Annotated in this window: 107 protein-coding genes, 1 tRNA gene and 3 pseudogenes (1 of these 111 running past the window's edge); 49 read left to right on the forward strand and 62 right to left on the reverse strand. The window is 69.9% G+C overall.

What is annotated here, in order from left to right; translation table 11 throughout:
- Positions 1-222: 222 nt before the first annotated feature.
- Positions 223-1,851, reverse strand: coding sequence for an L-glutamate gamma-semialdehyde dehydrogenase (gene pruA, locus AB0F72_RS10585; RefSeq protein WP_360428535.1), 1,629 nt, complete (start codon positions 1,849-1,851; stop codon positions 223-225).
- Between the two features lie 68 nt (positions 1,852-1,919).
- Between pruA and AB0F72_RS10590 the strand changes: the two genes are divergently transcribed.
- On the forward strand, positions 1,920-2,912 hold the full coding sequence (locus AB0F72_RS10590) for a hypothetical protein (RefSeq protein ID WP_360428538.1): 993 nt from the start codon (positions 1,920-1,922) through the stop codon (positions 2,910-2,912).
- Here AB0F72_RS10590 and AB0F72_RS10595 read toward each other — a convergent pair.
- A complete protein-coding gene (locus AB0F72_RS10595; RefSeq protein WP_360428541.1) occupies positions 2,864-3,436 on the reverse strand; it encodes a hypothetical protein in 573 nt (190 codons plus the stop codon). The two genes, AB0F72_RS10590 and AB0F72_RS10595, sit on opposite strands and share 49 nt — an antisense overlap.
- Before the next feature lie 104 nt (positions 3,437-3,540).
- On the opposite strand from AB0F72_RS10595, the gene AB0F72_RS10600 reads away from it, so the two are divergent.
- Both AB0F72_RS10600 and AB0F72_RS10605 read left to right on the forward strand, forming a co-directional pair.
- The gene (locus AB0F72_RS10600) at positions 3,541-3,768 is read left to right on the forward strand and encodes a helix-turn-helix domain-containing protein (RefSeq protein WP_360428544.1); all 228 of its coding nucleotides are present in this window, start codon (positions 3,541-3,543) and stop codon (positions 3,766-3,768) included.
- A gap of 115 nt (positions 3,769-3,883) precedes the next feature.
- Complete coding sequence (locus tag AB0F72_RS10605; protein WP_360428547.1) at positions 3,884-4,411, forward strand: Rv3235 family protein; 528 nt, start codon at positions 3,884-3,886, stop codon at positions 4,409-4,411.
- 250 nt (positions 4,412-4,661) lie between these two features.
- On the opposite strand, the gene secA is transcribed toward AB0F72_RS10605, so the two are convergent.
- The gene (gene secA, locus AB0F72_RS10610) at positions 4,662-7,571 is read right to left on the reverse strand and encodes a preprotein translocase subunit SecA (protein WP_360428550.1); all 2,910 of its coding nucleotides are present in this window, start codon (positions 7,569-7,571) and stop codon (positions 4,662-4,664) included.
- Between the two features lie 176 nt (positions 7,572-7,747).
- On the opposite strand from secA, the gene AB0F72_RS10615 reads away from it, so the two are divergent.
- Positions 7,748-8,578 (forward strand): GNAT family N-acetyltransferase, encoded by an 831-nt coding sequence (locus AB0F72_RS10615; protein WP_360428553.1) that lies wholly within the window; start codon positions 7,748-7,750, stop codon positions 8,576-8,578.
- Positions 8,579-8,653: 75 nt separating this feature from the next.
- On the opposite strand, the gene raiA is transcribed toward AB0F72_RS10615, so the two are convergent.
- The 14 genes from raiA to nfi all read right to left on the reverse strand — a co-directional run bounded on the left by raiA (position 8,654) and on the right by nfi (position 23,799).
- Positions 8,654-9,274, reverse strand: a complete 621-nt coding sequence (gene raiA / locus AB0F72_RS10620) for a ribosome-associated translation inhibitor RaiA (protein WP_360428556.1) — start codon at positions 9,272-9,274, stop codon at positions 8,654-8,656.
- A gap of 279 nt (positions 9,275-9,553) precedes the next feature.
- Entirely contained in the window at positions 9,554-10,273 is a 720-nt protein-coding gene (locus AB0F72_RS10625; RefSeq protein ID WP_360428559.1) for a ComF family protein, read from the reverse strand.
- Complete coding sequence (locus tag AB0F72_RS10630; protein ID WP_360428562.1) at positions 10,273-12,111, reverse strand: LpqB family beta-propeller domain-containing protein; 1,839 nt, start codon at positions 12,109-12,111, stop codon at positions 10,273-10,275. Before AB0F72_RS10630 ends, AB0F72_RS10625 begins: the two co-directional genes overlap by 1 nt.
- Positions 12,111-13,691, reverse strand: coding sequence for an MtrAB system histidine kinase MtrB (gene mtrB, locus AB0F72_RS10635; RefSeq protein WP_360429276.1), 1,581 nt, complete (start codon positions 13,689-13,691; stop codon positions 12,111-12,113). Before mtrB ends, AB0F72_RS10630 begins: the two co-directional genes overlap by 1 nt.
- A gap of 99 nt (positions 13,692-13,790) precedes the next feature.
- Positions 13,791-14,480, reverse strand: coding sequence for an MtrAB system response regulator MtrA (gene mtrA / locus AB0F72_RS10640; RefSeq protein WP_014688036.1), 690 nt, complete (start codon positions 14,478-14,480; stop codon positions 13,791-13,793).
- 129 nt (positions 14,481-14,609) lie between these two features.
- On the reverse strand, positions 14,610-14,819 hold the full coding sequence (locus tag AB0F72_RS10645) for a DUF397 domain-containing protein (RefSeq protein WP_360428565.1): 210 nt from the start codon (positions 14,817-14,819) through the stop codon (positions 14,610-14,612).
- 44 nt (positions 14,820-14,863) lie between these two features.
- A complete protein-coding gene (locus tag AB0F72_RS10650; protein WP_360428568.1) occupies positions 14,864-15,712 on the reverse strand; it encodes a helix-turn-helix transcriptional regulator in 849 nt (282 codons plus the stop codon).
- 185 nt (positions 15,713-15,897) lie between these two features.
- Complete coding sequence (gene ahcY / locus AB0F72_RS10655; RefSeq protein ID WP_360428572.1) at positions 15,898-17,331, reverse strand: adenosylhomocysteinase; 1,434 nt, start codon at positions 17,329-17,331, stop codon at positions 15,898-15,900.
- Between the two features lie 669 nt (positions 17,332-18,000).
- On the reverse strand, positions 18,001-19,176 hold the full coding sequence (manA, locus tag AB0F72_RS10660; protein WP_360429279.1) for a mannose-6-phosphate isomerase, class I: 1,176 nt from the start codon (positions 19,174-19,176) through the stop codon (positions 18,001-18,003).
- 23 nt (positions 19,177-19,199) lie between these two features.
- Positions 19,200-20,141, reverse strand: coding sequence for a cation diffusion facilitator family transporter (locus AB0F72_RS10665; protein ID WP_360428575.1), 942 nt, complete (start codon positions 20,139-20,141; stop codon positions 19,200-19,202).
- Positions 20,138-21,361, reverse strand: coding sequence for an SIS domain-containing protein (locus AB0F72_RS10670; protein ID WP_360428578.1), 1,224 nt, complete (start codon positions 21,359-21,361; stop codon positions 20,138-20,140). The genes AB0F72_RS10665 and AB0F72_RS10670 overlap by 4 nt, the downstream gene beginning before the upstream one ends.
- Positions 21,361-21,552 (reverse strand): Trm112 family protein, encoded by a 192-nt coding sequence (locus AB0F72_RS10675; RefSeq protein ID WP_360428581.1) that lies wholly within the window; start codon positions 21,550-21,552, stop codon positions 21,361-21,363. Before AB0F72_RS10675 ends, AB0F72_RS10670 begins: the two co-directional genes overlap by 1 nt.
- 136 nt (positions 21,553-21,688) lie before the next feature.
- Positions 21,689-23,068 (reverse strand): phosphomannomutase/phosphoglucomutase, encoded by a 1,380-nt coding sequence (locus AB0F72_RS10680; protein WP_360428584.1) that lies wholly within the window; start codon positions 23,066-23,068, stop codon positions 21,689-21,691.
- A gap of 83 nt (positions 23,069-23,151) precedes the next feature.
- Complete coding sequence (gene nfi / locus AB0F72_RS10685) at positions 23,152-23,799, reverse strand: deoxyribonuclease V (RefSeq protein ID WP_360428587.1); 648 nt, start codon at positions 23,797-23,799, stop codon at positions 23,152-23,154.
- Positions 23,800-23,868: 69 nt separating this feature from the next.
- On the opposite strand from nfi, the gene AB0F72_RS10690 reads away from it, so the two are divergent.
- From AB0F72_RS10690 to AB0F72_RS10705, 4 genes are all read left to right on the forward strand, one after another.
- A complete protein-coding gene (locus AB0F72_RS10690; RefSeq protein ID WP_360429281.1) occupies positions 23,869-25,122 on the forward strand; it encodes a GAF domain-containing protein in 1,254 nt (417 codons plus the stop codon).
- Positions 25,123-25,159: 37 nt separating this feature from the next.
- The gene (locus AB0F72_RS10695) at positions 25,160-26,683 is read left to right on the forward strand and encodes an aldehyde dehydrogenase family protein (protein WP_360428590.1); all 1,524 of its coding nucleotides are present in this window, start codon (positions 25,160-25,162) and stop codon (positions 26,681-26,683) included.
- A gap of 2 nt (positions 26,684-26,685) precedes the next feature.
- A complete protein-coding gene (locus AB0F72_RS10700) occupies positions 26,686-27,060 on the forward strand; it encodes a DUF779 domain-containing protein (RefSeq protein WP_360428593.1) in 375 nt (124 codons plus the stop codon).
- 192 nt (positions 27,061-27,252) lie between these two features.
- The gene (locus tag AB0F72_RS10705) at positions 27,253-28,167 is read left to right on the forward strand and encodes a polysaccharide deacetylase family protein (protein WP_360428596.1); all 915 of its coding nucleotides are present in this window, start codon (positions 27,253-27,255) and stop codon (positions 28,165-28,167) included.
- Between the two features lie 206 nt (positions 28,168-28,373).
- On the opposite strand, the gene AB0F72_RS10710 is transcribed toward AB0F72_RS10705, so the two are convergent.
- Positions 28,374-28,736: a DUF3499 domain-containing protein gene (locus AB0F72_RS10710; protein WP_360428599.1), complete on the reverse strand. Its 363-nt coding sequence runs from the start codon at positions 28,734-28,736 to the stop codon at positions 28,374-28,376.
- Positions 28,737-29,033: 297 nt separating this feature from the next.
- Here AB0F72_RS10710 and AB0F72_RS10715 point away from each other — a divergent pair, with 297 nt between their 5' ends.
- A complete protein-coding gene (locus tag AB0F72_RS10715; RefSeq protein ID WP_183223054.1) occupies positions 29,034-29,399 on the forward strand; it encodes a metallopeptidase family protein in 366 nt (121 codons plus the stop codon).
- Here the strand turns inward: AB0F72_RS10715 and AB0F72_RS10720 are convergent.
- From AB0F72_RS10720 to AB0F72_RS10730, 3 genes and pseudogenes are all read right to left on the reverse strand, one after another.
- Complete coding sequence (locus tag AB0F72_RS10720) at positions 29,396-29,653, reverse strand: WhiB family transcriptional regulator (RefSeq protein ID WP_014440974.1); 258 nt, start codon at positions 29,651-29,653, stop codon at positions 29,396-29,398. The two genes, AB0F72_RS10715 and AB0F72_RS10720, sit on opposite strands and share 4 nt — an antisense overlap.
- Positions 29,654-30,064: 411 nt before the next feature.
- Positions 30,065-31,276 (reverse strand): annotated as a pseudogene (cofG, locus tag AB0F72_RS10725) (7,8-didemethyl-8-hydroxy-5-deazariboflavin synthase CofG); the annotation flags it as partial.
- 130 nt (positions 31,277-31,406) lie between these two features.
- Positions 31,407-32,330: a hypothetical protein gene (locus AB0F72_RS10730; RefSeq protein WP_360428602.1), complete on the reverse strand. Its 924-nt coding sequence runs from the start codon at positions 32,328-32,330 to the stop codon at positions 31,407-31,409.
- A 90-nt stretch (positions 32,331-32,420) separates the two neighbouring features.
- Here AB0F72_RS10730 and cofD point away from each other — a divergent pair, with 90 nt between their 5' ends.
- Genes cofD through AB0F72_RS10745 form a run of 3 tightly spaced genes read left to right on the forward strand, consistent with a single transcriptional unit; the run spans position 32,421 to position 34,896 of the window.
- Entirely contained in the window at positions 32,421-33,371 is a 951-nt protein-coding gene (gene cofD, locus AB0F72_RS10735) for a 2-phospho-L-lactate transferase (protein WP_360428605.1), read from the forward strand.
- Positions 33,368-34,333, forward strand: a complete 966-nt coding sequence (locus AB0F72_RS10740) for a coenzyme F420-0:L-glutamate ligase (RefSeq protein ID WP_360428608.1) — start codon at positions 33,368-33,370, stop codon at positions 34,331-34,333. The genes cofD and AB0F72_RS10740 overlap by 4 nt, the downstream gene beginning before the upstream one ends.
- Positions 34,330-34,896, forward strand: coding sequence for an NUDIX hydrolase (locus AB0F72_RS10745; RefSeq protein ID WP_360428611.1), 567 nt, complete (start codon positions 34,330-34,332; stop codon positions 34,894-34,896). The genes AB0F72_RS10740 and AB0F72_RS10745 overlap by 4 nt, the downstream gene beginning before the upstream one ends.
- On the opposite strand, the gene AB0F72_RS10750 is transcribed toward AB0F72_RS10745, so the two are convergent.
- Together AB0F72_RS10750 and AB0F72_RS10755 are read right to left on the reverse strand one after the other, a co-directional pair.
- Positions 34,887-35,987, reverse strand: a complete 1,101-nt coding sequence (locus tag AB0F72_RS10750) for a sugar phosphate nucleotidyltransferase (protein WP_360429283.1) — start codon at positions 35,985-35,987, stop codon at positions 34,887-34,889. The genes AB0F72_RS10745 and AB0F72_RS10750 overlap by 10 nt on opposite strands.
- Positions 35,988-36,026: 39 nt before the next feature.
- Entirely contained in the window at positions 36,027-37,172 is a 1,146-nt protein-coding gene (locus tag AB0F72_RS10755) for a glycosyltransferase family 1 protein (protein WP_360428614.1), read from the reverse strand.
- A gap of 161 nt (positions 37,173-37,333) precedes the next feature.
- Here AB0F72_RS10755 and AB0F72_RS10760 point away from each other — a divergent pair, with 161 nt between their 5' ends.
- The gene (locus AB0F72_RS10760; protein WP_360428617.1) at positions 37,334-38,059 is read left to right on the forward strand and encodes a TIGR03089 family protein; all 726 of its coding nucleotides are present in this window, start codon (positions 37,334-37,336) and stop codon (positions 38,057-38,059) included.
- Here AB0F72_RS10760 and AB0F72_RS10765 read toward each other — a convergent pair.
- Both AB0F72_RS10765 and AB0F72_RS10770 read right to left on the reverse strand, forming a co-directional pair.
- Positions 38,046-39,980 (reverse strand): acetoacetate--CoA ligase, encoded by a 1,935-nt coding sequence (locus AB0F72_RS10765; protein ID WP_360428620.1) that lies wholly within the window; start codon positions 39,978-39,980, stop codon positions 38,046-38,048. The genes AB0F72_RS10760 and AB0F72_RS10765 overlap by 14 nt on opposite strands.
- A 106-nt stretch (positions 39,981-40,086) precedes the next feature.
- Entirely contained in the window at positions 40,087-40,596 is a 510-nt protein-coding gene (locus AB0F72_RS10770) for an acyl-CoA thioesterase (RefSeq protein ID WP_360428623.1), read from the reverse strand.
- Positions 40,597-40,655: 59 nt separating this feature from the next.
- Between AB0F72_RS10770 and AB0F72_RS10775 the strand changes: the two genes are divergently transcribed.
- Positions 40,656-41,666, forward strand: coding sequence for a hypothetical protein (locus tag AB0F72_RS10775; protein ID WP_360428626.1), 1,011 nt, complete (start codon positions 40,656-40,658; stop codon positions 41,664-41,666).
- Between the two features lie 10 nt (positions 41,667-41,676).
- Here AB0F72_RS10775 and AB0F72_RS10780 read toward each other — a convergent pair whose 3' ends face one another.
- Together AB0F72_RS10780 and AB0F72_RS10785 are read right to left on the reverse strand one after the other, a co-directional pair.
- A complete protein-coding gene (locus AB0F72_RS10780; RefSeq protein ID WP_360428629.1) occupies positions 41,677-43,065 on the reverse strand; it encodes an MFS transporter in 1,389 nt (462 codons plus the stop codon).
- On the reverse strand, positions 43,062-44,261 hold the full coding sequence (locus AB0F72_RS10785; RefSeq protein WP_360428632.1) for a M20 family metallopeptidase: 1,200 nt from the start codon (positions 44,259-44,261) through the stop codon (positions 43,062-43,064). Before AB0F72_RS10785 ends, AB0F72_RS10780 begins: the two co-directional genes overlap by 4 nt.
- Positions 44,262-44,319: 58 nt before the next feature.
- Between AB0F72_RS10785 and AB0F72_RS10790 the strand changes: the two genes are divergently transcribed.
- The 4 genes from AB0F72_RS10790 to AB0F72_RS10805 all read left to right on the forward strand — a co-directional run bounded on the left by AB0F72_RS10790 (position 44,320) and on the right by AB0F72_RS10805 (position 49,370).
- On the forward strand, positions 44,320-45,405 hold the full coding sequence (locus AB0F72_RS10790; protein WP_360428635.1) for an Lrp/AsnC family transcriptional regulator: 1,086 nt from the start codon (positions 44,320-44,322) through the stop codon (positions 45,403-45,405).
- Positions 45,406-45,636: 231 nt separating this feature from the next.
- The gene (locus AB0F72_RS10795) at positions 45,637-46,506 is read left to right on the forward strand and encodes an alpha/beta fold hydrolase (protein WP_360428638.1); all 870 of its coding nucleotides are present in this window, start codon (positions 45,637-45,639) and stop codon (positions 46,504-46,506) included.
- 270 nt (positions 46,507-46,776) lie between these two features.
- Entirely contained in the window at positions 46,777-47,616 is an 840-nt protein-coding gene (locus AB0F72_RS10800; RefSeq protein WP_360428640.1) for an ATP-binding protein, read from the forward strand.
- Between the two features lie 95 nt (positions 47,617-47,711).
- Positions 47,712-49,370, forward strand: coding sequence for a Na+/H+ antiporter (locus AB0F72_RS10805; protein WP_360428643.1), 1,659 nt, complete (start codon positions 47,712-47,714; stop codon positions 49,368-49,370).
- An 8-nt stretch (positions 49,371-49,378) separates the two neighbouring features.
- Here AB0F72_RS10805 and AB0F72_RS10810 read toward each other — a convergent pair whose 3' ends face one another.
- A complete protein-coding gene (locus AB0F72_RS10810; RefSeq protein ID WP_360428645.1) occupies positions 49,379-49,804 on the reverse strand; it encodes a DUF5994 family protein in 426 nt (141 codons plus the stop codon).
- Between the two features lie 239 nt (positions 49,805-50,043).
- Between AB0F72_RS10810 and AB0F72_RS10815 the strand changes: the two genes are divergently transcribed.
- Positions 50,044-51,123 carry an acyl-CoA desaturase gene (locus AB0F72_RS10815; protein ID WP_360428648.1) on the forward strand — a complete coding sequence of 360 codons (1,080 nt, stop codon included), beginning with the start codon at positions 50,044-50,046 and terminating at the stop codon, positions 51,121-51,123.
- A gap of 3 nt (positions 51,124-51,126) precedes the next feature.
- Here the strand turns inward: AB0F72_RS10815 and AB0F72_RS10820 are convergent, their stop codons facing one another.
- Together AB0F72_RS10820 and AB0F72_RS10825 are read right to left on the reverse strand one after the other, a co-directional pair.
- Positions 51,127-51,858, reverse strand: coding sequence for a GAF and ANTAR domain-containing protein (locus tag AB0F72_RS10820; RefSeq protein ID WP_360428651.1), 732 nt, complete (start codon positions 51,856-51,858; stop codon positions 51,127-51,129).
- A gap of 36 nt (positions 51,859-51,894) precedes the next feature.
- Positions 51,895-52,614, reverse strand: coding sequence for a GAF and ANTAR domain-containing protein (locus tag AB0F72_RS10825; RefSeq protein WP_360428654.1), 720 nt, complete (start codon positions 52,612-52,614; stop codon positions 51,895-51,897).
- Between the two features lie 308 nt (positions 52,615-52,922).
- On the opposite strand from AB0F72_RS10825, the gene AB0F72_RS10830 reads away from it, so the two are divergent.
- Complete coding sequence (locus tag AB0F72_RS10830; protein ID WP_360428657.1) at positions 52,923-53,282, forward strand: response regulator; 360 nt, start codon at positions 52,923-52,925, stop codon at positions 53,280-53,282.
- On the forward strand, positions 53,279-54,739 hold the full coding sequence (locus tag AB0F72_RS10835) for an ATPase domain-containing protein (protein WP_360428660.1): 1,461 nt from the start codon (positions 53,279-53,281) through the stop codon (positions 54,737-54,739). The genes AB0F72_RS10830 and AB0F72_RS10835 overlap by 4 nt, the downstream gene beginning before the upstream one ends.
- A 17-nt stretch (positions 54,740-54,756) precedes the next feature.
- On the opposite strand, the gene AB0F72_RS10840 is transcribed toward AB0F72_RS10835, so the two are convergent.
- From AB0F72_RS10840 to AB0F72_RS10855, 4 genes are all read right to left on the reverse strand, one after another.
- Entirely contained in the window at positions 54,757-55,269 is a 513-nt protein-coding gene (locus AB0F72_RS10840; RefSeq protein WP_360428662.1) for a hemerythrin domain-containing protein, read from the reverse strand.
- The gene (locus tag AB0F72_RS10845; protein ID WP_360429286.1) at positions 55,266-56,387 is read right to left on the reverse strand and encodes a glycosyltransferase; all 1,122 of its coding nucleotides are present in this window, start codon (positions 56,385-56,387) and stop codon (positions 55,266-55,268) included. Before AB0F72_RS10845 ends, AB0F72_RS10840 begins: the two co-directional genes overlap by 4 nt.
- Positions 56,388-56,455: 68 nt before the next feature.
- Entirely contained in the window at positions 56,456-57,592 is a 1,137-nt protein-coding gene (locus AB0F72_RS10850) for a glycosyltransferase (protein WP_360428665.1), read from the reverse strand.
- Positions 57,593-57,720: 128 nt separating this feature from the next.
- Positions 57,721-57,894, reverse strand: coding sequence for a hypothetical protein (locus AB0F72_RS10855; protein WP_360428668.1), 174 nt, complete (start codon positions 57,892-57,894; stop codon positions 57,721-57,723).
- Positions 57,895-58,155: 261 nt separating this feature from the next.
- Here AB0F72_RS10855 and AB0F72_RS10860 point away from each other — a divergent pair, with 261 nt between their 5' ends.
- The gene (locus AB0F72_RS10860) at positions 58,156-59,154 is read left to right on the forward strand and encodes a nitroreductase (RefSeq protein WP_360429289.1); all 999 of its coding nucleotides are present in this window, start codon (positions 58,156-58,158) and stop codon (positions 59,152-59,154) included.
- A 14-nt stretch (positions 59,155-59,168) separates the two neighbouring features.
- On the opposite strand, the gene AB0F72_RS10865 is transcribed toward AB0F72_RS10860, so the two are convergent.
- The 3 genes from AB0F72_RS10865 to AB0F72_RS10875 all read right to left on the reverse strand — a co-directional run bounded on the left by AB0F72_RS10865 (position 59,169) and on the right by AB0F72_RS10875 (position 61,122).
- Entirely contained in the window at positions 59,169-59,624 is a 456-nt protein-coding gene (locus AB0F72_RS10865; RefSeq protein WP_360428671.1) for a universal stress protein, read from the reverse strand.
- A gap of 81 nt (positions 59,625-59,705) precedes the next feature.
- On the reverse strand, positions 59,706-60,212 hold the full coding sequence (locus AB0F72_RS10870; protein WP_360428674.1) for a hypothetical protein: 507 nt from the start codon (positions 60,210-60,212) through the stop codon (positions 59,706-59,708).
- Positions 60,213-60,783: 571 nt separating this feature from the next.
- On the reverse strand, positions 60,784-61,122 hold the full coding sequence (locus tag AB0F72_RS10875) for a rhodanese-like domain-containing protein (protein ID WP_360428676.1): 339 nt from the start codon (positions 61,120-61,122) through the stop codon (positions 60,784-60,786).
- A gap of 34 nt (positions 61,123-61,156) precedes the next feature.
- Here AB0F72_RS10875 and AB0F72_RS10880 point away from each other — a divergent pair, with 34 nt between their 5' ends.
- On the forward strand, positions 61,157-61,798 hold the full coding sequence (locus AB0F72_RS10880; RefSeq protein WP_360428679.1) for a helix-turn-helix domain-containing protein: 642 nt from the start codon (positions 61,157-61,159) through the stop codon (positions 61,796-61,798).
- Between the two features lie 181 nt (positions 61,799-61,979).
- Here the strand turns inward: AB0F72_RS10880 and AB0F72_RS10885 are convergent, their stop codons facing one another.
- Positions 61,980-62,924: a serine hydrolase domain-containing protein gene (locus AB0F72_RS10885; protein ID WP_360428681.1), complete on the reverse strand. Its 945-nt coding sequence runs from the start codon at positions 62,922-62,924 to the stop codon at positions 61,980-61,982.
- Positions 62,925-62,952: 28 nt separating this feature from the next.
- On the opposite strand from AB0F72_RS10885, the gene AB0F72_RS10890 reads away from it, so the two are divergent.
- The 3 genes from AB0F72_RS10890 to AB0F72_RS10900 all read left to right on the forward strand — a co-directional run bounded on the left by AB0F72_RS10890 (position 62,953) and on the right by AB0F72_RS10900 (position 64,854).
- Complete coding sequence (locus AB0F72_RS10890) at positions 62,953-63,102, forward strand: hypothetical protein (protein WP_360428684.1); 150 nt, start codon at positions 62,953-62,955, stop codon at positions 63,100-63,102.
- Between the two features lie 502 nt (positions 63,103-63,604).
- Positions 63,605-64,705 (forward strand): hypothetical protein, encoded by a 1,101-nt coding sequence (locus AB0F72_RS10895; RefSeq protein WP_360428686.1) that lies wholly within the window; start codon positions 63,605-63,607, stop codon positions 64,703-64,705.
- Entirely contained in the window at positions 64,636-64,854 is a 219-nt protein-coding gene (locus AB0F72_RS10900) for a hypothetical protein (protein ID WP_360429292.1), read from the forward strand. The genes AB0F72_RS10895 and AB0F72_RS10900 overlap by 70 nt, the downstream gene beginning before the upstream one ends.
- A 37-nt stretch (positions 64,855-64,891) precedes the next feature.
- Here the strand turns inward: AB0F72_RS10900 and AB0F72_RS10905 are convergent, their stop codons facing one another.
- Both AB0F72_RS10905 and AB0F72_RS10910 read right to left on the reverse strand, forming a co-directional pair.
- Entirely contained in the window at positions 64,892-65,398 is a 507-nt protein-coding gene (locus tag AB0F72_RS10905) for a hypothetical protein (RefSeq protein WP_360428689.1), read from the reverse strand.
- Between the two features lie 100 nt (positions 65,399-65,498).
- Positions 65,499-66,149, reverse strand: coding sequence for a hypothetical protein (locus tag AB0F72_RS10910; RefSeq protein WP_360429294.1), 651 nt, complete (start codon positions 66,147-66,149; stop codon positions 65,499-65,501).
- Here AB0F72_RS10910 and AB0F72_RS10915 point away from each other — a divergent pair.
- The 3 genes from AB0F72_RS10915 to AB0F72_RS10925 all read left to right on the forward strand — a co-directional run bounded on the left by AB0F72_RS10915 (position 66,030) and on the right by AB0F72_RS10925 (position 70,913).
- Positions 66,030-68,021 carry an ATP-binding protein gene (locus tag AB0F72_RS10915; RefSeq protein WP_360429297.1) on the forward strand — a complete coding sequence of 664 codons (1,992 nt, stop codon included), beginning with the start codon at positions 66,030-66,032 and terminating at the stop codon, positions 68,019-68,021. The genes AB0F72_RS10910 and AB0F72_RS10915 overlap by 120 nt on opposite strands.
- 155 nt (positions 68,022-68,176) lie before the next feature.
- On the forward strand, positions 68,177-69,682 hold the full coding sequence (locus AB0F72_RS10920) for a restriction endonuclease (RefSeq protein WP_360428692.1): 1,506 nt from the start codon (positions 68,177-68,179) through the stop codon (positions 69,680-69,682).
- Positions 69,683-69,833: 151 nt separating this feature from the next.
- A complete protein-coding gene (locus AB0F72_RS10925; RefSeq protein ID WP_360428695.1) occupies positions 69,834-70,913 on the forward strand; it encodes a hypothetical protein in 1,080 nt (359 codons plus the stop codon).
- Between the two features lie 261 nt (positions 70,914-71,174).
- Here AB0F72_RS10925 and AB0F72_RS10930 read toward each other — a convergent pair whose 3' ends face one another.
- Genes AB0F72_RS10930 through AB0F72_RS10940 form a run of 3 tightly spaced genes read right to left on the reverse strand, consistent with a single transcriptional unit; the run spans position 71,175 to position 73,377 of the window.
- Entirely contained in the window at positions 71,175-72,566 is a 1,392-nt protein-coding gene (locus AB0F72_RS10930) for a ThiF family adenylyltransferase (RefSeq protein WP_360428698.1), read from the reverse strand.
- Positions 72,563-72,928, reverse strand: a complete 366-nt coding sequence (locus tag AB0F72_RS10935) for a hypothetical protein (protein ID WP_360428701.1) — start codon at positions 72,926-72,928, stop codon at positions 72,563-72,565. The genes AB0F72_RS10930 and AB0F72_RS10935 overlap by 4 nt, the downstream gene beginning before the upstream one ends.
- Positions 72,928-73,377 carry a hypothetical protein gene (locus AB0F72_RS10940; protein ID WP_360428704.1) on the reverse strand — a complete coding sequence of 150 codons (450 nt, stop codon included), beginning with the start codon at positions 73,375-73,377 and terminating at the stop codon, positions 72,928-72,930. The genes AB0F72_RS10935 and AB0F72_RS10940 overlap by 1 nt, the downstream gene beginning before the upstream one ends.
- A gap of 159 nt (positions 73,378-73,536) precedes the next feature.
- Here AB0F72_RS10940 and AB0F72_RS10945 point away from each other — a divergent pair, with 159 nt between their 5' ends.
- The 3 genes and pseudogenes from AB0F72_RS10945 to AB0F72_RS10955 all read left to right on the forward strand — a co-directional run.
- Positions 73,537-74,052, forward strand: coding sequence for a helix-turn-helix transcriptional regulator (locus AB0F72_RS10945; protein WP_360428707.1), 516 nt, complete (start codon positions 73,537-73,539; stop codon positions 74,050-74,052).
- A gap of 116 nt (positions 74,053-74,168) precedes the next feature.
- Positions 74,169-74,609, forward strand: a complete 441-nt coding sequence (locus AB0F72_RS10950) for an ImmA/IrrE family metallo-endopeptidase (protein WP_360428710.1) — start codon at positions 74,169-74,171, stop codon at positions 74,607-74,609.
- A 320-nt stretch (positions 74,610-74,929) separates the two neighbouring features.
- A pseudogene (locus AB0F72_RS10955) lies at positions 74,930-75,364 on the forward strand (hypothetical protein); the annotation flags it as partial.
- A 483-nt stretch (positions 75,365-75,847) separates the two neighbouring features.
- On the opposite strand, the gene AB0F72_RS10960 reads toward AB0F72_RS10955, so the two are convergent.
- Positions 75,848-77,002 (reverse strand): acyl-CoA dehydrogenase family protein, encoded by a 1,155-nt coding sequence (locus tag AB0F72_RS10960; protein ID WP_360428713.1) that lies wholly within the window; start codon positions 77,000-77,002, stop codon positions 75,848-75,850.
- 218 nt (positions 77,003-77,220) lie between these two features.
- On the opposite strand from AB0F72_RS10960, the gene AB0F72_RS10965 reads away from it, so the two are divergent.
- A complete protein-coding gene (locus tag AB0F72_RS10965; protein ID WP_360428715.1) occupies positions 77,221-82,386 on the forward strand; it encodes a hypothetical protein in 5,166 nt (1,721 codons plus the stop codon).
- Here AB0F72_RS10965 and purE read toward each other — a convergent pair.
- Both purE and AB0F72_RS10975 read right to left on the reverse strand, forming a co-directional pair.
- Complete coding sequence (purE, locus tag AB0F72_RS10970) at positions 82,383-82,880, reverse strand: 5-(carboxyamino)imidazole ribonucleotide mutase (RefSeq protein WP_360428718.1); 498 nt, start codon at positions 82,878-82,880, stop codon at positions 82,383-82,385. The two genes, AB0F72_RS10965 and purE, sit on opposite strands and share 4 nt — an antisense overlap.
- Complete coding sequence (locus AB0F72_RS10975) at positions 82,880-84,022, reverse strand: 5-(carboxyamino)imidazole ribonucleotide synthase (RefSeq protein ID WP_360428721.1); 1,143 nt, start codon at positions 84,020-84,022, stop codon at positions 82,880-82,882. Before AB0F72_RS10975 ends, purE begins: the two co-directional genes overlap by 1 nt.
- 210 nt (positions 84,023-84,232) lie before the next feature.
- Between AB0F72_RS10975 and AB0F72_RS10980 the strand changes: the two genes are divergently transcribed.
- Positions 84,233-84,769 (forward strand): Uma2 family endonuclease, encoded by a 537-nt coding sequence (locus AB0F72_RS10980; protein WP_360428723.1) that lies wholly within the window; start codon positions 84,233-84,235, stop codon positions 84,767-84,769.
- Here the strand turns inward: AB0F72_RS10980 and AB0F72_RS10985 are convergent.
- The 4 genes from AB0F72_RS10985 to mca all read right to left on the reverse strand — a co-directional run bounded on the left by AB0F72_RS10985 (position 84,748) and on the right by mca (position 90,906).
- On the reverse strand, positions 84,748-86,760 hold the full coding sequence (locus AB0F72_RS10985; RefSeq protein WP_360428726.1) for a thioredoxin domain-containing protein: 2,013 nt from the start codon (positions 86,758-86,760) through the stop codon (positions 84,748-84,750). The two genes, AB0F72_RS10980 and AB0F72_RS10985, sit on opposite strands and share 22 nt — an antisense overlap.
- Before the next feature lie 143 nt (positions 86,761-86,903).
- Positions 86,904-89,360, reverse strand: a complete 2,457-nt coding sequence (locus AB0F72_RS10990; protein WP_360428729.1) for an EAL domain-containing protein — start codon at positions 89,358-89,360, stop codon at positions 86,904-86,906.
- Between the two features lie 296 nt (positions 89,361-89,656).
- The gene (locus AB0F72_RS10995; protein WP_360429300.1) at positions 89,657-89,947 is read right to left on the reverse strand and encodes a hypothetical protein; all 291 of its coding nucleotides are present in this window, start codon (positions 89,945-89,947) and stop codon (positions 89,657-89,659) included.
- A gap of 77 nt (positions 89,948-90,024) precedes the next feature.
- Complete coding sequence (mca, locus tag AB0F72_RS11000; RefSeq protein ID WP_360428731.1) at positions 90,025-90,906, reverse strand: mycothiol conjugate amidase Mca; 882 nt, start codon at positions 90,904-90,906, stop codon at positions 90,025-90,027.
- A gap of 111 nt (positions 90,907-91,017) precedes the next feature.
- Here mca and AB0F72_RS11005 point away from each other — a divergent pair, with 111 nt between their 5' ends.
- Both AB0F72_RS11005 and greA read left to right on the forward strand, forming a co-directional pair.
- Complete coding sequence (locus tag AB0F72_RS11005) at positions 91,018-91,437, forward strand: DUF4307 domain-containing protein (protein ID WP_360428734.1); 420 nt, start codon at positions 91,018-91,020, stop codon at positions 91,435-91,437.
- A gap of 159 nt (positions 91,438-91,596) precedes the next feature.
- The gene (gene greA / locus AB0F72_RS11010) at positions 91,597-92,091 is read left to right on the forward strand and encodes a transcription elongation factor GreA (protein WP_014440919.1); all 495 of its coding nucleotides are present in this window, start codon (positions 91,597-91,599) and stop codon (positions 92,089-92,091) included.
- A gap of 58 nt (positions 92,092-92,149) precedes the next feature.
- Here the strand turns inward: greA and ilvA are convergent, their stop codons facing one another.
- From ilvA to AB0F72_RS11025, 3 genes are read right to left on the reverse strand one after another with little or no spacing between them, the layout of a single operon-like run.
- The gene (gene ilvA, locus AB0F72_RS11015) at positions 92,150-93,391 is read right to left on the reverse strand and encodes a threonine ammonia-lyase (protein ID WP_360428738.1); all 1,242 of its coding nucleotides are present in this window, start codon (positions 93,389-93,391) and stop codon (positions 92,150-92,152) included.
- A gap of 25 nt (positions 93,392-93,416) precedes the next feature.
- Positions 93,417-94,772: an amidase family protein gene (locus tag AB0F72_RS11020; protein WP_360428740.1), complete on the reverse strand. Its 1,356-nt coding sequence runs from the start codon at positions 94,770-94,772 to the stop codon at positions 93,417-93,419.
- Between the two features lie 27 nt (positions 94,773-94,799).
- The gene (locus tag AB0F72_RS11025) at positions 94,800-95,951 is read right to left on the reverse strand and encodes a cystathionine gamma-synthase (RefSeq protein ID WP_360428743.1); all 1,152 of its coding nucleotides are present in this window, start codon (positions 95,949-95,951) and stop codon (positions 94,800-94,802) included.
- 24 nt (positions 95,952-95,975) lie between these two features.
- Between AB0F72_RS11025 and AB0F72_RS11030 the strand changes: the two genes are divergently transcribed.
- The 5 genes and pseudogenes from AB0F72_RS11030 to AB0F72_RS11050 form a co-directional block, all read left to right on the forward strand.
- Positions 95,976-96,422, forward strand: coding sequence for an HIT family protein (locus AB0F72_RS11030; protein WP_360428746.1), 447 nt, complete (start codon positions 95,976-95,978; stop codon positions 96,420-96,422).
- Positions 96,423-96,424: 2 nt separating this feature from the next.
- A complete protein-coding gene (gene msrA, locus AB0F72_RS11035; protein WP_360428749.1) occupies positions 96,425-97,084 on the forward strand; it encodes a peptide-methionine (S)-S-oxide reductase MsrA in 660 nt (219 codons plus the stop codon).
- Positions 97,085-97,132: 48 nt separating this feature from the next.
- Complete coding sequence (locus tag AB0F72_RS11040) at positions 97,133-97,483, forward strand: hypothetical protein (RefSeq protein ID WP_360428752.1); 351 nt, start codon at positions 97,133-97,135, stop codon at positions 97,481-97,483.
- Positions 97,484-97,493: 10 nt separating this feature from the next.
- On the forward strand, positions 97,494-98,147 hold the full coding sequence (locus tag AB0F72_RS11045) for a nucleotidyl transferase AbiEii/AbiGii toxin family protein (RefSeq protein WP_360428754.1): 654 nt from the start codon (positions 97,494-97,496) through the stop codon (positions 98,145-98,147).
- 22 nt (positions 98,148-98,169) lie between these two features.
- A pseudogene (locus tag AB0F72_RS11050) lies at positions 98,170-98,271 on the forward strand (peptide-methionine (S)-S-oxide reductase); the annotation flags it as partial.
- A gap of 500 nt (positions 98,272-98,771) precedes the next feature.
- Here the strand turns inward: AB0F72_RS11050 and AB0F72_RS11055 are convergent.
- Positions 98,772-99,128 carry a VOC family protein gene (locus tag AB0F72_RS11055; protein WP_360428757.1) on the reverse strand — a complete coding sequence of 119 codons (357 nt, stop codon included), beginning with the start codon at positions 99,126-99,128 and terminating at the stop codon, positions 98,772-98,774.
- A gap of 186 nt (positions 99,129-99,314) precedes the next feature.
- Between AB0F72_RS11055 and AB0F72_RS11060 the strand changes: the two genes are divergently transcribed.
- A complete protein-coding gene (locus tag AB0F72_RS11060; protein WP_360428760.1) occupies positions 99,315-99,629 on the forward strand; it encodes a hypothetical protein in 315 nt (104 codons plus the stop codon).
- A 4-nt stretch (positions 99,630-99,633) separates the two neighbouring features.
- On the opposite strand, the gene AB0F72_RS11065 is transcribed toward AB0F72_RS11060, so the two are convergent.
- Positions 99,634-99,810, reverse strand: coding sequence for a hypothetical protein (locus AB0F72_RS11065; protein ID WP_360428762.1), 177 nt, complete (start codon positions 99,808-99,810; stop codon positions 99,634-99,636).
- A gap of 101 nt (positions 99,811-99,911) precedes the next feature.
- On the opposite strand from AB0F72_RS11065, the gene AB0F72_RS11070 reads away from it, so the two are divergent.
- The 4 genes from AB0F72_RS11070 to AB0F72_RS11085 all read left to right on the forward strand — a co-directional run bounded on the left by AB0F72_RS11070 (position 99,912) and on the right by AB0F72_RS11085 (position 104,069).
- On the forward strand, positions 99,912-101,357 hold the full coding sequence (locus tag AB0F72_RS11070) for a CYTH and CHAD domain-containing protein (protein ID WP_360428765.1): 1,446 nt from the start codon (positions 99,912-99,914) through the stop codon (positions 101,355-101,357).
- 80 nt (positions 101,358-101,437) lie between these two features.
- Positions 101,438-102,355: a polyphosphate kinase 2 gene (gene ppk2 / locus AB0F72_RS11075; RefSeq protein ID WP_360428768.1), complete on the forward strand. Its 918-nt coding sequence runs from the start codon at positions 101,438-101,440 to the stop codon at positions 102,353-102,355.
- Between the two features lie 279 nt (positions 102,356-102,634).
- On the forward strand, positions 102,635-103,540 hold the full coding sequence (locus tag AB0F72_RS11080) for a ribonuclease Z (RefSeq protein WP_360428771.1): 906 nt from the start codon (positions 102,635-102,637) through the stop codon (positions 103,538-103,540).
- 10 nt (positions 103,541-103,550) lie between these two features.
- The gene (locus AB0F72_RS11085; protein WP_360428774.1) at positions 103,551-104,069 is read left to right on the forward strand and encodes a GNAT family N-acetyltransferase; all 519 of its coding nucleotides are present in this window, start codon (positions 103,551-103,553) and stop codon (positions 104,067-104,069) included.
- On the opposite strand, the gene AB0F72_RS11090 is transcribed toward AB0F72_RS11085, so the two are convergent.
- The 4 genes from AB0F72_RS11090 to AB0F72_RS11105 form a co-directional block, all read right to left on the reverse strand.
- Positions 104,038-104,628, reverse strand: a complete 591-nt coding sequence (locus AB0F72_RS11090) for a hypothetical protein (RefSeq protein WP_360428776.1) — start codon at positions 104,626-104,628, stop codon at positions 104,038-104,040. The genes AB0F72_RS11085 and AB0F72_RS11090 overlap by 32 nt on opposite strands.
- A gap of 1,037 nt (positions 104,629-105,665) precedes the next feature.
- Positions 105,666-105,956 (reverse strand): hypothetical protein, encoded by a 291-nt coding sequence (locus AB0F72_RS11095; RefSeq protein WP_360428779.1) that lies wholly within the window; start codon positions 105,954-105,956, stop codon positions 105,666-105,668.
- A 225-nt stretch (positions 105,957-106,181) separates the two neighbouring features.
- A complete protein-coding gene (locus AB0F72_RS11100) occupies positions 106,182-107,540 on the reverse strand; it encodes a cystathionine beta-synthase (RefSeq protein ID WP_360428782.1) in 1,359 nt (452 codons plus the stop codon).
- Between the two features lie 3 nt (positions 107,541-107,543).
- A complete protein-coding gene (locus AB0F72_RS11105) occupies positions 107,544-107,888 on the reverse strand; it encodes a YkvA family protein (RefSeq protein WP_360428785.1) in 345 nt (114 codons plus the stop codon).
- 134 nt (positions 107,889-108,022) lie between these two features.
- On the opposite strand from AB0F72_RS11105, the gene AB0F72_RS11110 reads away from it, so the two are divergent.
- From AB0F72_RS11110 to AB0F72_RS11120, 3 genes are read left to right on the forward strand one after another with little or no spacing between them, the layout of a single operon-like run.
- Positions 108,023-109,045, forward strand: a complete 1,023-nt coding sequence (locus AB0F72_RS11110) for an SGNH/GDSL hydrolase family protein (protein WP_360428788.1) — start codon at positions 108,023-108,025, stop codon at positions 109,043-109,045.
- A gap of 16 nt (positions 109,046-109,061) precedes the next feature.
- Complete coding sequence (locus AB0F72_RS11115) at positions 109,062-109,850, forward strand: SGNH/GDSL hydrolase family protein (RefSeq protein WP_360428791.1); 789 nt, start codon at positions 109,062-109,064, stop codon at positions 109,848-109,850.
- A 45-nt stretch (positions 109,851-109,895) separates the two neighbouring features.
- Positions 109,896-111,140 carry an acetyl-CoA C-acetyltransferase gene (locus AB0F72_RS11120; protein ID WP_360428794.1) on the forward strand — a complete coding sequence of 415 codons (1,245 nt, stop codon included), beginning with the start codon at positions 109,896-109,898 and terminating at the stop codon, positions 111,138-111,140.
- Between the two features lie 1,026 nt (positions 111,141-112,166).
- On the opposite strand, the gene AB0F72_RS11125 is transcribed toward AB0F72_RS11120, so the two are convergent.
- The 3 genes from AB0F72_RS11125 to AB0F72_RS11135 form a co-directional block, all read right to left on the reverse strand.
- Positions 112,167-112,478, reverse strand: coding sequence for a hypothetical protein (locus AB0F72_RS11125; RefSeq protein WP_360428797.1), 312 nt, complete (start codon positions 112,476-112,478; stop codon positions 112,167-112,169).
- A gap of 84 nt (positions 112,479-112,562) precedes the next feature.
- On the reverse strand, positions 112,563-113,405 hold the full coding sequence (locus AB0F72_RS11130) for a Bax inhibitor-1/YccA family protein (protein WP_360428799.1): 843 nt from the start codon (positions 113,403-113,405) through the stop codon (positions 112,563-112,565).
- 220 nt (positions 113,406-113,625) lie between these two features.
- Positions 113,626-113,659, reverse strand: a tRNA-Leu gene (locus AB0F72_RS11135) (it continues 49 nt past the right edge of the window).

Raw genomic sequence — 113,659 nt, forward strand, 5'->3', positions numbered from 1 at the left:
TTTGCGCCTCCACAAACGACTGTCCCGCACAGACAGTCCGACGACGAGCGTGGAGACTCGGCGTTTCGCTCATCCGAGCACCTTTGACCAGGTAAAATGGGTCACCCAAACGGTCAGACGACACGTCCGAGGCAGGAAGCCACCCAAACCGGTCAATACGCCCATGCGAAAAACGACATCCGTCCGATGACGGTGTCGATTGCCCCAAAGTGGGCCATCGCCTCAAAGCATGTGCGGATATCTCCATTCCACCGGCGGGTCGAATGTCTCCTTGATGGTTCGCGGCGAGACCCAGCGCTGCAGGTTCAGGATCGAGCCGGCCTTGTCGTTGGTCCCGCTCCCGCGCGCCCCACCGAACGGCTGCTGGCCGACGACCGCGCCGGTCGGCTTGTCGTTGATGTAGAAGTTGCCCGCCGTGAACCGCAACGCCGCCTGGGCGCGGTCGATCACCGTACGATCGGTGGCGAAGATCGAGCCGGTGAGCGCGTACGGCGTGGTCGCGTCCGCCTGCGCCACCACCGCCTCGAACTCGGCGTCCCGGTAGACGTGCACGCCGAGGATCGGCCCGAAGAACTCGGTCGTGAAGATCTCGTGGGTCGGGTCGGTGCCCTCGACCAGCGTGGGCGAGACGAACCACCCCTCGGCGTCGTCGGCCACCCCGCCCGCCAGCACCGTGCACGAGTCGCTGCTCTTGATCCGGTCCAGGACGCCGGCCAGGCGGGCGAACGAGCGGCCGTCGATCACCGCGCCGCCGAAGACGGAGAGGTCGGTGACGTCGCCGTACCGGATCGAGGCCACCGACGCGGCCAGGCGATCGCGCAGGCCACCCTCCCAGAGGCTCCGGGGTATGTAGGCACGGGAGGCCGCCGAGCACTTCTGCCCCTGATACTCGTACCCACCACGCAGCAGTGCCGTGTGCAGAGCGTCGGCGTCAGCGCTCGGGTGTGCGAAGACGAAGTCTTTGCCACCCGTCTCACCCACCAGGCGCGGATAGGCGCGATATCGGTCGATGTTCTCGCCGACCGTGCGCCACAGGTGTTTGAACGTCGCCGTGGAGCCGGTGAAATGGATGCCGGCCAGATCAGGATCGGTCAGCACGACGTCGGAGACCGCCAGCCCGTCACCGGTCACCATGTTGATCACGCCGGGTGGCAGGCCGGCCGCCTCGAACAGGCGCATGGTGAAGTGCGCCGCCAGCTGCTGGGTCGGCGACGGCTTCCAGACCACGGTGTTGCCGAGCAGCGCGGGCGCCGAGGGCAGGTTGCCGGCGATCGCCGTGAAGTTGAACGGGGTGATCGCGTAGACGAATCCCTCCAGCGGGCGATGGTCGAACCGGTTCCACACCCCCGGCGACGATTCCGGCTGCTGAGACAGGAGCCGCTCGCCGAAGTGCACGTTGAAGCGCAGGAAGTCGATCAACTCGCAGGCCGCGTCGATCTCGGCCTGGTAGCAGGACTTCGACTGACCGAGAACGGTGGCCGCGTTCAGGGTGTCGCGCCACGGGCCGGCCAGCATCTCGGCCGCGCGCAGAAAGATCGCCGCCCGCTCGCTGTAGGGCAGCTCGCGCCAGCCGGGCGCCGCCCGTTTCGCCGCGGCGACCGCGGCCGCGGCGTCGGCTCGGGAGGCGTTTCCGGTCACACCGAGGACCTCGCGTCGCCGATGCGGCTGGACCACCTCGATCGGCGGGCCGTCCGCCATCCGTTGCCGGCCGTCGATCGTCATGGTCAGGTCCGGACGCTCGCCACGCAGGGCCGACACCCGTTCCTGCAGGGAGGCACGCTCGGGACTGCCGGGCGCATACGCACGAACCGTTTCGTTCCGGGGCGCCGGAACCGAGAACTGAGCGTCCATCGTGCCATCGTCGCACCGAACCCGCCGCCGGTCAGGAGGCCGCAGGTTCGCCGGTTACCCTGACCTCCATGACCGACCGTCCCACCGCCGCGGAGAGCGTCGAGGAGTCCCGGCTGACCGTGGCGCTGCTCGCCGCCGCCGCCCTCGCCTGGACGGCCGCGATGCTGTGGTCCGCCCGCACCACCATCACCAGCCGTGTGAGCGCCGAGATGGAGGTGACCTCCACGGCGTACGCGCTGCCCGGCGCCGTCTCCGCCGACCTGGTCGCGGGCGCCGCCGTGGCCCTGCTCGCGCTGACCCTGGTCGGATCCCGGCGGCCGCTCGGAGCCAGCCTGCGGTTCGCCGTCGCGACCGGCGCCGGCCTCCTCGTCGGTGTGCTCAGCGCGATCCCGATCATCACGATCAACACGGCCGGCTCGCTCTACGCGATCGTCGGTGGCACCGTGGCGGCCGCCGCGACCATCGGTGGCGCGCTCGCCGGTTTCCGGATCCCGCCGGTCATCGCCGCCGGCGCGACCGCCTCGGTCGGCGTGTTCCTGCTCGGCTTCGTGCTCAACCTCTTCCAGGCGCCGGTGCTGGAGCTGCTCGGCGCGGGTGACACCGAGTCCTCGGCGAAAGCGGCGCAGTGGTTCTCCTACGGGCAGGCCGCGCTCAGCGGCCTGGCGGCCGGCCTGATCGCGTACTTCATGCTGCGCCGGCACCGCCGCCGCGCCGATGGCGCCGACGTGAAGTGGCCGCTCTACGCGCTCGCCGGCGCGGGCGCCGGTCTGGTCACCGTGATCGGCGAGATCCTGTCCCGGACTGCCGGGTCGCAGGTGCTCGAGCTGGCCGGCAAGGTCAGCGAGATGGACAAGCTGGCTCAGGAGATCCTCAGCACCGCCCGGCTCAACAGCGGCCTGATCGTCCTCTTCGTCGGCGCGATGACAGCGATGCTCGCGGTCGGACGGACGCTCTCCCCGCCCGCTGAGGACGAGCCTGAGGTCAGCGACAAGCCTCAGGTCGACGACGAACCTCAGGTCAACTCGTCGAGCTCCGAGACGGCGTACCACTCCAACTCGTGATCCTCGGCGCTGTCGACGGTGAACTGGGCGTCCGGGTCACCGGCGAGCGCCTCCTCCACCACGTCGGCGGCTGCCGCGACCGCCTCAGCCGCGTCCGCGCCGTCGAGGTGGATGCTGGCGACGTCCGCGAGCCGGAGCGGCGACGGCAGCCGCACCGCGCTGGAGCCCAGCTCGGTGTCCTCCCGCACCAGCGCCGAACCGGGCACGTCAGCGGAGACCACCACCCGGCGGCGCGGTGCCGACGGGTCGTGCCGGAGCAGCCGTAGGGCGCCCTGGGCGGCCCGGGTGAAGGCGACGTACTCCAGCTCCTCCTCGTCGCCCTCCGCGTACCACTCGCGCAGGGCGGGCGTCACCGCGTGCGCCTCGATCGCCGGATGCCCCGCAGCCGCCGGTTGCCCCTCAGCCGCTTGGTGAGCCTCGGGCACGTGGTGCGCCTCGGGCACGAAGTGTCCGAACTGTCGCAGGGCAGCGAGCATCGGCACGGTGGCCGGCACGTAAACCCGGACCAGGTCGGTGATCGCCATGTTGTCCTCCTGCGCTTCGCGTCGCCGTCTCCATTTCATCAGGCCGGTGTCCATCCTGATGATCCGGGCCCGCTTTCGCACGCAAACGATGGCAAACTCAGGCTATGGAACCTCGATTCCTGTTGCTGACCGACGTGGCGGCCGAGCTGAACGTCTCGGACTCGCAGGTCTACCACATGGTCCGCAGCGGCGAGTTGCCCGCGATCAAGATCGGTGGGCGCGGTCAGTGGCGCGTGGAGCGCGCCCGGCTCGAGGAGTACATCCAGCACAAATATGAAGAAACCGCCGCTTGGGTACGGGACAACCCCCTCACCGACCGTGAAGCGGAATGAGTGGTTTGCCCCTTCCCCCGCATCGCTTGTGACGTGTTGCCGCGACACGCTGGGCCGAGGGACAGTCGACTCAGCCGGAGGCAAACGAAGGCAAACGCAAGGAACGGGGGTCTTCATGCGCACGACGATCCACCTGCGCCCGCTGCCCCGCTACGAGCCACCGTTCGACGACGAGCTGGCGCCCCAGGTGTGGAGCCCGCCGCGGCAGCAGCTGGCGCTCGACTGGAGCACGCCCACTCCGGCGCCCTCGCCGCCCCCGCGGAGTGGTCCGCCGGCCGCGGAGGTGCCCGGCGCCTCCGGTGACGCCAAGCTCGCGGTGCGGCGGTTCGTGCACCTCAGCGTCGAGGTGCTCAACGGGTTCCGGCCCGCCGGCCATCTGCGCCGGCTCAGCCTGCCGTCGCACGCCGCCGACGTGGTCGCCGCCGGTCTGGCCGGCGCGCAGTGGGTCGGCCAGCTGCGCCGTGCGAAAAGGACACGCCGCCCGGCGCCGGTGGCCGTGCTCAAGGTGCACCTGTGCGAGCCGCGCGCCGGCGCTGTCGAGGCGGCGGTGGTGCTGGTGACCGGGGAGCGGACGTGGGCGCTGGCGCTGCGGATGGAGCTGCACCAGCAGGCGTGGGTGGCGACCGCGCTGAGGCTGATCTGAGCGCGCCGCCCCGACCCCGACCCCGTGAAGCCCCCGGGGCGCCCGGCGAGCACCACAGGCGGCGGACGTCCCGGGCTTCCAGCCACCCCGCCGCCGACGGTGCCGGGCGGGCGGGAAAGGGACGGCCCCGCGGCTGGTGCGGGGCCGAAAAGGGGACGGCCTGCGGCTGGTGCGGGGCGGGAAAGGGGACGGCCCGCAGCCGGCGTCATGCCGGACTACGGGCCGCTGAAACCTGGCCTGGCCGCCTGGGTCAGACCGCGCCAGGCGCTCCGTGGCAGCGCTTGTACTTCTTGCCCGAGCCGCAGTAGCACGGCGCGTTCCGCGACGGGCCGCCGGACTCCTGGCCCGACCCGCGGTTCCCGCCGCTGCGGGCGCTGGTGTGCGCCGGGCTCGCCGGGACCGGCGTGTTGCCCGGGCCGATGTTGAGCGGGGAGCTCTGCTGCTGGATCACCGGGCGGCCGTCGGCGGCCTCGCCGTCGATCGCCGGCGCGGTGTACTGCAGGTTCTGCGGACGCCCGGGGCCGCCGAGACCCTTCGCGTGCACCTCGACCCGCTCCGGCTCGCTGGCCGGCTCGGTCTCGGTGCCCGGGCCGCCGACCTTCGGCAGCTCGAACGCCTGGGAGGGGTCGACCGTGACGGTGGGCTGCTCCTCGACCTGAACCTCCAGGTTGAAGACGAAGCCGACGGCCTCCTCCTTGATGCCCTCCATCATCTGGTTGAACATGTCGAAGCCCTCGCGCTGGTACTCGACCACCGGGTCGCGCTGCGCGTAGGCCCGCAGGCTGATGCCCTCCTGCAGGTAGTCCATCTCGTAGAGGTGCTCGCGCCACTTCCGGTCGATGACCGAGAGCAGCACCTGCCGCTCCAGCTCGCGGATCCCTTCCTCGCCCAGCTCCTCCTCGCGAGCCCGGTACGCCGCCTGCGCGTCCTGCTTGAGCTGCTCGGTGAGGAATTCCTGGTCGATCGTGTTCTTCTCGCCGCCGGACTCCTCGATCAGGTCCTCGATGGTGAGGGTGACCGGGTAGAGCCGCCTCAGGTTGGTCCAGAGCTGCTCGAGGTCCCAGTCCTCCGCGAACCCATCCGAGGTGGCGGCCAGCACGTAGTCCGCGACCACATCGTCGATCATGTGGGTGACCTGGTCGTGCATGTCCTCGCCGTTGAGCACGCGGCGGCGCTCGGCGTAGACGACCTGGCGCTGCTTGTTGAGCACCTCGTCGTACTTGAGGACGTTCTTCCGGATCTCGGCGTTCTGCGCCTCGATCTGGGTCTGCGCACTGCGGATCTGCCGCGTCACCATCTTGGACTCGATCGGCACGTCCTCGGGGATGTTGAAGCGCTCCATCACCGCTTCGACGGCACCGGCCCGGAACCGCTTCATCAGGTCGTCCTGCAGCGACAGGTAGAACCGGGACTCACCCGGGTCGCCCTGCCGGCCGGAACGACCGCGCAGCTGGTTGTCGATGCGGCGGGAGTCGTGCCGCTCGGTGCCGAGAACGTAGAGGCCGCCGGCCGCCTGCACCTCGGCCTGCTCGACCTCGCAGGCCGCCTTGACCACCGGAAGCACCTCTTCGAGGGCCTTCGCGTATTCCTCGGCGTGCTCCACCGGGTCGAGCCCGCGCTGCGAGAGCTCCTGGGCGGCGAGGAAGTCGGGGTTGCCGCCGAGCAGGATGTCGGTGCCGCGGCCCGCCATGTTGGTGGCGACCGTGACCCCGCCCTTCCGGCCGGCCTGCGCGATGATCGTGGCTTCCTGGGCGTGGAACTTCGCGTTCAGCACGCTGTGCGGGATGCCGCGCTTGCGCAGCAGCGTGGAGAGGATCTCGGAGTTCTCCACGGAGACCGTGCCGACGAGGACCGGCTGACCGGTGGCGTGCCGCTCGGCGATGTCCTCGATGACCGCGTTGAACTTGGCCCGCTCGGTCTTGTAGATGACGTCCGGGTGGTCGATGCGGACCATCGGCCGGTGCGTCGGGATGCTCACGACGCCGACCTTGTAGACGCTGTTGAACTCGCCGGCCTCGGTCTGCGCCGTACCGGTCATGCCGCCGAGCTTCTCGTACAGGCGGAAGTAGTTCTGCAGCGTGATGGTCGCCAGGGTCTGGTTCTCCTGCTTGACCTCCACGCCCTCCTTCGCCTCGATGGCCTGGTGCATGCCCTCGTTGTAGCGGCGGCCGTGCAGGATACGACCGGTGAACTCGTCGACGATCAGGACCTCGCCCTCGGGGCTGACGATGTAGTCCTTGTCGCGCTTGTAGAGCTCCTTGGCCTTGATCGCGTTGTTCAGGTAACCGACGAGCGGGGTGTTCACCGACTCGTACAGGTTGTCGATGCCGAGGCGGTCCTCGACCTTGGCGACGCCCCGCTCGGTGATCGCGACGGTACGCTTGGCCACGTCGACCTCGTAGTCGCCCTCGCCGTCCTTGCCCGGCTGGAGACGGTTCACGATCTGGGAGAACTCGCCGTACCACCGGGCGGAGTGCTCGGCCGGGCCGGAGATGATCAGCGGGGTCCGGGCCTCGTCGATGAGGATGGAGTCCACCTCGTCGACGATCGCGAAGTTGTGCCCGCGCTGCACGAGTTCCGCCTTCGACCACGCCATGTTGTCGCGCAGGTAGTCGAAGCCGAACTCGTTGTTCGTCCCGTACGTGATGTCGCACTGGTAGGCCGCGCGGTGCTCGGCGGCCGGCCGGTTCGGCAGGATCACGCCGACGGTCAGGCCGAGGAAGACGTGCACCCGGCCGACCCACTCGGCGTCACGCTGGGCGAGGTAGTCGTTCACCGTGATGATGTGCACGCCCTTGCCGCTCAACGCGTTGAGGTAGGCCGGGAACACACCGGTCAGGGTCTTGCCCTCACCGGTCTTCATCTCCGGGATGTTGCCGAAGTGCAGCGCGGCGCCACCCATCAGCTGGACGTCGTACGCCCGCTGGCCGAGCACCCGCTTCGCGCCCTCACGCGCGACCGCGAAGGCCTCGGGGAGCAGCGAGTCCAGTGACTCACCCTCCTCGTAGCGCTCCTTGAACTGCTGGGTGCACTCGCGCAACTCATCGTCGGTCAGGTCGACATAGTCGTCCTCGATCGAGTTGACCGCGTCCGCGATCGCCTTGAGCCGTCGCACCATGCGGCCTTCGCCGGCACGGAGGATCTTTTCCAATATCGACACGGGTCAACGCTCCCCTAGACAGTCTGCGGAACCATCGTAGGCACCTTCGCCCGAGACCTGTGACCCGAGCCTCCGGTGAAACTCGCAAAGGGCGCGAAAGGTGTCACCAAGTTCGCTGACAGCGTCATTTCGAACCGGTTTGGCGTCCCGGGCGCGTCTCGGGCGAGGATGGCGGTGTGGATCAGGACATCAGTCTGCTGCTGCGCGGAGACCGGCCGGACGACCGTGCCGAGCTGACGAGGCTACTCGAAAGCGAACCCGGACGACTGGAACTCCTCGTCGCCTGGGAGGACCCGGCGGCCCAGCGCATCGCCATGGCGGCCGGCTTCACCCGCGAGGGCACCCGCCGCCTGCCGGGGAGAGAGTTGCAGGTCTGGTCCCGGCTGGCCGGCGACCCGACGGAGCCGGCGCCCCGCCTGCTGCCCGACATCCCCGGCGGCGAGCTCAGCGACGGCGTGGTGACGCTGCGCCCGCTCGGCGAGCAGGACCTCGCGTTCTACACCGAGCTGCACAATCTGCCGGAGGTGGTGAACACCAGCGTGCCGCCGCTTCCGCCGACGCCCGAGGAGCTACGACGGCGGTGCTCCCGCGCGGAGGCGCAGTGGCTGGCCGGCACCCGCGCCGAATTGGTGATCCTGGACACTGTCACCGGGGCCCCGGCCGGCGAGATCGCGGTCTACTACCAGGAGCCGCCGACCAATCAGGCGATGATCGGGTACAGCCTGCTGCCGTCCTACCGTGGGCGGGGTCTGACCACCCGCGCCGCTCAGCTCGTCGCGCTCTGGGCTTTCGCCGAGACGGACATCGTGCGGCTGATCGCCGGCACCGCGCCGGACAACGTCGGCTCGCAGCGGGTCCTGGAGCGGGCCGGTTTCCGGCGGGAGGCATACCTCAGCTCCCGGCTGCCCGGTCCGGACGGCACCCGGATCGACGACATCCAGTACGTCCTTCTCGCTGGAGACCTGCTCGCACAGGCCTCCAGCGGGTCTGCCCTTTTTTCAACCTGACAACGGGCCGAGCCGCCGGGCCGCTGAACGGCGCTGGCTGGGGCGGCCCTCGTCACGCTGAAGAAAGTTCATCTGTCACTCGCCCAGACTGAGGATCCCGTAGTCGTACCCGCGGCGGCGATAGACGACGCTGGGCCGGCCGCTCTCCTTGTCCTGGAACAGGTAGAAGTCGTGGCCGACGAGCTCCATCTGGAACAGCGCGTCGTCGACGGTCATCGGCTCGGCCGAGTGCTCCTTCTCCCGGACGATGCGCCACGGCTGGTCCGCGCCGTGCTCGGCCAGCTCGGTGTCGAGGGCGGGCTCGGCGACCATGGTGGCGGCCCGGCCCGGGCTCACGTCGGTGGGGAGGTTGGCGGTCGCTGCGGCGACGGACACTGGCGCATGCCGGCCGCGGTGCACCCGGCGCCGGTCGGCGGAACGCCGCAGCCGGCCGTCGAGCTTGTTGATGGCGCAGTCCAGGGCTGCGTAGAAGTCTTGTGCCTGGGCCTCGGCGCGAACGACCGGGCCTCTCGTCATGACGGTGATCTCCACCCGCTGGCAGGTGTCGGACTGTCGCGGATTGCGTTCGTGGAAGAGCTCCACGTCCACTCTCATCAGCTTCGGGTCGTAACGCTCGACCTTGCTCAGCTTCTCGGCGACATGCTCTCGATAGTGATCGGGAACCTCTACGTTGCGGCCCTTGACGACAATGTCCACTCGTGACCTCCCCCAACGTTGTGCTTGCGGGCGCCTGACGCGGCGCGTGGTGCTCAGAGAAGACGCCGCGTTGACTACCACCGACGCGGCCGACGTGGGTGAGACGACTCCTTTCCGGTGCGGGGACTGGACCCGATCAGCGCTCCGGTGGTGGGTGAACTTTGCGATTCACCCCTCGTCACCTAGACGCTAACGTGCCTCTGCCTCTCCGTCACCACTCGTTTGGGATAACCGATGGCTGACGTTCGCCTCTATCGGCAGCCCGGGACGGCATGGGAGTCAAACACCGGGAGTAATTTTTCGCAGTTGCGTCGCTGCCAGCACTGCGGCACCCGTGACCTGCATCTCCGCCTCCTCAAACCGGCGAACCACCGCGGCCAGAGTGGCACCGGTGGTGACGATGTCGTCCGTCACCACCAGGGTGCCTCTGTTCTGGCCGCCGCGTCGCAGAACGCCGATTCGAGGATTGATTCGCAGGGAATTGACAGCCGCCGTATGCCGTGCGGCAGCATCCAGTGACGTGGAGTCAGGGCGGGGCAGCGCCCGCAGCGGCTGCGCCATTGTCGCGTCCCAGCCGGCCGCGCGCAGCCGGCGCAGCGCGTGCCCGGTCATCCGCGCCATGTGGTCGCCGTACCGCTCGCGGCGTGCCGCAGCCGTGGAGGGCACCGGCACCAGCACCACCGGGCGGTCGCGCGGCGCGAGCATCGCGACAGCGCCGGCCAGGAGCGCGCCAAGAGGCCGGGCGAGCCGGTGCCGGCCCTTTTCCTTGTACGCGAGAAGAGCGCCCCGTAACGCGCCGGAGTAAGCCCCGACTGTCACACAGTCCGGAAACCCGGCAGGCGGCGGTGTCGGCGCCGCCGGACGCGGCCGCAGCCCCTCCAGCTCGGCCACGCAGACCGCGCAGGTCCCGCACGTCAGCCGGACCCGTTCCGCGCCGCACCCGGCGCACGCGCCCGGCAGCACCAGGTCGGCCAGCTCGCCGAGGAGCGCGGCGACCATCAGTTCAGGAAGAACGGCGCCGTCGGCACGGTGTTGACCGGCCGGTTGCTGGGCGGCTCGGCCAGGCTGCCGGCGACGATCTGGACCGGACCGGAGAGCACGTCCCAGGCCGCGTCCGCGGTCGTGAAGGACACGAAGTCGGCGTTGCCCTGCTCGTTGCTGCTCTGGTTGACCGGGTTCTCCGGGTACGCCGTCACGTAGGTCACCGTGTCATCCCCGAGGTCCGGCAGCCGCGGGTCCTGCAACGCGCCGTCGATCGTCACGTCCAGGATCGCCACCCGGCCCTCGCGGACGCCCGCCACGGTGAGCCAGCCCTCGCCGCTGAAGTCGGCCGCGGTGACAGTGTCCAGCGGCGGCCGGAGCAGTTCCGGCTCGCTGAGCGACACCCCGTCGCCGCTGACCGTCAGGACCGCGCGGTAGAGCCGCCCGCCCGCGACGATCGCCACCCGATGCCCGTCCGGCGCCACCGTGATCGCGCTGATCTTGCCGGTCACGCCGGAGACCTGCACCGGCTGCGCGGCGCCGCCCTCCGCCCGGAAGCTATACAGCCCGTCGCTGGCGATGATCAGGCCGAGCGCGGACTCCGGGGCGCTGTCGGTGGTCAGCGCCCAGACCGGGTAGCCGAGGCCGCCCGGCAGACCGCTCACCGTGTGCAGCGCCGCGTCCTGCCCGCCGCTGGTCAGCGTGGCGCCGACGCGCAGCGCCGCGCCGCCACCGGAACCGGTGACCAGGGCGGCGTAGGTGTGCTCCGCCGACGTGCTCAGCGCGGCGGTCCGGACGTCCTTGTTCGCCTGCGGCGGGATGGCCGGGATCGCCGCGACCGCCTTCCGGGACTCGGAGAGCCGGACGATCTTCCCCCCGTAGATGGCGAACCGCTCCGGGAACTGCTCCAGCCGGTACGCGGCGTTGCTGGTCAGGAAGTTGGTCCCGTAGTAGTTCTCGGTCTCCTGGTGTCCGATCTTCAGAGCCAGGTTCTCCGGCAGCAGCGGGCGCAACGACCACTGCAGCTGCCGTCGCAGCCGGTCCAGCGCCTCCGCCGCGCCCTCGGTCGGCACCGCCTGCGCGCTCAGGTTGATGGTGAGCGTCTGGTCGGCGATCGCCGGGATCTTGCCCTGGAGCGCGGTGCCCTCCGGCAGCACCTCGACGACGCTCCGGAGCCAGGGCGCGGGGCCCTCGATCAGCCAGCCGAGGACGGTCGTCGGGACCTGCTCGATCGGCACGTCGTGCAGCATGTACCGGACGTCCGGGACCAGGCCGGTGTGCTCGGTGTTCCAGAAGTAGATGGTCCGCTGCGTGTAACGGCTGGCCAGCGCCGTGTCGCTGATCAGCAGAACCGGCGGCGCGTCGAGGACGTAGAGCGAGATGCCGTCCTCGGCGGTGCCGAGGGTGATCTCGTACTTCCCGCGGACCGGCTCTTTCGGCGGCTCCAGCAGACCGTTCTTGCCGAGGGTGCCGATCAGCTCGTAGGTGAACTCGACAGCGGAGCGTCCCTGCGAGACCAGCGGCGTCCCGATCACCCGGATCACCCGCGGTATCGCCACCGGCTTGAATTTCTCGGCCACCGCCGGAGACATGAACTCCCGGACCCGGTCGGTCGCGCCGTCGTAGTCACCGGCCGCCGCGGCCAGGTAGTTGACCACGAACTCGGTCCGGTCACTGGTCGAGGTCCGGGTCTCCTGCGCCGACGTGTTCTCGCTGCCGGAGGTGATGCCGGTGGACGGGCCGGGACCGACAGCGGTGACCCCGGTGTCGTCCGGGATGCCGCAGCCGGCGAGCGTCAGCGCGGTGAGGGCGACGACGGCCGGCAGAGCCGGCACAAGACGATGGGAACGAAGCATCAGCCTGTGACCTCCGCAGGACGGTCCCGGGGAATGAGCGGGAGCGGCGCCGCGACCAGCCGGTCACCGGCACGGACCGGCAGCGTGAGGCGGAACTGCGAGCCCTCGCCCGGCGCGCCCCACGCCTCCAGCCAGCCGCCGTGCAGGCGGGCGTCCTCGACGCTGATGGACAGGCCCAGGCCGGTGCCGCCGGTCTGCCGGGCCCGGGACGGGTCGGCGCGCCAGAACCGGTTGAAGACCAGGCGTTCCTCGCCCGGTTTCAGCCCGATCCCGTAGTCGCGGACGGTGACCGCCACGGCCGCCTCGTCGGTGGAGAGCGTCACCACGACCGGTTTCGCCTCGGCGTGCTCGATCGCGTTGCCGACCAGGTTGCGCAGCACCCGCTCGACCCGGCGCGGGTCCACCTCGGCGATCACCGGGGTGTCCGGCAGGCGCAGCTCCACCTCGACACCGGCGCGCTCGGCCAGGCCGGCGAGCCGCTCGGCGACCCGCTCCACGATCGGGACCAGGTCGGTGTGCTCGGCGTCCAGCGCGGCGAAGCCGGCGTCGAACCGGCTGATCTCCAGCAGGTCGGTGAGCAGGCCCTCGAACCGGTCCAGCTCGGCCTGGAGCAGCTCGGCGCTGCGGGCCACCGCCGGGTCGAAATCCTCCCGTTCCGAGAAGATCAGGTCGGCTGCCATCCGTACCGTGGTCAGGGGTGTTCGCAGTTCGTGAGAGACGTCCGAGGTGAACCGGCGCTGCAGGCGGGACATCTCCTCCAGCCGGACGATCTGCCGCTGCAGGTTCGCCGCCATCTGGTTGAACGCCGCGGCGAGCAGAGCGAGGTCGTCCTCACCGTCGACTTTCATCCGCTGGTCGAGCAGGCCGGCCGAGAGCCGCTGCGCGGTCCGCGCGGCCACCCGGACCGGGGTCACCACCATCCGGGTGACCAGGGCGGCCACCACGCCGAGCAGGATGACCAGGGCGATCCCGGTGACCAGCACGGTGGTCCGGATCTGGTTGGCGGCCCGGTCCTCGGTGGTGAGCGGCACCATGTAGTAGAGCTCCAGGTGACCGAACTTGGTCGGCACCGGCGAGCCGTAGACCAGGTATTTCGTGGTGACGCCACCGAGCTCGGCGGTCCGGATCTGCTGTGCCACCTGACCCTTCTCGGCGACCGTCCCGATCATGTCCGGCGTGATCAGGTCACGCGTGTCCACGGGCGGCAGCGTGACGGCCGGCAGATCCTGGTAGTGCTCGGCGCGGATCGAGATGATCGAGCCGCCGTCCTCCGCCTGGTCGCCGTCGACGAGGTCGTTCACCGTGTCGTTGATGGTGTTCGGCAGCTCCGGGTCACGCGCCTGCGGGTGCAGCGTGAGCTGGCTGTACGCGTACGCCACCTTGCCGCTCATCGACGAGGAGATCTCGTCCTGGGTGCGGCTGAGCAGGATGTTGGCGCTCTGCGCCGCGATGAACCAGCCGAACGTGCTGACCAGCAGGCTGGAGCCGATCAGGGTGAGGGTCACCACCCGCAGCTGCAGCGAGCGGCGCCAGGCCCGCCGGGCCGGCGCCGTGTACTGCCGGGTCTGCCGGGCGACCATGCGCCAGTAGCGCCGCACCACTCGCAGGGCACGGCGCACAGGCATCGGAAGCCACGACGGAGCACGCATCTCGCGGCAAAGAGTAACCGCTCGTTCGGCCTAGCCCGTCCCAGCCTTGTAGCCGACCCCACGCACCGTAAGAATGATCTCGGGCCGCTCAGGGTCCGGCTCTATCTTCGCGCGGAGCCTCTGGACGTGCACATTCACCAGCCGGGTGTCGGCCGCGTGCCGGTAACCCCAGACCTGTTCGAGCAGCACCTCGCGGGTGAAGACCTGGCGCGGCTTGCGGGCCAGCGCGACGAGCAGATCGAACTCCAGCGGGGTCAGCTTCACCTCCTCGCCGTCGCGGGACACGGTGTGCGCCGGGACGTCGATGGTGATCTGGTTGCCGGGCGGTCCGATGGTGAGCATCTCCGGCGCGGCGTCCTCGCCCCGCCGCAGCCGGGCCCGCATCCGGGCCACCAGTTCCTTGGGCTTGAACGGCTTGACCACGTAGTCGTCGGCGCCGGACTCCAGGCCCAGCACCACGTCCACGGTGTCGCTCTTGGCGGTGAGCATGACGATCGGGATGCCCGACTCGGCTCGGATGGCGCGTGCCACGTCGATGCCGCTCATGCCGGGAAGCATCAGGTCCAGCAGGACGATGTCGGGACGGTTCTCCCGGAAGGCGGCCAGGGCACGTTCACCGTCCGCGACGAAGGAAGGCAGGAAACCTTCGCTGCGCAGGACGATGCCGAGCATCTCGGCCAACGCGGGGTCGTCGTCGACGACCAGTACCCGGGCTCTCATGCGGTCCAATATTGCACTGTCCTCCCAGTCTTCGCGCTACCTGGGGGTCGATCTTGTCCGGGAGGCGTACTCGTGGACAGGAAAACGGGCGGTCCCGTGGCGGGACCGCCCGTGGCGCGCGACCTGTGATCAGGCGCCTGGCCGGTCGAACTCTCCGGCTCGGACACCGGCGATGAAGCCGGTCCAGTCACCCGCGCCGAAGGTCAGCACCGGGCCCGTGACGTCCTTCGAGTCACGAACCAGCACCGCCGCCGGAACGCTGGCGACTTCGACGCAATGCCCAGCAGCGCCACTGCGGCTGCTCTTGCGCCAGGTAAGCGTGGCGTTCTGCATGATCATCTCCTTCCATGGAATGCTTCTCCATTGGACCTCACCCGGAGCTCTCAACGAGCGAGACGATCCCTCGTCTCAGCGATGGCCGTTCGGCTCTCTTCTAGCGACAATGCGCGTTCCTGCAGGTCATCGAATGCGTCGCCGTAAACGTCGATCTCCTCCGGCTTCACCCGGAAGAGGCCGCCGGTCAGCCCCTCGATGTGCACCACCGGGTTACGCGTACCCGGGGCGAACTCCAGGACCAGGAACGACTCGACGAGACCGGCGTGCGCGCCGGCCTGAAACGGGAGGATCTGCAATTCGACGCCGGGCCGGGTGCTCGCCTCGTAGAGCCGGCTCAGCTGCCGGTGCTGCACGTCCCGGCCGCCCACCTCGCGCAGCAGGACCCCCTCGTCGATGACGAGGCGCAGATTGGGCGGCGGATCCCGGGTCAGCACGTCCTGCCGGCGCATCCGCAGCGCCAGCCGGCGCGAGATGGTGTCGGTGTCGTCGATGTCCGCGCCGGTCTCGATCACGGCTCGCGCGTATTCATGGGTCTGCAGCAGGCCCGGCACCACCTGGGCCTCCCACTCGGAGATCCGCACCGCCTCGCTCTCCAGAGCGAGGTACTCGTCGTACGGATCCGGCACGGAGGACCGGTACGGCGTCCACCACGCGCGCGCCCGCCCTCGGCGGGCCAGGTCGCGCAGCCGGCTGCGGTCCTCGACGGCGACGCCGTAGAGGGTGAGCAACCGGTCCAGGTCGGCCTCGCTGATGCCGGTGTGCGCGGTCTCGATCCGGCTCAGTTTCGACTCGGACCACCCCAGTGCGGTCGCCACGTCGACAGCGCGGCGTTCACCGCGGAGCCGGCGCAGTTCACCCCCGAGCTCACGGCGTGCAGTCGATGTCGGCCTCGCCACGGAGCCACCATATCGGCGTATCGATGCACCGTTGCAAGTTGCACTGACACATTGCACTTGCAGCGCCGATGAGCGGCGTGACGTAATGGTGGAAGAGAGCCGGCCCCCGAGGGCGGCAAACCCCGGGGAGAAAAGAGCCCCCGTTCGGCGGGCGAGCGGGGGCTCCGGCATGTCTTGACGCCGGTCTAGTAGCGGTAATGGTCCGGTTTGTAGGGTCCCTCGACCGCGATTCCGAGGTACGCGGCCTGCTGCTTGGTCAGTTCGGTGAGCTTCACGCCGAGCGCGTCCAGATGCAGCCGGGCCACTTTCTCGTCCAGCTTCTTCGGCAGCACATACACCCCGACGGGGTACTCCTCGGTCTTGGTGAAAAGCTCGATCTGGGCGATCGTCTGGTTCGAGAAGCTGTTGCTCATCACGAACGACGGGTGCCCGGTGGCGTTGCCGAGGTTCAGCAGCCGCCCCTCGGAGAGCACGATGATCGAGTGCCCGTCGGCGAACCGCCACTCGTCGACCTGGGGTTTGATCGTGATCCTGGTGACGTCGTCACGGCGTGCCAGCCCCGCCATATCAATCTCATTATCAAAATGGCCGATATTTCCGACGATAGCCTGATGCTTCATCTGCGCCATGTGCTCATGCGTGATCACGTCGAAGCATCCGGTCGCCGTCACGAAGATATCCGCATATCCCACGACGTCGTCCATCGTCGCGACCTGATACCCGTCCATCGCGGCCTGCAGCGCGCAGATCGGGTCGACCTCGGTGACGATCACCCGGGCGCCCTGCCCGCGCAGCGACTCGGCACATCCCTTGCCCACGTCGCCGTATCCGAAGACGACCGCCACCTTGCCGCCGATCAGCACGTCGGTGGCCCGGTTGATCCCGTCGATCAGGGAGTGCCGGCAGCCGTACTTGTTGTCGAACTTCGATTTCGTCACCGAGTCGTTCACGTTGATCGCCGGAAAGAGCAGCGTCCCCTGCTGCTGCATCTCGTAGAGCCGGTGCACGCCGGTGGTGGTCTCCTCGGTGACGCCCTTGATCCCCGCGGCCACCCGGGTCCAGCGCCGGTCGTCCTCGGTAAGGCTCCGGGAGAGCAGACGGAGGATCACCGCGTACTCGTCCGACGAGGCGCTCTCGGCCGGCGGCACCACACCGGCCTTCTCGAACTCGGCGCCCTTGTGCACCAGCAGCGTCGCGTCCCCGCCGTCGTCGAGGATCATGTTGGGCGCCTCGCCGTCCGGCCAGAGCAGCACCTGCTCGGTGCACCACCAGTACTCCTCGAGCGTCTCGCCCTTCCACGCGTACACCGGAACGCCCTGCGGTTTCTCCGCCGTGCCGTCCTTACCCACCACGATCGCCGCGGCCGCGTGGTCCTGCGTCGAGAAGATGTTGCACGACGCCCAGCGCACCTGCGCCCCGAGAGCGGTAAGCGTCTCGATCAGCACAGCGGTCTGGATCGTCATGTGCAGCGAGCCGGTGATCCGCGCGCCCCGCAGCGGCTGGCTCGGCCCGTACTCGGCACGCAGCGCCATCAAGCCCGGCATCTCGTGCTCAGCCAGCTCGATCTCCTTACGCCCGAACGCGGCGAGCGACAGGTCCGCGACCTTGAAATCACCCATCGAGACCCCCTTCCATTGGGTACGGGCTCAGCGGTCACCAGACGCAGCCAAAACTCCCGTGGCACCCGGCGCGAGCCCCTTGCCACTCATCCTGGCTGCCGCGCCGCCGGCAGGTGACCGGAACACAGACACCGCAACCTGTCTCCAGACATAGCGAACTGCCTCCGGACATAGCGAACTGTCTCCGGACATAGCGAACGGGGCGACAGGCCAAAGCCCGCCGCCCCGTTCATCCCCCCGGTTTGGTACCGCGCGCGTCCGTGGGACCCCCCGATCACCAATGACGCTGCGTGCTTCTAGATTCACACTCCGCAACCACCATGTCAAGTTATTCCAGCAAATTTCGGACTAAAGCCGCCCCATAGCCGCCCCATAGCCCCAGCTCACCGCCCACCGCCCCCAAGCCACAGCCCCCGCAGCCCCGGTCCCAGAGCCCTCAGCCGCCAGTCCTCAGCTCACCCCGTAGCCGGAGCCGGAGCCGGAGCCGGAGCCGGAGCCGACGGATGTTCCCAGCCCCCAGAACCTGCCGGAACTACGGCTGACCGTCCCGAGCCGTAGCCCACGCACGTTCCCGGCCCCAAAACCTGCCGGAACTACGGCTCACCGAGCCGAGCCGTAGCTCAGGCATGTGATCAAGCTGGTTCGGCGTGCCTGCGCTACGGCTCGCGATCAGGCCGGAACCGCCGCGACGAAGACCACGCCGATGCCGGCCGCGGTCAGCGGCCCGGCACTGGCCGGCGCGTAGGCGGCTCCGCCGGGACGCACCTCCACCGGCACGCCGTGCTCCTCGCCCACATGCACGTCACCCGACGCCCCGAGGATCACCCGCGGCCCCTTGCCGGGCAGCTTCACCGGCGCCCGGTCCTCGCTCAGCGTGACCCGGTACAGCTCGAAGTCGGGCACCGGAACCTTCCACGACGTCACGCCCGGCGCGATCTCGGTGGGGTGCAGCAGCGGATCTTCCAGGACCTCGAAGCGCAGCACCCGCAGCAGTTCCTCGACGTCGACCCGCTTCGGGGTGAGGCCGCCGCGCAACACGTTGTCGCTGGCCGCCATCAGTTCGACGCCGAGGCCGCCGAGGTACGCGTGCAGGTTACCGGCCGGCATCCAGATCGCCTGGCCGGGCTGCAGCCAGACCAGATTGAGCAGCAGCGCGACGAGCACACCGGGATCGCCCGGGTAGTAGCCGGCCAGATCGACGGCGAGCACGAACGACGGCGTGTGCGGGTGGTCGTCGGGAATCTGGCGGGCGGCCGCCGCGACCTGCTTGATCAGGTCGTCGCGGTCGGCCTCGGGCCAGGTGAGCAGCAACTGGACCGCGTCGGCGAGGTCGCCGTTGCGCAGGGTGGCGACGATCGGGGCGAGCTGGGGCAGTTTCAGCTCGCCGAGCACCTCGGCGGAGACCTCCGGCGACCGGAACCCGCAGAGCGCCTCGAACGGGGTGAGCGCCACCAGCATCTCCGGCTTGTGATGCGCGTCGGTGTAGTTCTTCGGCGCGCCCGGGTCGAGCTCCTGCCGGGCGTAGGCGGCCTTGGCGTAGGTGGCGTCCGGGTGCGCCTGCAGGGAGAGCGGCGCGCCCGCGGCCAGGACCTTCATCAGGTACGGCAGACGGTCCCCGAAACGCTCCACGACCGCGCCGCCGAGCTGCCCGGCCGGATCGTCGGCGATGAGCTTGTTGAGCGCGACCGGCCCGTCCGGCCCGGACACCGTCGCCGGGTCGCCCGGGTGCGCGCCGAGCCACAGTTCCGCCTCGGGCCCGTCGGGGGCGGGGCGGCCCTGCAGCTCGGCGATGGCGGTCCGGGAGCCCCAGGCGTAGGCCCTGATCGCTCCGTGAAGCGGGTACACGGTCATACCCGGCAAAGTAGCAGCTATCCGGCGGCTGCGGAGGATGCTGCCGAAGCCCGGTAGATGTCCGGCTCGATGTAGATCACCCGGGCGATCGGGACCGCTTCCCGGATCCGGGCCTCGGTCTCGTCGATGTGCTTCGCGACCTCTTCGGCGCTCTCCGTCCGCGGCACCGCGATCTTCACGGCGACCAGCAGTTCCTCCGGGCCGAGGTGCAGCGTCTTCATGTGGATGATCCGCTCGATGCCGCCGCCGGCGAGCACCGCCTGCTCGATCTGCCGGACCGCCTCCGGGCTCGCGCCCTCGCCGAGCAGCAGGCTTTTCGTCTCGATCGCCAGGATCGCGGCGATCGCCACCAGCAGCAGGCCGATCGCCGCGGTGCCGGCCGCGTCCCACCGGCCGTCCCCGGTCGCCAGCGTCATCCCGACGCCGAACAGCGCGAACACCAGGCCGATCAGGGCGCCGGTGTCCTCCAGCAGCACCACCGGGAGCTCCGGCGCCTTGGCCCGGCGCACGTAGTTCACCCAGGACGTTGCGCCGCGGGTCCGGTTCGACTCGGTGATCGCGGTGTAGAACGAGTACGACTCCAGGCCGATCGCGACCACCAGGACGACGACCGGCACCCACTGCCACTCGTCGATCCCGTGCGGGTCGTGCCACTTGTGGTACGCCTCGTAGAGCGCGAACAGCCCACCCACCGTGAACAGCACGATCGAGACGATGAACGCATAGATGTAGCGCTCCCGCCCGTACCCGAAGGGGTGTTCCGTGGTTGCCTCTCGTCTCGACCGCTTGCCGCCGATCAGCAGCAGCAACTGGTTGCCCGAGTCGGCGACCGAGTGGATCGACTCGGCCAGCATCGACGACGAGCCGGTCAGAACGTACGCACCGAACTTGGTGACCGCGATGCCGAGGTTCGCGCTGAGTGCCGCGATGATCGCCTTGGTGCCGCCCTCAGCGCTCACGCGATCCCGTCCGCGATCGGGTTGACGAGCTCTTTCATCTCGCTGATCGCCGGCACGGCCATCGGGTCGAGCCCGTGCGCCAGCGCGAGGTAGAGCGACGCGAAGTCCGGGACGGCGACCAGCGACGCGAGCCGCTCCAGCGCCGAGCCGCCCTCGGCGGTGAGCACGTCGCAGCGCACGCCGCGCCGCTCGGCCAGGGTCTGGATGGCGTCGGCGCGACGCTCCTCGACGGCGACCGGCTCGTCGGCGTCGTCCTCCGGGTTCAGACCGCCGTCGCGGAAGACGACCAGGCGCAGCCGGGTCACGTTCTCCTCGGTCTCCTCCGGGTCGGCGAAGATGTCCCGGTTCGTCTCGGCGAGGCCGCCGAAGACGCCGTCGAGCAGGCCCACCCGGCCACGGCCGGCCTCGCCCAGCGCGCCGGCCATCACCGGGTACCTCGCGTTGGCGGCCAGGGTGTCGCCGAAGCGCCGCGCCGCGACAGTGGCCAGCGGCGACGAGCCCCAGACGATCGGGACCGAGCCGGCCAGGCCGAGGGCGAGCGCCTTGGCCGGGTTGACGAAGGAGTCCGCGGCGGGACGGCAGCGCTCGGCGTCCGCGTCGAGCCGGGTCGCGGTCTCGGCGATGTCCGCCTCGGTGACCTTGACGAGGCCGAGGGCCCGGCCGGCGAACAGCACCGGAATGGTCAGGCCCCAGATCGTGGCCCGGGCCGGCGCGCGGCGCGGCACGCCGATGAACGGCGCGCGGGCCCGCTCGGCCATCGCCTCCAGCTCCGAGCCGGGGTTGCCGATCGCGACCAGCCGGGCGCCGCGCCGGGCGGCCGCCTCGGCGGCGGCCAGCGCCTCCGGGCTGCGGCCGGACGCGGAGACCGCGATCACCACGTCGGCCGCGCCGACCCAGCCGGGCACGCCGGCGCTGCGGTGCCCGATGATCGGCACTGGGCAGCGCGGGCCGGCGACGGTGGCCAGGATGTTGCCGGTGAGGCCGGCGGTGCCGATGCCGGCCACCACGACCGCGCGCGGGCGGCCCTCGTCGGCGAGCATGCTCAGGTCGACCTCGGCGGCGAGCGCCGCCGACTCACGGACCTGGGCGCCGGCCGACGCGGTGGCCCGGAGCATGCCGCCCGGGTCGTTGCCGAGCATCGATTTCTCGTCGTCGAGCAGCGCCTCGTCGGCGATCCGGTGTCCGTTGACCCCGGCGGTGCCGTCCAGCGGGTTCACCATCAGGAGGCCTCCGTCGCGGTCCCGGGCTTGCGCGCCTCGTCGAGCAGGAGGATCGGGATGTCATCCCGCACCTCGAAGATCAGACCGCACTCGGTGCACGTCAGCGTCTGCGCGCCGGCGTCGTAGTCGAGCGGGGCGTGATGCGTGTCCGGGCACGCCAGAATGTCCAGCAACTGCTGATCGAGCGCCACCGGTTGACTCCTTATCGCACCGACGTGAGTGAGCAATCTTCAACCTGACATCGGGCCCGGAGGCGCCGGGCCGTTGTCCGGCGGCAGCATGCGAGGCCCTCGTCACGTTGAAAAAGGCTCAGTGGTCGAGGCGATCCTATCCACGAACGATCGCGAGGACCTCGTCACGCAGCTCCGCCATCCGCCGCGCGTCGGGCGCCTCGACGTTGAGTCGCAGCAGCGGCTCGGTGTTCGAGGCGCGCAGGTTGAACCAGGCACCCCCGCCGACCTCGAAGGTCAGACCGTCGAGATCGTCCACCAGGGCGTCCGGGAACGCGGTCCGCACCTCTTCGATCTTGGCGGTGGCGTCCGCGACCGTGGAATTGATCTCACCCGAGGCGGCGTATCGCTCGTACTCCGCGGCGAACTCGCTGAGCGGCAGGTCCTGCCCGCCGAACGCGGCCAGCACGTGCATCGCGGCGAGCATGCCGGTGTCGGCGAACCAGAAGTCGCGGAAGTAGTAGTGCGCCGAGTGCTCGCCGCCGAAGACCGCGTTGCTCGCCGCCATCTCCGCCTTGATGAACGAGTGGCCGACCCGGCTGCGCACCGGCTTGCCGCCGTGCTCCCTGATGATCTCCGGAACCGCGGCCGAGGTGATCAGGTTGTGGATCACGGTGCTGCCCGGGAACTTGGCGAGCTCGCGCGCGGCGACCAGCGCGGTGATCGCCGACGGGGAGACCGGGTCGCCCTTCTCGTCCACCACGAAGCACCGGTCCGCGTCGCCGTCGAACGCCAGGCCGATGTCCGCGCCCTGCTCCCGGACCGCCTTCTGCAGGTCCACCAGGTTCGCCGGGTCCAGCGGGTTCGCCTCGTGGTTGGGGAACGAGCCGTCCAGCTCGAAGTAGAGCGGAACGATCTCCAGCGGCAGCGCCGGCAGCACCTGGTCGCCGAGCACCGCCGGAACCGTGTAGCCGCCCATGCCGTTGCCGGCGTCCACGATCACCTTGAGCGGCCGGATGCCGGAGAGGTCGACGAGCGAGCGCAGGTGTGCCGCGTAGTCCTTGAGCGAGTCCCGCTGCTCGACCCGAGCCGGGCCGTCGGCCTCCGCGTTCAGGTCGCTGAGCAGGCCCTGGGCACGCTGCCGGACCACCACGAGGCCGCTGTCCTGGCCGACCGGGCGGGCGCCGGAGCGGCACAGCTTGATCCCGTTGTACTGCGCCGGGTTGTGGCTGGCGGTGAACATGGCGCCGGGCAGGTTCAGCGAACCGGAGGCGTAGTACAGCTGGTCGGTCGAGGCGAGCCCGATGTTGATCACGCCGGCGCCGGCCGCGTTGACGCCACGGGCGAACGCGGCGGCCAGCCCGGGACCGGAGTCGCGCATGTCGTGACCGATCACGATCTGGTCCGGCTCGTCGCCGGACTCCCGCAGCATCTCGACGAACGCCGTGCCCAGCGCCCGGGCCACCGGCTCGTTGAGCTGGTCCGGGACGATGCCCCGGACGTCGTACGCCTTGATGATCTGCGACAGATCAGTCACCGCTCGCTCCTCAATGAGTCCCCTTTGGGCTGAGGGTACCGGGCTGATCAGCACCAAAAGGCTTCAACTTCGCGGCTGCCCCGTTAACGGAGAAGATCACGACAGACACGGTCAGCTAGCCGGGTGGTTTCCGGCAGACGGTACGCGGGAGTCAGCCGCAGGGTCAGCTCGCACGCCCCGCCGAGATCGATCCGATGCCCGGTCGAGACGAAGACCGGTTTCACCCGGTCACGGGTCCGCAGCACCGCGCCCACGGTCTCCCCCGCGTCGATCAGCGGCGACCGGTCCCCGCGCTCCTCGCCGACCGGCGCGAACTCCCCGATCAGCCGGGTCTTGCCGACCCCGAACGACGGCAGGCCGGTCAGCACTCCGAGGTGCGAGGCCAGCCCGAACCGGCGCGGGTGGGCCAGGCCGTGCCCGTCACAGATCAGCACGTCCGGCCGGACCGTCAGTTTCTCCAGCGCCTCCAGCAGGGCCGGCACCTCGCGGAAGGCGAACAGTCCCGGGACGTAGGGAAAGGCGGGCCGGCCGAGGACCACGGCGGTGTCGCGCACCGAGAGATCCGCGTAGTCGAGGACCACGACGGCCGCGCCGAGCCGGTCGCCGTCGTAGGCCACGTCCAGCCCGGCCACGGTCGCCATCTTCGCCGGTCCGGGGGCGGAGACCACGCGGGAGCGCAAGATCTCCTGCGTCGCGAGGGCTTCCTCTTCGGTACGGGGCCAGGGCTGCACCGCCGAAGCATAGGAAGACACTGTTGTCTCCGGACGTGACGGGGGTCACGATGGGGGTCTGGAGGTGCCCTGGTGAACCCGTGGCTTGCCCTGACACCGGGAGACGACCCGGCCGAACGGATCCGCCAGGTCGGCCGCGCCCATGAGCAGTTCTTGGCCGGAGGGCTCCGGCCGGACCGGATGCGGACCGTGGTCGCGGACTCCTGGGCGCGGTCGGCCGCGTCGATCGGCGCGGACAGCACCGCACCCATCGACCTGGCCGACGACGACCTGGAGGCGTACCGGTCGGCCCATCCGCTCGCCCGCGTCATGCCGATCTTCCGGGATCTGCTGGGTGGCCTGGCCGACGACGGCGACCACATCCTCGCGGTCTGCGACGCGCACGGCCGGCTGCTCTGGGTCGAGGGCCGCCCGTCCACGCTGCGCGGCGCGGCCTCGATGAACTTCGTGCCCGGCGCCCGCTGGGACGAGGCGCACGCCGGCACCAACGCCCCGGGCACCGCGCTCGCCGTCGACCACGCGATCCAGATCTTCGCGACCGAGCACTTCAGCCGCCCGGTGCAACGCTGGACGTGCGCGGCGGCCCCGATCCACGATCCCGGCACCGGGCGGCTGCTCGGCGCGATCGACGTCACCGGTGGCGACCATCTCGCGAACCCGCACAGCCTGGCCCTGGTCCGGGCGACGGCGCTGGCCGCGGAGGCGTACCTGAGCCGGGCGTTGCCGCTCGGTGACCGCCCGGCGGTCGCCGCACTCGGCCGGGACGAGGCCCTGCTCGCGCTGGGCGGCAAACGGCTGCGGCTGGGCCGGCGGCACTCCGAGCTGCTGGTCCTGCTCACCGTGCACCCGGAGGGCCGCACCGGTGACCAGCTCGGCTTCGATCTGTACGGCGACGACGTGAGCCCGGTGACGGTCCGCGCCGAGCTGTCCCGCCTGCGCCGGATCCTCGGCCCGGAGCTGCTCGACTCCCGGCCCTACCGGCTGCGCGCCGCGATGGACGTGGACTTCGGCACTGTCGGACGGCTGCTGGACGGCGGCCGGGTGGCGGAGGCGCTCACCGCGTACCCGGGAATGTTGTTGCCCGGCTCGGACGCGCCGGGTGTGGTCCGGCTGCGCCGGCGCCTGGACGACCGGCTGCGCGCCGCCGTGCTCGCCACCGGCGACCGCCGCCTGCTGCAGACCTGGCTGAACGGGCCGCTCGGCACCGACGACCTGGAGTTGTGGGAGGCCTACGCCGCCCTCGCGCCGACCGATCCGGTGGCCGCCCGCCGCGTCGCCGAACTGTCCCGTGAGTACGCGCTCTGCAACGTTCTCGCAACGTAGCGGAAACTAACGTCCGCCTCGAAGAGGAGGCGTGACTATGACCATCTACACCCCGCCCGGTTCCGACGGATCGATCGTCAGCTACCAGTCCCGCTACGACCACTACATCGGCGGCGAGTACGTCCCGCCGGCCAAGGGCCAATACTTCGAGAACCCCTCGCCGGTGACCGGCCGCGTGTTCTGCGAGGTGGCCCGGGGCACCGCCGACGACGTGGAACGGGCGCTGGACGCCGCGCACGCCGCCGCTCCCGCCTGGGGCCGCACCTCCCCCGCCGAGCGCGCGAACATCCTCAACAAGATCGCCGACCGGATCGAGCAGAACCTCGAGAAGCTCGCCGTCGCCGAGGCCTGGGAGAACGGCAAGCCGGTCCGCGAGACGCTCGCCGCCGACCTGCCGCTCGCCGTCGACCACTTCCGCTACTTCGCGGGTGCGATCCGGGCCCAGGAGGGCACCGCCGGCGAAATCGACGAGGACACCGTGGCGTACCACTTCCACGAGCCGCTCGGCGTGGTCGCCCAGATCATCCCGTGGAACTTCCCGATCCTGATGGCGGTCTGGAAGCTCGCGCCGGCCCTGGCCGGCGGCAACGCCGTGGTGATCAAGCCGGCCGAGCAGACGCCGGCCTCGATCCACTACCTGTTCTCGCTGATCGGCGACCTGATCCCGGCCGGTGTGGTGAACATCGTCAACGGCTTCGGCGTCGAGGCCGGCAAGCCGCTCGCGTCGTCGAACCGGGTCGCCAAGGTGGCGTTCACCGGCGAGACCACGACCGGCCGCCTGATCATGCAGTACGCCTCGGAGAACCTGATCCCGGTGACGCTGGAGCTCGGCGGCAAGAGCCCGAACATCTTCTTCGACGACGTCAGCCGGGCCGACGACGAGTTCTACGACAAGGCGCTCGAGGGCTTCGCGATGTTCGCGCTCAACCAGGGCGAGGTCTGCACCTGCCCGTCGCGGGCGCTGATCCAGCAGAGCCACTACGCCGACTTCCTCGCGGCCGGCGTGAAGCGGGTGGAGAACCTGAAGCAGGGCAACCCGCTGGACACCGACACCCAGGTCGGCGCGCAGGCCTCCAACGACCAGCTGGAGAAGATCCTCTCGTACCTGGACATCGGCCGTCAGGAGGGCGCCCGCGCGCTGGTCGGCGGCGCTCGCGCCGAGATGCCCGGCGACCTCTCCGGCGGCTACTACGTCCAGCCGACGATCTTCGAGGGCCGCAACGAGATGCGGATCTTCCAGGAGGAGATCTTCGGGCCGGTGGTGTCGGTCACGCCGTTCGGCGACTTCGACGACGCGATCAGAATCGCCAACCACACCCTGTACGGTCTCGGCGCCGGCGTGTGGACGCGGGACGGGAACCAGGCGTACCGGGCCGGGCGCGCGATCAAGGCCGGGCGGGTCTGGACGAACTGCTTCCACCTGTACCCGGCGCACGCCGCGTTCGGTGGCTACAAGCAGTCCGGCATCGGCCGGGAGAACCACAAGATGATGCTCGACCACTACCAGCAGACGAAGAACCTGCTGGTCAGCTACTCGCCCAAGGCGCTCGGGTTCTTCTAGAGATGGCCTCCCGGGTTGACGTCACTCCGGCGGCTGCCGCGCTCATGCGGCAGCTGCGGGAGCAGCACGGTCCACTGATGTTCCACCAGTCCGGCGGCTGCTGCGACGGCAGCTCGCCGATGTGCTACCTGGAGGGCGAGTTCCGTACCGGTGGCTCCGACGTCCTGTTGCAGTCTCTGGTGATCGAGGGGGTTCCGGAGCCCATCACGTTCTGGATGTCGGCCAGTCAGTTCGAACTCTGGAAGCACACCCATCTGACAGTGGACGTGGTGCCCGGGCGGGGTGCGGGTTTCTCGCTGGAGGCGCCGGAGGGCGTCCGTTTCCTGATCCGTTCGCGCCTGCTCACCGCGGACGAATTGGCCGAACTCGCCGCTTGAGCGGTTTTCGCAGGGCCGGGTCGCCTCCGGGCGGCTCGGCCCTCGGCGTACCGCTTGCGGGGGTGCGCAATGATACGCCAGCAAACCCGATCGTGTTCCCGTTTTTCAACGAATGACACGTCCCGGGACTGGCGGCCGCTCGCTTTCCGAGGCATCGTCGTCAGTCGCCGACGAAACCTGGGAGGAAGCTTGATGCGGCTGTCACATACCAGAAAGGCGTTCACGATCAGCGTGTTGCTGATCATGACGGCTCTTCTCGGCCAGGCCGCCGCGGCCCAGACCACGTCCACCTCGACTCCGGCCGCCGCGCCCGCCACGTCAGTCGCGGCGTCACCGGCCGCCCCGGCCTCGCCGTCTGCGGCGGGCTCGCCGCCGGCCGCGGCGGGCTCCACACCGCCGGCCGCGGCGGGCTCCACACCCGCGTCGCGGCCGAACCCGGCGAAGAGCAGCGACCGGACCGAGAGCGCCGTCGCCGGCAAGCGGCACGGCAAGCCGCGCACCAACGGGCCGGCTCGCAGCATCACCACGACCGGCCGGGACGGAGTCGCGCTGACCTTCGACGACGGGCCCGACCCGACGTACACGCCGCAGCTGCTGGACATGCTGGCGAAGGCGAAGGTCAAGGCGACGTTCTGCGTGGTCGGCACGCAGGTCAAGCGGCACCCCGAGCTGGTCAAGGCGATCGTGAAGGCCGGCCACTCGCTCTGCAACCACTCCTGGAACCACGACCTCAAACTCGGCAAGAAGCCGCCCGCGAAGATCAAGGCGGACCTGGAGCGCACCAACGCCGCGATCCGCGCCGTAGTGCCGGACGCGAAGATCCGCTACATGCGGGCGCCGGGCGGAAACTTCACGCCGAAGCTGGTCAAGGTCTCCCGCAAGCTCGGCATGGAGTCGCTCTACTGGCATGTCGACCCGCGTGACTGGGAGCACCCCAAGGGCGAGTCGCACGGCGACCACCGCAAGAAGGTCATCCGGATCGTGCAGAAGCACACCCGGAAGGATTCGGTGATCCTCTCCCACGACTACGCCCAGCCGGACACGATCGCGGCCTACCGCACGCTGCTCCCGTGGCTGCGCCAGCGCTTCAAGCTGATCGCCCTGTAACGCCGGGGCGCAGTCCCGGCCCGTGTGGAATTCGGGCGCGCAGCGCACCCCAACTCAACACGCTCCCGCCCGCCCGGGCCGGCGTGTGGAAATCGGGCGCGCAGCGCACCCCAACTCAACACGCTCCCGCCCGCCCGGGCCGGCGTGTGGAAATCGGGCGCGCAGCGCACCCCAACTCCACACGCGGCCGGTGGGGCGGGGCGGGGTCAGTGGGAGGGCGGAATGACCCTCAGATGGCCGCGACGGCCCGTCTGGTGCCCAGGGGTGTGGTCGGCCTCATCGGGGCGCGCAGGGGCGGGACGGGCGGCCTCGCGGACGGCCTCGGCGAGCGCCACGAGGTCGTCGGTGGTCGGGGGCGGAGGCGCGAAGTCGCCGTCGTGGCGAACCAGCTCCCAGCCTCGCGGGGCGGTGAGGCTGCGGGCGTGCGGCTCGCACAGGTCGTAGGTGTGCGGCTCGGCGAACGCCGCCAGCGGCCCGACCACGGCCGTCGAATCGTTGTAGACGTAGGTCAGGGTGGCGACCGCCTGTCGGGGACAGCCGTTCCGGGAGCAGCGCCGTGGTGACCTCACGGCGGCACGTTATCTCCCCATCGGCCGATCTGGGGAGCGTTGCCTCGCGACACGCCGACCCGTGATGCATCACGATTCGGCCATGGCTGGCCGACACGCCGCCCCGTTGGGGCGAATTACCGGGTGAGACACACGATGCGAACAGCCTGACCACGTATGCGGCCCCGGTGGGGATACGCTGGCCGCGTGACCACCAGCCCTGAACGCCGCCGGACGGAGCCGAAGGCGACGCGCGGCACCGGCCCGGGGCATCCCACCCGGCGCGATCGGCACGGACGCGGCCTGCGCGGCCGTCTGGTGCCGGCCACCGTGCCGCTGGCCCGCACCAAGGCGGAGATCTTCGACGACTTGGTGCTGGACACGGTCGAGAGCCTGGAGCGGCGCTACGCCAAGGAGCTGGCCGGCGTCGAGTTCGCCGTGGAGGACGTGCCGCCGGAGCTCAACGTCTACGACTCGGACGTGCTCGAGGACGGCGAGGTGCCTCTGGCCCGGCTGCTGCCCGGCCGACCGGGACGGCACGAGTTGCCGCCGCGGATCGTGCTGTACCGCCGCCCGCTGGAGTTCCGGGCGATGGATCGGGAGGACCTCGCCGACCTCGTCCACGATGTGATCATCGAGCAGGTTGCCAACCTGCTCGGGGTGGATCCCGACGAGTTGGCCTAGGCCACCCGCCGTTTCAACTTGCGACGTTCACGTTCGGACAGTCCACCCCAGATTCCGAAGCGTTCGTCGTGGCCGAGTGCGTACTCCAGACAGTCGGCCTTCACGTCACAGCGGCCGCAGATGCGCTTGGCCTCGCGCGTCGAGCCGCCCTTCTCCGGAAAGAAGGCTTCCGGGTCGGTCTGCGAACACAGCGCCCGCTCCTGCCACTCAGGGGCGTCCCCGAGCAGGTCGAACCCTTCAACCTGCGCTTCCATCGGCGTGCCTCCATTTTCCGCGCCGGCCGCCAAGCCGACGCTGACCCCCCACGCACGCGGCGTGTTTCTGTGGGTTCGACGCGAAAAGTGACACATCGTCCCCACAACCCCACCAAAATTACACGCGTGTAAGACGTGCGTCGTCAAGCCGAACCTGCTAAATGGGCCCGTTTCCTACAAGCGTCGAGGGACCTTTCGTGGTCCCGTTCCAGCCCTATCTCCCGTAGCCACCGGAAGGTAACGCGGGCACGGGCGTGCACGTCCAATTTAACCCGTTTTGTAATCAAGGGGCAGGGGGTCCCCCTGAGTGGGTCCGCCGAATGGATCACGCGGTCACCGGTGCGCGTGGACAGACGGCCTCTCCACAGCGGATGAACCGGCAGGCAGATCGATGCCTCCGCGGGGATGCACCGGCGCCGCCAGGCCGTCCGGTCCGGACAGAGCGGCCACGTGCGCGGCCAGGCCCGGATCGAGCCAGCCCTCGGCGGCACGGTGGACGTACTCGGGGTAGATCGTGAGCCGTTCCCGCAGCTCAAAACCCGATTTCTCGGATTTTTCACGCAAAATGTCGATCTGCGGCCAGGGGCGCTCGGGGTTCACGTGGTCCGGAGTCACCGGCGACACGCCGCCCCAGTCGTCGATCCCGGCCCGCAGCAGCAGCGAGAACTCGTCGTCGATCAGGTTCGGCGGCGCCTGGATCCGGGCTCGCGGTCCCATCAGGATCCGGGCCACCGCCACCATGGCCGCCAGCTCACGCAGCTCGGCGTCGGGCATGCCGCGCATCGCCGTGTCCGGCTTGGCGCGGAAGTTCTGGATGATGACCTCTTGGATCTGCCCGTGCTCCCGGGCCGTCCGGCGGATCGCGAGCAGCGAGTCGACCCGCTCGGCGACGTTCTCCCCGATGCCGATCAGGATCCCGGTGGTGAACGGGACACCGGCCCGGCCCGCGTCGTCGAGCACCCGCAGCCGGACCGCCGGCTCCTTGTCGGGCGAGCCGTAGTGCGGGCCGCCCTTCTCCGACCAGAGCCGGGTGGCCGTGGTCTCCAGCATCATCCCCATGCTCGGCGCGACCGGCTTGAGGCGCCGTAGCTCGGCCTCGCTCATCACGCCGGGGTTCAGATGCGGCAGCAGGCCGGTCTGCTCCAGGACCGCTGCCGCGCAGGCGCGCACGTAGTCCAGCGTCGACTCGTAACCGCGCTCGTCCAGCCACTGCCGGGCAGCCGGCCAGCGGGCCTCGGGCCGGTCGCCGAGGGTGAAGAGCGCTTCCTTGCAGCCCTGCGCCGCGCCCTGCCGGGCGATCTCCAGGACCTCGTCGAGCTCCAGGTAGGCGGCCGGGAGGCGATGCGGCACGGTGGCGAAGGTGCAGTAGTGGCACCGGTCCTGGCAGAGCCGGGTGAGCGGGATGAAGACCTTCCGCGAGTACGTGACGACGCCCGGCCGGCCGGCTTCCCGGAGGCCGGCGTCCCGCATCTCGCCCGCGATCGCCAGCAGCTCGTCGAACTGGTCCCCGGTGGCCGAGAGAAGCGCGATCGCCTCGTCCGCGCCGATCGTCTCGCCGGCGGCGGCCCGGCTCAGGGCGCGCTCGGTGCTCGCCGCGCTCGGTACCTCGGCAACTCCTGCGATTTCCACGTTGACCTTCACCACGCTCAGCAGCCTAGGCCGGATTCGATCCCGCTGCCGCCGTGGTCATCGGGCATAGCAGTGTCGTGGAACACGGTGGCCCCGGGGTGCGGCACACCCCGGGGCGGGACCGTCACTGCCGCGGCGGGTCCTGGTCGGCCGGGCCGAAGCCGGGCCGGTCGGAGGGGACACCCGGACCGGACACCGGGTGGTTCTCCGCGCTCGGGACCACCCGGGTGGGCTCGTCGATCGGCGCCTGCGGGGCGGGATGAACAGCGCCCGGAGGCGGCGGCTGGTTCCACGCGGGCGGCGGCGGGAACCCGGGCGACGGCGCGAAACCGGCCGGCGGCGGGAACCCGGGCGGGGGCGGGAACCCCGGCGACGCCGCGAAACCAGACGCCGGGGCGAAACCGGGCGGCGGCGCCGGATATCCCGGCGGCGGGCCCGAGGGCGAACCCGGCGGCGGACCCTGCTGCGGACCGGGGTAGCCCTGCCAGCCGGGCGGCGGACCGGGCGGGTACTGCTGGAACGGCTGCCCGTAGACGCCGGGCTGCGGCCGGGGCACCGCGAACATCCCACGCCAGATCTGCCAGACCGCGTACGCCACCAGCGCGAGCAACACCAGCCAGGCGGCACGGGCGAGCAGCGCCAGGAACGCCGACCACGGCGAGGTGGAGGCGATGTCGCTCACCCCGAAGAACACCCCGAAGACCAGCCCGAAGAAGGCCGCCACCCCGTACTCGACGAGCGCGGCCAGGGCGATCGTCCGAGCTTTCGGGTGCACCGGCTGCACGGCGAGCGACAGCACCACCGCGGCGAACGGCATGAAGATCGTCGCCAGGTTCACGAAGCCGCCGAAGCTGTACTGCGTGCGGTTCAGGAAGCCGTCACCGAAGAGGTCCAGCACCGATGTGGCCAGCAGGACGGCCGGGACGCCGGCCAGCGCGTACACCGCCAGGTCGCGCAGCGGACGCAGGTACTGCCCGACGGACTTCCCGGAGGCCGGCGACGTGACGGGCGGCGAACCGGGTGGCGAAGGCGGCTGTGGTGTGGTCACGGTTACTCCCGGTGGGCTTGCAAACGGAGGCTCAGCGTAAACCGCCACCCGCAACCCGAGGCGGTCGCGCGGGTGCGGGAGGATGGACGAATGCGGATCGTGGTCCTTACCGGGGGGATCGGCGGCGCCCGGTTCCTCCTCGGCGTGCGCGCGCACGCCCGCGCCATCGGCGCCGAAGTAACCGCCGTGGTCAATGTCGGCGACGACGTACGCATGCACGGCCTGCAGATCTGCCCCGATCTGGACAGCGTCATGTACACGCTGGGCGGCGCGGCCGACCCGGAACGCGGCTGGGGCCGGGTCGGCGAGACCTGGGTCGTCAAGGAGGAGCTGGCGAAGTACGGCGTGGAGCCGTCCTGGTTCGGGCTGGGTGACAAGGACACCGCCACGCACCTGGTGCGCACCACGATGCTGAACGCCGGTTACCCGCTCTCCGCGGTGACCGCCGCCCTCTGCGAGCGCTGGCAGCCCGGCATCACCATGCTCCCGGCCACCGACGACCGCCTGGAGACGCACGTGGTCGTCGATCTCGACGGGGAGCGCAAGGCGATCCACTTCCAGGAGTGGTGGGTGCGGTACCGGGGTGAGGTGCCGACGCACAACTTCGTCTTCCGGGGCGCGGACGCCGCCAAGCCCGGCGCCGGCGTGCTGGACGCGGTGGGAGCGGCGGACGTCGTCCTGGTCGCCCCGAGCAATCCGGTGGTCAGCATCGCGCCCATTCTGGCCGTACCCGCGCTGAAGGAGGCCGTGGCGAACGGCCCGGCGCCGGTGATCGGGGTGTCGCCGATCATCGGTGGGTCGCCGGTGCGCGGGATGGCCGACAAGTGCCTGAACACGCTCGGTGTCGAGGTGAGCGCGGCGGGTGTCGGCCGGATGTACGGCCCCCGCGCCGACGGCGGCCTGCTGGACGGCTGGCTGGTCGACACGACCGACGACGGCGTGCAGATCCCGGGCCTGCGCACCAGGGCCGTGCCGCTCTGGATGTCCGACGAGCAGGCCACCGCGAAGATGGTCGCGGATGCCCTGGAGCTGGCCCGATGACTCTGGAGATCCGTCCGGTGCACGGCATCGGAGACGTGACCGCCGGTGACGATCTCGCCGAGCTGATCACCAAGGCCGCGCCGTGGCTCGCCGACGGCGATGTCCTCGTGGTGACCAGCAAGATCGTGTCGAAGGCGGAGGGCCGCCTGGTCGAAGTGCCGGCCGACGGGCCGGACCGTGAGGAGGCCCGGCAGCGGGTGCTCGCCGGCGAGACCGCCCGGGTGGTGGCCCGGCGTGGACCCACCACGATCGTGCAGACCCACCACGGCTTCGTGATGGCCGCGGCCGGCATCGACGCCTCCAACGTCGACAAGACCCACCTGGTGCTGCTGCCGGCCGACCCGGACGCGTCGGCCCGGGCGCTGCGTGACGGGCTGCGGGCCAGGAATCTCGACGTCGCGGTGATCATCTCCGACACCATGGGCCGGGCCTGGCGCAACGGGCTCACCGATGTGGCGCTCGGCGCGGCCGGCATCGAGGCGCTCCGTGATCATCGGGGCGAGATCGACCCGTACGGCAACGAGCTGACCCTCACCCAGATGGCCGTGATCGACGAGCTCGCCGCCGCCGCAGAGCTGGTCAAGGGGAAGTCCGACCGGGTGCCGGTCGCTGTCGTCCGTGGTTATCCGCGGACCGTGCACAGCGACCGGGGCGCCCGGGAGCTGGTCCGGGACACCGCGAGCGACATGTTCAGCCTGGGCACCGCGGAGGCGCGCGAGCAGGGTCTGCGCGACGCCGCACGGCTCTCCCCCGAGTCCGCCGACGCCGACGTCGCCCGGTTCGTCGCCGCACGAACCGGCGCGTTGCGCCTCACCCCCGCCGGTCCGGCTCCGGCGGATCTCCTCCGCCTGGGTGCCAAGGCCCAGGGGGTACGGGTGAGCCTCGCGGCCGCCGGACTCCGGAGCACCGTGGACTTCGACGACGAGGGAGTCACCGTGACCATCATCGAGGGAGACCTGTGAGCACGCCGCTCTACGAGGACGCCGTCCGGGTGCTGACCGGCTGGACCGCCACGTCGGAGGACGCCGAACTGGCACGCAAGCGCACCCTGGCGCTGCTCGCCGACGGCCCGGACGCGATGACCCGCGCGCACCGCGCCGGTCACGTCACGGCCAGCGCGCTCGTCGTCGACGACGCCGGCCGGGTGCTGCTCTGCCTGCACGGGCGGCTCGGCATGTGGATGCAGCTCGGCGGGCACTGCGAGGCCGGCGACACCACCCTGGCCGCCGCCGCGCTGCGCGAGGCCACCGAGGAGTCCGGCATCGCCGGGCTGGTCCTCGACCCGGAGCCGATCGACATCGACGTCCACGAGGTGCGGTGCGGCGCCGCCGACGGCGCGCCCGCCGAGCCGTCGGTCCACTTCGACGTGCGGTTCCTGCTGCGCAGCCCGGCCGGCGCCACCGAGCGGATCAGCGAGGAGTCCGCCGATCTCGCCTGGTTCACGCCGGACGCGCTGCCGAGTCCGCTCGCCTCCGGGACCGTGCGCCAGATCGCGCCGGCTCTGGCCCGGCTCTCTCAGATGTAACCGTGGTGGCCGAGCTCCTTGAGCTCGTCCACCAGGTGCTTGACCTCCTGGGCCCGCTCGCGGGGGCAGACCAGCACCGCGTCCGGGGTGTCCACGATGATCAGGTCGCGGACGCCCAGGGCGGCCACCAGCCGGCCCGAGGACGGCAGCACGACCAGGTTCTCGGCCTCGCGCAGCAGCACGGTGGGACGCTCCGGCTCGCCGCCCTGGCCGACCACGACGTTGCCGGCCGGATCGGCGGTCAGCACCTCGCCGAGGGTGTGGAAGTCGCCGACGTCGTTCCAGCCGAAGTCGCCGGGAATGGTGCCGACCCGGCCGGCCGTGGCCGCGCCCTCCATCACCGCGTAGTCCACCGAGATCCGCGGCAGGGTCGGCCAGACCTCGCCGAGCACCTCCTCGCGGGCGGGCGTGTCCCACGCCTGCGCGATCCGGCTCACCCCGGACGCGAGCTGCGGCTGCTGCCGGGACAGCTCGGCGAGGAACGCGTCCACCCGCCAGACGAACATGCCGGCGTTCCACAGGTAGTTGCCGGATTTCACGTAGCTCTCGGCCACCTCGTAGGACGGTTTCTCCTTGAACTCCTCGACGCGCAGGAGCGGGCCCTCGTCCGCCTCGCCGCCGCACTGGAGGTAGCCGTACCCGGTCTCCGGGCGTGTCGGGGTGATCCCGAGGGTCATCAACAGGCCCTGGCGGGCGCCGACCATCGCCTTGCGGATCACCGAGGCGAACTCGGCCGTGTCGGCGATCAGGTGGTCGGAGGCGAACGAACCCATGATGGCTTCCGGGTCGCGCCGGGCGATGACGGCGGCGGCCAGGGCGATCGCCGCGCACGAGTCGCGCGGCGAGGGCTCGACCAGAACGTTCTCCTCCGGCACGGAGGAGAGCTGGCGGGAGACCGCCGCGGCGTGTGCCACGCCGGTCACCACAAACGTCCGATCGGGTGACGTCAGCGTGTCCAGCCGGTCCACCGTGGCCTGCAACAACGAGGCCGTGGTGCCGGTCAGAGGATGCAAGAACTTGGGATGACCGGCGCGCGACAGTGGCCAGAGACGGGTTCCGGTGCCCCCTGCCAGCACCACGCCGTACAGCACAGCCTGTTCGTCAATCATGAGCGGAGAGTCTAGTGGCCATCAGGCGGCGACCCGGTTCCACGTTGTCACGTGCACCTCCGCGCTGGACGCCCAGGTGAACTCTTTCGCCCGGTCGAAACCGGCCTTCGCGAGAGCCTGCCGGCGCTGCTCGTCGTGCAGCAGATCGGCCAGATCCTCGGCGATCCGCTCCGGGAGCTCGGTCGTGTACGCCACCGCGTCCCCGCCCACCTCGGGCAGCGAGAGCCGGGGCGTGGTCAGCACCGGGGCGCCACAGGCCATCGCCTCGAGGATCGGCAGCCCGAAACCTTCACCGAAAGATGGGTAACAGGCCACCAGCGCGCCACCCAGGAAGCCGGGCAGATCCGCGTAACGCAGGTAGCCCGGGCGGAGCAGGCGTAGGTGCGGCGGCACCTCGGCGACCGCCCGATCGATGTCGTCGTCGTGTCCCTGACCGCCGGCGATCACCAGGGCCGGCGGGTGCGGCCAGTCGGCGACCGCGCGGGCCCAGCCCCGGATCAGGTTCGGCACGTTCTTCCGGGGCTCCTTGGCGCCGAGGAACGCGACGTAACCGGAGTCGCCGAGGCCGAGGCGGGCCCGGACCCGGGCCTTCTCCTCCTCGGTCGGCCGGTGGAACGCGGCCTGGTCGACACCGTGGTAGGCCACGTCGATCCGGGTCGGGTCCGCGTCGAGCAGGCGGATCAGCTCGTCCCGGGTGGCCTTGCTCGGCACGATCACCCGCGCGGCCCGCCGCAGCGACGTCTTGATCGCGCTGCGGAAGAAGGTCCGCTTCGTGTTGTCGTAGTGCTCCGGCTCGGTGAAGAACGTCGCGTCGTGCACGGTGACCGTCACCGGGGAGCCGGCCCGGAGCGGGCACGTGTAGAACGGCGAGTGCAGCACCTCGGCGCCGACCTGCTGGGCGAGCAGCGGAAGACCGGTCTGCTCCCAGGCCAGACGGGCCGGGCGGTGCACGATCGCGGCCGGTCCGGGGAGCACCTCGGCCTCGGGCAGCATGCGGCGGTAACGCTCCGCATCCGAGCGCTGAGCCACGACCGCGAGGTTCACACGGTCGGCGCTGAGCTGCCCGAGCGCGCCGAGCAATCCGTCGACGTATCTGCCGACACCGCCTCTGTCGGCGGGCACACTTGTGGCGTCGACCAGCACTCGCGGGGGGCGACCGGGGGTCACGAGGCATCTCCTTGGCGTCTCCGGGGTACCGATGACAGACGTACCGATGGCATCTGAAGTCGAGGGTACGCCCGGAAGGCTTCGAGAAAGTGTCCGCGACACCGCGAGATCGTGGTCGTTCCAATGCCGTCACGGACAGTGATCCATCTATCGTGAAGCCGGTGACGAACACAATCCCGCAGGCGTTCGCGGCCGCAGTCCGGAAAGACTCTGCCGCTCCCCTGCTGACCTGGTACGACGACGCCACCGGAGACCGCACCGAACTCTCCGGGGCGACCCTGGACAACTGGGTCTCGAAAACGGCGAACCTGCTGGTCGACGGTGTCGGCCTGGGCCACGGCGACACGGTGGCGCTGGTTCTCCCGCCACACTGGCAGACCGCGGCGCTGCTGCTCGGCGTCTCCGTCGCCGGTCTCGCCGCCGACCTGGGCGAGGAGCCGCAGCCGGTGGAGGCCGTCTTCACCACACCCGAGCTGGTCGAACGGGCCGCCGCCTGGTCCGGTCACGACAGATACGCGACAGGCCTGCTGCCGCTCGCGATGCCGCTGCGCACCCTGCCGGACGGGTATGCCGACTACGTCACCGAGGTCCGCAACTACGGCGACTTCTTCCGCGGCACGCCGGTCGCCCCCGCGGATCTGGCCCTCGGGGGCCCGTACGAGCTGAGTCACGCCGACGTGATCGAGAGCGCCACCGAGCGGGCCGCCCAGCTCGGCATCACCGCGGGTGACCGGGTGCTGATCGACACAGCGATCCACCCGGCGCCGGCCGACTGGCTGCTCGCGCCACTGGTCGCCGGCGCCTCGGTGGTGCTCTGCGCCAACCTGGACCGGTCCAAGCTCGAGTCGCGGAGCACCGCCGAGAAGGTGACCGTCACTCTCGCTTAGCGGCCAGGTCGGCGAACGCGGTCAGCGACTCGGGATTGGCGAGAGCCCCCTTGGCCGCCGCCGACTCGACGGGAGTGCCGGTGAGGATCCGCTTCACCGGCACTTCCAGCTTCTTTCCGGAGAGGGTGTGCGGCACGGCGCGTACCTGATAGGCGGCATCGGGCACGTGCCGGGGCGAGAGCGCGGCACGCAGCTCTCGCGCGATCCGGCCGCGCAGGGCGTCGTCCAGCTCGATCCCCTCGGTGAGCACCACGAAGAGCAGCAGCTCGCCGTTCGGGTCGTCCGGCTTGTCCAGGTGCACGACGAGCGAGTCGACCACCTCGGGCAGGCTCTCCACCACCGAGTAGAACTCCGCGGTGCCCAGGCGCACCCCGCCCCGGTTCAGCGTCGCGTCCGACCGGCCGGTGATCACACAGGAGCCGTCGGAGGCAATGGTGATCCAGTCGCCGTGCCGCCAGATGCCCGGGAACACGTCGAAGTACGCCTCCCGGTAGCGCGAGCCGTCGGCGTCGCCCCAGAACCCGACCGGCATGCTCGGCATCGGCGCGGTGATCACGAGTTCGCCCAGCTCGCCGATGACCGGATTGCCGCCTGCGTCGTAGGCCTCCACCCGGGCGCCGAGGATTCGTCCGGCGATCACTCCGGCCCGGACCGGCAGCAGCGGCGATCCGCCGACGAACCCGGTGCACACGTCGGTGCCGCCGGAGAGCGAGAGCAGTTGCAGATCGCTGCCGACCGCTTCGTAGACCCAGGCGAAGCCCTCGGCGGGCAGCGGCGCGCCGGTCGAGCCGACGCCCTTGAGCCGCTTGCGCGGGGTCAGCCCGGCCTTGCGGCAGGCCATCAGGAACGGCGCCGAGGTGCCGAAGTAGGTGATCCCGGCGGTGTCCACCAGGTCCCAGAGCGCGTTCAGGTCGGGCCAGCCGGGGTTGCCGTCGAACAGCACGATCGACGCGCCGACCAGCGGGCCGCTGACCAGGAAGTTCCACATCATCCAGCCGGTCGTGGTGAACCAGAAGAAGCGGTCGTCCGGGCCCAGGTCGTGGTGCAGGGCGAGGGTCTTCAGGTGCTCCAGCAGGATCCCGCCGTGCCCGTGCACGATCGGTTTCGGCAGGCCGGTGGTGCCGGAGCTGTAGAGCACGTAGAGCGGGTGATCGAACGGGACCGGCTCGAACTCCAGCGGATCGTCGCCGTCCAGCTGGTCCCAGTCCCCACCGGCTTCCAGGTATCCGATGGTGATCACGTGCTCGATCGACGGGATGGCCGCCGCGATATCCGCTGTCTCGGCCCTTCTGCTGATCGCCTTGTCCCCGTAGCGATAGCCGTCCGTCGCCACCAGCACCTTCGGCTCGATCTGGCTCCACCGGTCGATCACGCTCCGGACGCCGAACTCCGGCGCGCAGGACGAGAAGATCGCGCCGAGACTCGCTGTCGCGAGCATCAGCACGTAGGTCTCCGGGATGTTCGGCGCGTAGGCCGCGACCCGGTCACCCTTGCCGACACCCCGGGCCTTCAGCCCGGCACGGACGCGGCGGACCTGATCGCGCAGCTGCCGGGCGGTCAGCCGGACCGGCTCACGACTGTGCGAGTACGCGTGGACGACGGTCTCGTCATCGGTCCGGCCGGGAATCCGCAGCAGGTTCTCCGCATAGTTCAGCGTCGCGCCCGGGAACCACCGCGCACCGGGCATGGCCGCGTCACCGAGCACGGCCTCCGGCGGATCGTGGGCCACCACCTCGAAGTAGTCCCAGATCGACTGCCAGAAGCCGGTCAGGTCGGTGACCGACCACTCCCAGAGCGCCGCGTAATCGGCGAAGACCAGGCCGCGCTCGGTCTCCAGCCAGGTCAGGTAACGGCCGATCCGGGACGTCTGGAGGACATCGGCCGGCGGCTCCCACAACACTGTGTCAGGCGTCACCGTCATGCCGGACACCTTAACGCTCCGCACGCCCTCAGATACGGATCAGTTGATCATGTTGCGCGGTCGCCCGATAGACGCCGGCTCCGATCACCAGACAGGCCGGCGCTGGTCAGGACTCGTCGTGCTCGGCGCGGGCCTTCTGGATGGCGGTCCGCCGGGCCAGCCGGTGGTCGCGCCGGATCATCGCCTCCTGGAACCGGCGGCGGTCCTCGGCGTCACCGGGGAGCACCGGCGGGACCCGGCGCGGACGGCCCGCCACGTCGATCCCGACGAACACCAGATAGGCGGTCGCCACCGGGATCGGCGTCGGCTCCACCGCGTCCCACCGCTCGGCCGTCACCCGGACGCCGACCTCCATCGAGCTCGACCCGGCCCAGTTCACCTGGGCGTACGCGTGAACCAGATCACCCACCCGGACCGGCTCCAAGAAGACGATCTCGTCGATCGCCGCGGTGACGGCCGTCCCGCCGCTGTGCCGTGCCGCGCTCGCCCCGGCCACGTCATCCACGAACTTCATCAGCACACCGCCGTGCACCGTGCCGTATAGATTTACGTCGACCGCAGACATGATCCGGCTGAGAGTGACACGCGAGTGCGCGGTAGGGCGTCCCTGTTCCATGCCGGTACGGTACGACGGCGTTCGCGGACGTTTGCCCGATCGGGGTAGCGTGCCGGATCATGCGCCACCTCAGGTCGATTCTGTATGCACTCGTGCTGGCCCCGTCCATCTGGATCCTGGCCGGTGTCGGTTTCACCGACGACCTGAGCAGTCGCGGCCGTGACTTCTTCGCCGCCGAGTCGGTCAGTGGTCTGCTGCTCGTGCTCTTCGCCGGCATCCTCTACGCGATCCTCACGTTCGCCCCGGTCTCCCCGGCCGGGCCGGTGCTGGCCGGCGTGGCCTACCTGGGCGTCACGATCTGGGCGTGGAACTCGCCCGCGGCGTACGCGGCGCTGTGGTCCCCCGAGGTCTCGAAGGAGGGCTTCGACCTGAGCCGTCCCGGCTACGGCCTGGCCGCCCTCCTGGCGATCCCGCTGATCGGCACCGCGCTGAGTGCCCGCCGCTGGGCGCGGTACGAACCGCCGGTCCTGCCGATCATCGGTGAGATCGGCCGTTTCCGGGGCAAGGCGACCGTCTCCACCGCGCCGCTGTCGATCGCCGAGACGACAGTGATCCGCCCTGGCCGCCCGGCCTCGGAGGCGGACCGGACCGTGGCCGTCCCGGCCGCCGACCACACCGTCGCGTTCCCGACGAACGACCGCACCGTCGCGTTCCCGACCAACGACCGGACCGTGGCGATCCGCGGGGCGGAGAAGACCGTCGCTGTCACCGACGCCGACAAGACCGCCATGGTCGCCACCCCGAAGCCGACCGTCACGGCGCCCAGCGAGGACCGGACCATGGTCTTCCCGGCCGTGACCGCCGAGAAGACCGAGCCGGTGACCGCCAGCAAGACCGAGCCCGTGACTCCCGCCAAGACCGAACCGGTGACCGCCGGCAAGACCGAGCCCGTGACTCCCGCCAAGGCCGAGCCGGTGAGCTCCGGCAAGACCGAGCCGGTGAGCCCCGGTTCGGATGACGAGGAGACTCACCGGCTGGACAAGGACATGGTCACCAAGGAGAAGGCCGCCCGGCAGGAGCCGACCGCGCTCATCCCGGCCCAGCGCACTCCCCCGAAGTCCGAGTCCTGACGACCGGGCCTCAGACGCTCTCGACGCGGCGGGCGAACACCGCCGCCGCGGCCGCCCCGACGCACAGCACCGAGCACATCAGCCACACCACGACATAGGCGCCCTCGGTGGGCGTACTGTCGCTGCCCTGCACCAACGCGGCCAGAATGGCCGCCACCACCGCGCCCGCGACCGCGCCGCCCAGGGTCTTGACGTTGTTGTAGAGCGCGGTCGTGATCCCGGTCCGGGACGCGTCGGCGGTCTCCGCGATCACCGTGGGCATCGCGCCGAGCGCCACACCCGCGGCCAGGCCGACCGGCACCTTGAAGAGCAGCAGCTGCCACAGCTGGTCGTGGAAGAGCGCCTGTGCCAGGAATGTCACGGCGATCGTGAGGAACGCGGCGATCAGGGTCGGCCGGTACCCGAAACGGCCGGCGATCACCGCTGTCAGGTTGGAACCGACCACCGCGGCGATCGCGGCCGGCAGGGCGACCAGCGAGATCTGCAACGCGGTGAAGCCGAAGCCGTACCCGGCATCGGCCCGGTCCGCGGCGAGGAACGTGGAGTCCGGCGCCTGGCTGCCGAAATAGACGATGCCGAAGACGAACGAGCAGAGGAAGAACGGCGCGACGTGCCGGCCGGCCAGCGCCCGCAGGTCGACGAGCGGTTCCGTGGTGCGCAGCTCCAGCACGATCCAGCCGGCGAAACCGGCGAGCCCGGCCAGCGCCAGCGCGGCGCCGGTGACCGCCGATGAGCTGAGCAGCGAGATGCCGGAGAGCAGCGCCACCATCGAGGCGCTGAGCACCGCGACACCGGGGACGTCCAGCTTGCCGGTGGCCAGCTGCGCGGTCTCCGGCACCGCGAGGAACGACACCGGCACGCAGATCACCGCGAGGACCGCGGGGATCAGCAGGGTCAGCCGGGCGTCGCCGATCACTTGGTAGAGACCGGCGGTGATCACGCCGCCGAGCAGTCCGCCGAGCGCGAGCGCGCCGACCAGCCGGGCGATGGCGCGCCGGGCCAGCTCGACCGGGAGGCGGTCGCGGACCAGGGCGATCTCCAGGGGCAGCAGCGCGGCCAGCGGGCCGAGCAGGGCCCGGCCGGCCAGCAGGACCGCCAGGTTCGGGGCGATCACGACCAGGACGCTGCCGACCGCCACGCAGGCCAGGGCGACACGCAGCATGCGGCGGTGGCCGTAGAGGTCGCCGAGCCGCCCGAACGCCGGCACCGAGACCGCCGCGGTGAGCAGCTGGACCGAGATCACCCAGTTCAGGTTGGCGTCCGAGATGTTCATCTCGGTGCCGAGGTCGGGCAGCAGCGGCGCCACCCCGCCCTGGATGAAGCCACTGGTGATCTCGAAGAGGACCAGCAGGCCGACGACGGCCGAGACCTTCTGCGGCTTGTCCAGCACGGCGGTCACGACGCGGCCTGCTTCAGGCGTGCGGCAGCGAGCGAGGCGAGGGCGACGGCGGCCTCCGGCACGGCACGGTCGTCGAACACCGCCTGCGGCGCGTGGTTCATCGGCGCGGAGGCCGGGTCGGTGCCCGGCGGCACGGCGCCGAGCATCAGGTACGCCCCCGGCACCTCGTCGAGCACGAAGGAGAAGTCCTCGGAACCGGCGAGCGGCCGCGGCGCCAGGAAGACCCGCTGCTCGCCGAAGGTGTCCCGCACGGTGCGGTACATGAAGTCGGCCTCGGTCGCGTCGTTCACGGTGACCGGGTAGTTCTCCTGGTAGTCGATCTCCACCTGGACTCCGTGCGCGTCCGCCACGCCCTTGACCACGCGTTCGAACCCGGCTCGGATCGCGGTGTGGGTGGCGGCCGAGAAGGTCCGTACCGTCGCCTGGAACGTGCCGCTCTCCGGGATCACGTTGTTCGCCGAACCGGCGTGGATCGAGCCGACCGAGAGCACGGCCGGGTCCCACGCGTCGGCGGTGCGGGTCACCATGGTCTGCAGCGTGGTGACCATCTCGCAGAGCGCCGGCACCGGGTCGACGGCCAGGTGGGGCGAGGAGCCGTGCCCGCCCTTCCCGGTGACCGTGACGGTGACCGTGTCGGAGGCCGCCAGCACGGTGCCGGCCCGGGTGGCGAACACTCCGAGCGGCAGGGCGGTGGCCGCCACGTGCAGGGCGTACGCCGCGACGACACGGGAACCGGCGGCGTCCAGCACACCCTCGTCAATCATGATCTTGGCGCCGCGCTGGCCCTCCTCGCCCGGCTGGAACATGAACACCACGTCGCCGTCGAGCTCGTCGCGGCGGGACGCGAGCAGGTGCGCGGCCCCGACCAGACCGGCGGTGTGCAGGTCGTGACCGCAGGCGTGCATCACGCCGGCGATCTCGGAGGCGTACCCGATCCCGCTCTCCTCCTGGACCGGGAGGGCGTCCATGTCGCCGCGCAACAGCACGGCCGGGCCGGGGCGGCCGCCGCGCAGCACCGCGGTGACCGAGGTGAGGCTCGTGCCGCGGGTGATCTCCAGCGGCAGTCCGTCCAGGGCGGCGAGGACCTTCGCCTGGGTCAGCGGAAGGTCGAGGCCCAGCTCAGGCTCACGGTGCAGCGCCTGGCGGAGCGAGATCAGACGTTCCGCGAACGGAAGCGCGTCGGAGGAGGTGAACATGCCGGTATGGTCACCAGAATGAACGCTGTGGCGCGGAAATTGCAGAGATCCGCCGTCAATGACCAGTGAGACGCCGGAAACGCTCACCCTGGACGAGCTGGACTACCAACTCCTGACCGCCCTGCAACTCGCGCCCCGCGCCGACTGGCAGCGGATCGGCGCCGCGCTCGGTGTGGACGCCTCGACCGCGGCCCGGCGGTGGAACCGGCTCTTCCGGTCCGGGCACGCCTGGATCAGCTGCATGCCGGCCCAGTTCGCGCTGCAGTCCGTGGTGCTCGCGGTGATCGAGGTGGACTGCGTGGCCGGTCGGCTGCCCGAGGTGGCGGCCGGGCTCGCCGACGACGTCCACATCGTCACCCTGGAACACGTGACCGGGGCGCGGGACCTGCTGATCCAGGCCGCCTTCGTCGACCACGTGCAGCTCGGCCGCTACCTGAGCCTGCGGCTCGGCACGTTTCCCGGAGTGGCCGCGTCGCGTACCCAGATCGCGCTGACCGTGCACATCGAGGGCAGCCGGTGGCGGCTCGACCGGCTCAGCGACGCGGCACGGCAGTCACTCGCCGAAGGCCGTCCGGCGGCGGTCCGGCCCGCTCACGTCCTCGGCGACGAGGACGTGCGCCTCATGCAGGTGCTGAGCGAGGACCCGCGGCAACCGGCGGTACGGATCGCCGAACGGACCGGGTTGAGCCCGACGACGGTCCGGCGGCGCCTGGACCGGCTCGATGCGGAACGCTCCATCGCGTACCGATGCGAAGTCGCTCGTTATGTGTCCGGATATCCGATCTCGGTGTCGATCTGGTGCACGCTCCCGGCCGCCGACACCGGGCGGGTGGTGAGCAAGCTGAGCGGGATGCGGGAGACCCGGTTCTGCGCCACGCTCTCCGGCTCGGCGAACCTGATCCTGGTGGTCTGGCTGCGGTCGGTGCAGGAGGTCGCCGCGTTCGAGGCGCGGCTGTCGGTGCAGGTGCCGGAGCTGCGGATCATCGACCGGGCGGTGGCGCTCTGGGTGATGAAGCTCGGCGGCCACCTGCTGGATCCGCTCGGGCGCAAGCTGAGGACCGTACCCCTGGGGTTTTGGAACGACCCGGAGTCCGACGCTGCCGAAGGCGAGCTTTTGGCCCGCCTCCGGCAGGTGGTCGACTGACCGCCCCTACCCGGTCAGCCGGAGGTGGTCCACAGTAAACGCCTGACGCTCACTTGAGCACCCATTTCTGGTTGGCTCCACTGCCGCAGGTCCAGATGCGGTGACGCGTCGCGGCGCTGTTTCCTCGCCTGTTTCATCGTCGGGTCATAGATGGTGATACCTGGGTACTAGGGGTTTGACAGCTCTCCGGACCGACGAGCATCGACCCACCGCCTTCCTACCTTCCCGGTCATGAATCGACTGTGGATGGTCTCGTTGCTCCTCCTCGCCGTGCCGGCGCTGTGGCTCGCCGGGCCGACCGTCGCGGCCGAGCCGGCGCCTCTCCGCTATCTCGCCGACCCCGTCCCCGACCCGGCCGGCCGACGGCTCCTCGCCGTGGAACCGACCGGCGACGGCCGGATCGTCGAGGTGCTGGGCGACCTCGCGACGGCCCGCCGGGCGGCGATCCTGATCCCCGGCGTGGACACCACGATGTCCAATTTCGACAGCGGTCTCGGTGGCGTGATCTCCCGGGCGCCGGCCTGGCAGGCGCGGCAACTGCACGCGGCGCTCGCGCCGGGCGCGCCGGTCGCGGTGATCGCCTGGCTGGGCTACGACCCACCCGAGGGGGTACGCCGTGACGCGCTCCGCGAGGATCGGGCGGCAACCGGCGCCCTGGCCCTGGAACGTTTCGTCGCCTGGCTGGTCCAGGACCACCCGGACCTGGAGATCACCCTGATCGGCCACAGCTACGGCTCGATCGTGGCCGCCCGCGCCGCCGCGAACCTGCCACCCCAGGTCACCGACATCGTTGCGATCGGCAGCCCCGGCATGGGCGTCGCCAGCCGCGCCGCGCTGCGCACCGAGGCCCGGGTCTGGGCGGGCAGCGCACCGGACGACTGGACCCGCCGCCTACCCGGAGTCCGCATCCTCGGCGTCGGCCACGGCCGCCTCCCGATCGACAGGGAATTCGGCGCGCAGCCTCTGCCCTGCTCCGACGTCGAAGGCCACGACGGCTATTTCCGGCCCGGAACGTCGTCGCTGCGGGCAATGGCCGCGATAACCGGCACGCTCAGAACACCGGCCCCGGAAACGACCGAATCCGAACGTGCTCGCGGCTGAACCGCCGGAGCAGTGACAGCAAGCCCGGTACCGGGCTGAAGGGGCGCCCGGCCGCCGGACCGTGCTTCGGGCCTCCCCCGGCGCACCCGCGCCGGGCGGTATATCGTCGGATCGGTGGCGGTGTGTCCCATCGCCTCTCGCTGCTCCAGACCCCGGTGGCGCGCCATCCCAGCGAGGTGCCCCTGGAGTAACCGTGACTGTCGTCATCCGCCGCCCCCATCCACCGCCTGGTCCTCGATCAGGTGACACGACGTCCTCCGGCGGTGGGCGGTGACCGCCGTGGAGGGGCGCGGGCGGACCCTGCCACTTCAGCCGCCGTACCTGGTCACCACGGTGACCAACCGCCGCGGGGTGTCGGTCGGTGTCACCGCCGACGCGAGCAGCACCGTGGTGGAGATGAAGGTGCACGGCCCATGGTCACAGCACCTCGGCAACCAGGTCACCAGCGGTCTGCGGCTCTGCCTGGCCGGGCCTTCGGAAGCGCTCATCATCGATCTGCACGACGTCGCCGATCCGCACGGGACGAGTCTGCCGTTCTGGTTGGCCGCGCAGCGCACGGCACGAGACGGGCCGTCGCCGGTACACCTGGCGCTCTGCGTGCCACCGTCGGCGATGCTGGGGCACCGGTTACGTCATCACGACGGCAACCCGCCGCTGCTGTTCGCCACGATGACGGAGGCGCGCATCGCGATCGGCGGCAGGCTGGCGCGCAACCACCGCTGGCAGACCCGGCTGGCGCCGCACCCCACCTCCGTACCGGTGGCCCGTGAGCTGGTTAAACAGGCATGTGAGGCCTGGCAGCTGTTAGATTTGCGGCATGACGCCGTACTGATCATGTCGGAGCTGTCCAGCAACGCGGTGGAGCATGCCGGCACCGAATTCGTGATCACCGTGTCCCGGCGCGGCAGCGATCTGCACCTGGCCGTCCGGGACAGCGACACCCGCTATCCGCACCTGGATGAGTCCGCGCCCGGCGGCCCGCAGCTCCCGCTCTCCGAGCGAGGCCGGGGCCTGCGGCTGGTCCACGCGACCGCCGCCGGGTGGGGAGCCATGCCGGCCCACGGTGGCAAGGTCGTCTGGGCAACCCTGTCCGGTGATCCGGGCGGATAACGGCGTACGACAGGCGCCATGAGCCATCCGGTCCCGCTCTCGCTCACGCCCAGCCCGGTGCAAGGCGAGAGGTGTTCCGTGGGAGAAGGTTAGGCATGAGCGTCCACGTGTTACTGGCTTTCGTCCTTGCCGCCGTCGCCGTGGTCGTGTCGGTGCGCTGGGTGGCGAACCGGACCGGCCTTCCGGCCGCCGCGCTGTTGCCGATCATCGGCTTCGGATACGCGTTGCTGCCCGGACCCAACGTCTCGCTCGACCCGGACATCGTCCTGACGTTCGTGCTGCCGCCGCTGCTCTACAGCGCGGCCCTGGATTCCTCGCTCCTCGGAATCCGCCGCAACCTGCGTACGGTGGTCAGCCTGTCGGTCTTCCTGGTGTTGCTCACCGCCGTGATGATCGGCCTGGGGTTCGCGTGGTTCGTCGCCGGCGCAACCTTGGCCGCCGGCATCGCGGTCGGTGCGGCGGTGGCGCCACCGGACCCGGTGGCAGCGCTGGGGGTCGGCCGCAAGGCCGGGTTGCCGCCGCGGATCGTCACCCTGATCCAGGGTGAGGGACTGCTCAACGACGCCACCGCCCTCACCATCCTGAGCGTCGCCGTCGCGGCGGCCGTGGACGGGAACTTCTCCGCGCCGGCCGCGCTCGGCCGGTTCGTGATCGCCGCGGTGGGCGGGGTGGCCGTCGGCGCGCTGATGGCCTTCGCGGTCCGCCTGCTGTCCCGGCCGATGAGCGGTGACCCGATCATGGCCAACGCGGTCTCGCTCAGTGTCCCGTTCGCGGCCTACCTGATCGGCGAGCAGATCCATGTCTCCGGTGTGCTGGCAGTCGTCGTGGCCGGGCTGATCGTCGGGCACCACACGCCGCGATCGGCCTCCGGCGCGGGCCGCCTCCAGACCAGCGCGGTATGGCGGCTGGTCGACTTCCTGCTCGAAGGCTTCGTCTTCCTGTTGATCGGTCAGCAATTGCCCGCGGTCGTGCGCGGCCTCGGGCAGTACGAGACGTCCACCATCGTGATCGCCGTCGCGATCACTGTCGGTTCCGTCCTGCTGCTGCGTCCGCTGTGGTTGCTGCTCACCCAGTCACTGCCGCGTTCCCTGCACACCTGGCTGGGCGGCGACAGGTCGGACGGCAACGCCGAAACGGATGACGGGGAGCCGCTGACCGGCCGGGAGGTCGTCGCGCTGAGCTGGGCGGGCACGCGCGGAGTGATCAGCCTTGCGGCGATCTTCACGCTGCCGCTGGTCACCGACAGCGGAGAGCCGTTCCCGGACCGGGACCTGCTGCTGTTCTGCACGTTCGTGGTCGTGCTCGTCACCCTGGTCGGCCAGGGTCTCACCTTCGGTCCGCTCGTCCGGGCGCTCGGGCTGAGCGCGAACGACAACGACAAGGCGCGGCTGCGCAACGAGGCGCGTTCGGCCTCGGTCGAGGCCGCGCTGGTCGCGCTCGACGATCTGGAGGCACAGGAGAACGACGACATCCAGGCCCACGTGATCGAGACGATGCGCGGCCAGCTGCGCACCCGGCTGGCCCGATACCGCAGCCGGGTCGCGCTGCTGCAGAGCAGCGACCCGGACAGCTTGCCGGTGTCGCCGCTGTACGAGGCCGGGTTGCACGTTCGCCGGGTAGCGCTCGACGCCCAGCGGGAGGAACTGCTGCGGTGGCGGGATTCCGGCCGGCTCCCGGACGAGGGTCTGCGTGTGCTGGAACGCGAACTGGACCACGAGGAGCGCCTGCTTCCCGACCGGCCGGTGCAGCGGTAGGGCGCCGATCAGCCGCCGCTCTCGATGCCGGCGAGCAGCTCAGGTGTGCGGCGTTCGTCGCCGGCGTCCGCCGCCGCGGTCAAGGCGGCGTCGGCCGAGCGCCGGCTCGCGCCGGACGGGACGACCAGGAGATCGAAGCGGTCACGCCCGAAGTCGCTCATGACGGTGACCAGCCCGGCCGGCTGGGAGGTGTACCACCCGAGCCGTGCCGCCGAGCGGCCCGCCGCCGCCCGCGGAAGATGCGGCAGGTCCCATTCGGCGGGGTTGAGCAGCAGATGCGTGATCTCCCCCCGGAGATCGGACAGCGCTTCCACCAGCGCGGGGAGCTCGGTTGTCGCGTCGGTCGAGCGAGGCCACCAGGCCCCGTCGAGAACGGTGGTCCGGGAGGGATGCGGGTCCAGGCGCAGTCGTGCGGCGCCGGCGTTCCGGTCCATGAGGGTGCCTTCCTGTCGGCGACATCCGCGTCATCAAGGGGTGGGCGCGGTGCGCTCGCCGGGAGACGCCGAGAAGGCCGGGTGTCACTGAACCCTACGCTCGTTCACGCCGTTTGCTCGCCGCGCGACGCGGGTATCGTTCAGGCAACGGCTGTCCAGACTCCCGCAGCCTTCGTCATCAGCCTTTGCTCACCCACACGTCGCATCGTGTCCGGGGAGCACATCGAGGGAGTCGCGCGATGAGCGTCCCTGTTCCTGTCTCCGTTTCCGCCGATTCACGGCGATCTGATTCCGCCACGACGTCCGCCACGGAACGACCGCGCCCAGCCGGCAGCGACTTCGCCGCGCTGAACCGGCGCATCACCGAGGCCGGGCTGCTCGAACGGCTACCGGCCTACTACGCCGTGCGGATCACTGTCGTCGCCGCGATGTTCGCCGCGGCCTGGGCAGCGGTCCCGATCCTCGGCTCGTCGTGGTGGCAGCTCGCCGTCGCCGCGCTTCTGGGCGTCGTGTTCTCGCAGGTGGCGCTGCTGGCGCACGACGTGGCACACCGCCAGGTCTTCCGTACGCGGAGGACCAGCGAACTGGTCGGCCGGACGGTGGCCAACGCCGGGATCGGCATGAGTTACGGGTGGTGGATGGAGAAGCACACCCGGCACCACAACAACCCCAACCACGATGACCTCGACCCGGACGTACAGCCGGAGGTGCTGATCTGGGCGACCGAGTCGGCGGTCGGCCGGCGCGGGCTGAAGGGCTTCATCAATCGTCACCAGGCGGGCCTGTTCTTCCCGTTGCTGACGCTGCTCAGCATCGACCTGCGGATCTCCAGCATCAAGGCGCTCCGGCGTCCCGGCATGAAGCACCGCGGCCTGGAAGCCGGTCTGATGGCGCTGCACCTGGTGGCGTACGTGACGGTCCTTCTCGTGGTTCTGTCCCCGCTGCAGGCGCTCGCCTTCTTCGCCGTGCATCACGCGGTGTTCGGGGTGTACCTCGGCATGACGTTCGCGCCGAACCACAAGGGGATGCCGCATCCGACCGGGGACGAGGACTACCTGCGCAAACAGGTGCTGACCGCGCGCAACGTCACCGGTGGCTGGCTCACCGACACGGCCCTGGGGGGCCTGAACCACCAGATCGAGCACCACCTGTTCCCGGCGATGCCCGCCCCCAACCTGCGCAAGGCTCGACCGATCGTCAAGGCGTACTGCGCACAGGTCGGCGTCGCCTACGAGGAGACGAGCCTGGTCGAGTCGTACCGGCAGGCGCTGCGCCACCTGCACGAGGTGGGCGCCCCGTTGCGCGCGAGCAGGACGTGACGCTCAGGGCCGCGTCAGGTCCGGCAGGGCGGCCAGGTCGGTGACGATCAGCTCGGCCACCTCGGTCAGGCGCCGGTTGTTGTTCCGGGCATAGGCACGGATCCGGCGGAACGCCTCGTCGACGCTGATCCCGTGGACCTGAGCGATGGCGCCCTTGGCCTGCTCGATGATGATCCGGCTGTTCAGGGCGCCCTGCAGTTGCTCGGTCAGCGCCTCGCTACGGCGGATCGCGCGTTCCTGCATCAGGCCGATGGTCGCGATGTCGGCGAGCGCCTGCATGATCGGAACATCGGCCGGGTCGAAGACTCCGCCGGTGGAGCTGCCGAAGATGTTCAGGGCGCCGATCACCTGCGTACGCAGCCGGAGCGGAAACGCGTGCACGGATCGGAAACCGGCATCGGTCGCCCGGGGCGCGAAACGCGGCCAGCGGTCCGTCGCCGACGCGAGGTCGACATTGACGATCGATCGCCCGGTCCGGAACGCCTCCAGGCAGGGACCCTGGTCGTTCTGCAGCTGGAACAGCTCCACCAGTCGGACGTTCTCGTCCGAGCCCGCCATGAACTCCAGCCGCCCTCGCTCGTCGGCCAGCATCAGTCCGGCCGCGGCCGCGTCGACCAGGCTCTGGGCCCGGTCGGTGACCATGTGCAGGAAATCGAGGAGGTCGAATTCGTCCACCAGGGTATCGGCGGCCTCCACGAAGATCGTCGCGAGCCGCTCAGTCGAAACGCTGCTCATGATCTGCCTCCCGGTAACCCCGCACCCGAAAACTGCTCATTCGTCGCTCCCATCCAATCGCAGCCGTCGCTCGACGACGTCGCGAGCGACCTCCTCGAGACGACGGTTCTGGGCATAGGCGTGAGCCCGCATCCGTGCCAGAGCCTCACCGATGGATACCCCCAGTTGCATCATGACCATCCCTTGCGCCTGGAACAGTTCGGCGCGGCGTCCCACCTCCAGGGCCCCGGCATCGCCGTCGCGCGCGACCCCGTTCTGTTCCCGGTCGAGCAGTGCTTCCACGGCGACCTCGGTGAGGGTGAAGGCGGTCCGCAGTTCCGCACCGTTCAACGGGCCCGCCCGGTCCCGGAAGACGTCCATGACCCCGAGCCGTGCGGCGCCGACCTGCAACGGGAAGGCGAACACGGCACGGACGCCGTCGCCCCGGGCGGCCGGGCCGTAGAACGGCCACCGGTAGGGCCCGGCGTCGGACAGATCCGGCGTGAGCACCGGCCGGCGAGCGGCGAAAGCATCGATGCACGGTCCCTCACCGAGGACGAACTGGAAATCCTCGACGCGCTCACTCAACGGATCCGATGCGGCGCACACCCCACGCGTCCCGTCACTGGTCATCACGCTGATGCCGGACCCGGTGGCCGCCAACGCCTCGACGGCGGCCAGGCAGATCCGCTGAAGCAGGCCCAGGTCCGCCGGCTGCCGGTCGATGAGCCGCCGGACGAACGCCCGGCGCTCGTCCTCGCCGAGGGCCGAGGTCATGACGACACTCGATCGGGAGACAGCCGGGCCGGGCAGCGCGTCGATACCGGCACACCCGTCCCCTTCCAAGCGCATACGCCGGGGACTGGGGCGGCATGAGCCAACAGATAGGGCTCACCCTACTCCTCGCCGGAGCCTGCTCACTTCTTGGCGGATCGGATTGCTCGTTGGCGCACCGGCCCGCCGAGCGTCGGTATCGGGCCGCTTGTGCCACCGCCCCATTAGCCGGGTATATACCATTAGCGAGGCCATATCAGCGTATGACCACGGCGAGGGCCGGCGGGCTGGCCCGTGAACGGACGGGTTCGGTGAGCAGGATTCTCGTGGTCGACGACGAGCCGGATCTGCGATTCATCCTCCGGCGGATCCTCACGCGTGCCGGCCACGAGGTCACCGAGGCCGGTGACGGCGCCACCGCCCTCACCTCCGTGCAGGAGACGGCACCGGATCTCGTGGTGACCGACATGATGATGCCGGTGATGAGCGGTGTCGAACTCATTCGAGCGCTGCGGGCCGACCCGGTGACCACGGCGATTCCCATTCTGGTGATCAGCGGCGACGCGCACCTGGCAGTCGACGCCGATGCCGCGCTCGCCAAGCCGTACCAGCGCGCCGAGGTGCTCCGGGTGGCCGCGAGACTGCTCCGGGAAGGACGTGGCACGAAGTGAAGCGACTGTCGACCGGGCAGGCGGACCTGGACCTGATCCTCGGTGGCGGCCTGCAGCCGGGTTCGGTGGTGGTCGTGGCCGGGCCGCCCGGATCCGGCAAGACGATCCTGGCGCAGCAGATCTGTTTCGCCAACGCCACCGTCGAGCACAAGGCCGTGTACTACACGACCCTGTCGGAGCCGCACTCCAAACTCATCGAGCACCTCAGCGGTTTTCCGTTCTTCTCCCGGGAGGACCTGGGGCCGAAGGTCGAATACGTGCACCTGGGCGACAAACTGCGCGGCACCGGCGCCAACGACCTCGAACCGCTCATCGACGAGGTGGTCCGCAAAGCCCTCGACGACGAGCCGGCGCTGGTGGTGATCGACAGCGCCAAGATGCTGCGTGACTTCGTCAGCGACCACGTCCTGCGGATGGCGCTGTACGACCTGACCAGCCGTGTCGCGCACAGCAGGGCGGTGCTCCTGCTGCTCGGCGAGTACACCACCGAGGACATGCAGAGCGGGGTGGAGTTCGCCCTGGCCGACGGCATCGTCCACCTCACGCACGAAGCCCGCGAACCGGTGGACCGGCGCGGCCTGCGAGTGATGAAGCTGCGCGCCGCCACCCACCTCAACGGCACGCACGCGGTTCACATCACCGCCGACGGGTTCCGGGTGTACCCCCGGGTCGAGTCCTTCCTCCCCGAGTCGGTGGCCGTCCGGCGCGGCCGCATCCCTTCCGGGATCCCTGGCCTGGACCCGCTGATGGGCGGCGGCATCCCCGACGGGGACGCCACCCTCGTGCTCGGCGCGTGCGGCGTGGGCAAGACCATCGGCTGTCTGCGCTTCGTGGCCGAGGGCCTGGCCCGGAACGAGCGGACCCTCTACATCAGCTTCCAGGACACCGTCGACCAACTGATCTACGTGGCCGACACGTTCGGGTGGGACTTCGAAGCCGCCCGGGCCCGCGACCAGATGGTCATCTCGCACGTACCGATGGGCAGCCTCGACCTCGACGTGCTGGCGACCGTGATCCGCCACCGGATAGCCGACGGCACGACCACCCGGATCGTGATCGACAGTCTGGACGCGATGGCCAACGCCGCCCGCGAGGCCCACCGGTTCCCCGCCTACCTGCGCAGTCTCCTCGGCGTCGTCCGCGACGCCGGCGCCTCGTTGTGGGTCACCAGCGAGACGACGACGTTCGGGCCCATGGCCGACCCCCTGGTCGGACTCATGTACCTGTTCGACAACGTGGTCCAGCTCCGCTACCTCGAACACAGCGCCGAGATCGGCCGGGCCCTCAACGTCCTGAAGATGCGCAACAGCCGCCACGAGAGCGGCATGTATTCCTGCCACATCACCGAGAACGGCTTCACAGTGGGTGACAAAATCGGACGACTCACCGGAATGCTCGGCTGGAGCGTCCTGCGCGAGTGCCCCGCCGCACCCCGTCCTGACGACGACGCGGGCTGACGACGCCTTTCTGTGGGTCAGGCCGCGTCCATGGCCTGGACGTCGTGCAGCTCACCGGCCATCATGTGCAGCCGCTGGACCGGCACCTGGAGGCGCAGGAGCGGGAACTCGTCCAGTTCCTCACGGGTGGCGTGCTCCAGAATCGCCCGGTACAGGGTCGCGAATCCGCTGTCGAAGCCCGAGTGGCGGGTGCCGAGGTCGTGCAGGGTCGCGAGGGACCGCTGGATGGCGGCTCCCGCGAGCATGCGGGCCGTACCGACCACGTCACCGGTGCCGGTGCCGGTGCGGGCGGCCGGATGGACGACGGCCCGTTCGCCGCGCTCGTGCAGATGGACCAGGGCCTCGAGCTCCCTGAACCGCCGCTCTCTCTCCGCGCCCCGGGAGCGCTCGACACCGGCACACAGCCGGCGGATTTCGTCGTGCTGCTCCAGCAGCACATCGATGACGTCGGCGTAGCCCATCACGACCACCGGCCCGCGCCATGCGGACGCGTGACGGTTGCCCGAGGTGAAATCGATCGAGGAACTCATGGCCGGCCCCCAGAATCAGCAGCGATGACGCCGGGGTCCAGAGCGTTGTGGCTTGATTCCTCCACGGTACTCCGCGCCCCGAGCGGAATCCCTCCGCGCCGGGCGCCCATTGCGCTTCCGTGCTGGAGAGTGGACCCGTGCTGGAGCGTGGAGATGAGGGCGAGGGTGGATTCCGCGCCCTGGTTGAGGTTGGGTCCGTGCGGGGTCAGCCCGTCGTAACCGCCGCCGGTCGCCGGGTCCCACATCGCCCGGCCGATGTCGTTGTCGCCGAGGAACCAGGCGACGCACCGGTGCACGCCCTCGTGCCAGCCCTGATCGCCGGTGACGCCGGCGGCGGTGGCGCAGGCATCGGCCAGCGCCGCCACCTCGATCGGTTGCTGATCATGGCGCAGTCGTGGCGTGCCGCGTTGCCAGCCGGCCGCGGGCAGGACCGACAGATGGCCGTCGCTGGTCTGGATGTCCAGCAGCCAGGTCAGCATGCGCAGGCCGGCGGCCCGGGTCGGGAAATCGCCGAGAAGGTCGCCGGCGAGGATCAGGGCTTCGGCGAGCGCGGCGTTGGCGTAGGTGAGCCGCTCGTCCGGCCACGGCCAGCGCGGATCGGAGCCGGGGCGTCCGATCACCGTCACGGCGTCAGCGAGGAGCGAAGCAGCAGATCCGTCGGCGAGCAGCGAAGCGGCAGATCCGTCGCCGGGGTCGGCACGGAGCAGTTCGGCGGCGCCGAACGCGGCGAATGCCATGGCCCGCGGGCTGCCGGCACGGCAGGAGGCGCCTCGGATGAAAGCGTGGCGGGCTTCCCGGCGGATCCACGGAGCCGGGCAGCGCGCCGCGGCGGTCCCGAGGCCCCAGAGGGCGCGTCCCCACCAGTCCCCCAAGCCGGGTTGATCGGCCCAGTTCCGGTCGAATCCGAGGCGGTTGCGGAAGGCGCCGCCGGCGTCCTGCGCGTGGGTGAGGAAGGCCAGATAACGCTCCGCGAGCCCCAGCACCTCGGCGGAGGGATCACCCTCGCGGCTGGTGACGACGAGGCCCCGGGCGGCGTCGTCGGTGCAGTAGCCGTGCCCACGGCGGGCGATGGCGTGCCGGGCATGTTCGAAGAGGCCGGTGTCGTCGGTCAGCCGCATCAGGTGCGTGAAGGGGGCGGCGGGCAGGACGACGCCGGTGCGCGGCGCCGTGCTGGTGGCCCTGACTGTCACGTGCCGGCCACGGCGACCGGGTGATGATCGGTGACGAGCGTCGCGGCGAGTTCGCGGTATCGCTGGGCGACGACCGGCCAGCGCAGTGTCGGTTCGGCCTGGCCGTTGCGGTCGCGCAGCGTGGCGGCCAGGGCGGGCTGGGTGAGGATGCGCCGGATGGCGGTCGCGAGGGCCGCCGGGTTCTTGTGCGGGACGAGCAGGCCGGGTCCGTCGGTGAGCAGTTCCACCGCGTGCGGGAAAGCAGTGGCGACGACCGGGATCCGCGCCGCCACCGCCTCGACGAGGACGCCCGAGGTGACCTGTTCGGTGGAGTCGTACGGCAGCACGACGACGTCGGCGGAGCGGATGAGCTTCCCGAGCGCCGCATCGTCGAAGTACGCCGACTCGTAGCGCACCTGATGCGCGATGCCGAGGGCGGCGCCGAGCTGGTGCAGGCTCGCCCGGTATGCCTCGCCGTGCAGTTCGGCGACCTTGGGATGTGTCCGGCCCGCCACGGTGTAGACGGGTGCGGGCTTGAGCTTCTGCAGCCGGGCCAGGCCGCGCAGTGCCCATTCGATGCCCTTACCCGGTCCGAGCAGGCCCCAGGTGAGCAGGTGTGGCTGGGGGTGCCGGCGAATCGGCGGGCCGGCGTAGTCGGAGGCGCCGTGCGGGATCACGGAGATCTTCGCCGGGTCGACGGCGTAGCCGGCGAGCAGCCGGTCGTGAGCGGCCCGCGTGATGGTCACGACCGCGCCGGCGGCCCCCGCGATCTGTTCGAGCAGCGACTTCTGGCTCGGCGTGGGCCGGCTGAGCACGGTGTGCAGGACGACGATGCTCGGCACGGTGAGCCGGCGCAGCACGGACAGGACCTCTCCGCCGTCGCGACCCGGGTAGATGCCGTACTCGTGCTGCACGACGGCGATGTCGAAGCTGTTCAACGCCGCGGCGCTGTCGCGCCAGCCGGCCGGCGTTCCGGCTGTCCAGGTGTGCACCACACCGGGCTCGGACGTGAGGTCGTCGCCGTGCCCCGCGATCCGCACGACGCCGCCCGCGACGCCGGCCCGGCCGAGGTGGGCGGCGAGTGCGGCGTTGAAGGTGGCCAGCCCGCAGCGGGTGGGCGGGTGAGTGCTGAGGAATCCGTACCTGATGGTCATGAACCGTGCCTTCCGTTCGTCGGCCCCGGCGCGGGTCACGCGCCGGCCGGCCGCACGCGGCGACGGCGCCGAATCGGCGAAAGCGTCGGTCGTGCTGGATTGATCGACCGGCCAACGCCGGCCCGCTCTCACACCGATTCGGAGTCGGCCAGCGCCATCGGATCGAGGTGCAGCATGGCCAGCAGTCCGCCGTGCTGCGCAGGGTCGATGCGGTCGGGTAGCTCCCGATCGACGAATTGGGCCCTGGCGTGCTGGCCACGTTCGCGGAGCGCGGCGATTACGGCAGCCTTCGAAATGGTCATATGTCTGCTCTCCCGAGGTTGTCCGCCGAGGTGGACCGGAGCCGCCGGGGTCAGGAGCGACGTCCCTCACCCTACGCCCAGGGCGACCGGCGCGCCGAACGGCTCCCCGCGCCTGCTACGCGTCAACGTGGCATGGGAACGCCCGGGAGAACGCGAGGCAACCGTCGCTTGCCGCCGGGCGGCGTAGGCTTGACATCAAATCCACCTTTTTCGTGATTCAGCCGCCTAGACCCCGCGGGTACGACCTAAGGAAGCCCCGTGATGTTCAGCGACGCCATGACCCATCCGACCGACACCCAGGTCGCCGCGCACGCCCTCGTCGAGGCGGCAACCATGGGCGGATACGCCCCGTCGATATGCAACACCCAGCCGTGGCGGTGGCGCCTCACCGCCGGCACACTCGAATTGCGCCTCGCGCCGGAGCGGATCCTGCGGGTCACCGACCCGGAAGCCCGGCTGGCGACCCTGAGCTGCGGTGCGGCGCTGCATCACGCACACGTCGCGTTGCGCGCACAGGGCTGGCACGCCACCGTGACCCGGGAACCCCACGACGCCCCGGACGTGCTCGCCCGGCTTCGGATCACCGAGCGGGAAGCCGCCGACCCCGCCTCACTGGAGTCCTTGCGGGTCATCCCGTTGCGGCACACCGACCGCCGTCCGATCATCGGAACACCGGTGGATCCGGCGGACCTGGCCGCCGTCGTCGCGGCGATACGCGCCCACGACACGGACCTGCACACGCTGCGACCCGACCAGATCATCGAGCTGGCCGCGGCGGTCGACCACGCGCAGCGCAGCGAAGCGGCGGACCCGGCCTGGCAGGCCGAGCTGGCCGCCTGGGCGGGTGGCACCCGGCCGTCCGGATCCGGCGTTCCGGACGCGACGATCCCCGACCGGGCGACGCCGACGACGGTACCCAGCCGCGATTTCGGCCATCACGGTGCTCTGCCGGTCAGCGGCGGGCACGACACGGCGGCGGTGTTCGTCATGCTCTACGGTCGCGGCGACGATCCGGTCGACTGGTTACGAGCCGGTGAGGCGCTGTCCGCGGGTTGGCTCACCGCCACCGGCCACGGCGTCTGCGTGGTGCCGTACAGCGCGCCGATCGAGGTGATCGCGAGCCGGCAAGCGATGCGGGCGATGATCGCGAGCGTCGGTCACCCGTACCTGCTGCTGCGACTGGGCCGGCCCGACCCGGCCGCCACCCTCGCCCCGCACGCGCCCCGGCTGCCCGTCGACCAGATCATCGAGTACGCCTGACGACGTGCCGCCTGCTATTCCGGGATGATGACGGTGGGACAGGTGGCGTGCTGGACGCAGTGCTGGCTGACCGAGCCGAGCAGCATCCCGGCGAAGGCACCCTGACCGCGGCTGCCGAGGACCATCAACTGGGCTCCCTTGGCGGCATCCAGCAGGACCTGCGCGGCCGGTCCTTCCAGCACGTGGGTGGCGACCGGCACCGGGTGTTCCTCCCCGCTTCGGACCTGCGCCACCGTCTCGGCCAGAGTCTTCTCGGCGTACTTGACGACGGCGGCGTCGTCGATCCCGGTGGGCGTCCATCCGTAGGTGTAGGCGTACATGGGCGGCACCTGCCACGCGGTGACCGCCTCGACTGTCGCGCCGGTCAGCCGAGCATGGGCGAGTGCCCAGCGCAGCGCTTGCGCGGAACCGGCGGAATCGTCCACGCCCACGACGATGCGATGATCCTCTTCGCGCTTCTGATCGATCATGTGGAACTCCTGACCATGGCCCGCCGGTGAATGAGGACGGGTGATGAATGGCGCGGGACGGCGTGCGCCTGCCGCGAGTGTCTACGTGAGCCAGGTGTTGCGCCGCACGAGCGGGGTCGCTGCCCACCGGCGACCGAAGCCCCAGACGTTTCCGGCGCCCAGCAGGGCCAGCAGGATCAGCACCGCCGCGTAGACGAGGTGGTCGTCCAGGAACGGGTTGGTGGCCGGCGGTAGCACCACTGTCCACATCAGCACGGTCAGCAGGGCACCGGCGGCCGCGGCGACGCGCATGCCGATGCCCAGGACCAGCGCTGTGCCGATGCCGGCCAGCGCCGCCATGAACAGGCCGTCGACGACGGCGTTGCCGGCGATCGAGTGATAGAGATCGGCGAACGGGCCGGCCGCGGACTCACCCAGGAAGCCTGCGGTGGGGCTGCCACCGTCCAGCCACGCGTTCGCGGCGGGAGTGCCGCGCCCCAGACCGAGCAGCTTGTCGAGGAACGCCCACAGGAAGAGCCAGCCCATCGCGAGCCGGATCCCGGCCGACAGGTAGCGCGCCGCGGTGGCCGTCCGGCCCGTGATCGACAACGTGCTTTCCGGTACCCGCGCCTGGTGCCGGGCACCCGGTCCCGGCCGTTCGCGGGCGGTCGGACCCGGTCCCGGCCGTTCGCGGGCGGTCGGCGAGGAGGCGGGTAGGGCCGTTTCGCGACTGTTGGCGATGCTGACCATCGCACTCACATTCCTTCGGATTGCTCATGGCGCATGGTCCGCGGCGCATCCAGCGCAACCACGGATCGATCGGATGGCGGCGCCACCGGCTCAGAGCGGCCACCGTGCTCCCGTGCGGGCTCCGGCGCCGCTCCCGGACGCGGCAACCAGAGCACGGGCCACGATTGGCGGGGAATGTCGACGGTGTCGGCAGGCTCAACAGCCACCGGGGTCTCGGGCGACGCTTCGACCGTACGCGCATTTCACCGGCTCTGCCGACCCGCGCGACGCCCACGAACCCGATGGCGGGTGGATGCATGCTCATGCCGATGAGGGGCGCCTGTGGCGTCGTGTGGTGCGGGTCATGGCGCGGATTCGGAGCTTGTTGGTGGCGTACCGGCTGCGCGGGAGGCCGGGAACAGAAGTGACCTTCCCGCGCGGCCGGTGTCGATCAGCCGGCGAGTTGGCTGGACTCGACGGGCAGGCCGGCGGCCACCCAGTCCTGGATGCCTTCGCGGTACTTGCGCACCTTGGTGTAGCCGAGGGCGGTGAGCTTGTCGGCTACCCGCTGGCTGTTCGGGCAGGCCGGGTTCGAGCAGTAGGTCACGATCGGCGCGCCACGGTCGGGCAGCAGCGTGCCGGCACGGTCCGCGACGTCGGCCTCGACCAGCGCGATGGCGCCGGGCAGGTGCTGCTGAGCGTAGTAGTCGCCGCCGAGGGCGTCGATGACGGTGACGGTACCTGCGTCGATTTCGGCGCGGAGCTGTTCGCGGGTGATGAGGGCGGTCATGGCATCCTCCAAGTAATCGGACTACAGTCCAGTTATGCCTCGAGACATTAGCGGACCGCAGTCCGGTTCCGCCAGGCCGGCAGAAGAACTCCTGCTGTTGTGCAGCTCACCGCCCGTCGAGCGGGCCGACGCCGCTCGCAACCGTGTCGCCGTGCTGAACGCAGCAGCGGCCCTGTTCCGCGAACACGGCATCGAGGCGGTATCCATGGACGCGATCGCCGCTGCCGCAGGCGTGGGCAAGGGCACGCTGTTTCGCCGCTTCGGCGACAAGGCGGGACTGGCCGTCGCATTGCTCGACGAACAGGAGCGCAGCCTGCAAGAGGCGATCATGTTCGGCCCGGCACCGCTCGGACCGGGCACGCCGGACGACGACCCCGGCTCACGCGAACGGTTGCGGGCTTTCGTGGCCGCCTACCTCGACTACCTGCTGGCCCATCTGCCACTGATACGGATGTCGGAGACCGCTTCGCCCGGTGCGCGCTACCGGATCGGCGCATACCGGTTCTGGCACCGGCACGTCTCGCTGCTACTGCAGAGACGCGATGACCCAGAGGCCGACGCGCACACCCTGCTGGCCGCCCTCGCCGCCGAACACGTGCACGCCGTGGCCGCCGAGGTCGGTGCCACCCGAGTACGCCACGCCGTGCAGGGCCTTGCCGATGCCCTCACCATCTGAAGCCACGGCACCGTTCTTGACCGATCACCCTCATCCCGCGGACAAGGCGCGTCGCGCTCACGTACCCGTCACGGTGCGTAAGTGGTTCGTGGCCGACGACAGGGTCTCCTGGCGCCTCGAAGGCCGGCGCCCAAACTCGCGAACATCGAGATCGGTGAGACATCGCTGGTGCCTGACTTTCTCAGCGGGCGACCAGCTCGTCGATCAGACTGTCGGCCAGCCTCTGGGTACGGGCCTCCGTATGATCCAGCGCGATCACGACCATACCGGCACGCTGCGCGGGCAACCGGGCGATCTGGGCGCTCAGACCCGCCCACAAGCCGCCGTGGCGGTGCAGCGGGAAACCAGCCCGGGTCAGCACGTCGACACCCCAGCCGTACGGGATGGGCGTGCCGTCGTCGAGCCGGCCCGCCGTGTGCAACAGGCCGGAAACGCCCAGCTCGTCGTTCATCAGGGCCTCGTTCCAGCGCATCAGGTCGGCCGCCGTCGACCAGACGCCGCAGTCGCCGAGCGACAGCGGCGCCGGGGAGCCCAGCTCGGTCGGCGTGGTGCCGGGCGGGAACGGATCCGGGCCGGGCCAGTAGCGGGTGGCGGCCATGCCGAGCGGCTCGAACAGGCGCGAGCGCGCGAAGTCCGGGAACGGCTCGCCGGCGATACGTTCGACGATGACCGACAGGCAGGTGTAGCCGGGGTTGCGGTAGCTGAACGCGGTTCCCGGCGTGCTCTCCAGGGTCGCGTGCCCGCCCAGCTCGGCCAGCATGCCGGGTACGGTCCGGTCCCGCCCGGCCTTCTTGAGCGCGAAGAACTCGCCGGCCTCGGGCAGTCCGCCGGTGTGGTGAATCAGGTGCCGCACGCGGACGGTGGCCGCCCACGCCGGAAGCTCGGGGATCCATTCGACCAGCGCCGACTCGACGTCGAGCTTTCCCTGCCGTACGAGCAGCGCCACGCACGCGGCCGTGATCTGCTTCGACACCGACGCGACGCAGGCCGCCGTGAACGGTTCGCCATGGCTCACGTACACCGCCGGCGCGTCCCCGTGCCGCAGGCCGACCACGACCCGGTCGCCGTCGCCGTACCCCGCCAACTCGATGAGCGCGGCGGCCCGCTCGGGAAACCCTCGATCCACCGGCCCAGTATCGGGAGCGGCCGCGACCATGTACATCCGCGGCGACGTCTTCGAGGCCCTGTCCGGCATGGAGGTCGATCCGGCGGACTGCCGGCCGGCGTCGACGCTGGCGGAGGCCGCCGGCTTGACCTGGGACACAAAGTGGCCGGACGCGCACGCCCGGCCACTACCCCTCTGAGCTGCTGAAACAGCCGATTTCAGCCCTTCAGAAGCTGCCTCGCCATCACGATCCGCTGCACCTGGTTCGTGCCTTCGTAGATCTGGGTGATCTAGGATCGCACCCCATCTGAGCTGGGAAAACGTCGAGTCCCGGACCCCTTACCCAGGATTTACCCAGGACGTTGACGCGCGCGGGCTCCGCTTCGCGACTAAATCATCGACCGCAGGGGATATGCAACCGTCCAGCGGTAATCAGCAGCAACCAGCAAGATCGTGGGCACCAACCTTCACGCTACGCCGTGACGCCCGCCAGAAATGCTGCTTCTGCCGGATTGACCGCGCCGAGGCGCTACTTCGTGTTAACCCGCCGGTGCTGAAGTTCCGTAGCTCCCGTGCCGTCCGGTCGAAGATGATCTTGTGGTTGTGTAAGCGCCGCGGCCAGGACTTGTTGCGCGCTTGATGGATTCGAGAACGTGCCTTCCCGGAGGTCGCGGCGGTGATCCCGTACCGAAGGATTCCGCATGTCTCGTGCATGGGTTACGGCCCGTCTCAACGGCCTTGGCTACACCTGTTTCTGGATTGACCCGGATAAGAAGCAACGGCAGAAGACGTTCAACCTCAAAGCCGACGCGCAGGTCTTTCGGGGCAAGAAGCAACGCGAACTCGATACCGGCACGTACCTGGAGGCTGAACGCGGCGCCGAGACCGTCGTCTCGTTGTTCGAGCGGTGGGCGACCAGCCGGGGCGTGGAAAACTCGAGCGTCCGGCAGTACCGCAGCATGCTGAACCAGGCGGTCCAGCCCTTCTTCAAGGCGAAGGCGACCGGGGCGCTGAAGCTCGCCGACGTGCAGGAATGGATCCTGTGGATGCGCGACGTCAAGATGTACGCGCCGCAGACCTTGCAAACCAGGTTCGGCTATCTGTCGTCGGCGCTGCGATGGGCGGTCGACAACGACGAGCTCGGCCGTAATCCGGCCACGCGGGCCAAGCTGCCCGGCCGGCGCGCCAACGTCCGCCGGAAGGTCAAGGGCAAGATCGTGGTGCCGGCTCTTGACGAGATTAGAGCGTTGATCGCCGTGTTCGATCCACGCTATGTCGCGATGGTCTGGGTGATGGCTGGTTGCGGGCTGCGCATCGCGGAGGCGATGGGCCTGTGTGCCGACCAGGTCGACTTCTGTCGTGGCGGGTTGCACGTGGATCGGCAGGTCACCGAGGACGGTGAAACCGAAAGCGGCAAGAACGCCGGCCTACGGCTGAAGATGTACACCAAGCACCGCGACGCTGAGGATCCCGGCCGTACGGTGCCGCTGCCGCGGATCGTCGCCGACGTCCTGCGGACGCACCTCGACCAGTTGGCACGGTCACGTGGCGATCGTCTGACGGTCCGGTCCGTCTGCTGTTTCCCAACCACACCCGTAGAGGGCTGTTGTACCAGTTCTACTTCCGGAACAACGTGTGGTCACCCGCGCTTGCCGCGTCGAGGGTGTCGTTCGACCGCACTCACGTCCTGCGACATTTCTTTGTCTCGTCGCTGCTGGCCGACGGTGTTCCGATCACCGATGTCGCGCAGTGGCTGGGTCACGCCTCGCCGGAGATCACCCACGAGTATTACGGGCACCTGATGCCTGATGCCCCGGATCGCGGCCGTGCTGTGATCGACAGCGCGATGGCGCCGCTGGCCACGGTGACGGGGATCGGCAGCAGCACACGCCGACGGTCGGGGGCCGGAAACTGCCGCGATTATGCGCAGACCCGGCCGGTCGCGGCTTGACCCGGCACGAGGCCCGCTTGGGCGCTGTGGAGCCAGCTCACGGCGTGGTGTGGATCTCGTCGCCGTCTTCCGCTGGCCGCTGGTCGGGGATCAGCGCGTCGGGGATGAGGCCGCTGTGGTGGGCGGCGAGGTATTCCCTGGCGTGCTCGACGGTGGGGTCGTGCTCGAATTGCTCTTGGAAGTATTTCAGCCGGTCTCGGCAGTCGTCGATAATCTGAGACCAGCAGCGGACCCAGACGCGGACGGTAGCCGCGCCTTCGGTGTATTGCCCGATGCAGCCGGGCGGCAGGTTCGTGGACCGGGTTTTGGCCTTGGCGACGTCGGCCATGTCGGTGGTTGCGAGCCAGAAGTCCCATTCCACGCGGACATCGGCGAACTGCGGATCGCTGATGACGGCGAAGGCGTAGTCCTCGATCTGGTTGATCTCTTTGTGCCCGACGACGATGTCCGGTGCTTTGAGTTCGACGACGAGGTGCTGGCGTCGGCCGTGTTCTTTGCGGGCGCGCGAGAGCATCAGGTCGACGATGCCTTTTACATCGATCACTTAGCGCTGTATCGAGTGCAGGTGTTGGCTGATGCCTGAGCGGTGAGAAGCGTTGCCCGCTGCTCCGCGCCGGATGCTGTGGCGCGCTGTGCCGGGGCCGTCAGCATCTGTCGAGCTCAGAGGGCCAAGCAGAACGGCGGTGAGTGGGACGCCGGCTTTGGCGAGGGTGGCCGGGGTGGAGGCCATTCCGGCGAAGCTGGCGTAGGCGGTGGTGCCGTAGCGGTTGGCCAGCAGTTGGGGTCCGACGAGGCTGGCCACGCCGAACCCGAGCCCGAAGGCGGTCACGGTGAGCACCGTGCCCATGCGGCTGGCGCCGGTCCAGGGCAGGCAGGTCGTGGCGGTGACCTGAAGGCCGATCACGACGGCCACGAGGCGGTGCAGCGGCAGCCGCCGGCCGATCGCGGTGAGCAGAAGGCGGCCGGCGACCGAGAGCATGCCGAGTAGTCAGGCGACGGTGACGGCGAACGTGGCTGGTTGCCCGCGGCTGATCAGGTAGCCGACTAGGTGCACGGGTCATGGCGCTCATCGCGGCGGCGTGGGCGGCGAAACCGCCGGCCAGCAGCCAGAGCCAGCCGTCGCGCAGGGCCGTGCGGATGGTGGCGGCCCTCGCGTGCGCGCTGGCCCGGTGATGATGCGCCTGGGCGGTGGCGGGCGGTCGGCGTATGACGAGCGTGTGCAGGGGAATGGCGAGTGTGCCGTAGGCGGCGAGTACGAGCAGGGTGATGCGCCAGCCGTAGTGATCGTTGAGCAGGCCGGTGAGCGGCATGAAAATGATGCTGGCGAATCCGACGACGACGATCATGTCGAGTATTGGGCCTCTCAACTTCGCACCTACTTCGCACTCACTTCGCACCTACTTCGCATTCTGCTTGTTCGGGTGCGAAGTAGGTGGTGGGATAGGAACGTGGGCGTTGAAGCTGTGAAGGAAACCCTTGCCGTACTGCGACGGATGGGCGGTGAGCCGGCGCGGATCGAAGCCAAGCGTGCGGCCGGCGGGATGCCGAAGTCGGTCCGGGAGACGCTTTCCGCGTTCTCGAACACGGACGGCGGGACGATCTTGCTCGGCGTTGACGAAGCGAGCGGCTTCAGCCTTGTGGAGCTGACGGACCCTCCGGCGCTTCGCGACGCACTGGTGCAGATGTCACGAGACGACATCACGCCGCCGCTACAGATCAGCGTTGAAGTGGTCGAAGTTGAGGACCGGTGGCTGGTCGTCGCCGAAGTGCCTCCGGCGCAGGCGGACCAGCGCCCCGTATACGTCACTGCCCAGGGAATCTCAGGAGGTTCCTATCTGCGCGGCGGCGACGGCGATCGTCACATGACCGAGGCCGAGATTGCGCTGGTCATGGCCGCACGGACCCAGCCCTTGTACGACCGGGAAGTTGTCGATGGGACGACCGTGCAGGATCTGGATGACGAGGCGTTACGGCGCACGCTGCGCAGAATCCGATCCGGGTTTCCCAAGCTGGCCCAGTCTGACGACGCGACGGTCCATTTCCGACTCGGGATCACCGCTGGGCGCTCGGCCGACGCTCCGTTGACGCTCGCAGGGCTCTTGGCTTACGGGCAGTTTCCGCAGCAGTACTTTCCTCAGCTGATGGTCTCTGTCGTCGTGCACAGCCCGGATAGTGCCTCCGGGACGAGATTCCTGGACAACCAGACAATACGGGGCTCGATTCCCGAGATGATCGAGACGACGCTGTCCATGCTCCGGCGAAACCTCGCGGTACGTGCGGTCATCAGTGATCGCGGCTCGCGCATCGATGAGGTCGAGTATCCGTTGGAGGCCGTCCGTGAGGCACTCGTCAACGCGCTGATGCACCGCGACTACAGCCCCGTGACCCGCGGCACGCAGGTACAGGTCGAGCTGTTCCCCGACCGGCTCGTCGTTCGCAGCCCAGGTGGCCTTTACGGAGGAGTCACGGTAGATGAGCTCGGTGAGGCGGGAATCTCGTCCTCACGCAATGCGGTGCTGGCCAGCCTTCTCGCCGACACCTACCTTCCCTCCTCAAACGAGCTCGTCGCCGAGAACCGATCCTCCGGCATCCCCGCGATGCTCGCCGTGGCGCGCAGTCGCGGTCTGCCCCGGCCCAGCTTCCGCAGCTCCATCGCCAGCTTCATGGTCACCATGGCGCGATCGGAGCTCCTCAACCCCGAAACCCGCCGCTGGATCGCGGGACTCGGCGCGCATCTACCCACACCAGCGCATCAGATCGCCGTGGCGATGCTGCACGAGGACTACCTGACCAACGAGATGCTCCGGCAATGGGGCGTGGACCGCGTCACCGCCGGCCAGGTTCTGCGAGATCTCGTCGAACAGGGCCTAGCGCTCAAGGAAGGTGGCCGCCGCTACGCGCGGTACGTTCTCGACCCTGCTGTTTCCGGACGGTCGGAGGCTCCTGACCTCTTCTCCGCATTACCCGGTGAGCTGACGCCCGACGTAGGACAGGCGCTCAAAACACGTGGCGAGGCGACGGCCGGCGAGCTGGCCGAAGCGACCGGACTGTCCCGACGGGCAGTCCAGAACCACCTGCGCACCATGATGGAAGCGGGAACCATCGACGCCGTCGGCCCCACCCGAAGCCCCAAGCGGCGCTATCGGTGGATCGGGATAGTCGACTGATCTCGGATGCCGCCGGGTGAGGTAACGGCCCTATGCCGAGGAGGCGCCTCACGTCTTCCCGCGTGGCATCGCGATCACACGGAGCCATTGCGGCATTCCACTGCGTAGCAGTTTCGGTTACCGTCATGCCGAGTGTCCGGATCCACGGAGGACGAATGGCGCGACGCAAGGGCCTTCTCGCCCAGATTCTCGATGCCCGCAAGCAGGCCAAAAAGCTCGAGGCCCAGGCAGAGGCACGCAGGCACCGCGAGTTGATCGCCGAACAGAAGCGGCAGGAAGCCGAAGCCCAGCGGGAGGCGAAACAGGCGGAAGCCGCAGCGAAGAAGGCCGAGGCGCAACGCCTGCGCCAGCAAGTGCAGGCCCAACGGCTCACCGAGCAAGCAACGGCCAAGGCCGCCCGCGAGGCGGCACAACGAGAACGTGCCGAGGAACGTCGGCGGGCCACCGAGGCCCGAACGAGAGCTCAGGAGGCAGCGTCGGCGAAACGGCATGCAGCCGACGAGGAGTTCGCACTCAAGACCGCCGAGGCCGAGTTCCGTACTGAGGCGGTAAGCAACACGCTCGCCGAGTATTCGGCGCTGCTGCGCAACCGCAACCGGGACACACGCAACGCCGTACTCGAACTGAGCGCCGCACTGTCTCACGGCGGCCCGACAGGCCTCGTCGAACGGCTTCAGCACGCTCTTGCCCAGTCCCGTTATCCAGAAGGATTGACGGGCAGGGTCGCCGCGCACTACGACGCCGCCTCCAGGGAACTGCTCATCGAGTACGAGCTTCCACTCCAGGAGGCCGTGCCCACCGTGGTCGCCTACCGATACACCAAAGCCAAAGGCATGACAGCCGCCCCACGCAAAGACTCCGAGATCAAGGCCCTATACGGAGATCTCCTCGCACGGCTGACCCTCCGTACCCTGGCCGAGGCCTTCGAGGCGACATCCCCTGACATAGTCTCGGCCATCGTCTTCAACGGCTACGTCTCGACCAAGGACAAGGCCACCGGCCGAGCCGTCCGCCCGCTACTGATCAGCATCGGCTCAGAACGCGGCCGCTTCGCCGAGATCGAGCTCGACGAACCGGCACTCGATCCCGTTCTCTGTCTCCGCGGCCATCTCAACGCCATAGTGTCGCCGCACCCCTACGACCTCGAAGCCGTCCAGCCAGTCGTCTCCTTCGACCTGTCCAAGTACAAATTCGTCGACGAAATGGACGTGATCGCCGGCATGGACAGCCGCACCGACCTGCTCACCCTGTCCCCCGGTGCCTTCGAGCATCTGATCCGCCGACTATTTGAGGCCAGAGGCATGAAATCCTGGGTCACCCAGGCGTCCAAGGACGACGGCGTTGACGGTGTCGCCGTTAACGACGATCCCATCGTCGGCGGACTCTGCATCATTCAAGCCAAGCGCTACAGCAGAATCGTCGGCGTCGAAGCAGTTCAGGCCCTGGCCGGCGTCATGGATCACAAACGAGCGGCCAAGGGTGTGCTCGTCACAACCTCATGGGTTGGCAAGGCCAGCCGTGACTTCGCCACCGCGAACGGCCGCATCGTCATCATCGAAGGCCGCGAACTCAAATATCTACTCAAAGAACACCTCGACCTCGACGTCCTCATCGGGCTCGAAAAACTCCCACCCGGTTGGCAAAAGTCTGACATCGACTGACAACCCCCGCCCCGTCAGCAGTGCGTCGGAGTATGCGCGCTCAGCACGAACGATCAGCGGCTGATTAGGACGTCCGGGTATATCGCGCAAGCTCGAACCTACCCTCCATGCCACTCTAGACCGCTATGCTGTATTAGCCGAGGGAGGCAACGTGACTTCGAAGACGCAAGTTTTTCGAATCGATGGGTCGACGGCGACACCGTTTAAACGAGCTTCGATGGTGGAGCATAAATTGCTTGAGACAAACCATTTGGAGGAGTGGGTAGTCGCCAATCCCCAGATCCTGGGCGGCAATATCCTCGTCGTCGCTCAACAATATGCTGGCTGGCAAACCACCGGTGGCGATACCGGCAGCGAAAGGCTTGACATACTTGGGCTTGACTCCACCGGGCAACTTGTAGTTGTAGAACTAAAGCGTCAGAGTGACAAGAGGGTCCATCTCCAGGCGTTGACCTATGGCGCACTCGTCGCCGGTTTCACGAAGGAGATATTGGCAAGCGCGCACGCCAACTACGCCTCCAGCCGACTGGGCGAATCGCTCAGCCTAGAGGAGGCACTTCTTCGGCTACGCGACCATGTTGAGGGCGAATGGGGCGACGAACTGCTAACCCGACCGCGGATCGTTCTTGTTGCCGAGCACTTCCCGCCGCAGGTCATGACTACGGTAAACTGGCTTGCCGAACTTGCGCCAGACCTGATTATTCAATGCGTCGAGCTGTCGGTCTTCCAGGAACCAGAGGAATCAGCTCAACTGTGCGCCACGTTCCAACGAATATATCCGGTAGAGGATATTGCCGATCGGATTCTTGGCCCGACCGGGGGGCAACAGGCCAGTGGGGTCAGTGTCGAGATTGCTGAACGAGCGCGTAGACAACGTTCTGTTCAGATCATCGTGGAAAACGACCTAATTCCGGAAGGCGCACAGCTGGAGCTGCGGCTAGAAACCTTCCTAAAGCCGGAAGACGTGACGACGGTCAACCAGTGGATTTCGGACGATCCCGAACGTCGTAAAGTGACGTGGGTTACCGACAAACAACGGCCGTTGAGGTGGGCAATTGGGCCCCAGAGCTCTCGCTTTGAAACCTGGTCTGCAAGCAAGCTGGCCCAGCACATTATAGAGGAATCCACCGGGCACAATAGAACTGTCTCCGGTCCAGATGTTTGGAATTATGATGGCTACAACCTCTACACCCTTGCCAATGATTCTCTCGAGGTTCCGGCAACCGAATAACAGAACCGCTGCTTTTTTATGCGTCGATTGCGATCCGATCCCTTCGCGCTCATCTCGGCAAGAGAGTATGCGTACGTATTCGCCCGCAAGCTTGCATCGGTAATTTCGACTACGCTTCGGCCGCCACCCGGAAAATTTCGACGACCTCGCGTGGCGCGGCTTCAAGGATCTGTGTGCCAATGGTTAATCGTATTTCCCCGCACACACGGACAGCGGACAACTGTGCGCCTCAATCTTCGCGGCAGGTAATGCAGATCCGCATTATTGATCAACTCGCACCGAGCGCTTGTCGTCAGCCATCACCTGCCGCGCGTCACCGTGCGCAGTCGCGTTCTCGTACGGGCAGTACGCGCCGCTCTTTATGGGCAAGTGCTCGAGCTGGTGGGCGGCGAGCATGTAGCGGAGCGGCGCCGATACACCCATGCCTGCAGGTGAGGCGACCAGGCTGACAAACTGGGCCAGGAGCCCAGCACTGACGGACGCGGCGAGCGCTGCGACGTTCGGACTACCCGCTCCGGTGTTGATCCCGGATTGGCGGATGTACTCGGGGTCGTCGAGGAGGCCGGCTCGATCGAGGCTGAGCTCGTTGACCCGGAGTTGCCCATTGCACACCATGCAGGGGCGGCCGGGGACGAGTGCATGCGCTCGCCAAGTACCGCCTCGCATTTCCCCGCTCGGCAGCGTGTCTAGGGCGATGCCGCCGTCGATGACCGGGATGAGGTCGGCGTACGCGACGACGTTGAGGACGCCGCGAGGCCAGGGACGGTCGACGCAGGAGAAGATGACGTCGTAGTCCAGAGCTGCGGCGAGCCCCGGCGGTGTCGTGATACTCAGGTCGTGTACCGCCACCGTGAAGTTGTCCGATGTCGCGGCCTGTCGAGCGATACGTGCGGCGACCTCGGTCTTACGCCGTCCGAGGCGGGCATCTTCGCGCGTGGCGCCGATCATGCGGTCGAGGTTGAGGTCTTCGACGACATCGATGTCCATTAAGCCAATATGTTCGATGCCCGTGGCGGCGAGGCGTGCAACCACGTCGAGTCCGACGCTGCCGACTCCGATGACGAGGACCTTGAGGCGTGCGATGTTTGCCTGGCGCCGCTCACCCCACGCAGCAATCGTGCGGCGCTGGAAGGCGGTCGCCCTCGGGCGACGACGAGCCTTGTCGTTCCATGTCACGTTGAGCCGCTCTCCGACGACGCGCACGGATTCGGCGACGGCCGGCGCGGCTCGGTCATACCAGACTCGGGCTGACCACTCCCGCCCACCGGTGGCGAGCGTCATCCCGACGATGGGCATGCCGGTGATTGCACGGGCTACGCGTTCGTACTCGGACTCAGTGTTGTGGTCGGGGCTGCTGAGCCCTTGCCAGCCGCGTGCGCCTGGGTGCGAGTGGAGAAGGACAATGCCCTCACCTCGTTCTCGTGCCTCGGTAGCGACCCGGACTACGTAGGCGCCGGTGAACTCGGCGTTGCCGTGCACGAATCGTTCGCCGTCGCGGGGCAGGACGACGTTGCGGATCAGTGCAGTTGTGCGCTCTGCGCCTGTTGACCAGGCGTAGGTGGCGATGCAGACGTCTTCCTGGCCGTCTTCGCGAGTGAGGTGGTTGTCGAGTTCGGCTGCCACCTCTGCAGTCATGGCGATGGAGAGGTTCATGTGATTGCGTCCTTGATCACGCCGCGCACGTGTGCGAGCCAGTTGGTGATGGGCGGCCGGTCGGTGCTCCAAGCGCCGATGTCACGGGAGTGGCGGAGCCAGCCGTCGAGACATTCGGTCGTGTCGGTGTTGCTGGTCGCGAATCGCACCGTGCTCTCGAAGTGCACCCAGTGCGGCGGCGCGGCGGGCCATCCGGCGAGTTCGACCACGCTGACCGCCGTGGGAACTTCTTTTCCCGCGAGCGCTCCGGTCACGGCGTACACCGAGTAGACGACGGCGGACCCTTGGAGGCGGGCCTGGATTCCATGGTCGGCGAGGTCGGCGATGAAGGATGCGACCGGAGCGCTCAGTTGTGGAGACATCAGGCGACGGGGCTGCTCTGCTTGACGGAGATGAAGGTGTCGCCTTCCTGGAGGTCGAGGACCTTTTCGTCCTTGAAGACCTTCGGGTCCTGCCCAGGGCGGATGCGGGCGAGGTCGTACTCGCCGGGGTGGAGACCCCCGAGGCGAAGAAGCGCTGCGGCCTCCTGGTCATCGTCCTTGGTGACGTAGCCGACCCCGTCGATCGTGAAGGTGATCTTGGCGCGCTGCTTGACGGCGATGAACGCGTCGCCGTCCTTGAGGTCGAGGATCTTGCCGTCCTTGACGACCTTCGGCTCGTCACCCGGACGAAGGCGGGCGAGATCGTACGTCTCGGGGTCCCGCCCGGCGAGGCGAAGCAGGCTTGCCGCCTCCTGGTCGTCGTCGCGGGTCGTGTACTCCTTTCCGTCGATCGAGATCTGGAACTTCTTGTGGACGTCGGTGGCACTCATGGCCGCCTCTTCTCTGCCCGCGGTGCGAGCAGTCGCAGTGAACATCAACTGTATCAGGAAAGCGGCAGTGCTGATGTCGAGGAGCGCGTGGGTGTTTCACCGAAGCGTCACTGGGCGTTATGCTGGTCCCATGCCTTGGACCTACCGAGCACGACGGAAATGAGCGACAAGGCCCTTCCCGAAGCCGCCGCCGCCGCCGGAGAGATCGAACGCCTCGACCTGGCGCGCCTTGGTGCCATGCTGCGCGAACGCCGGGGTTCGCTCTCCCTGCGTCAGGCTGCCGCAGATGCCAACGTGAGCTTCAGCACGTTCTCCCGCGTTGAGAGCGGGTCACAGCCCGACCTCACGTCCTTCATGCTTCTGTGCGCGTGGCTCGGCGTACCTCCGAGCGACTTCTTCGCCCCCATCGCACCTCGTGAGCAAAGCAGCGTCGACGCCGCGATCTCCCACCTGTCCTCCGATCCGCGACTCGCACCCGACGCCGCTAAGAAGATCGCCGACATGCTCCGAACCATGTACGACGCGCTTGCTCAGAACATCACCAGTCAGCCGGTTGTCGCGTGCCATCTGCGTGCAGCCAGCGTCCTTCGCCCCGGAGTTCCCGAGCGCCTGAACGCAATGCTCAGCACGATGAACTCGGAGCTTGAACGACTGGTGGACTCGGGAAAACTTTGACTCTCAAGCATGGGTTCAAGGCGAACGCGGAACGAACGGCCAAGCGCTATCGCCAGGAACTCTCCCTCTCGCCGGCCGATCACCTCGACCCACGCGCCCTCGCAGACCATCTCAACGTGGCCATCGTCGACGCCGCAACGCTCGTGCCCCTGGCTGAACTCGAGGAACTCGAGCGCATCCAGGCGTACGCCTTCTCGGCAGCGACGTTCGAGGTGCGCGGCCGGAAGATCATCGTCGTCAATCCCATCCGCGGCAGCGGCCGGCAGAACAGCGACATCGCCCACGAACTCGCCCACATCATCCTGGAACACGACCTGTCCGAGGTCCGAGAGCTCGCCGGCATGCCTTTCAGAACCTGCAAACCGGACGAGGAGGAAGAAGCGACCGCGCTCGGCGGAACGCTCCTGCTTCCTCGCGACCTGCTCATCTTCGCCGCCCGCCGCGGTGCCAGCATCGACGCCATCGCTGAAATGTACTCAGTCACCGTGGAGATGGCCCGGTTCCGGTACAACACAACTGGCGTAGCCAAGCAGGTCGCAACGGGTCGTTCACGCTGACGCGGTACACGCATGCGCGCCACAGGAAGCGACGGCACTGCCGTTGCACTGTGCCTTCGGAGTCGGGTTCGCCACCCGTTTCGTCGCTGGCGGAACACACTCTCTTCGGCCAGATTCGCGCACTTGCGGCCAGGCCGCTTCATGATCATCGACACGGAGGGCGAGCGGGCGCCGGAGTCATCAGTGGCACCAACACTGACCCGCCCCGAACTCCTGGACCTGCTAGTCGCCGAGACAGAGGCCGCCGCCGTGTTTCGCCCCGCTAACGGTGTCGGTGAAACTGCCTCTGCGGCCGAGGTGCTGCCCTGGTTGCCAGTCCGATCGACCCGACCGTCTCGCCGCAACGACGCGTCCAACTGAACGGCGCAGTCTGGACCTGGCCTATGCGATGTCCGAATACAACCTCGCTGAAGGCGTCGTCGTGGTCGCCGCCGGCGCTGCGGCGTCCTCCCACCGCGCTGCTCGGTTCCGGCCTCAATTTCTTTGTTGAGATGTTCTTCGCGCTGGTGGCGATCTGGCAGTTCCGCTCCCACATCCCGGAGCCCGCGAACGGCTCGCGTTGCGACTGATTGCCGAGTCATTCTCCGTCCTGGCCGCCTGGGTCACCGGCGACGCCGACCAGGCATTGTTCGGCACCGAGCAGGCCGACAGCTCCGCGGCCGGGATCGCCATCGCCGCGACTTCGGTCTTCGTGATGCCTCTGCTGGTCTTGGGCCAGGCGGCGCACTGGCCGCGAAGTCGGCTCAGCGACCGTGACAAAGGCGCCGGACGACCTTGCGCTACCTAGAGTAACGACCGCAGCAGTTTCCAGACGGCCACGTGCCGAGCCCTTTTGCCGCCTCCACCCCAGAGCCTCAAGTCGCTCACCAGAACTCCGCAGAACGGCAGCCCTTGCGCCAAATTGACGACAGCAACTCCATCCGCCCACTTAAATAAGTCGATCTGACGACCCAGGATTTCGCCATGAAGACAACCGAAAGTATCCCAAGTGGACTACCCTCCGCCACAACGCAAGCGCGCAAGGCAACTGACGCACATGCCGCCCCATAGAGGTCTGAGCTGGGAAAACAGCTCTACAAGCCCGCTGAATCGCAGTATTGCGCCCGCGCGATCCATCGATAGGGGTGGCACATACGTAAATCGCGGACATCTACGAGTTTTCGGGGCTAAAAACAGGGCCGACTGTCTACAGTCGACCCTGCTCTACACCTCCCCTGAGCTGCGCAAACTTGCTACTTTCAGCCCTTCAGAAGCTGCCTTGCCATCACGATCCGCTGCACCTGGTTCGTGCCTTCGTAGATCTGGGTGATCTTCGCGTCCCGCATCATGCGCTCGACCGGGTAATCGCGCGTGTACCCATAGCCGCCCAGGATCTGGACCGCGTCCGTGGTGATCTCCATGGCCGCGTCCGACGCGAAGCACTTCGCCGCCGCGCCGAAGTACGTCAGATCGGCGTCGCCGCGCTCGCTCTTGCCCGCTGCCGCGTAGGTGAGCTGCCGGGCCGCCTCCAGCTTCATGCCCATGTCGGCGAGCATGAACTGCAGACCCTGGAAGTCGGCGATCGGCTTGCCGAACTGCTTGCGCTCCTTCGCGTAGTTCAACGCGAAGTCCAGCGCGCCCTGCGCGATGCCGATGGCCTGCGCGGCGATGGTGACCCGGGTGTGGTCCAGGGTCTTCATCGCGGTGGCGAAACCGGTGCCCTCGCCGCCGATCATGCGGTCGGCCGGGATCCGTACGTTGTCGAAGTAGACCTCGCGGGTGGGCGAGCCCTTGATGCCGAGCTTCTTCTCCGGCGCGCCGAAGCTGACGCCCTCGTCGGACTTCTCGACGACGAACGCGGAGATGCCCTTCGAGCGGGCGGCCGGGTCGGTGACCGCGAAGACCGTGTAGAAATCCGAGACGCCGGCGTTGGTGATCCAGCGCTTGACCCCGTTGAGCACCCAGTGGTCGCCGTCGCGGACCGCGCGGGTGGTCATCGAGGCGGCGTCGGAGCCGGCCTCGGGCTCGGAGAGGCAGTAGGAGAACATCGCCTCGCCGGCCGCGACCTTCGACAGATACTTCTGCTTGAGCTCCTCGGAGCCGGCCAGGATCAGCGGCATCGTGCCGAGTTTGTTGACCGCCGGGATGAGTGAGGAGGAGGCGCAGGCCCGGGCCACCTCCTCGATCACGATGGCGGTGGCGAGGGCGTCCGCGCCGGCGCCGCCGTACTCCACCGGGATGTGCGGGGCGTGGAAGTCGGAGGACCGCAGGGCGTCGTAGGACGCCTTGGGGAACTCGCTGGTCTCGTCGGCTTCGGCGGCGTGCGGGGCGACCCGCGCGTCACAGACCTCACGCACGGCGGCGCGAATGGTCTCGTGGTCCTCCGGCAGCCGGTATGCGTCGAAATCAGACATGACCTTAACCTTCCCTAAGTAGTCCCGCGGTCATGTTACCGGCGCGTAGCGCAGACCACGCAACAGTCGGAAGTGTGCGCAAGATCCCGCCCGGGAAGTACCCCCAGCAAAAGCGTCGGGTTCGGTGCCGTTTCCACAGATCTCCACCCGGTTGAGACTGTTCTAATGAGGTGTCCGACCGGCATGCTCTAGTTACCAAGAGGAGTCGAGGAGGTCCTGTGTCGCAGGCTGACGAGTCCGATTACGCCGACGATCTGGCTCGGATCGACGCCTCCATCGCGGAACTGAAGATCAAGGACATGCAGGCCGCGTCCGAGCGGACGAAGATCGCCAGCAAGATCCAGGCAGCTCAGTTCCAGCGGGACATCCTCGCGCACGCCCAGAAGTCCAAGGGCACCAAGAGCAAGCGGACCGCCCGGCGCAAGCCGCCCACCACCGGCGACTTTCCGCCACCACCGCCGCCGGGCGCGCCCCAGCAGCCCGAGGAAACGCCACCACCGCCTCGCGCGGGCCGCCGCGGCGCGCCCGCGGACCGGGCCGAGGCGGGCCGCCGCGGCACGCCGGCGGACCGGACCGAGGCTGGCGGGCGCGCCGCGCCGCCCCCGGACTGGGCCGAGCCGGGCACCCGGCACTCCGGTCCCCCCGGCGTCGCCACCGACGGCGTCACGATGCTGGTCGACGATCCGCCACCGACCGAGCGGGTGGAGCGGCCGAGCGCCGGCCCGCGCCGGCAGCCGCCACCTCCGCAGCATCCGCCGGAGGCGTCCACCCAGTCCGTGCAGAACATCCTGCTCGTGCTGGGCGCGCTGCTGCTCGGCGTGGCAGCCGTCGTCTTCGCCGGCGTGGCGGTGGACAACCCGTTCGGCCGTACCCTGATCCTGGCTCTTGCCACCGGCATCGCTCTCACCGTCGCGCCCGGCGTGGCCCGGCGGGGTCTCACCTCGACCGGCGAGTCCATCGCTGCGGTCGGGCTGATCATGTTCCCGATGACGCTGTTCGCGCTGCACGGCAGCGCGGTGGTGGGCGGGCCGGACGTGCCGATGCCGCTCTACCTCGGGATCACGTTCGCGATCACCGCGGTGGCCGGGTTCATCTACGCCGGGGTCACCCGGCTGGCCGCGCCGCGCTACGCGACGGTCATCGCCGCACAGCCCGTCGCGCCGCTCCTGGCGTACCCGTTGATCCAGAGCCCGGCCGGCTGGGGCCTGGCCCTGACCGCCGTGGCCGTGCTCGACCTGCTCCTGCTCACCACCGTGATCCGCAGCGGCCGTCTGGTGCCGCGCTGGCCGCTGGGCCGGCCGCTGCCGCCGGATCGTGAGTCGCTCGCGGACGCCGACGGCGACCGGTTCGGCGATCCGGACGCTCCGCCGCGCCCGGAGTCCCGCCCGGAAGAGCCCGACCTGATAATTTCCGGTCTGAGCCGGCCGAGGCGCCGCTGGCTGCCGACCCGGATCTTCCCGGGCCCGCGCCCTGAGGACGCGCCACCCGCCGGTTCGATGCCGCTCGCGCCGCCGGCCACCCCGCCGTCCGCCGACTGGCTCCGCGAGCTGACGTTCGCGCTGCTCTGCTTCGCCTGCGCGGGCGCGCTGATCTACGCCTCGGTGGCGCTGCTGCAGGCCGAGGTCGTCGGCGACGCCTTCCGGTCCGGCCTGGTGCTCGTCGCCGCCGCGCTCACCGCGGTCTTCGCCGCCCGGCTGCTGAAGAACCCGCTCGCGATGAACGTCGCTGGCGCGGTGCTGACGCTCGCCGTGATCGGCACGACCGCGCGGCTCACCGACGTGGTCGACCAGCGCTGGACCCTGGTGATCGCCGCGGCGACCGTGGCGGTCACCGGCACGGTCGTCGGCATGCTGGCCGAGCCGATCCGCCGCGGCCCGCAGTACGCGTCCACCGCCGCCCTGACCATCATCGGACTGGTCGTCTCGATCGACGCGCTCCGGGCCGCGCTCGCCCCGGTCGCCGCCGCCCGCCCGGTCTGGAACGCCGACACCGCCGCCTACGGTCAGCAGCTCGCCGACGCGGTCGGCCCGTCCGGCTGGCTGCTGGCGTTCAGCGCCCTGCTGCTGACTGTCGCGGCGGCGCTCGCCCTGCCATCGAGCATCCGGCACGAGGGCGCTGTCGCCGGCATCGCGCTGACCGCGCTCGCCGTGCCCGCGTCGCTCGGCCTGCCCTGGTCCGAGGCACCCTGGCCGCTGGTCCTCGCGTCGATCGGCCTGGGCGCGGCAGGTCTCTGGGCGAGCACCCGCCGGATCGCGTTCGCGCACGTCATCGCGGCCGGCGTCGTCGGCCTGTTCGGCGCCGGCGCCTCGCTCAGCGCCTCCTGGCTGACCGCCGCGGTGCTGACCGCGATCGGCGGGGCCGGCGTGATGGTGGCGATCGCCGCACGGCAGATCCCGGTCCGGATCTTCGCCTGGGTGATCGGCGACTGGGCGTCCGGCGCCGCCGCGCTCGCGCTGCCCGGCGCCGCGGTGACCGCCGCCCTGGCGGTCGCCGACTCGGGCGGCGGGCCGCCGCCGACCGCTCAGGCGACGGTTCCGGCCCTGGCCGCCGGTTTCCTCGCGGTCGCCGGCACGCTCAGCTACGCGGCCGTCTATCAGGTCGCCCGCCGCGAGATCAGCCTGCCGCTGACCCTCGGCACCGGTCTCGGTGCGACGGCGATGGCCCTGGCCGCGCTCTTCGCGCCCGGCGCGGCCGCACCCGACCTGTGGGTGGGCGCGCTGCTGCTGGGCGCCGCCGGCCTGCTCTTCTTCGCCAAGTCGATCGACGAGCGCGGCCGCAACGACCGGCTGCTGGACGGGCCGGACATCGCGGCCGCGGCCGCCACCGTGGCGATCTGCGGCGCGCTGGCCCGGGTCGCCGCGCTCGCCTTCCCGAACGCGCCGCTCGCCGTGGCCGGCGTCGTGGTGCTGCTGGTCGGGATGGGCGTCACGGTGCTGCCGGAGGACTGGAAACGCGGTCCGGCCCGGGGTCTCGGCATCGCCGCCCTGGTGGTCGGCCTGATCGCCGGTGTGCAGGCGGCGGTCGACGGACTGCGGATCCTCGCCGTTCCGGGCCGGGTCTGGGACGGCGACCTGAGCCGGTACGCGCAGGACCCGCCGGCCGGCGCCTGGCAGGCCTCGTTCGCACTTGTCATGATCGCCATCACGGCCGCGATCGCGATGCCGAAGCCGTGGTCGCACCGCGCGTCCGGGCTGGCCGCCGCGCTCGCCACGATCGGCGCGCCGTACGCGCTGGGCCTCCCCTGGTGGGCGCCGCTGCTGGTCGGCGGGGCGGTCGCCATCGCGTACGGTCTGGCCGCCGTCGCCGCCCCCTCACCGGCAGCCGGGCGTGCCCGCGCCGCCGTGGCCGCCGTGGTGCTGCTGCACGCGGTCGCCACCTGCCTGGTCCGCCCGTGGGCGACAGCGCTCGGCCTGCTGCTGGTGGTGCTGCTCGGCGTGCTCGTCGCGGTGCTGGCCCGGATGCCGATCCGAGGCACCGCCCCGGAACCGCTGGAGGCCGCCGAGGAGGCCGCCGAGAACGCCGAGATGCCGGAGACCGCGCTCCCCCGGCACCGGGCGCAGATCGGCGGCGCGGCCACCGGCGCGGTGCTGCTGGCGCTCCCCGGTGTCTTCGCCAGCGCCGCGGCCGACCAGGGATACGGCGTCCAGGTCGTCCTCACCGCCGCGCTCGCCGCGTCCGGCATCGGCCTGGCCGTGCTCGCCGCCCTCGGCAGGTACATCGCGCAGTACCTCCCGTGGGCCACGATCGGCCTGGTGCTCGGCGCCACCATCACCGCGTTCACGTCGGTGCCCACCGACTACCCGACGGCGTTGTACGCGGCGGCCGCCGCCCTGCTGGGCGTGCTCGCGGAACTGCTGCGCGGCTCGATCCCGGCGCCGGTGCAGCGGATCGCTCCGCTGGAATACCCGGCGCCGAGGTACGTCCGGGTCCGCCGCGGCACGCTGCGCTCGAGCGGCCTGACCGCCGGCGGTCTCGGCGAGCGCTGGCTGGCCGACCCGGCGACCGGCGCGGTCTGGCTGGCGCTGCTGCCCACCCTGCTCGCGCTCTTCTCGCTCGCGCCGGCCCTGCGCGCCGCCCTGGTCGACCCGCTGAAGCAGATCAACGCGATCTGGGAGGGCCCGATCCCGGCGCTGGCCGTGCCGGACGCCGGCAACGTGGACGCCACCAGCGCCCTGGCCGCCGTCCTGCTGACCGGCGCCGCGGCCCTGGCCGCGCTCGGTTTCGGCGGCAAGGCCTCCGAGACGGTTCCGGTGATCCTGCCGGGTGTGGCGCTGACCCTGCTGATCACGCCGATCGCGCTGCACGCCGGCTTCCCGGCGGCGACCGGCGCGGCGCTCGTCGTCTTCACCATCTCGATGCTGGGTCTGGCACTGACCCCGCCACCGGCAGCGACCCGGGCGCCACTGCTGCGGACCACGCGCAGCATCGTCTTCGTGATCGGCCTGCTGGCCGGTGGCGCCGGGCTGGCCGGCAGCCTGGCCGAGGAGCCGCTGACCCTGTTCACGCTCGGCAGCGCGATCGGGGTGGGACTGGTCGCGGCGGTCGGTGGCCGTACCCAGATGGCTCGGATCCTGGGTTGGCTGTTCGCGGCCCTGATGGGTCAGATGTTCGTGATGACCGTGGCGATCTCGGCCGGGCTGACGCGGCAGTGGGCGGCGTTCGGCGTGCTCGCGGTCGGCGCGGTGCTGCTCTCGCTGGAGGCGGCGCTGCCGCGGCTGGGCCTGCCGCAGTACCGGGCCGAGGCGATCACCGTCGAGTGGTGCGGGTACGCGTCCGCGCTGATCGCCGGCGTGCTGGCCTTCGACTCCCCGGCTCACCTGGCCGCGCTGCTGGCCGCCTGGGGCGCCGTGCTCGGCCTGACCGCGTCCCGGCCGGACCGCACCCCGCAGCAGCGGCGCACGCTGTTCTGGGTGGCGGTCGGCTTCGAGATCGTCGGCTGGTGGCTGTTCATCGCGCTGGCCGAGGTCGCGGTCCCGGAGGCCTACACCCTGCCGTTCGCCGGCCTGGCGCTGGCGGTCGGCGTGGTGGAGGCGCACACCCGGCCGGACCTGAGCAGCTGGGCGGCGTACGGTCCGGCGCTGCTGGCCGCGTTCGTGCCGACGATGGGCATCGTGCTGGCCGACGCCGGCGGCGACATCCGCCCGGTCCTGCTGCTGCTCGGCGCGGTGGTGACGCTGATCGTCGGCTCGCGGACCCAGCAGCAGGCGCCGGTGGTGATCGGCGCGATCGCCACCGTGTTCGCCGCGCTCTGGTTCGGGTTCAACCTGGTCGGGCCGTGGCTGGTGCTGGTGCCGGTCGGTGTGGTGCTGCTCTTCCTGGGCGCGACGAGCGAGAACCGCCGCCGCACCCAGGAGCTGCGAAGCGTCCTCTCGAAGATGCGTTAGCCGAGCAGTTTCGCCCGCAGCGCCTCGTCCTTCTCGGCCACCAGCTTCTCGAGGCCCGCCTGGAAGGACTCCATCTTCTGGCGCAGCACCGGATCCGACGAACCGAGGATCCGGACCGCGAGCAGGCCGGCGTTACGAGCCCCGCCGATCGACACGGTGGCGACCGGGACGCCGGCCGGCATCTGCACGATGGAGAGCAGCGAGTCCATGCCGTCCAGGTGCTTGAGCGGGACCGGCACGCCGATCACCGGCAGCGGGGTCAGCGCCGCCACCATGCCCGGCAGGTGAGCCGCGCCGCCGGCGCCCGCGATGATCGCCTTGATCCCCCGGCCGGCCGCCGACTCGGCGTAGTCGACCATCTTGCGGACGGTCCGGTGCGCGGAGACGACGCCGACCTCGAACGGCACCTCGAACTCGGCGAGCGCGAGCGCGGCGGCCTCCATGGTGGGCCAGTCGGAGTCGCTGCCCATGATGATGCCGACGACGGGTGCCATCACTCGCCTTCCTGAAGCCACTTGGCGGCCCGGACAGCGCGTGCCCGAACCGAGTCCAGATCGTCGCCGAGCACCGTCACATGCCCGATCTTGCGGCCGGGCCGGACCTGCTTGCCGTAGAGGTGCACGCGGACGCCCGGGTCCGACGCGAACAGGTGGTGCAGCCGCTCGTCGATCGAGATGCCGCCGGGCTCGCCGCCCAGCACGTTCGCCATCACGACGACCGGCGCGGTCAGCGCCGTGGAGCCCATCGGATAGTCCAGCACGGCCCGCAGGTGCTGCTCGAACTGCGAGGTCCGCGCGCCCTCGATGGTCCAGTGGCCGGAGTTGTGCGGGCGCATGGCCAGCTCGTTGACGACGATGCCGTCGTCGGTCTGGAACAGCTCCACGGCGAGCAGGCCGACCACGCCGAGCTCGTTGGCCAGGTCGATGGCGAGCTGCTGCGCGTCCAGCGCGAGGTCGTCGTCGAGCCCCGGCGCCGGTGCGATCACCTCGACGCAGATGCCGTCCTTCTGCACGGTCTCGACCACGGGATATGCCGCGACCTGCCCGAACGGCGACCGGGCCACGAGAGCGGCGAGCTCCCGGCGCAGCGGCACCTTCTCCTCGACGATCAGCGGGATGCCCGTCGACACGAGATCGGCGGCGGCCTCCGGAGATCCGACCATCCAGACGCCGCGTCCGTCGTACCCACCTCGGGTGGCCTTGGCCACCACCGGCCAGGACCCGCCCGCGAAGGTCTCGATCTCCTCGGCCGTGCTCACCCGCCGCCACCGCGGCACCGGCGCGCCGAGAGCGGCGAGGCGCTCCCGCATCATGCCCTTGTCCTGGGCGAAGACCAGCGCCTTCGAACCCGGGAAGATCTTCACGCCTTCCGCTTCGAGCGCCTCGATGTGCTCGGTCGGCACGTGCTCGTGGTCGAACGTGACCGCGTCGCAGCCCTTCGCGAACTCCCGCAGGGCAGACAAATCGGTGTGCGTGCCGATCGGCACGTCGGCCGCGACCAGCGCGGCGCTGTCATCGGGCTTCTCACTGAGCACACGCAGTGACTGGCCGAGGGAAATGGCAGCCTGGTGGGTCATCCGGGCCAGCTGGCCCCCACCCACCATGCCGACTACAGGCAGACCGGTTCGGGTATCCATCGCGCGCCAAGCCTAGCGACGGCGCAGCTCAACCCCAAAATCAACCCCTTTTCCCGGTACGGCCACACCTCCCCCGACAGCACCGGGGCTCTTCCCGCCCTCCGGGCGCTGCCGCCGCTTTCCTGCCAGCCCTTGACAATCGGCAACGCGACACTCGGTCCACCCCGCCGATAACATGGCCTCATGAGCGCAGAGACAATCGGCGGCTTGATGCCCGCCACCGTCACGCTCGACGACCTTGCCGCGCTGATCGGGGCAGACCGGCACGGGCATCGATACGAAACCAGCACCGAGGGAGTGCTCACCGTGGCCCCTCCCCCGGACGCCGAGCACGCCAAGCTGGCCTCTCGTCTGATGGCCTGGCTCCTCAGAGCCGGGTGGCCGGAGGAACAGGTTCTCCAGGTGCCCGGCATCCGCGTCCCCGGGCCGAAAGGGGAGGCAGGACGGATTCCCGATCTCACGGTGTGGACGCGCGATCCCGGCGACGGGGTCTGGCTGCGACTCGACAGCCTTCTTCTGGTGGTCGAGATCATTTCCCCCGGATCCGAGGCCACCGATCAGTTCACCAAGGTCGTCGAATACGCGGCCGCCGGCATCCCGCTCTACTGGACCGTGGCACGGGATACCGCGAACACGGTCACGCTTCACCGGCTCAACGCCGCGGGCGCCTACGACGTTTCCGCCAAGGTCCCGTTGAACTGGCTCCTGCAGACGGACGCCAACGATCACTTGACCTCGGACGACTGACCCAGCTTGGTGGCCAGCTCGCCCGGGGTGGTGACCGGGCGGTCGCAGACGAAACCTCGGCACACGTAGGCCGTGGACGCCCCGTCGATCAGCGGGCGGCCGGCCAGCAACGGCACGCCCGGCCGGTCCGGCTCACCGACGACGATCACCGTGCCGCCCGGCGCTGACCAGTGCGCGGCCTCCACCAGCGGATCCGCCGCCGTCCGGTCGGTCGTGGCGATCGCGATCTCGTACGGGCCGGTCAGTGCCGCCTCGGCCACCGCCGCCGCGTAGCCGGCGAACCGCGGGTGTCCCCCGATCAGCGGGCCGACCGTGGCGAGCGCCGCGTCCGCCGCCTCCCGGTACTCCGTGGCGCCGCTCAGCGCCGCGTAACCCACCAGGGCCGCACAGATCGCGGACAGGCCGGACGGGGTGGCGTTGTCGGTCGGGTCGGCCGGCCGGGTGAGCAGCTTCTCCGCGTCGTCGGCCGTGTCGTAGAACCCGCCGTCCCCGCTGCCGAACCGGGCCAGCGCCACGTCCAGCAACTCCCCCGCCAGCTCCAGCCAGCGCCGGTCAGCCGTCACCTGGTGCACCGCGAGGAACGCCTCCGCCACGCACCCGTAGTCCTCCAGCACGCCGGCCGGCTCACCGGCCACCCCGTCGCGCGAGACCCGGCGCAGCCGCCCGTCCACGAGGTGCCGATCGGCGAGCACCTCGGCGAGCGCGATCGCGGCATCCCGGGAGGCGGGCGAGCCGGTGAGCGCGCCGTGCTCGGCCAGCGCGGTGATCGCCAGCCCGTTCCAGGACGCGACGACCTTGTCGTCCCGCGCCGGCTGCGGCCGCTCATTCCGGACCGCCAGGAGCCGCTGCCGCACATCACGCCAGCGCTCCACGATCGGCGGATCCGCCTCGTCGATGTCCCGGGCCAGCACCAGCACGCTCTTGCCTTCTTCAAAGGTGCCCGCGGCCGTCACCCGGAACAGGTCAGCCGCCCATGCCCCGTCCTCGGGGCCCAGCACCTCGGCCAGTTCGGCCGGCGTCCAGGCGTAGGTGAGGCCCTCCACCCCGTCGGTGTCGGCGTCCAGCGCCGACGCCAGGCCGCCCTGCGCCGTCCCGAGGTCGCGCACCAGGAAGGCCGCTGTCTCGTCGGCGATCCGGCGGGCGAACAGGTCACCGGTGAGCCGCCACAACTGGGTGTAGACCCGCAGCAGCAGCGCGTTGTCGTAGAGCATCTTCTCGAAGTGCGGCACGGTCCAGGTGTTGTCCACCGCGTAGCGGGCGAAGCCGCCGGCCAGCTGGTCGTAGATGCCGCCCCGGGCCATCTGCTCGCACGCGTGCCGGACCGTCTCCAGGGCCTCGGCGGAGCCGGTGCGCTCGTGGTGGCGCAGCAGGAACAGCAGGTTCATGTGCGGCGGGAACTTCGGGGCGCCGCCGAACCCCCCGTACTCCTGGTCGTGCTCCTTGGCGAGGCCTTGGGCCGCGGCCGCCAGCAGTTCCGCGGAGATCGGCGCGGTCGGACCGCCGATCATCTGCGCGCCGCCGACCGCCTCGACCACCGCCGAGCCCTGCTTGAGCACGTCGTCACGCTGGTCACGCCACGCGGTGGTGACGCTGGTCAGCAGGCGGCCGAACTGCGCGCGCGGGAAGTACGTGCCGCAGAAGAACGGGTCGCCGGCGGGCGTGGCGAAGACCGTCATCGGCCAGCCGCCCTGGCCGGTCATGGCCTGCGTGGCGGTCATGTAGACGGCGTCCACGTCGGGCCGTTCCTCGCGATCCACCTTGATCGAGACGAAGCCCTCGTTCATCTGCGCGGCGGTCGCCTCGTCCTCGAAGGACTCGTGCGCCATCACGTGACACCAGTGGCAGGCCGCGTACCCCACCGAGATGATCACCGGCACGTCGCGGCGGCGGGCCTCCTCGAACGCCTCCTCGCACCACGGCCACCAGTCGACCGGATTGTCCTTGTGCTGCAACAGATACGGCGACGTTGCGTCGGCGAGGCGGTTGCCCATCCTGCCACTCCTGACCTTGACACTGAGACTGACACCGGATCATGCCGAACTGGTTCCGTGTTCCCCGGCTGCCGTCGTTCATTCCTCAGCGGCGGAGATGCCCGCGCGGACCGGGGAGCCGGCACGGCGCGGCCGCCGCATCCTCACGAGACGCCGTCGGCGCGCAGGCGGGTCACCGGCGTCGAGCCCGCCTCCTCGGCCAGCCGCGCCAGCGCCTGGACGATCTTGTCGGCCGGCAGCGGTTTGCAGAAGTGGTAGCCCTGCGCGATCGGGCAGCCCAGCTCGATCAGGGCGGCCCGCTGCTCGATGGTCTCGATGCCCTCGGCCACCACCCGGACGCCCAGCCGCGCGCCCAGCTCGACCGCGGCACGCACGACCGCGCCGGCCGCCGGCTTGTCGATCATCTCGTCCACGAACGACCGGTCGATCTTGATCTCGTCGACCGGCATCCGGGTGACCGAGGCGAGCGAGGAGAACCCGGTGCCGAAGTCGTCGAGCGACATCTGCACGCCGGACGAACGCAGCCGGGCCAGCACCTCGTCGACGATGTCCTGCTCGCTCACCGCCACCGACTCGGTGATCTCCAGGACCAGGCGGGACGCGGGCGTCCGATGCCGGCGCAGCGCCTCGGTCACCTGGGCCGGGAACGTCGGGTCGGTGAGGCTGCGCGCCGACACGTTCACCGAGACCGGGATGTCGATGCCGTGCGCCGCCCAGTCGGCGGCGGCCGCGAGGGCCAGGTCGAGCACCCGGCGGGTGAACGGGATCAGCAGCTCGCTGCGCTCCACGGCGGGCAGGAACGCGCCCGGCGAGAGCTGCCCGCGGCGCGGGTGCCGCCAGCGGACCAGCGCCTCCACACCGGTCGGCGCGGCCGTCACCAGGTCGACGGCGGGCTGCAGATGCAGCACGATCTGATCGTCCGCGGCGAACGCGTCCTGCAGCTCGGCGAGCAGCGCGAGGTCGTCGGTGCTGCTCGCGTCCTGGCTGCTGTCGTAGGTCCCGACCGTGACGTTCAGCTCCTTGGCCTGGCCGACGGCGAGCGAGGCCCGCCGGAGCAGCTCGCTCACCTCGATCCGGCCCGGCCGTTCCGCCACCACGCCGACGGTCACCTCGACGGCGAGGCGCACCCCGGCCACCTCCATCGGCAGCCGCAGTTGCTCGACCAGCTCACGCGCCCGGCGCAGGGCCGGCGGCAGCGACCCGGCGACCCGGCCGGCCGGGTCGGAGAGCGCGGCCATCGCCGGCAGCAGCAACGCGAACTCGTCGTCACCGGTGCGCGCGACGAGCTCCAGCGGCCGGGCCAGCTCGATCAGCCGCTCCGCGACGAGCCGCAGCACCTCGTCGCCGCCACGGTGGCCGAGTGTCCGGTTCACCTCGCGGAAGTCGACCACGTCGAGCAGCAGCAGGGCCACGTGCTGACCCCGGTCCAGCGAGCGCAGCAGCAGCTCGCCCCGATCGGCGAACGCGGTCCGGTTGATCAGCCCGGTGAGCGGGTCGTGCACCCGGTCGTACGCCGCGCGGGCGTCCAGCTCGGCGATCCGCTGGTGCGCCGCCGCGTCGTGCAGCGCGCCGGCCAGCGCCTCCCCGTACGCCGTGATCGCCGCCTCGTCCTGCGGCACCGGCAGACTGGGCTCACCCAGCCAGACGGTGAGCTCGCCGACCGGGTGGCCGGCGACCGCCATGCTGCGGGTGATGGCCGGCCCGGAGCGGGCGGCGGCGGGGTCGCCCAGGCCGGGTCCGTCCTGCGCGTAACGGCGGTGTCCGCTGCCGGCGCGGACCTCCAGCTCGGCGCGGCGGGCCCCGAAGACGTCGAGCGCTCCGCGCAGGCCGGCCCGGGCCACCTCGGCCTCGCTGGTCCCGGGCAGCCGGGCGGTGGCGACCGCGAAGGCCTCCCACATCCGGCGTTCCTCGGCGGCGCGCAGGTGGAAGCGGTAGGTGCGGTGCAGCAGCCAGAGTGCGGGTCCGAAGGCGAGCAGCCAGAGCGGCTCACGGACCAGCGCGAACACCGCGCCGAGACCGACCAGCACGTTGCCGATCGACATCGGCAGCTTGGCGTGGAGGACCCGGGCGGCGATCCGGCCGGGCGCCGCGTCGCGGTGCAGGACCAGCGTCAGCACGACCAGGCCGAACGTGATCAGGAGATAGGTCGCGGCGCCGGCCACCAGGGCGAGCGGCAGCCGGGCGCCGCCGATCGGGGCGTCGCCGGCGAGTGTCGTGGTGACGAGCGCGGCGCCGGCCACGCCGACGGTCATCGAGGCGACCAGGTGGACGATCTCGGCCGGGTTGCGCAGGCCGGTGAACCAGGCGAGCAGCATCCAGGCCGCACCGGTGCCGATCAGGGTGGCGGCGGGCAGCCAGCCGGCCGGGGCGACCACGAAGCCGACCACCACCGCCGCTTCGGCCCAGCTGACCGAGACCGCGTCCGGGCCGAGGCGGAACCGGAGGCCGGCCAGCTGCGCGATGGCGGCCAGCACGGCCGCGACGCAGACACCGTCGACAGCGGGAAGCGGGCGGTCGGCGGGGAGCTCCACCGGCTGCAGGACGCCGAGCACCACGGCGGCGACGGCGGCCACCACGACGGCCACGGTCAGGATGCACACCGGGCGGGGATGGCCAGGCTGTGGGCGGCCGGGCCGTGAGCGGTCGCCGGGCGTCACGAGGAAGCCCCGTCGTGCACGTGCACAGTTATCTGCACGTGCAGATGCTGTGCGGAGAATTCGCGCCGGAAAGGTGTCATCTCGGCGCCCCCTTCCGCGCAGGGTCCAGGGGCCGTGTGGCCCCCGGGCGGAAGGCTAAATCAATACCGATGAACGCAACAGGGCTTGACGGACCCGAGACGGCGGCACTCAGCTCTCCCGGAGGGGAGCCACCACGGGTACGAGGGGTGCCCGCACCGTCAGGCGCGGTCCGCTCCGCCACCCGGGGTGGCGTCGCGTTTCTCCTCGGCCACGCCCGTCACCTCGGGTTCCTCCATGGTCACCGGAGCAGCGGATCGATCCGCTTCGACATCGGACCCCGCCGCGGCGCCCGGACGCTGAGCATCGGCGTCGAGCCGGGCGATCTCTGCCACACGATCGCGCTCGGCGGTGTCCGAAAAACTGTCGGGAAGCCGACGGATCCGCTTGTTCATGTTGCGGATCAGCAGAACCGTGGCGACACACATGAGGACGATGAGGAACAAACCCATCGGACCGGCCAAGCCGCCCGAACGGGTGTCACCGAAGTTGTTGACAGCGAAGACGTCCACGCCCTCAGCGTACTGCCTCAGTGCGTCGCGACCTTCTCCCGGATGCCCGCGAACAGGTCGGACTCCGGAATCGGGCTGTCCACCAGCGAGCGGGCGAGCTCGAAGTCCTCGGTCGGCCACACCTTCTGCTGCAGCTCCAGCGGGATCTTGAACCAGAACCCGTCCGGGTCGACCTGGGTGGCGTGGGCGCGCAGCGCGTCATCGCGAATCCCGAAGTACTCCCCGCACTCGATCCGAGTGGTGATCTTTTCGCCGCGGTCCTGCCGCTCCGACGATTTCTCCAGCCACTCCGTGTACGGCGATTCGAGTCCCGCCGCCAGCATCCCCTCGTGCAGCGCGAGCATCCGCGCCCGGGTCCAGCCGGAGTTGTAGTACAGCTTCAACGGCTGCCACGGCTCGCCCAGTTCCGGGAACCGCTCCGGGTCGCCGGCCGCCTCGAACGCCACCACCGAGATCTTGTGGCACATGATGTGGTCCGGGTGCGGGTAGCCGCCGTTCTCGTCATACGTCGTCATGACGTGCGGCCGGAATTCGCGGATCAGCTTGATCAGCGGCTTGGCCGCCTCCTGCGGGTCCTGCAGGCCGAAACAGCCCTCGGGCAGCGGGGGCAGCGGGTCGCCCTCGGGCAGGCCGGAGTCGACGAAGCCGAGCCACGCCTGGTCGACGCCGAGGATCTCACGCGCCTTGGTCATCTCGTCGCGCCGGATGTTGGCGATGTCGGCCAGCACCTCGGGCCGATCCATCTTCGGGTTGAGCACGCTGCCGCGCTCCCCACCGGTACAGGTCGCGACGAGGACCTGAACTCCCTCGGCGACATATTTCGCCATGGTGGCAGCGCCCTTGCTCGACTCGTCGTCGGGGTGGGCGTGCACGGTCATCAGGCGCAACTGCTCGGCCACGTGAATTCCCTCTCGACCAGGCCTGCCGACGGCGGCCCGGGATCGGCTGCGAAGATGGACCCTGCCATTCTGGCCGATCCCACCGACAACAAACGCACGAGAGGTCGTCAGGTGAGCGAGACGCACGCCACAACGCCGGTCTTCCCGCCGGGCCGCTACGGCCGGCGCCGTGAGGGGAACCGCTCCCGGTGGGTGCCGATCCTCGCCATCGCGCTGTCCGCGATCGTCATCCTGGGTCTCACCGTGCAGCTCTACCGGAAGTTCGGCGAGGGCGACTACGACCCGCAGATCATCGGCTGGAACGATCCGACCGACACCGAGATGGTGATCCAGTTCCGCGTCCTGGTGCCCGAGGACGGCACCGCGACCTGCATGCTGCGCGCCCGCGACTACGACGGCTTCGAGGTCGGCCGCCGGCAGGTCGACGTGCAGGGCCGTCCCGGTGGCGGGTCGGTCGAGATCAGCGAGTCGGTGCCGACCACGGCCCGGGCTTCGGTGGGCGACGTGATGGGCTGCCGGGCCGCCGGCTGACCGGCCCCCTGCCGTTTCCGGCCACCTTTCGCAGTCCGGGTGGGGCGCATACCGCTGGTAAGCTTGGTGATTCGCTGCGTTGAGCATGCCTCTTTCAGCGGCCTGCTCTGACCCTGCCCCCATGCTCTGAACAATGTCCAGTCAGCAAGGAGATCGACCGTGTCCAGTTCCGAGGCGCCGAAGACCTGGCTCTCCCAGGACGCTCACGACCGGCTGCAGGCCGAGCTCGACGAGTTGATCGCGAACCGGCCGGCGATAGCGGCGGAGATCAACGCTCGGCGCGAGGAGGGCGACCTTCGCGAGAACGGCGGCTACCACGCCGCCCGCGAGGAGCAGAGCCGGCAGGAAGGCCGGATCCTGTACTTGAAGGAGTTCCTGCGCAACTCCGAGGTCGGCGAGGTCCAGGTGGCCGACTCGGTCACCCCCGGCTCGGTCGTGACGATCTACTTCGACGACGACCAGGCCGACACCGAGACCTTCCTGCTCGGCTCCCGGGAGATCTCCTCCACGACCGACCTCACCGTGTACAGCCCGGAGTCGGCGCTCGGCAAGGCGATCCTGGGCGCGCGGACCGGCCAGACGGTGACCTACACGGCCCCCAGCGGCGCCGACATCAAGGTCACCGTCGTCAAGTTCGGCGCCTTCGAAGGCTAGGAAGCGCTTCTGGACGGGCTCGCCGCGGGGATTGCCCGCCGCGAGCCCGTTCTGCTTCTCAGGGGGTGGCGTCGGCCAGCAGGGCCACTCGGTAACCGGCGTCGCGGAGCGCGGCGATCAGGGTGGACGAGTGGGACGGGCCGCGGGTCTCCACCGAGAGGGCCACCTCGACCTCGCCGAAGCTGAGGCGAGGGCTCTGGCGGGAGTGCGACACGTCGACGATGTTCGCCCGGTGTTCGGCGATCTCGCTCAGCAGCCGGGCCAGCTGACCCGGCCGGTCGGTGCAGCGCACCGCGAGCCGGAGGAAACGGCCGGCCGACGCCAGGCCGTGCTCGATCACCCGGAGCAGCAGCATCGGGTCGATGTTGCCACCGGAGAGGATCGCCACCGCCGGGCCACCGCGCGGCGGCACGTAGGCGCCGGTCAACAGGGCGGCGACAGCGGCCGCCCCGGCCGGCTCCACCACCGTCTTGTGGCGTTCCAGCAGGATCAGCAGCGCGGCCGACAGGTCCTCGTCGGTGACCGTGACGACCTCGTCGACGAGCTTCTCGACATGCGCGAACGTGAGGTCGCCGGGGCGCAGGACGGCGATGCCGTCCGCGATCGTGGCGCAGGCCGCCAGCTTCTGCGGCGCTCCGGCGGCGAGCGAGGGAGGGTACGCGGCCGCGCCGCTGGCCTGCACCCCGATGATCCGGATGTCCGGCCGCACCGCCTTGGCCGCCACCGCCAGCCCGGAGATCAGACCGCCGCCGCCGACCGCCGTGATGATCGTGGTGGCGTCCGGGCACTGCTCCAGGATCTCCAGCGCCACAGTGCCCTGCCCGGCGATCACGTCCGGGTGGTCGAACGGGTGGATCAGGACCGCCCCGGTGCTGCGAGCGAATTCGTGTGCCGCTTCCAGCGCGTCGTCCACGCTGGTCCCGGCGTACTCGACGGCCGCGCCGTACCCCTTGGTGGCGCTGACCTTGGGCAGCGGCGCGCCCTCCGGCATGAAGACCGTGGCCCGGATGCCGAGCAGGCCCGCCGCGAGAGCCACACCCTGCGCGTGGTTGCCGGCCGAGGCGGCGACCACGCCGCGGGCCCGCTCCTCCGCGGAGAGACGGGCGATCCGGGTGTACGCGCCCCGCACCTTGTACGACCCGGCGCGCTGCTGGTTCTCGCACTTGAGCCAGATCGGCACCCCGGTGATCTCGGTGAGCGGCCGGGAGGTGATCAGCGGCGTCGTCTTGGCCACCCCGGCCAGCAGGTCACGGGCGGCCTCGACGTCGGCGAGGGAGAGCAGATCCAGTGGTGCGGTCATGGGCACCAATCGTGCCACTAGCGCCTCAGACCAGGTTCTGCCGCTGCCACGGGTTCTGCAGTTCGAACTGACCGGCCACCGAGAGCAGCAGCATCTCCGAGTCCGGCGGGCCGACCAACTGGACCGCGAGCGGCAGCCCGTCCGGCCGGGAGCCGACCGGCACCACGATCGCCGGCAGCCCGGAGTAGTTCCAGGGGGCCTGGTACGGCGCGTAGTTCGTGTTCGCCTGCATGTTCTTCCACCACGGGATCGACGAGTACTGCACCGCGAGCGGCGGCACGCCGGCCAGCGCCGGGGTGAGCAGCAGGTCGATGGAGTTGTCGGCGAAGAACCGGATGGCCCGCTCCCGCCACGCGTCCCGATGCGACTGACGGACCAGGCCGGCCCGCATCGCCGCCTTGCCGAGCGTGATGTGCCGCCGGGTCCGGGCCTGTAGCCGCTCCACCGGCAGCCCCTCGGAGTTCCGGTACGCCCCGGCGAACCAGGTGGCCAGCACGCCGATCGCCACCCCGGTCGGGTACTTCGGGTCGGCGGCGACCGTGTCGTGGCCGGCCTGGGTGAGCAGTTTCGAGGCAGTCGTGACGGCGCCGACGTTCGGCTCGTCCGGTTTCACGCCGGCGATCGGCGACCGCAGCGACACACCGACACGCAGCCGGCTCGGCTCCACCAGTTTCTGCGGGGTCAGCCCGGCCAGCACCGAGAAGCCGAGCACGGCGTCGGCCACCGTGCTGGTCAGCACGCCGTTCTCCACCAGGCCGAACCAGTCCTTGTCACCGAAGTCCACCGGCACGACGCCCCGGCCCGGCTTGAGCCCGACCAGGCCGCAGCAGGCCGCCGGGATCCGGATCGAGCCGAGGCCGTCGTTGCCCTGCGCGATCGGCACCAGTCCGGCCGCGACCGCCGCGGCCGCGCCGCCGGACGACCCGCCGGGCGTCCGCTCCAGGTCCCAAGGGTTGCGGGTGACGCCGGTGTCGTCGTCGGTCGCCGCCCAGAGACCCATCTCCGGCATCTTGGTCACCCCGACCACGACGGCGCCGGCTCCGCGCAACCTGCGGACCACTTCGTGGTCCTCTTCAGCGACTTCGGGGGTACGGGCGGCCGCGCTGCCGTGCCACGTCGGAAGCCCCGCCACCGCGGTGTTCTCCTTGACCGCCACCGGCACCCCGGCCAGCGGCAGGTTGACCAGGTCCTCCTGGTCGTCGACCTTCTCCGCCTCGGTGATCGCCTCGACGTCGCGGACCACCCGGAAAGCGCCGAGCTCCGGATCGGAGATGGCGATCTGCTCCAAATGGTCGGCCACGACCTGGGTGGCGCTCGCGTCGCCGCGGCGCACCGCACGGGCGATCTGTTTGGCGGTCGCTCCCACCCAGGTCGTCGTCATCGCGCAGATTCTCCAGCGTCGGTCTCTTTAACCCAGCGCCTGCTCGAGGTCGGCGAGCAGATCGTCAACGGTTTCGATGCCGACAGACAGTCTCACGAGATCGGCGGGAACCTCAAGCGCTGAGCCCGCAGCCGACAGATGTGTCATCTGTCCCGGGTGCTCGATGAGCGATTCGACGCCGCCCAGCGACTCGGCGAGCACGAAGAGCTTCGCCCGGTTGCAGATCTCGATCGCCTTCTCCGGGCCGCCCGCCGCGCGGAACGAGACCATGCCGCCGAACCGGCTCATCTGCTTGGCCGCGGTCTCGTGACCGGGGTGGCTCTCCAGCCCCGGGTAGAGGACCTGCGCCACGGCCTTGTGCTCGCTCAGGTAGCCGGCGATCCGCTCCGCGTTGTCACAGTGCCGGTCCATCCGTACCCCCAGGGTCTTGATCCCCCGGAGGGTCAGCCAGGCGTCGAAGGGACCGTTGACGCCACCCATCGCGTTCTGATGGAAGGCCAGCTCGTCGCCGAGCCCGGCGTCCGCGGTGATCAGCGCGCCACCCACCACGTCGGAGTGCCCGCCGATGTACTTGGTCGTCGAGTGGATCACCACGTCGGCGCCGAGGGCGAGCGGCTGCTGCAGGTACGGCGAGGCGAACGTGTTGTCCACCGCGAGCATCGCGTCGTACTCGTGGGCCAGCCCGGCCAGCGCCGGGATGTCAGCGATGTTGAGCAGCGGGTTGGTCGGCGTCTCGGCCCAGATCAGCCGGGTGTGGCCGGGCCGGAACGCGGCGCGCACCGCGTCCAGGTCGTCCAGCGGCACCGCGGTCCAGTCCAGACCCCACCGCTCGGCCACCTTGGAGAAGAGCCGGAACGTGCCGCCGTACGCGTCGTTCGGGATGACCACGTGATCGCCCGGCCGGCACACCGTACGCAGAAGGGTGTCCTCGGCCGCCAGGCCGCTCGCGAACGCGAGCCCGCGCCGGCCGCCCTCGATCGCCGCCAGGCACTCCTGCAGCGAATCGCGGGTCGGGTTGGACGAGCGGCTGTACTCGTACCCCAGGCGTGGGGCGCCGACGGCGTCCTGTGCGTACGTGCTGGTCTGGTAGATGGGCGGCACCACCGCGCCGGTCCGCGGATCCGGCTCCTGGCCGGCGTGGATGGCGAGGGTGTCGAACCCGTACTCATTTGCCGTCATGTTGCGCAAGGCTAGTCTCACCAGGTGGCCGACTGCGTGTTCTGTGGCATTGTGGCGGGGACCGTCCCGGCGTTCGTCGTGGCCTCGTCGCCCGCCGGCATGGCGTTCCTCGACATCCGACCGGTGTTCAAGGGTCATGTTCTGGTGATCCCGCGCCCGCACATCGTCGAGCTCGTCGCACTCCCCGCCGATCTTCTGCCGGGCTATTTCGCCTTCGTGCAGCAGATCGCCGCCGCCGTCCCGCGCGCGCTCGGCTCACAGGGCACCTTCGTCGCGGAGAACAACATCGTCTCCCAGTCGGTGCCGCACCTGCACACCCACGTCGTGCCCCGCACCAAGGGCGACGGCCTGCGCGGATTCTTCTGGCCCCGGCACAAGTACGCGAGCGAGGCCGAGGCCGCTGACTTCGCCGCCAGAATCGGTAATGAATATCGGTCCCTCAGCGTTGCAGAAGCTGGACGAAGGGAGTGACCGTGTTCCTGCGGTACAAGAAGCTCGACCTGCCCACCGCCGAGACCGCCCCGCCCGGCCGCGACGCCGAGATCCAGGTCGCCCCGGCGCACACCGTGCTCGGAACCCCGCTGACGGGCCCGTGGCCGGCCGGGTACGAGCTGGCCGTCTTCGGAATGGGCTGTTTCTGGGGCGCCGAGCGCATCTTCTGGCGAATTCCCGGGATCCACTCGACCTCGGTCGGCTACGCCGGAGGCTTCACCGCCAACCCCACCTACGAGGAGACCTGCTCCGGCACGACCGGGCACACCGAGGTGGTCCAGGTCGTCTACGACCCCGCCCGCGTTTCGTACGAGGACCTGCTGAAGGCGTTCTGGGAGAACCACGACCCGACCCAGGGCATGCGCCAGGGCAACGACGTGGGCACCCAGTACCGGTCGGCGATCTACACCACGACGGAGGCTCAGGCGGCGACGGCTCAGGCGTCGCTGGAGGCCTTCCAGCCGGTGGTGACGGCAGCCGGCCACGGCCGCATCACGACGGAGATCAAGCCGCTCACGCGGTACTACTACGCCGAGGACTACCACCAGCAGTACCTGTCCGACGCGAAGAACCCGTACGGATACTGCAACCACGGCCCCAACGGCATGACCTGCCCGATCGGGGTTGCCCGCACCAACTGACCTCGGCGAACGCTAGCGGGCGCTGCTCTGCGCCCGCCACGTGTCACGATGAACGTGGAGGAGGTGACCCCTGTCATGCGCCGATACGCCAAGCCGATCGTCGTCGCGGACGACCTCACGCTGCTCCACGGGCGGACCACGGGTGTCGTGACCTTGCCGCGTCACCTCGACTGGTCCGGCGCGGCCGACTACGACCTAGACAGTCCCGGCCGGATCGTCGACCTCTACCGCACGGTCCTGATCGAGGCGACCAAGCCCGACGACTTGCACGCTTTCCTCGATCAGGCGACCCTCGCCCGGCTCTGGCCGTCACTCTGGCTCGCGCCGGACCTGCGCCACGCGTGGGAAGAACGCTTCCCCGAGCTCAGGCGAAGCGTTTCGGGAGTCCCCGCCGCGTAAGGTCGCCGGCATGGATCCCCGTCACCGCGAGTTGGCCGAGATCGCCCTTCGCGCGGCCGGAGGCGACTATGGGCTGGCGCTCGCCGGCGGTTATGCCGTTCGGGAGCACGGTATGGGTGATCGGCCGAGCGGAGATGTCGATCTGTTCACCGACTGGCAGCGCCGCGCAGACTTCCCCGCTGCGGCCGATCTCGTCATCGAGGCTCTGATCCGGAACGGCTTCGTAGTCCACGTCGACGCTCGGGCGGACACCTTTGCTCGGCTGCTGGTATCCCGGCCCGACGAGCCGGAACTGGAGCCACAGAAGATGGAGTTGGCAGCCGATTGGCGCGCCCACCCACCGGTCACCCTGAGCGTCGGTCCCGTCCTGCACCCGGACGACGCCGTCGGCAACAAGATGGCGGCGCTCTACGGCCGTGCGCTCGCCCGGGACTTCCTCGACATCGATACCGTCCTCGCCAGTGGCCGCTATTCGAGCGATCAGCTCCTCCGGCTGACGGAAGCCGCCGATCCGGGTTTCGATCGCGCGACCTTCGCCGACGTGCTGGGAGCGGTGAACCAGATCAGCGACGCAGCCTTCGCTCCCTACGGCGTTGACACGGTATTCGTTCGAGGCTTGCGCCAGCGATTCGCCGAGTGGCAGAAGGAGCTACGGCAGGACTGATGCGCCGTCAGACCTGAACGGCTGGCACCAGCAGTACCTGTCCGACGCGAAGAACCCGTACGGCTACTGCAACCACGGCCCCAACGGCATGACCTGCCCGATCGGCGTGGCCCGCACCAACTGACGTGCCACGGATCCCGGGCCCGTTCTCACCTCTGCGGAGCGGGCCCGGTTCGTCCCGGACGGGAGCGCCGGCTGGACCGGTGGCTCGCGGGCTGGACCGGTGGCTCGCGGGCTCGCTGGCTGGACCGGTGGCGCGCGTTACTCGCGGGCTGGACCGGTGGCTCGGCGTGGATGAGCGCACACGCAACGGCTCCGTGTGCCTTCACCTGTGCCAGAGCGGTGTTGTCGTCACACGGACGGCTACTGTGCGGCCTCATCCATGCCGGCGCGGGTTCCCGTGTGCCGCCATCCGCGCTCCGTAGACGCATCTTGCGCAGCCGTCAGCCGTCAGCCGTCGGCCGTCCGCCGTCCGTAGGCGCATCATGTGCCGCCGTCCGCGATACGCAGGCGCATCGTGTGCCGCCGTCCGCGATCCGCGGGCGCATCGTGTGCCGCCGTCCCGCTTCGGGCGATGATCACCAACGCGGCGGTACGAATCGCCGCACCCGCGGGGCCGCCGCGTCACCAGGCGACCAGGCAGAACGGGTGGCCGGCCGGATCGGCGAAGACGCGGAACGTGTCGCCCCCACCGGCCAGCCGAACCGCGCCCAGCTCCGCCACCCGCTTCGCACCCTCGTCCAGGCTCTCCACCCGGACGTCGACATGCATCTGCTGAGGATGCGCGGGATCCGGCCAGCTCGGCGCCCGGAAGTCGGCCACCCGCTGAAAGGCGATACCCGGCCGATCCGGGGCGTCGCCGATCACCACCCAGTCACCCTCGTCCTGAACGCGCTGCATTCCCAGCAACTGCTCGTAGAACGAGGCCAGCGTGGCGGGGTCGGGGCAGTCGATGATGAGGCCGTGCCAGCGTCCGATCACCCGGTCATGCTGCCCGAGGAACAACGCCCTCCGCTGCCCCGAACCAGCTCGCCGATCAGAGCGCGGGGCATGCGGGCAAGCCGTGAACGCTTCGGACCGCAAATTCACGCCCTCGAACGAAAAAAATCGACATGTCCCGACATCTCGCTCACACTCGGAAACAGTGGGCTTAGCGGGAGGTCGACCATGTCACCGCGGTATCGGAACGAGGACGAGCGAGCCGCCTGGGAGCTGGCGGAAGCGATGACTCACCAGGCCCGGGCGATGATGCGCGAAGCCGAGATCGCCCTGGAGAGCTGGAAGCTCGGCAAGGAGATGAACCGGCAGCGCTGCGCGCGTCGCGGGATCAACAAGACGGATGCGGAGATCCGCTGGGCCGCCTCGGCGAGCGCCAAGAACGCGATCACCAACAACACGTTCCACGTGGCGCTGGCGACCATGTATTACGGCGCGGCGACCGCGAATTACGCCCGTGCCCAGTACCTCAGGAACCAGCAGTGATCTCTCACTCGTCGCCGGTGTCGTGCTCGGCGACCGGGCCGGGCAGCGGCCGGGGCGGGTCGGCGGCGGCCGGGGACGCGGGAACGGTGAGTACCAGGCCGAGAACGGCTCCGGCGCCGATCAGGCGGAGGCCGTTCAGCGACTTGGCCAGGGAAACGGTACGGCGTTCGGGCTTGTCCACTCAGCTCTCCTCACAAGCCGGGAAGCGGGCCGGGACCCACGATGACACCTCAACCTGAGACATGACTGTGTCAGGAGCGCGCAACGGGGCACCATTGACACGTGGAGATCGCCACCGAGACCGAGCGCAAGTACGACGTCCCTGAGACCTTCGAACTTCCCGAGCTGGCCGGGGTGGCCGGCATCACCGGCGTGAACGGCGCCGAAACCCATGATCTTGACGCCACCTACTTCGACACCGAAGACCTCCGGTTGATGAGAAATCGCCTGACACTTCGGCGGCGGTCCGGCGGGCACGACGCCGGCTGGCACCTGAAGACGCCCGGTGACGGTTCCGGGCGTACCGAGCACCGGGTTTCCGGGCACGAGGGCGACGCCGTTCCGGGCGAGTTGCTGCCCCTGGTGCGCGGCATCGTCCGGCAGCAGCCCCTCGCCCCGGTGTGCCGGCTGCGCACCCGCCGGGTGGAGACGCCGCTGCGGGATGCGGACGGCCGCACGCTCGCCCTGATCGCGCAGGACCGGGTGAACGCCGAGTCCGATGACGGCGAGAGCGCCTGGCAGGAGATCGAGGTCGAGCTGGTCGACGGTGACGTGGCGGTTCTCGACGCGGTGGAGCAGGTCCTGCTCGACGCGGGCGCCACCCCGGCCGCCGGTCCGTCCAAGGTCTCCCGCGCGCTCGCCGGCCGGCTCTCCGCCGCGCAGCGCACGGCCAAGGGCAAGACCAAGGGCAAGGGCAAGGTCAACCCCGTCTTCCGGTACGCCCGTGAGCAGCGCGACGCCATCATCGGACACGACCCCGCGGCCCGCCGTGGCGACGCCGAAGCGGTGCACAAGATGCGCGTCGCGACCCGGCGGCTGCGCAGCACCCTGAAGACGTACCGGCGGTGGTTCCCGGAGACCGGCGCCGGTGACGAGCTGCGCTGGCTGGCCGGGATGCTCGGCGCGGTCCGCGACCCGCAGGTGCTGGAGGGCAAGCTGCTGGCCGGCCTGGACGAGTCGGGTCCCGAGTTCGAGCCGGTCGCCGAGCGGATCCGGGCGGCGCTCGAGCATCGGGTGGCGAAAGGCCGTGATGAGCTGGCCGAAGCCCTCGACTCGGACCGTTATCTGAACCTGCTGGACGCCATCGACGCGCTGGTGGACAACCCCGGGCACGATGGCGGGGACCCGTCACGACGTACCCGAAAGGTCTTGAAGAAGGCCGACGACGAGCTGGACGCCGCGATCGCCAGTGGGGTCGACGAGGAGCTGCACGAGGCGCGCAAGTCCTACAAGAAGGCCCGCTACGCCGTCGAGGTGATCCAGCCGGAGCACGGCCAGCCGGCGAAGCAGCTGGTGAAGGCGCTGACCGCGCTGCAGGACGGCCTCGGCGCCCACCAGGACTCCACGATCGCCCGGGAGGTCCTGCGCGAGATCGGTCCGGACAGTTTTCATTTCGGCGTGCTGTACGGCAGGCAGGAGCAAGTGGGTAAGGAGACATTGCGTGAGGTGCCCGCGCTGGTGCGGGCGTCCCGGCGCAAGAAGGTGCGGCGTTGGCTGGTGAAGACATGACCACAGATGTTCATCCGGAACACGTTGATCACGAGCAGAGCGATTCCGAGCATGTTGATCAAGAACATGTGGAGGAACCGATGACGCAGCCGTACGACGGTCCGGTCACCGAACTCACCGGCTACCGCGTGGTGGACGACGAGGACGACGACCCGTACCTGCTGAACGCCGACGGGACGCCGGTCGACACCTGGCGGGACGACTACCCGTACGACGAGCGGCTACCTCGTGCGGAGTACGACCACGACAAGCGCCTGCTCCAGATCGAGCTGCTGAAGCTGCAGAACTGGTGCAAGGACACCGGCGAACGCCTGGTGATCTTCTTCGAGGGGCGGGACGCGGCCGGCAAGGGCGGCACCATCAAGCGCTTCATGGAGCACCTGAACCCGCGCGGCTCCCGGGTGGTGGCCCTGGAGAAGCCGAACGAGCGGGAGAGCACCCAGTGGTACTACCAGCGGTACATCAAGCACCTGCCGTCCGCCGGTGAGATCGTGCTCTTCGACCGGTCCTGGTACAACCGCGCCGGCGTCGAACGGGTGATGGGCTTCTGCAGCCGCGCCGAGTACCTGGAGTTCATGCGGCAGACCCCGGAGCTGGAGCGGATGCTCGTCCGGTCCGGCATCCACCTGGTCAAGTTCTGGTTCTCGGTGACCCAGAGCGAGCAGCGGACCCGCTTCGCGATCCGCCAGGTCGACCCGGTCCGGCAGTGGAAGCTCTCCCCGATGGACCTGGAGTCCCTGGACAAGTGGGACGACTACACCGAGGCGAAGGAGGCGATGTTCTTCTACACGGACACCGCCGACGCCCCGTGGACCGTGGTGAAGAGCAACGACAAGAAGCGCGCCCGGCTCGCCGCGATGCGCCACGTGCTCAACCGCTTCGACTACGAGGGCAAGGACCCGGAGATCGTCGGAGTCCCGGACCCGCTGATCGTCGGGCCCGCCTCGCTCGTCGTCGAGAGCACCGAGATGTCGCCCCGGGTATTCCCGCGCCTCTAGTGATTTAAAAGCGTTGGCGGCTGGCGTGGACCTTGGATAACGTGGCCGTACACGTGAAGGGAGGTGGTCCGAAGTTGTATAGCAACGGGACTCGTGAGGTGGCTGTCCGCTAGCCGCTGTCCTTGACAGCTTCGTTTGAGCGTCGAGACCGTGTGGCAGCGGCCCGGCGAGTACCAGACAGCCACCCGACCCCAGGGGATCCGGCCTTGTCCGACCGGACCATGTTCGTTCGCGATCATGGAAGTCCCCTGGGGTCGCTTCATATGCGGGGGCTTTGACATGCGTGAGCTGGTCGTCCTCGGCACCGCCAGCCAGGTGCCGACGCGGCATCGCAACCACAACGGCTACCTCCTCCGCTGGGACGACGAGGTGATCCTCTTCGACCCGGGCGAGGGCACCCAGCGTCAGATGCTGCTGGCCGGCCAGGCCGTCACCCCGCTCAAGCGCATCTGCGTCACCCACTTCCACGGCGACCACAGCCTCGGCCTGCCCGGCATCCTGCAGCGCGTCTCGCTGGACCGGGTGCCGCATCCGGTGGCGGTCCACTACCCGGCCGGTGGGCAGGAGTTCTACGACAGGCTGCGGCACGCCACGAGCTACTGGGACAACGCCGAGATCGTGCCTCTGCCGGTGAGCGCCGGCTTCGCGGTGGAGACCTCCGCGGGGCGCCTCACGGCGCTGCCGCTCCGGCATTCCATCGAGGCGTACGGGTACCGCTTGACCGAACCGGATTCCCGGCGGATGCTGCCCGCGCTGCTGGCCCAGCACGGCATCAGCGGTCCGGCCGTCGGTGACCTCCAGCGCACCGGCCGCCTGGGAGGGGTCACGCTGGACCAGGTCAGCACGGTCCGCCCCGGCCAGAGTTTCGCCTTCGTGATGGACACCGGCCTGTGCGACAACGTCTACGCCCTGGCCGACCGCGTCGACATGCTGGTCATCGAGTCCACCTTCCTGGCCGAGGACGCCGCGATGGCCGCTCAGGTCGGTCACCTGACAGCCGGCCAGGCCGCCGCGGTGGCCCGCGAGTCGGGCGTACGCACGCTGGTCCTCACCCACTTCTCCCAGCGCTACCAGGACCCGTCCCGCTTCCTGGAGGAGGCCCGCAAGGAGTTCACCGGACCGATCGTGATCGCCGAAGACCTCCTGCGCGTCCCGGTCCCGCCTCGGCTACTTTCTCAAGGATGACCGTCTCGCTGTGCCCTTCCCGAGGATGACCGTCTCGCTGCGCCCGGCGGCCGACGCCGATCTGCCCGCTGTCGGCGCCCTGCACCACCGTTCCCGGGCCGCCGCCTACGCCCACCTGGTCGACCCGGCCTCGTTCGACGCGCGCGGCGCCGAGATGATGGCCGCTTACTGGGTGGAACGCTGGCGCTGGGAGCGCGACACCCACCGGATGACCGTCGCCCTGGCCGGCGACGACCTGATCGGCTTCTCGTACGTGGGTCCGAGCGAGACCGAGGGCGCAGCCGAGCTCTACGCGATCCACCTGGACCCGTCCCGGGTGGGCACGGGCGTGGGCCGCCTGCTGATGATCGACGCGCTGCGGGCACTGCGGGGTTATGGCGTGGACCGGGCCGTCCTGTGGGTGCTGGAGGGCAACACGGTGGCGAGGCGCTTCTACGAGCGCGGAGGCTGGACGCCGGACGGCGCGACCCGGGCCGACACGGTCAACGACCAGCCGGTCACCCACGTCCGCTACTCACACCCGCTCTGACGCGGTTGCGGGACGCCGGCTCGAAGCTCGGGGGAACGTTGAGAGCCAGCCTTGCCACGTGCATGAAATGATCGATCGCTTCTCTGCGTTTCTGGAGCATGGTCGCCACTTGACTACTGATGCCGGACGTCTTCTCCGGGTAATACGTCAGGTCGAAAGCCACCAGACCGATCAGCTCGGCATCCGTCAGGAGAAGCGCTTTCGCTGACGCCAGCAGATCATCATCGACAAGGTGATAAAGCTCGACCGCTCGACCGGCGCGCCAGATCTTGTCGAACTTCGCAATGATCTCCGCTCTCTCCTCCGGGCTCGGGGGCGTGAACATCTGATCTTTTCCGACTTGAAGGGGGTCGCTGACGTTCCACTCCGGATGAGCGTCCCGAAGCGTTCCGACGATGCTCCGATAGAACTCGTCGTCCGCCACCAGGAGATTGAGATAGGAAGTGCGGCGCTCGTTCTGCCAGCTCCGGATCAACTCAGCCCGCGCGAGGGAGCGCTGCAGGCCCGCTTGACGCCATGAACCGATCACGACGCCGAGAAGCGCCGCGATGCCGGCCACAATAGCCGGCATAACCGATCTCATGAGAATTCTTCCTATTCCGAGGCGGTCGTCAGGTGGTTCACTTTAACCAGCGCGATTGACGACGGCCAGTCGTCAAAATAGGCACTGGAAGAAACCGGCTCACCGAGGCCGTGTCACCGCGAACAATGGAGATTCCGAGCCGGAGCCTCAGATCCACACGCAGGCGGTGACGGGTTGCCGTTCAAGCGCCTTGATCGCCACCTGCCGTGCCGGCATTCGCGGTAAAGCCGGCGCTGTGCGGAAACTCGTGGACGCCCTGGGCCCCGCAGAATGACGCAAAGCCACAACGCTCCACCGTTGTAAGCGACCCGTCTTGGCCACCGAGGGCGGCCCGGCGGCGCCGAGAACGCGGGCGCGGCGATTCGTGCCGCCGCATCGGTGATCACTGCCCGAAACCGGACAGCCGCACACGATGCGCCCGCGAGCACGGACAGCGGCACACGATGCGCCCGCGAGCACGGACAGCGGCACACGATGCGCCTACGAGCGCCGACGGCGGCACACGAGAACCCGCGCCGGCGTGGATGAGGCCACACAGTAGCCGTCCGTGTGCCGACAACCCCGCTCTGGCACAGGTGAGGGCCCACGGAGACGTTGCGTGTGCACTCATCCACACCGAGCCACCGTGCGTGTGGGGACGCCGGGGCCGGCGGCCGGCGGCGCCGGCGGAAGGGGCGTCAGGGTTGGGTGCCGCGGGACGGGTGTTCTGCTGGTGGGGACGGGTGTTGCGCGTACCCGGAGAAAGCGAAAAGGCGGGAGCACGTGACCTATGAATGCGGGGGAACCTGTGATCACGTGCTCCCGCCCACCGCCCCGCCGGAATCGGGTGCGCCTGGCCGGAGGCGCGGATCAGCGGAGGCGTGCTGATCCTGGAACCGATTCGAGGCGGGCCTGGGCGCGGGATGCCGGAGCGCTGGCGGGGCGCCCCGGCGTCACCGCCGGAAGACGTCGGCCGGGCCGGGAAGGCGTTGCTTGCCGGGGGACGGTCAAGCTCTTCGGCGACGTCTAGACCTTCATAAAACCCTCCTGTAGCGGTGCGCGGCCGGAACGTTGAGTCCGCGGCCGGGCACGCTGCGCATGCTGTTCAGGTCGTGCCGCAGCGTCCACGCCTCGCGCCAGGGGCGGCGGGCCACCGCGTCGGCTCGTTCGGCGAGCCGGCGGGCCGAGCACGGCCAGCGCCATCCACATCCGACGCAGTTGCCGTCTCCGCCGGCCGCCGTGTGGCGTCCGAGTAAGTGCTGCGCGTCCCGCCACAGAAGGCGGTCCACGATGTCAGCGGGCGCCGCCTCATCGACGTCGACCATTCCCTACCCCTCCGTCCGGGAGTGGCTCATAGCTCCGTCACGACACATACAACCGCAGCGCGCCATCAGCTGGTCGGACTGAGTGTGCGATTGTGGCGACTATCCGTAACGGTCCATGTTCGCCATGGGTGGGTGTGCGACGGGCATCGATGGGTGTTTCCCGGGTGGCAAGCCGCTGCAGGCTGCCCAGGCGCTGCAGCGGCTCATGATCGAACCGGCGGTCGGCTAGCTCAGGTGAGCCAGCAGGTCCTGCCGGGTCAGCACGCCGGCGGGCTTGCCGTCCACCAGGACCATCGCGGCGTCGGCCTTCTCCAGCAGTGCCACCGCCTCGGCCACCGGCTCGCCGCCACCGATCATCGGCAGGGCGTCGCTCATGTGCTTCTCGATCGTGTCGTGCAGGTGGGCCTGACCGGTGAAGAGCGCGTCGAGCAGCGCCTTCTCCGAGATCGAGCCGGCCACTTCGCCGGTCACGACGGGCGGCTCGGCCTTCAGCACCGGGAGCTGGGAGACGCCGTACTCCCGCATGTAGTCGATCGCGTCCCGGACCGTCTCCGTCGGGTGGACGTGGACCAGCTTCGGGATCTCGGCGCCCTTGCCGGCGAGCGCGTCCGCCACGGTCGGCGTGGCTTCCTGGGTACGGAGGAAGCCGTACCGTGCCATCCACTTGTCGTTGAAGATCTTCGACAGGTAACCGCGGCCGCCGTCCGGCAGCAGCACCACGACGACGTCGTCCGGGCCGGCCTTGCGGGCCACCTCGAGCGCTGCCACCACGGCCATCCCGCACGAACCGCCGACCAGCAGGCCCTCCTCGCGGGCCAGCCGGCGGGTCATCTCGAACGAGTCGGAGTCGCTGACCTCGATGACCTCGTCCGTGACGCTCGTGTCGTACGCGCTCGGCCAGAAGTCCTCGCCGACACCCTCCACGAGGTACGGACGACCGGTCCCGCCGGAGTAGACGGAACCCTCCGGGTCGGCGCCGATGATCCGGACGTCGCCCTGCTCCTTGAGATAGCGCCCGACGCCGGTGATCGTCCCGCCGGTGCCCACCCCCGTCACGAAGTGGGTGATCTTCCCCCCGGTCTGTTCCCAGAGCTCCGGGCCGGTCTGCTCGTAGTGCGAGCGCGGGTTCGCCGGGTTGCTGTACTGATCCGGCTTCCAGGCCCCGGGGATCTCCGTGGCCAGCCGGTTCGACACGTTGTAGTAGGAACGCGGGTCCTCCGGCGCCACGGCGGTCGGGCAGACCACCACTTCGGCGCCGTACGCCCGCAGGACGTTCTGCTTGTCTTCGCTGACCTTGTCGGGGCAGACGAAGACGCACTTGTAACCCCGTCGCTGGGCCACGAGGGCCAGACCGACTCCGGTGTTGCCGCTGGTCGGCTCGACGATCGTGCCGCCGGGCTTGAGGAGGCCGGCCTTCTCGGCGTCCTCCACCATCCGCAGCGCGATCCGGTCCTTGACCGAGCCGCCGGGGTTCAAGTACTCGACCTTGGCCAGCACGGTGGCGCTGATGCCTTCGGTCACGCTGTTCAGCCGGACCAGCGGAGTGTTACCGATGATCTCGACGACGTTGTCGTAATAGCGCACGCTTCACTTTACGACCACGCGCGGGTTCGTCCGCTCCCACTCCAGGAAGCGGTCCGTTTCGGCGAGCACCGCACCCGCCAGCCAGGTGACCGCGACCGCGTCGTCGATCAGCCCGAACAGGAAGACGAACGCTTCCGGAACGGCGTCGATCGGGGACACCACATAGAGCGTGGCGGCCGCCATCATCGCCAGCCGCATGCCGCCGTCGTAGTCGCCACGAGTGGTCGCCCGGATCATCCGGGGCAGCGCCGCGAGACGCTCCCCGAGCGGCCGGCCGCCACGGGCGCCGGCGGTCAGAGCACGGGCCAGCGCGGTGAACGCCGCCGCACGTTTCAACGTCTTGGCCATCTTTGTTCCCCTCTCCGCCACTCCAGCATGACCTGAGCGCGCCATGATTGCCCCTCGCCATCGCGAGTTAGCCTCAAGTACCCACTTCCGCTGCCGATCACGGCGGGAACACCGAGCCATTCGAGGAGGAAATCATGAGCAGCATCGATTTCACCCTCTCCGCCACCGGCTGGCGGCGGATCAAGTGGGCCGGACGGGTGACCGGCGTCCTCGCCGGGGTGACAGCTTTCTCTGCCGGTCTGCTCCTGCGCCAGGCCGCCGACGCCCGCCGGGTGATCCCGCTCGCCGAGGCCCCGCCGCCGCGCGGTGACGGGGTGTACGGCGCGAAGTTCGGCGGCCGCCCGCTGCATCTGGTGATCCTCGGTGACTCGTCGGCCGCCGGATACGGTGTGCACCGCCCCCGGGAGACGCCCGGCGCCCTCTTCGCCACCGGCATCTCGCGCCGCCTGCACCGGCCGGTCCGGCTGCACCGGCTGGCCGTGGTCGGCTCGATGTCGTCCGGCCTGCCGTACCAGGTGGACGCGGCCCTGGAGTACCAACCGGACCTCGCGATCATCCTGATCGGCGGGAACGACGTGACGCACGCCTCAGCGCGGCCCGCGGCGGTCCGTCATCTGGGTGACACGGTTCGCCGACTGCGCGCGGTCGGCTGCAAAGTGGTGGTCGGCACCTGCCCGGACCTCGGCGCGATCCAGCCGATCAAGCCGCCGCTGCGGTGGCTGGCCCGGCGCTGGAGCCGGCAGCTGGCCGCCGCGCAGACGGTCGCCGTGGTGCGGGAAGGCGGCCGGACCGTCTCGATCGGGAACCTGCTCGGCCCGATGTTCGAGGCGGATCCGGTGCGGATGTACAGCTCGGACCGGTTCCATCCGTCCGCCGAGGGGTATGCCCGAGCGGCAGCGGTGATGATGCCGACCGTGATGGCCGCGCTCGGCGAGGACGAGCGGACACCGGTCACGGAAAGCGTCCGTAGCCTGCCCGAGGCCGCCGTCGCGGCGGTGCGGGCACCGGGTACCGAGGTCAGCCCGGCCGGGCGGTGGGCGCAGCTGCGGCGGCACCCCTGGTTCGGCGAGCCGCGGCACTGGTTCGGATCGAGGGCGGGCACGGTCAACCCGGTTTCCGCCGTAGGGTATACGCCAGAGGATCATCAAGTCGGCTGATGCAGGGAGGCGTGACATGGCTGGTCTGCCGAGACAAGTAGGCCGGGCCGCGGCCACCGGCCTGCTGGCCGGCGCGGTGGGCGGGGTCGCCCTGATCGCCGGTGAGCTGCTCGCCGCGAAGGCCCGCCGGTACGCGAAGCCGACGATGGGCCTGGCGCTGCGCACCTCGATGGGCCCGGCGACAGCGACGCCGCTGCGGCTGGTGCTCCTCGGCGACTCGGCAGCTGTCGGCGTCGGCGTGGAGTGGCTGTCGGACACGGTCGGCGGCCAGCTCGCCCGCCTGCTGGCCGACGGCACCCCGGAGTCGGGTCCGCGGCACGTGCTGCTCAGCAGCGTCGGAGTGGCCGGGTCCCGGTCCAGCGATCTGGGTACGCAGGTGGCCCGTGCGCTGCTCGGTGACCGGCCCGACGTCGCGGTCGTCCTGATCGGGGCGTACGACGCGGCATCCGGCCGGATTCCCGAGGAGGCCGCGATCCACCTCGGCCAGGCGGTCCGCCGGCTGCGGTCAGCGGGCGTGCAGGTCGTCGTCGGCACCTGCCCCGACCTGGGCGCGACCCGTTCGATCGCCCCGCCGCTGCGGCAGATCGCCGGCATGGTCGGCCGCCGGATGGCGAAAGCGCAGGCGCGGGCGGTCGCCGAGGCCGGTGGTGTGGTCGTCGACCTGGCCGGCGAGACCGGCGCGGTGTTCCGCGCGGACGCCGGGACCCTCTGCTACGACGGCTTCCACCCCTCCGCCGACGGCTATCGGGTGTGGGCGCACGCTTTGTATCCAGCGGTGGCAAAAGCGGCAATGTCAGGGGTGTGAGAAATTCGCGCTTCCGACCATGTTACCGGTGAGTAAACTGGCGGCATGCCGGAAGCTGTCATCGTTGCCACTGCCCGCTCCCCCATCGGACGCGCCCACAAGGGTTCCCTCAAGGACCTGCGGCCCGACGATCTCGCCACGACGATCGTCGATGCCGCTCTCAGCAAGGTGCCGCAGCTGGACCGCACGCTCATCGAGGACCTCTACCTCGGCTGCGGGCTCCCCGGCGGCGAGCAGGGTTTCAACCAGGCCCGGGTGATCGCCACCAAGCTCGGCCTGGACGGCCTGCCCGGCGCCACCGTCACGCGCTACTGCTCCTCGTCGCTGCAGACCACCCGGATGGCGTTCCACGCGATCAAGGCAGGCGAGGGTGACGTGTTCATCTCCGCCGGCGTGGAGACGGTGTCCCGGTTCGCCCGTGGCTCGTCCGACGGCCTCCCGTCCGAGGCGCAGGACCTCGTCGGCGGTCCCTGGACCAACCCGTTCTTCGACGAGGCCCAGACCCGCACGAAGCGGTCCGCCGAGGCCGGCACCACCTGGCACGACCCGCGCGAGGACGGCGCCGTGCCGGACATCTACATCGGGATGGGCTACACCGCCGAGAACCTCGCCCAGGTCAAGAACGTGACCCGTGAGGAGATGGACGAGTTCGGCGTCCGCAGCCAGAACCTCGCCGAGAAGGCCATCGCCAACGGCTTCTGGGAGCGCGAGATCACCCCGGTGACGCTCCCCGACGGCACCGTCGTGTCGAAGGACGACGGCCCCCGCCCCGGCGTCACCATCGACGCGGTCTCCCAGCTCAAGCCGGTCTTCCGCCCCGACGGCCGGGTCACCGCCGGCAACTGCTGCCCGCTCAACGACGGCGCCGCGGCGCTGGTCATCATGAGCGACACGAAGGCCCGGGAGCTCGGCATCACCCCGCTCGCCCGGATCATCTCCACCGGCGTCACCGGCCTCTCCCCCGAGATCATGGGCCTCGGCCCGGTCGAGGCGTCCAAGCAGGCCCTGAAGCGGGCCGGCATGAGCATCAGCGACGTCGACCTGTTCGAGATCAACGAGGCGTTCGCGGCCCAGGTCATCCCGTCGTACAAGGAGCTCGGCATCCCGCTGGAGAAGCTCAACGTCAACGGCGGCGCGATCGCGGTCGGCCACCCGTTCGGCATGACCGGCGCCCGCATCACCACCACCCTGCTGAACTCCCTCGACTGGCACGACAAGTCGATCGGCCTGGAGACCATGTGCGTCGGCGGCGGCCAGGGCATGGCCCTGATCATCGAGCGCCTCAGCTAGTCCGGACCGTCATCAGCCGGTTCCCACTGCCGCCTCCACTCGCGCGAGGCGGCGGTGGGGACCTTTTTTCTTTGGTACGGGGGGATAGCGCTTGAAGATCGTCGAGGTGCGGCCCGGGTGTGGGGTGTTCGACGGGGCTGCGGAGCTGTTCGACGAGTACCGGGTGCACGACGGTTGGCGGCGGCTCGACCGCATCATCGGACGCTGGCGGCTCGGACGCCCGCCAGCCCCGCCACCCGGTCGCGGCCCGCGGGCGGTCCCACTTCCCAGCCGTAGCTGAAGCAGGTAAAACAGCTCTGCCATTCCCTGTCCTGGCTACGGCTCGCGACACCGAGCCGTAGCCCATCCAGGTCATCCGGCCGCTTCACCTGCCTGCGCTACGGCTGACCCCCGCGAGCCGTAGACCACGCAGGTCAACCGGCCGTCTTACCTGCCTGCGCTACGGCTGGCACCCACGAGCCGTAGCCCACGCAGGTCAACCGGCCGTCTTACCTGCCTGCGCTACGGCTGGCACCCACGAGCCGTAGACCACGCAGGTCATCCGGCCGTCTTACCTGCCTGCGCTACGGCTGGCACCCACGAGCCGTAGCCCATCCAGGTCAACCGGCCGTCTTACCTGCCTGCGCTACGGCTGGCACCCACGAGCCGTAGACCACGCAGGTCATCCGGCCGCTTTACCTGCGCACGCTACGGCTGGATCCGGCGAGGAGGTACTGCAAACGCGACAACGGCGGATCGGGGGTGGGGCGTGCCAGAACCGAGGGCGGCTCGGCCCTGCGGAACGGCGGGGCGGCTCGGGGCCTACGGAACGCCGGAGCGGCTCAGGGCCTGCGGAACGCCGGAGCGGCTCGGGGGCCTGCGGAACGGCGGGACGGCTCGGGGGCCTGCGGAACGCCGGAGCGGCTCGGGGGCCTGCGGAACGCCGGGGGCGGCGGCGGGGCGCGCCGGGCCGGGATCGTCAGTGCCGGGGTGTGCGGGACTGGTTGCGGTGCGGGTGGGGACTGCGGGAATGCGTACCCGGAAAAGTCAGAGGGTTTTTTGGGCCTCTTCTACCGCGGTCGCCGCTCGGGTGAGCAGTTCCGGGGGTGGGCCGGCGGTGAGGATGTCGTCGGCCAGGACTCGGAGCTGGTCGGGGAGGACCAGGGGGTGGAGGTAGGGCAGTTCGCGGGGCGGGGACTTCTCCGCCTCGGCGCCCAGGTCGGCCAGGTGCTGGGCCAGGCCGTGGATGAGCTGGGCGCGTGTCTGGCCGATGGTGGTGGCCGGCTGGGACCAGCGGCGTTCCTCCCAGTGGCGGACCTGGTTGAGGAGGCGGTCGATCGCGGCGGCTAAGTCAGACATTCGCCAAAGGGTACCGGGGAACGGGACAACGCCCGGTCCGCGGGGAGGCGGGCCGGGCGTTGCTCGTGAGGACGGGACGAACTGTCAGTCGTCGCCTTGCAGGAAGCTGAGCAGGCGGAGGACCTCGAGGTAGAGCCAGATGAGGCCGACCAGGATCCCGAACGCGGCGGTCCAGGAGTAGCGCTGCGGCAGACCCATCCGCACGCCCTCCTCGACCTCGTTGAAGTTCAGGATGAAGCTCAGCGACGCGACAACGATGCAGACGAGGCTGAAGATGATGCCGATAGCGCCGTTGTCACGCAGGCCGGTGTTGACGCCGAAGAGCGCCAGCACGAAGTTGATCAGCATGACCGCGAAGAGACCCGCCATGATCGAGATGATCGCGCGGGTGAACTTCGGGGTGGCGCGGATGACCCTGGCACGGTAGAGCACGGCCATCAGGAAGAAGACGCCGAAGGTGGCGACCACCGCCTGCATGACGATCCCCGAGTAAAAGCTCTCGAAGAACTTGCTCACCATGCCGACGAACACGCCCTCGACCACCGCGTAGGTGACGACGAGAGCCGGGTTCGCGACCCGCATGAACGAGATGACCAGGCCGAGCACGAGGCCGACCAGGGCGGCGCCGATCCACGCGGCGCCGGTCGCCGAGGCGGGAATGAGGTTCCACGCGGCGACCGCCGAGATGCCGGTGATGCCGAGCAGTGTGACGGTCTTGACCACGACGTCGTCGACGGTCATCGGCCGGACGGCCGGCGGAGAGGCGGGGTAGCCGCCCGTCGCCGTCGGGTAAGGCGCACCGTAGGCCGGCTGACCGTAACCCGGCTGGCCGTATCCCGGCTGGCCTGGGGCCTGCCCGTACCCCGCCGCGCGCTCCCGCTCAGCCGCCTGGCCGAGGCGCGAAAGCACCGGGTTCGATGTCTTCACTGTTTCCAGCCTCCCTTTGAGGTCGAGGCATCATGCCTGTCGTTCCAGAGTACGGGGTGAACGGCCGCCACCGCGCCCGCAGACGCTGTGAGCAGGCTGAGAACACATGGTCAGGCACATGATCCCAGCGGAAATCGACGATACGACACGCATCGAAACGCGGCGGTACCTGGAAATGACGAAAGGGATGCTCCAGGCGGAGCATCCCTCAACCGTGCCGTGCCCGGGGCGGGTCTCGAACCCGCACGCCTTGT

The sequence above is a fragment of the Actinoplanes sp. NPDC023936 genome, from assembly GCF_040639325.1.
In the GTDB taxonomy this organism is placed as follows: Bacteria; Actinomycetota; Actinomycetes; order Mycobacteriales; family Micromonosporaceae; genus Actinoplanes.

Coding starts and splice junctions, on each gene's coding strand:
- pruA (WP_360428535.1), bottom strand. CDS start 1,851: ATGGACGCTCAGTTCTCGGTTCCGGCGCCCCGGAACGAAACGGTTCGT.
- AB0F72_RS10590 (WP_360428538.1), top strand. CDS start 1,920: ATGACCGACCGTCCCACCGCCGCGGAGAGCGTCGAGGAGTCCCGGCTG.
- AB0F72_RS10595 (WP_360428541.1), bottom strand. CDS start 3,436: ATGGCGATCACCGACCTGGTCCGGGTTTACGTGCCGGCCACCGTGCCG.
- AB0F72_RS10600 (WP_360428544.1), top strand. CDS start 3,541: ATGGAACCTCGATTCCTGTTGCTGACCGACGTGGCGGCCGAGCTGAAC.
- AB0F72_RS10605 (WP_360428547.1), top strand. CDS start 3,884: ATGCGCACGACGATCCACCTGCGCCCGCTGCCCCGCTACGAGCCACCG.
- AB0F72_RS10625 (WP_360428559.1), bottom strand. CDS start 10,273: ATGGTCGCCGCGCTCCTCGGCGAGCTGGCCGACCTGGTGCTGCCGGGC.
- AB0F72_RS10630 (WP_360428562.1), bottom strand. CDS start 12,111: ATGCTTCGTTCCCATCGTCTTGTGCCGGCTCTGCCGGCCGTCGTCGCC.
- mtrB (WP_360429276.1), bottom strand. CDS start 13,691: ATGGTCGCCCGGCAGACCCGGCAGTACACGGCGCCGGCCCGGCGGGCC.
- mtrA (WP_014688036.1), bottom strand. CDS start 14,480: ATGAGAGCCCGGGTACTGGTCGTCGACGACGACCCCGCGTTGGCCGAG.
- AB0F72_RS10645 (WP_360428565.1), bottom strand. CDS start 14,819: ATGATCATGCAGAACGCCACGCTTACCTGGCGCAAGAGCAGCCGCAGT.
- ahcY (WP_360428572.1), bottom strand. CDS start 17,331: ATGGGTGATTTCAAGGTCGCGGACCTGTCGCTCGCCGCGTTCGGGCGT.
- AB0F72_RS10670 (WP_360428578.1), bottom strand. CDS start 21,361: ATGGTGAACCCGCTGGACGGCACCGCCGGGGTCAACGGACACCGGATC.
- AB0F72_RS10695 (WP_360428590.1), top strand. CDS start 25,160: ATGACCATCTACACCCCGCCCGGTTCCGACGGATCGATCGTCAGCTAC.
- AB0F72_RS10700 (WP_360428593.1), top strand. CDS start 26,686: ATGGCCTCCCGGGTTGACGTCACTCCGGCGGCTGCCGCGCTCATGCGG.
- AB0F72_RS10705 (WP_360428596.1), top strand. CDS start 27,253: ATGCGGCTGTCACATACCAGAAAGGCGTTCACGATCAGCGTGTTGCTG.
- AB0F72_RS10720 (WP_014440974.1), bottom strand. CDS start 29,653: ATGGAAGCGCAGGTTGAAGGGTTCGACCTGCTCGGGGACGCCCCTGAG.
- cofD (WP_360428605.1), top strand. CDS start 32,421: ATGCGGATCGTGGTCCTTACCGGGGGGATCGGCGGCGCCCGGTTCCTC.
- AB0F72_RS10740 (WP_360428608.1), top strand. CDS start 33,368: ATGACTCTGGAGATCCGTCCGGTGCACGGCATCGGAGACGTGACCGCC.
- AB0F72_RS10765 (WP_360428620.1), bottom strand. CDS start 39,980: ATGACGGTGACGCCTGACACAGTGTTGTGGGAGCCGCCGGCCGATGTC.
- AB0F72_RS10770 (WP_360428623.1), bottom strand. CDS start 40,596: ATGGAACAGGGACGCCCTACCGCGCACTCGCGTGTCACTCTCAGCCGG.
- AB0F72_RS10775 (WP_360428626.1), top strand. CDS start 40,656: ATGCGCCACCTCAGGTCGATTCTGTATGCACTCGTGCTGGCCCCGTCC.
- AB0F72_RS10785 (WP_360428632.1), bottom strand. CDS start 44,261: ATGTTCACCTCCTCCGACGCGCTTCCGTTCGCGGAACGTCTGATCTCG.
- AB0F72_RS10790 (WP_360428635.1), top strand. CDS start 44,320: ATGACCAGTGAGACGCCGGAAACGCTCACCCTGGACGAGCTGGACTAC.
- AB0F72_RS10795 (WP_360428638.1), top strand. CDS start 45,637: ATGAATCGACTGTGGATGGTCTCGTTGCTCCTCCTCGCCGTGCCGGCG.
- AB0F72_RS10805 (WP_360428643.1), top strand. CDS start 47,712: ATGAGCGTCCACGTGTTACTGGCTTTCGTCCTTGCCGCCGTCGCCGTG.
- AB0F72_RS10810 (WP_360428645.1), bottom strand. CDS start 49,804: ATGGACCGGAACGCCGGCGCCGCACGACTGCGCCTGGACCCGCATCCC.
- AB0F72_RS10815 (WP_360428648.1), top strand. CDS start 50,044: ATGAGCGTCCCTGTTCCTGTCTCCGTTTCCGCCGATTCACGGCGATCT.
- AB0F72_RS10820 (WP_360428651.1), bottom strand. CDS start 51,858: ATGAGCAGCGTTTCGACTGAGCGGCTCGCGACGATCTTCGTGGAGGCC.
- AB0F72_RS10825 (WP_360428654.1), bottom strand. CDS start 52,614: ATGACCTCGGCCCTCGGCGAGGACGAGCGCCGGGCGTTCGTCCGGCGG.
- AB0F72_RS10840 (WP_360428662.1), bottom strand. CDS start 55,269: ATGAGTTCCTCGATCGATTTCACCTCGGGCAACCGTCACGCGTCCGCA.
- AB0F72_RS10845 (WP_360429286.1), bottom strand. CDS start 56,387: ATGCGGCTGACCGACGACACCGGCCTCTTCGAACATGCCCGGCACGCC.
- AB0F72_RS10850 (WP_360428665.1), bottom strand. CDS start 57,592: ATGACCATCAGGTACGGATTCCTCAGCACTCACCCGCCCACCCGCTGC.
- AB0F72_RS10855 (WP_360428668.1), bottom strand. CDS start 57,894: ATGACCATTTCGAAGGCTGCCGTAATCGCCGCGCTCCGCGAACGTGGC.
- AB0F72_RS10860 (WP_360429289.1), top strand. CDS start 58,156: ATGTTCAGCGACGCCATGACCCATCCGACCGACACCCAGGTCGCCGCG.
- AB0F72_RS10865 (WP_360428671.1), bottom strand. CDS start 59,624: ATGATCGATCAGAAGCGCGAAGAGGATCATCGCATCGTCGTGGGCGTG.
- AB0F72_RS10875 (WP_360428676.1), bottom strand. CDS start 61,122: ATGACCGCCCTCATCACCCGCGAACAGCTCCGCGCCGAAATCGACGCA.
- AB0F72_RS10880 (WP_360428679.1), top strand. CDS start 61,157: ATGCCTCGAGACATTAGCGGACCGCAGTCCGGTTCCGCCAGGCCGGCA.
- AB0F72_RS10890 (WP_360428684.1), top strand. CDS start 62,953: ATGTACATCCGCGGCGACGTCTTCGAGGCCCTGTCCGGCATGGAGGTC.
- AB0F72_RS10895 (WP_360428686.1), top strand. CDS start 63,605: ATGTCTCGTGCATGGGTTACGGCCCGTCTCAACGGCCTTGGCTACACC.
- AB0F72_RS10915 (WP_360429297.1), top strand. CDS start 66,030: ATGCGCCTGGGCGGTGGCGGGCGGTCGGCGTATGACGAGCGTGTGCAG.
- AB0F72_RS10920 (WP_360428692.1), top strand. CDS start 68,177: ATGGCGCGACGCAAGGGCCTTCTCGCCCAGATTCTCGATGCCCGCAAG.
- AB0F72_RS10930 (WP_360428698.1), bottom strand. CDS start 72,566: ATGAACCTCTCCATCGCCATGACTGCAGAGGTGGCAGCCGAACTCGAC.
- AB0F72_RS10935 (WP_360428701.1), bottom strand. CDS start 72,928: ATGTCTCCACAACTGAGCGCTCCGGTCGCATCCTTCATCGCCGACCTC.
- AB0F72_RS10940 (WP_360428704.1), bottom strand. CDS start 73,377: ATGAGTGCCACCGACGTCCACAAGAAGTTCCAGATCTCGATCGACGGA.
- AB0F72_RS10945 (WP_360428707.1), top strand. CDS start 73,537: ATGAGCGACAAGGCCCTTCCCGAAGCCGCCGCCGCCGCCGGAGAGATC.
- AB0F72_RS10960 (WP_360428713.1), bottom strand. CDS start 77,002: ATGTCTGATTTCGACGCATACCGGCTGCCGGAGGACCACGAGACCATT.
- purE (WP_360428718.1), bottom strand. CDS start 82,880: ATGGCACCCGTCGTCGGCATCATCATGGGCAGCGACTCCGACTGGCCC.
- AB0F72_RS10975 (WP_360428721.1), bottom strand. CDS start 84,022: ATGGATACCCGAACCGGTCTGCCTGTAGTCGGCATGGTGGGTGGGGGC.
- AB0F72_RS10980 (WP_360428723.1), top strand. CDS start 84,233: ATGCCCGCCACCGTCACGCTCGACGACCTTGCCGCGCTGATCGGGGCA.
- AB0F72_RS10985 (WP_360428726.1), bottom strand. CDS start 86,760: ATGGGCAACCGCCTCGCCGACGCAACGTCGCCGTATCTGTTGCAGCAC.
- AB0F72_RS10995 (WP_360429300.1), bottom strand. CDS start 89,947: ATGGGTTTGTTCCTCATCGTCCTCATGTGTGTCGCCACGGTTCTGCTG.
- ilvA (WP_360428738.1), bottom strand. CDS start 93,391: ATGACCGCACCACTGGATCTGCTCTCCCTCGCCGACGTCGAGGCCGCC.
- AB0F72_RS11020 (WP_360428740.1), bottom strand. CDS start 94,772: ATGACGACGACCTGGGTGGGAGCGACCGCCAAACAGATCGCCCGTGCG.
- AB0F72_RS11025 (WP_360428743.1), bottom strand. CDS start 95,951: ATGACGGCAAATGAGTACGGGTTCGACACCCTCGCCATCCACGCCGGC.
- AB0F72_RS11040 (WP_360428752.1), top strand. CDS start 97,133: ATGAACGTGGAGGAGGTGACCCCTGTCATGCGCCGATACGCCAAGCCG.
- AB0F72_RS11045 (WP_360428754.1), top strand. CDS start 97,494: ATGGATCCCCGTCACCGCGAGTTGGCCGAGATCGCCCTTCGCGCGGCC.
- AB0F72_RS11060 (WP_360428760.1), top strand. CDS start 99,315: ATGTCACCGCGGTATCGGAACGAGGACGAGCGAGCCGCCTGGGAGCTG.
- ppk2 (WP_360428768.1), top strand. CDS start 101,438: ATGACGCAGCCGTACGACGGTCCGGTCACCGAACTCACCGGCTACCGC.
- AB0F72_RS11080 (WP_360428771.1), top strand. CDS start 102,635: ATGCGTGAGCTGGTCGTCCTCGGCACCGCCAGCCAGGTGCCGACGCGG.
- AB0F72_RS11095 (WP_360428779.1), bottom strand. CDS start 105,956: ATGGTCGACGTCGATGAGGCGGCGCCCGCTGACATCGTGGACCGCCTT.
- AB0F72_RS11105 (WP_360428785.1), bottom strand. CDS start 107,888: ATGGCCAAGACGTTGAAACGTGCGGCGGCGTTCACCGCGCTGGCCCGT.
- AB0F72_RS11110 (WP_360428788.1), top strand. CDS start 108,023: ATGAGCAGCATCGATTTCACCCTCTCCGCCACCGGCTGGCGGCGGATC.
- AB0F72_RS11115 (WP_360428791.1), top strand. CDS start 109,062: ATGGCTGGTCTGCCGAGACAAGTAGGCCGGGCCGCGGCCACCGGCCTG.
- AB0F72_RS11120 (WP_360428794.1), top strand. CDS start 109,896: ATGCCGGAAGCTGTCATCGTTGCCACTGCCCGCTCCCCCATCGGACGC.
- AB0F72_RS11125 (WP_360428797.1), bottom strand. CDS start 112,478: ATGTCTGACTTAGCCGCCGCGATCGACCGCCTCCTCAACCAGGTCCGC.